Source organism: Luteibaculum oceani, assembly GCF_007995015.1.
Lineage (GTDB): Bacteria > Bacteroidota > Bacteroidia > Flavobacteriales_D > Luteibaculaceae > Luteibaculum > Luteibaculum oceani.
In genome coordinates, this window is sequence record NZ_VORB01000005.1 from 115,343 (window position 1) to 230,685 (window position 115,343).

General features: G+C 40.3%; 109 protein-coding genes and 1 tRNA gene (2 of these 110 running past the window's edge). 50 read left to right on the top strand and 60 right to left on the bottom strand.

Annotated features, from left to right (window positions below):
- From lptE to FRX97_RS06555, 11 genes are all read left to right on the top strand, one after another.
- Positions 1-195: the final stretch of an LPS assembly lipoprotein LptE gene (lptE, locus tag FRX97_RS06505; RefSeq protein ID WP_147014382.1), read on the top strand. It extends 312 nt beyond the left edge of the window; 195 of the gene's 507 nt are visible here — the last part of the coding sequence; its start codon lies off the left edge, out of view; its stop codon occupies positions 193-195.
- Position 196: 1 nt separating this feature from the next.
- Positions 197-2,305: a hypothetical protein gene (locus FRX97_RS06510; protein WP_170227054.1), complete on the top strand. Its 2,109-nt coding sequence runs from the start codon at positions 197-199 to the stop codon at positions 2,303-2,305.
- The gene (secG, locus tag FRX97_RS06515) at positions 2,302-2,592 is read left to right on the top strand and encodes a preprotein translocase subunit SecG (protein ID WP_147014384.1); all 291 of its coding nucleotides are present in this window, start codon (positions 2,302-2,304) and stop codon (positions 2,590-2,592) included. The genes FRX97_RS06510 and secG overlap by 4 nt, the downstream gene beginning before the upstream one ends.
- Before the next feature lie 152 nt (positions 2,593-2,744).
- Positions 2,745-3,020 (top strand): co-chaperone GroES, encoded by a 276-nt coding sequence (locus FRX97_RS06520; RefSeq protein ID WP_147014385.1) that lies wholly within the window; start codon positions 2,745-2,747, stop codon positions 3,018-3,020.
- Positions 3,021-3,060: 40 nt separating this feature from the next.
- The gene (groL, locus tag FRX97_RS06525) at positions 3,061-4,704 is read left to right on the top strand and encodes a chaperonin GroEL (RefSeq protein WP_147014386.1); all 1,644 of its coding nucleotides are present in this window, start codon (positions 3,061-3,063) and stop codon (positions 4,702-4,704) included.
- Between the two features lie 483 nt (positions 4,705-5,187).
- Positions 5,188-8,340, top strand: coding sequence for a SusC/RagA family TonB-linked outer membrane protein (locus tag FRX97_RS06530; RefSeq protein ID WP_147014387.1), 3,153 nt, complete (start codon positions 5,188-5,190; stop codon positions 8,338-8,340).
- Between the two features lie 15 nt (positions 8,341-8,355).
- A complete protein-coding gene (locus tag FRX97_RS06535; protein ID WP_147014388.1) occupies positions 8,356-9,777 on the top strand; it encodes a SusD/RagB family nutrient-binding outer membrane lipoprotein in 1,422 nt (473 codons plus the stop codon).
- Between the two features lie 281 nt (positions 9,778-10,058).
- Positions 10,059-10,862, top strand: coding sequence for a hypothetical protein (locus FRX97_RS06540; RefSeq protein ID WP_147014389.1), 804 nt, complete (start codon positions 10,059-10,061; stop codon positions 10,860-10,862).
- Positions 10,863-10,909: 47 nt separating this feature from the next.
- On the top strand, positions 10,910-11,311 hold the full coding sequence (locus tag FRX97_RS06545) for a hypothetical protein (RefSeq protein ID WP_147014390.1): 402 nt from the start codon (positions 10,910-10,912) through the stop codon (positions 11,309-11,311).
- A gap of 381 nt (positions 11,312-11,692) precedes the next feature.
- Entirely contained in the window at positions 11,693-11,935 is a 243-nt protein-coding gene (locus tag FRX97_RS06550) for a hypothetical protein (RefSeq protein WP_147014391.1), read from the top strand.
- A complete protein-coding gene (locus FRX97_RS06555; protein WP_147014392.1) occupies positions 11,917-12,225 on the top strand; it encodes a type II toxin-antitoxin system RelE/ParE family toxin in 309 nt (102 codons plus the stop codon). Before FRX97_RS06550 ends, FRX97_RS06555 begins: the two co-directional genes overlap by 19 nt.
- 147 nt (positions 12,226-12,372) lie before the next feature.
- On the opposite strand, the gene FRX97_RS06560 is transcribed toward FRX97_RS06555, so the two are convergent.
- Genes FRX97_RS06560 through mraZ form a run of 14 tightly spaced genes read right to left on the bottom strand, consistent with a single transcriptional unit; the run spans position 12,373 to position 28,168 of the window.
- Complete coding sequence (locus FRX97_RS06560) at positions 12,373-12,819, bottom strand: GatB/YqeY domain-containing protein (protein ID WP_147014393.1); 447 nt, start codon at positions 12,817-12,819, stop codon at positions 12,373-12,375.
- A gap of 1 nt (position 12,820) precedes the next feature.
- Complete coding sequence (gene ftsZ / locus FRX97_RS06565) at positions 12,821-14,596, bottom strand: cell division protein FtsZ (protein ID WP_147014394.1); 1,776 nt, start codon at positions 14,594-14,596, stop codon at positions 12,821-12,823.
- Positions 14,597-14,629: 33 nt separating this feature from the next.
- Positions 14,630-15,907, bottom strand: coding sequence for a cell division protein FtsA (gene ftsA, locus FRX97_RS06570; RefSeq protein ID WP_147014395.1), 1,278 nt, complete (start codon positions 15,905-15,907; stop codon positions 14,630-14,632).
- 3 nt (positions 15,908-15,910) lie between these two features.
- Positions 15,911-16,678, bottom strand: coding sequence for a cell division protein FtsQ/DivIB (locus FRX97_RS06575; protein ID WP_147014396.1), 768 nt, complete (start codon positions 16,676-16,678; stop codon positions 15,911-15,913).
- A complete protein-coding gene (murC, locus tag FRX97_RS06580) occupies positions 16,679-18,037 on the bottom strand; it encodes a UDP-N-acetylmuramate--L-alanine ligase (RefSeq protein WP_147014397.1) in 1,359 nt (452 codons plus the stop codon).
- Positions 18,030-19,133, bottom strand: a complete 1,104-nt coding sequence (murG, locus tag FRX97_RS06585) for an undecaprenyldiphospho-muramoylpentapeptide beta-N-acetylglucosaminyltransferase (RefSeq protein WP_147014398.1) — start codon at positions 19,131-19,133, stop codon at positions 18,030-18,032. Before murG ends, murC begins: the two co-directional genes overlap by 8 nt.
- The gene (locus FRX97_RS06590; RefSeq protein WP_147014399.1) at positions 19,120-20,295 is read right to left on the bottom strand and encodes an FtsW/RodA/SpoVE family cell cycle protein; all 1,176 of its coding nucleotides are present in this window, start codon (positions 20,293-20,295) and stop codon (positions 19,120-19,122) included. Before FRX97_RS06590 ends, murG begins: the two co-directional genes overlap by 14 nt.
- Before the next feature lie 2 nt (positions 20,296-20,297).
- Positions 20,298-21,632: a UDP-N-acetylmuramoyl-L-alanine--D-glutamate ligase gene (gene murD / locus FRX97_RS06595; RefSeq protein WP_147014400.1), complete on the bottom strand. Its 1,335-nt coding sequence runs from the start codon at positions 21,630-21,632 to the stop codon at positions 20,298-20,300.
- Complete coding sequence (gene mraY / locus FRX97_RS06600) at positions 21,632-22,867, bottom strand: phospho-N-acetylmuramoyl-pentapeptide-transferase (RefSeq protein WP_147014401.1); 1,236 nt, start codon at positions 22,865-22,867, stop codon at positions 21,632-21,634. The genes murD and mraY overlap by 1 nt, the downstream gene beginning before the upstream one ends.
- Complete coding sequence (locus tag FRX97_RS06605) at positions 22,867-24,330, bottom strand: UDP-N-acetylmuramoyl-L-alanyl-D-glutamate--2,6-diaminopimelate ligase (protein ID WP_147014402.1); 1,464 nt, start codon at positions 24,328-24,330, stop codon at positions 22,867-22,869. The genes mraY and FRX97_RS06605 overlap by 1 nt, the downstream gene beginning before the upstream one ends.
- A complete protein-coding gene (locus FRX97_RS06610; RefSeq protein WP_147014403.1) occupies positions 24,327-26,435 on the bottom strand; it encodes a penicillin-binding protein in 2,109 nt (702 codons plus the stop codon). Before FRX97_RS06610 ends, FRX97_RS06605 begins: the two co-directional genes overlap by 4 nt.
- A complete protein-coding gene (locus FRX97_RS06615; RefSeq protein ID WP_147014404.1) occupies positions 26,432-26,788 on the bottom strand; it encodes an FtsL-like putative cell division protein in 357 nt (118 codons plus the stop codon). The genes FRX97_RS06610 and FRX97_RS06615 overlap by 4 nt, the downstream gene beginning before the upstream one ends.
- Positions 26,789-26,790: 2 nt before the next feature.
- Complete coding sequence (gene rsmH / locus FRX97_RS06620) at positions 26,791-27,717, bottom strand: 16S rRNA (cytosine(1402)-N(4))-methyltransferase RsmH (RefSeq protein ID WP_147014405.1); 927 nt, start codon at positions 27,715-27,717, stop codon at positions 26,791-26,793.
- On the bottom strand, positions 27,704-28,168 hold the full coding sequence (gene mraZ / locus FRX97_RS06625) for a division/cell wall cluster transcriptional repressor MraZ (protein ID WP_147014406.1): 465 nt from the start codon (positions 28,166-28,168) through the stop codon (positions 27,704-27,706). The genes rsmH and mraZ overlap by 14 nt, the downstream gene beginning before the upstream one ends.
- Before the next feature lie 247 nt (positions 28,169-28,415).
- Here mraZ and FRX97_RS06630 point away from each other — a divergent pair, with 247 nt between their 5' ends.
- Complete coding sequence (locus FRX97_RS06630; RefSeq protein ID WP_147014407.1) at positions 28,416-29,177, top strand: alpha/beta fold hydrolase; 762 nt, start codon at positions 28,416-28,418, stop codon at positions 29,175-29,177.
- Positions 29,167-29,802, top strand: a complete 636-nt coding sequence (gene yihA / locus FRX97_RS06635; RefSeq protein ID WP_147014408.1) for a ribosome biogenesis GTP-binding protein YihA/YsxC — start codon at positions 29,167-29,169, stop codon at positions 29,800-29,802. Before FRX97_RS06630 ends, yihA begins: the two co-directional genes overlap by 11 nt.
- Here the strand turns inward: yihA and gldC are convergent.
- Together gldC and gldB are read right to left on the bottom strand one after the other, a co-directional pair.
- Entirely contained in the window at positions 29,759-30,112 is a 354-nt protein-coding gene (gene gldC / locus FRX97_RS06640; protein WP_147014409.1) for a gliding motility protein GldC, read from the bottom strand. The two genes, yihA and gldC, sit on opposite strands and share 44 nt — an antisense overlap.
- Positions 30,113-30,114: 2 nt before the next feature.
- Positions 30,115-31,146 (bottom strand): gliding motility lipoprotein GldB, encoded by a 1,032-nt coding sequence (gene gldB / locus FRX97_RS06645; RefSeq protein WP_170227055.1) that lies wholly within the window; start codon positions 31,144-31,146, stop codon positions 30,115-30,117.
- 4 nt (positions 31,147-31,150) lie between these two features.
- Between gldB and FRX97_RS06650 the strand changes: the two genes are divergently transcribed.
- The 3 genes from FRX97_RS06650 (at position 31,151) to FRX97_RS06660 (ending at position 35,197) form a co-directional block, all read left to right on the top strand.
- Positions 31,151-31,795, top strand: a complete 645-nt coding sequence (locus tag FRX97_RS06650; protein ID WP_170227056.1) for a porin family protein — start codon at positions 31,151-31,153, stop codon at positions 31,793-31,795.
- A gap of 12 nt (positions 31,796-31,807) precedes the next feature.
- Positions 31,808-33,448 carry an NAD+ synthase gene (locus FRX97_RS06655; RefSeq protein WP_147014412.1) on the top strand — a complete coding sequence of 547 codons (1,641 nt, stop codon included), beginning with the start codon at positions 31,808-31,810 and terminating at the stop codon, positions 33,446-33,448.
- A 63-nt stretch (positions 33,449-33,511) separates the two neighbouring features.
- Complete coding sequence (locus FRX97_RS06660; RefSeq protein ID WP_223266578.1) at positions 33,512-35,197, top strand: Na/Pi cotransporter family protein; 1,686 nt, start codon at positions 33,512-33,514, stop codon at positions 35,195-35,197.
- A gap of 173 nt (positions 35,198-35,370) precedes the next feature.
- Here the strand turns inward: FRX97_RS06660 and FRX97_RS06665 are convergent, their stop codons facing one another.
- On the bottom strand, positions 35,371-37,398 hold the full coding sequence (locus FRX97_RS06665) for an LruC domain-containing protein (protein ID WP_170227058.1): 2,028 nt from the start codon (positions 37,396-37,398) through the stop codon (positions 35,371-35,373).
- 231 nt (positions 37,399-37,629) lie between these two features.
- Positions 37,630-38,130 (bottom strand): hypothetical protein, encoded by a 501-nt coding sequence (locus tag FRX97_RS06670; RefSeq protein ID WP_147014415.1) that lies wholly within the window; start codon positions 38,128-38,130, stop codon positions 37,630-37,632.
- Between the two features lie 21 nt (positions 38,131-38,151).
- On the opposite strand from FRX97_RS06670, the gene FRX97_RS06675 reads away from it, so the two are divergent.
- On the top strand, positions 38,152-39,174 hold the full coding sequence (locus tag FRX97_RS06675; RefSeq protein ID WP_223266579.1) for a LuxE/PaaK family acyltransferase: 1,023 nt from the start codon (positions 38,152-38,154) through the stop codon (positions 39,172-39,174).
- Here FRX97_RS06675 and FRX97_RS06680 read toward each other — a convergent pair.
- The gene (locus tag FRX97_RS06680; RefSeq protein WP_147014416.1) at positions 39,160-40,284 is read right to left on the bottom strand and encodes a hypothetical protein; all 1,125 of its coding nucleotides are present in this window, start codon (positions 40,282-40,284) and stop codon (positions 39,160-39,162) included. The genes FRX97_RS06675 and FRX97_RS06680 overlap by 15 nt on opposite strands.
- A 63-nt stretch (positions 40,285-40,347) precedes the next feature.
- Positions 40,348-41,622, bottom strand: coding sequence for a tyrosine--tRNA ligase (tyrS, locus tag FRX97_RS06685; protein ID WP_147014417.1), 1,275 nt, complete (start codon positions 41,620-41,622; stop codon positions 40,348-40,350).
- 74 nt (positions 41,623-41,696) lie between these two features.
- Between tyrS and FRX97_RS06690 the strand changes: the two genes are divergently transcribed.
- A complete protein-coding gene (locus tag FRX97_RS06690; protein ID WP_147014418.1) occupies positions 41,697-42,683 on the top strand; it encodes an NAD-dependent epimerase/dehydratase family protein in 987 nt (328 codons plus the stop codon).
- On the opposite strand, the gene FRX97_RS06695 is transcribed toward FRX97_RS06690, so the two are convergent.
- Genes FRX97_RS06695 through FRX97_RS06710 form a run of 4 tightly spaced genes read right to left on the bottom strand, consistent with a single transcriptional unit; the run spans position 42,656 to position 45,776 of the window.
- Positions 42,656-43,063 (bottom strand): hypothetical protein, encoded by a 408-nt coding sequence (locus FRX97_RS06695; RefSeq protein WP_147014419.1) that lies wholly within the window; start codon positions 43,061-43,063, stop codon positions 42,656-42,658. The genes FRX97_RS06690 and FRX97_RS06695 overlap by 28 nt on opposite strands.
- Position 43,064: 1 nt before the next feature.
- Positions 43,065-44,399 carry a dihydroorotase gene (locus tag FRX97_RS06700; RefSeq protein WP_147014420.1) on the bottom strand — a complete coding sequence of 445 codons (1,335 nt, stop codon included), beginning with the start codon at positions 44,397-44,399 and terminating at the stop codon, positions 43,065-43,067.
- Positions 44,396-45,106: a polyprenol monophosphomannose synthase gene (locus FRX97_RS06705; RefSeq protein ID WP_147014421.1), complete on the bottom strand. Its 711-nt coding sequence runs from the start codon at positions 45,104-45,106 to the stop codon at positions 44,396-44,398. The genes FRX97_RS06700 and FRX97_RS06705 overlap by 4 nt, the downstream gene beginning before the upstream one ends.
- A 43-nt stretch (positions 45,107-45,149) precedes the next feature.
- Positions 45,150-45,776, bottom strand: a complete 627-nt coding sequence (locus FRX97_RS06710) for a NifU family protein (RefSeq protein WP_147014422.1) — start codon at positions 45,774-45,776, stop codon at positions 45,150-45,152.
- 83 nt (positions 45,777-45,859) lie between these two features.
- Here FRX97_RS06710 and FRX97_RS06715 point away from each other — a divergent pair, with 83 nt between their 5' ends.
- Positions 45,860-46,387: a gamma carbonic anhydrase family protein gene (locus tag FRX97_RS06715; RefSeq protein ID WP_147014423.1), complete on the top strand. Its 528-nt coding sequence runs from the start codon at positions 45,860-45,862 to the stop codon at positions 46,385-46,387.
- A 1-nt stretch (position 46,388) separates the two neighbouring features.
- On the opposite strand, the gene murI is transcribed toward FRX97_RS06715, so the two are convergent.
- The 9 genes from murI to FRX97_RS06760 form a co-directional block, all read right to left on the bottom strand.
- Positions 46,389-47,216: a glutamate racemase gene (gene murI / locus FRX97_RS06720; protein WP_147014424.1), complete on the bottom strand. Its 828-nt coding sequence runs from the start codon at positions 47,214-47,216 to the stop codon at positions 46,389-46,391.
- 91 nt (positions 47,217-47,307) lie between these two features.
- Positions 47,308-47,808, bottom strand: a complete 501-nt coding sequence (locus FRX97_RS06725; RefSeq protein ID WP_147014425.1) for an OmpH family outer membrane protein — start codon at positions 47,806-47,808, stop codon at positions 47,308-47,310.
- Between the two features lie 48 nt (positions 47,809-47,856).
- Positions 47,857-48,375: an OmpH family outer membrane protein gene (locus FRX97_RS06730; protein ID WP_147014426.1), complete on the bottom strand. Its 519-nt coding sequence runs from the start codon at positions 48,373-48,375 to the stop codon at positions 47,857-47,859.
- Between the two features lie 19 nt (positions 48,376-48,394).
- Complete coding sequence (gene bamA, locus FRX97_RS06735; RefSeq protein ID WP_147014427.1) at positions 48,395-50,920, bottom strand: outer membrane protein assembly factor BamA; 2,526 nt, start codon at positions 50,918-50,920, stop codon at positions 48,395-48,397.
- A gap of 5 nt (positions 50,921-50,925) precedes the next feature.
- Positions 50,926-51,675, bottom strand: coding sequence for an isoprenyl transferase (locus FRX97_RS06740; protein WP_147014428.1), 750 nt, complete (start codon positions 51,673-51,675; stop codon positions 50,926-50,928).
- A 6-nt stretch (positions 51,676-51,681) separates the two neighbouring features.
- Positions 51,682-52,515, bottom strand: coding sequence for a type IX secretion system protein PorG (gene porG / locus FRX97_RS06745; RefSeq protein WP_147014429.1), 834 nt, complete (start codon positions 52,513-52,515; stop codon positions 51,682-51,684).
- 46 nt (positions 52,516-52,561) lie between these two features.
- The gene (locus FRX97_RS06750) at positions 52,562-53,443 is read right to left on the bottom strand and encodes an NAD kinase (RefSeq protein ID WP_147014430.1); all 882 of its coding nucleotides are present in this window, start codon (positions 53,441-53,443) and stop codon (positions 52,562-52,564) included.
- 1 nt (position 53,444) lies between these two features.
- On the bottom strand, positions 53,445-54,824 hold the full coding sequence (locus FRX97_RS06755) for a BamA/TamA family outer membrane protein (RefSeq protein ID WP_147014431.1): 1,380 nt from the start codon (positions 54,822-54,824) through the stop codon (positions 53,445-53,447).
- A complete protein-coding gene (locus FRX97_RS06760; RefSeq protein WP_147014432.1) occupies positions 54,821-55,480 on the bottom strand; it encodes a CBS domain-containing protein in 660 nt (219 codons plus the stop codon). The genes FRX97_RS06755 and FRX97_RS06760 overlap by 4 nt, the downstream gene beginning before the upstream one ends.
- 70 nt (positions 55,481-55,550) lie before the next feature.
- Here FRX97_RS06760 and FRX97_RS06765 point away from each other — a divergent pair, with 70 nt between their 5' ends.
- Genes FRX97_RS06765 through FRX97_RS06775 form a run of 3 tightly spaced genes read left to right on the top strand, consistent with a single transcriptional unit; the run spans position 55,551 to position 57,684 of the window.
- Complete coding sequence (locus tag FRX97_RS06765) at positions 55,551-56,267, top strand: pyridoxine 5'-phosphate synthase (protein ID WP_147014433.1); 717 nt, start codon at positions 55,551-55,553, stop codon at positions 56,265-56,267.
- Positions 56,252-57,031 carry an alpha/beta fold hydrolase gene (locus FRX97_RS06770; protein ID WP_147014434.1) on the top strand — a complete coding sequence of 260 codons (780 nt, stop codon included), beginning with the start codon at positions 56,252-56,254 and terminating at the stop codon, positions 57,029-57,031. The genes FRX97_RS06765 and FRX97_RS06770 overlap by 16 nt, the downstream gene beginning before the upstream one ends.
- Positions 57,028-57,684: a hypothetical protein gene (locus FRX97_RS06775; protein ID WP_147014435.1), complete on the top strand. Its 657-nt coding sequence runs from the start codon at positions 57,028-57,030 to the stop codon at positions 57,682-57,684. Before FRX97_RS06770 ends, FRX97_RS06775 begins: the two co-directional genes overlap by 4 nt.
- A gap of 52 nt (positions 57,685-57,736) precedes the next feature.
- Here FRX97_RS06775 and odhB read toward each other — a convergent pair whose 3' ends face one another.
- Together odhB and FRX97_RS06785 are read right to left on the bottom strand one after the other, a co-directional pair.
- The gene (gene odhB, locus FRX97_RS06780; RefSeq protein WP_147014436.1) at positions 57,737-59,008 is read right to left on the bottom strand and encodes a 2-oxoglutarate dehydrogenase complex dihydrolipoyllysine-residue succinyltransferase; all 1,272 of its coding nucleotides are present in this window, start codon (positions 59,006-59,008) and stop codon (positions 57,737-57,739) included.
- 6 nt (positions 59,009-59,014) lie between these two features.
- On the bottom strand, positions 59,015-61,738 hold the full coding sequence (locus FRX97_RS06785; protein ID WP_147014437.1) for a 2-oxoglutarate dehydrogenase E1 component: 2,724 nt from the start codon (positions 61,736-61,738) through the stop codon (positions 59,015-59,017).
- 284 nt (positions 61,739-62,022) lie between these two features.
- Here FRX97_RS06785 and FRX97_RS06790 point away from each other — a divergent pair, with 284 nt between their 5' ends.
- Positions 62,023-68,235: a PKD domain-containing protein gene (locus FRX97_RS06790; RefSeq protein WP_147014438.1), complete on the top strand. Its 6,213-nt coding sequence runs from the start codon at positions 62,023-62,025 to the stop codon at positions 68,233-68,235.
- A gap of 153 nt (positions 68,236-68,388) precedes the next feature.
- Positions 68,389-68,886, top strand: a complete 498-nt coding sequence (locus FRX97_RS06795) for a L,D-transpeptidase family protein (RefSeq protein ID WP_147014439.1) — start codon at positions 68,389-68,391, stop codon at positions 68,884-68,886.
- 286 nt (positions 68,887-69,172) lie between these two features.
- On the opposite strand, the gene FRX97_RS06800 is transcribed toward FRX97_RS06795, so the two are convergent.
- The 3 genes from FRX97_RS06800 to FRX97_RS06810 all read right to left on the bottom strand — a co-directional run bounded on the left by FRX97_RS06800 (position 69,173) and on the right by FRX97_RS06810 (position 73,950).
- Entirely contained in the window at positions 69,173-72,067 is a 2,895-nt protein-coding gene (locus tag FRX97_RS06800; RefSeq protein ID WP_147014440.1) for a TonB-dependent receptor, read from the bottom strand.
- Positions 72,068-72,227: 160 nt separating this feature from the next.
- Positions 72,228-73,430 carry a hypothetical protein gene (locus tag FRX97_RS06805; RefSeq protein ID WP_147014441.1) on the bottom strand — a complete coding sequence of 401 codons (1,203 nt, stop codon included), beginning with the start codon at positions 73,428-73,430 and terminating at the stop codon, positions 72,228-72,230.
- A gap of 187 nt (positions 73,431-73,617) precedes the next feature.
- Positions 73,618-73,950 (bottom strand): hypothetical protein, encoded by a 333-nt coding sequence (locus FRX97_RS06810; RefSeq protein ID WP_147014442.1) that lies wholly within the window; start codon positions 73,948-73,950, stop codon positions 73,618-73,620.
- A 79-nt stretch (positions 73,951-74,029) separates the two neighbouring features.
- On the opposite strand from FRX97_RS06810, the gene FRX97_RS06815 reads away from it, so the two are divergent.
- The 4 genes from FRX97_RS06815 (at position 74,030) to FRX97_RS06830 (ending at position 76,835) form a co-directional block, all read left to right on the top strand.
- Entirely contained in the window at positions 74,030-74,455 is a 426-nt protein-coding gene (locus FRX97_RS06815; RefSeq protein ID WP_170227059.1) for a toxin-antitoxin system YwqK family antitoxin, read from the top strand.
- Between the two features lie 164 nt (positions 74,456-74,619).
- Positions 74,620-75,303, top strand: a complete 684-nt coding sequence (locus FRX97_RS06820; RefSeq protein WP_147014444.1) for a response regulator transcription factor — start codon at positions 74,620-74,622, stop codon at positions 75,301-75,303.
- Between the two features lie 31 nt (positions 75,304-75,334).
- Positions 75,335-76,357, top strand: a complete 1,023-nt coding sequence (locus tag FRX97_RS06825) for a sensor histidine kinase (protein WP_170227060.1) — start codon at positions 75,335-75,337, stop codon at positions 76,355-76,357.
- 31 nt (positions 76,358-76,388) lie between these two features.
- Positions 76,389-76,835 (top strand): hypothetical protein, encoded by a 447-nt coding sequence (locus FRX97_RS06830; RefSeq protein ID WP_147014446.1) that lies wholly within the window; start codon positions 76,389-76,391, stop codon positions 76,833-76,835.
- Here FRX97_RS06830 and FRX97_RS06835 read toward each other — a convergent pair.
- Complete coding sequence (locus FRX97_RS06835) at positions 76,812-77,834, bottom strand: hypothetical protein (RefSeq protein WP_147014447.1); 1,023 nt, start codon at positions 77,832-77,834, stop codon at positions 76,812-76,814. The genes FRX97_RS06830 and FRX97_RS06835 overlap by 24 nt on opposite strands.
- Positions 77,835-77,875: 41 nt before the next feature.
- Here FRX97_RS06835 and trmB point away from each other — a divergent pair, with 41 nt between their 5' ends.
- The 5 genes from trmB to FRX97_RS06860 are packed head-to-tail and all read left to right on the top strand — an operon-like array spanning position 77,876 to position 81,332.
- Positions 77,876-78,550, top strand: a complete 675-nt coding sequence (trmB, locus tag FRX97_RS06840) for a tRNA (guanosine(46)-N7)-methyltransferase TrmB (RefSeq protein ID WP_147014448.1) — start codon at positions 77,876-77,878, stop codon at positions 78,548-78,550.
- A 1-nt stretch (position 78,551) separates the two neighbouring features.
- Positions 78,552-78,881, top strand: a complete 330-nt coding sequence (locus FRX97_RS06845; protein WP_147014449.1) for an MGMT family protein — start codon at positions 78,552-78,554, stop codon at positions 78,879-78,881.
- Positions 78,882-78,926: 45 nt separating this feature from the next.
- Entirely contained in the window at positions 78,927-80,039 is a 1,113-nt protein-coding gene (locus FRX97_RS06850) for an Mrp/NBP35 family ATP-binding protein (protein ID WP_147014450.1), read from the top strand.
- Position 80,040: 1 nt separating this feature from the next.
- The gene (locus tag FRX97_RS06855; protein ID WP_147014451.1) at positions 80,041-80,313 is read left to right on the top strand and encodes a NifU family protein; all 273 of its coding nucleotides are present in this window, start codon (positions 80,041-80,043) and stop codon (positions 80,311-80,313) included.
- 14 nt (positions 80,314-80,327) lie between these two features.
- A complete protein-coding gene (locus FRX97_RS06860) occupies positions 80,328-81,332 on the top strand; it encodes an NAD(P)/FAD-dependent oxidoreductase (protein ID WP_147014452.1) in 1,005 nt (334 codons plus the stop codon).
- 102 nt (positions 81,333-81,434) lie between these two features.
- On the opposite strand, the gene FRX97_RS06865 is transcribed toward FRX97_RS06860, so the two are convergent.
- Positions 81,435-83,039: a T9SS type A sorting domain-containing protein gene (locus FRX97_RS06865; RefSeq protein WP_170227061.1), complete on the bottom strand. Its 1,605-nt coding sequence runs from the start codon at positions 83,037-83,039 to the stop codon at positions 81,435-81,437.
- A 663-nt stretch (positions 83,040-83,702) separates the two neighbouring features.
- On the opposite strand from FRX97_RS06865, the gene FRX97_RS06870 reads away from it, so the two are divergent.
- Positions 83,703-84,029: a 2Fe-2S iron-sulfur cluster-binding protein gene (locus FRX97_RS06870; RefSeq protein ID WP_147014454.1), complete on the top strand. Its 327-nt coding sequence runs from the start codon at positions 83,703-83,705 to the stop codon at positions 84,027-84,029.
- Positions 84,030-84,054: 25 nt separating this feature from the next.
- Positions 84,055-84,969: a TIGR01777 family oxidoreductase gene (locus tag FRX97_RS06875; protein ID WP_147014455.1), complete on the top strand. Its 915-nt coding sequence runs from the start codon at positions 84,055-84,057 to the stop codon at positions 84,967-84,969.
- A 213-nt stretch (positions 84,970-85,182) separates the two neighbouring features.
- Here FRX97_RS06875 and FRX97_RS06880 read toward each other — a convergent pair whose 3' ends face one another.
- The 3 genes from FRX97_RS06880 to FRX97_RS06890 are packed head-to-tail and all read right to left on the bottom strand — an operon-like array spanning position 85,183 to position 89,382.
- Entirely contained in the window at positions 85,183-86,160 is a 978-nt protein-coding gene (locus FRX97_RS06880) for a polyprenyl synthetase family protein (protein WP_147014456.1), read from the bottom strand.
- A 1-nt stretch (position 86,161) separates the two neighbouring features.
- Positions 86,162-87,022 carry a glucose-1-phosphate thymidylyltransferase RfbA gene (gene rfbA / locus FRX97_RS06885; RefSeq protein ID WP_147014457.1) on the bottom strand — a complete coding sequence of 287 codons (861 nt, stop codon included), beginning with the start codon at positions 87,020-87,022 and terminating at the stop codon, positions 86,162-86,164.
- Positions 87,019-89,382, bottom strand: a complete 2,364-nt coding sequence (locus FRX97_RS06890) for an efflux RND transporter permease subunit (RefSeq protein ID WP_223266580.1) — start codon at positions 89,380-89,382, stop codon at positions 87,019-87,021. The genes rfbA and FRX97_RS06890 overlap by 4 nt, the downstream gene beginning before the upstream one ends.
- 177 nt (positions 89,383-89,559) lie before the next feature.
- On the opposite strand from FRX97_RS06890, the gene FRX97_RS06895 reads away from it, so the two are divergent.
- From FRX97_RS06895 to FRX97_RS06905, 3 genes are all read left to right on the top strand, one after another.
- Positions 89,560-90,564 (top strand): radical SAM/SPASM domain-containing protein, encoded by a 1,005-nt coding sequence (locus FRX97_RS06895; RefSeq protein WP_223266581.1) that lies wholly within the window; start codon positions 89,560-89,562, stop codon positions 90,562-90,564.
- 153 nt (positions 90,565-90,717) lie between these two features.
- Entirely contained in the window at positions 90,718-91,179 is a 462-nt protein-coding gene (locus FRX97_RS06900) for an energy transducer TonB (RefSeq protein ID WP_170227062.1), read from the top strand.
- 154 nt (positions 91,180-91,333) lie between these two features.
- Positions 91,334-91,705 (top strand): GxxExxY protein, encoded by a 372-nt coding sequence (locus FRX97_RS06905; RefSeq protein WP_147014461.1) that lies wholly within the window; start codon positions 91,334-91,336, stop codon positions 91,703-91,705.
- A 203-nt stretch (positions 91,706-91,908) separates the two neighbouring features.
- On the opposite strand, the gene frr is transcribed toward FRX97_RS06905, so the two are convergent.
- The 10 genes from frr to dprA all read right to left on the bottom strand — a co-directional run bounded on the left by frr (position 91,909) and on the right by dprA (position 101,321).
- A complete protein-coding gene (gene frr / locus FRX97_RS06910; RefSeq protein ID WP_147014462.1) occupies positions 91,909-92,472 on the bottom strand; it encodes a ribosome recycling factor in 564 nt (187 codons plus the stop codon).
- Complete coding sequence (pyrH, locus tag FRX97_RS06915) at positions 92,472-93,179, bottom strand: UMP kinase (protein ID WP_147014463.1); 708 nt, start codon at positions 93,177-93,179, stop codon at positions 92,472-92,474. The genes frr and pyrH overlap by 1 nt, the downstream gene beginning before the upstream one ends.
- Before the next feature lie 81 nt (positions 93,180-93,260).
- Positions 93,261-94,100: a translation elongation factor Ts gene (tsf, locus tag FRX97_RS06920; RefSeq protein ID WP_147014464.1), complete on the bottom strand. Its 840-nt coding sequence runs from the start codon at positions 94,098-94,100 to the stop codon at positions 93,261-93,263.
- Between the two features lie 25 nt (positions 94,101-94,125).
- Positions 94,126-94,962: a 30S ribosomal protein S2 gene (gene rpsB, locus FRX97_RS06925; protein ID WP_147014465.1), complete on the bottom strand. Its 837-nt coding sequence runs from the start codon at positions 94,960-94,962 to the stop codon at positions 94,126-94,128.
- Positions 94,963-95,077: 115 nt separating this feature from the next.
- Complete coding sequence (gene rpsI / locus FRX97_RS06930) at positions 95,078-95,464, bottom strand: 30S ribosomal protein S9 (protein WP_147014466.1); 387 nt, start codon at positions 95,462-95,464, stop codon at positions 95,078-95,080.
- Positions 95,465-95,469: 5 nt separating this feature from the next.
- The gene (gene rplM, locus FRX97_RS06935; RefSeq protein WP_147014467.1) at positions 95,470-95,925 is read right to left on the bottom strand and encodes a 50S ribosomal protein L13; all 456 of its coding nucleotides are present in this window, start codon (positions 95,923-95,925) and stop codon (positions 95,470-95,472) included.
- Between the two features lie 79 nt (positions 95,926-96,004).
- On the bottom strand, positions 96,005-97,198 hold the full coding sequence (kbl, locus tag FRX97_RS06940) for a glycine C-acetyltransferase (RefSeq protein WP_147014468.1): 1,194 nt from the start codon (positions 97,196-97,198) through the stop codon (positions 96,005-96,007).
- Positions 97,199-97,200: 2 nt separating this feature from the next.
- Positions 97,201-98,691, bottom strand: coding sequence for a serine hydrolase (locus FRX97_RS06945; protein ID WP_147014469.1), 1,491 nt, complete (start codon positions 98,689-98,691; stop codon positions 97,201-97,203).
- A 107-nt stretch (positions 98,692-98,798) separates the two neighbouring features.
- Positions 98,799-100,142 (bottom strand): NADP-specific glutamate dehydrogenase, encoded by a 1,344-nt coding sequence (gene gdhA / locus FRX97_RS06950; protein ID WP_147014470.1) that lies wholly within the window; start codon positions 100,140-100,142, stop codon positions 98,799-98,801.
- Positions 100,143-100,217: 75 nt separating this feature from the next.
- The gene (gene dprA, locus FRX97_RS06955; RefSeq protein WP_147014471.1) at positions 100,218-101,321 is read right to left on the bottom strand and encodes a DNA-processing protein DprA; all 1,104 of its coding nucleotides are present in this window, start codon (positions 101,319-101,321) and stop codon (positions 100,218-100,220) included.
- A gap of 23 nt (positions 101,322-101,344) precedes the next feature.
- Here dprA and kdsB point away from each other — a divergent pair, with 23 nt between their 5' ends.
- Together kdsB and FRX97_RS06965 are read left to right on the top strand one after the other, a co-directional pair.
- A complete protein-coding gene (gene kdsB / locus FRX97_RS06960; protein ID WP_147014472.1) occupies positions 101,345-102,052 on the top strand; it encodes a 3-deoxy-manno-octulosonate cytidylyltransferase in 708 nt (235 codons plus the stop codon).
- 71 nt (positions 102,053-102,123) lie between these two features.
- The gene (locus tag FRX97_RS06965) at positions 102,124-103,110 is read left to right on the top strand and encodes an HU domain-containing protein (RefSeq protein ID WP_147014473.1); all 987 of its coding nucleotides are present in this window, start codon (positions 102,124-102,126) and stop codon (positions 103,108-103,110) included.
- A gap of 7 nt (positions 103,111-103,117) precedes the next feature.
- On the opposite strand, the gene FRX97_RS06970 is transcribed toward FRX97_RS06965, so the two are convergent.
- Positions 103,118-103,675 carry a CopD family protein gene (locus FRX97_RS06970; protein ID WP_147014474.1) on the bottom strand — a complete coding sequence of 186 codons (558 nt, stop codon included), beginning with the start codon at positions 103,673-103,675 and terminating at the stop codon, positions 103,118-103,120.
- A 34-nt stretch (positions 103,676-103,709) separates the two neighbouring features.
- On the opposite strand from FRX97_RS06970, the gene FRX97_RS06975 reads away from it, so the two are divergent.
- Positions 103,710-104,243: an acyl-CoA thioesterase gene (locus FRX97_RS06975; protein ID WP_147014475.1), complete on the top strand. Its 534-nt coding sequence runs from the start codon at positions 103,710-103,712 to the stop codon at positions 104,241-104,243.
- Here the strand turns inward: FRX97_RS06975 and FRX97_RS06980 are convergent.
- Positions 104,231-105,190, bottom strand: coding sequence for a glycosyltransferase family 9 protein (locus FRX97_RS06980; protein ID WP_147014476.1), 960 nt, complete (start codon positions 105,188-105,190; stop codon positions 104,231-104,233). The genes FRX97_RS06975 and FRX97_RS06980 overlap by 13 nt on opposite strands.
- 26 nt (positions 105,191-105,216) lie before the next feature.
- Between FRX97_RS06980 and FRX97_RS06985 the strand changes: the two genes are divergently transcribed.
- The 7 genes from FRX97_RS06985 to FRX97_RS07015 all read left to right on the top strand — a co-directional run bounded on the left by FRX97_RS06985 (position 105,217) and on the right by FRX97_RS07015 (position 109,787).
- Positions 105,217-106,014 (top strand): TatD family hydrolase, encoded by a 798-nt coding sequence (locus tag FRX97_RS06985; RefSeq protein WP_147014477.1) that lies wholly within the window; start codon positions 105,217-105,219, stop codon positions 106,012-106,014.
- On the top strand, positions 106,004-107,029 hold the full coding sequence (locus FRX97_RS06990) for an asparaginase (protein WP_147014478.1): 1,026 nt from the start codon (positions 106,004-106,006) through the stop codon (positions 107,027-107,029). The genes FRX97_RS06985 and FRX97_RS06990 overlap by 11 nt, the downstream gene beginning before the upstream one ends.
- 127 nt (positions 107,030-107,156) lie before the next feature.
- Positions 107,157-107,247, top strand: a tRNA-Ser gene (locus FRX97_RS06995).
- 46 nt (positions 107,248-107,293) lie between these two features.
- Entirely contained in the window at positions 107,294-108,169 is an 876-nt protein-coding gene (locus tag FRX97_RS07000; protein ID WP_170227063.1) for a MotA/TolQ/ExbB proton channel family protein, read from the top strand.
- A gap of 8 nt (positions 108,170-108,177) precedes the next feature.
- Positions 108,178-108,591, top strand: a complete 414-nt coding sequence (locus FRX97_RS07005; protein WP_147014479.1) for a hypothetical protein — start codon at positions 108,178-108,180, stop codon at positions 108,589-108,591.
- 6 nt (positions 108,592-108,597) lie between these two features.
- Positions 108,598-109,314 (top strand): ExbD/TolR family protein, encoded by a 717-nt coding sequence (locus FRX97_RS07010; protein WP_147014480.1) that lies wholly within the window; start codon positions 108,598-108,600, stop codon positions 109,312-109,314.
- A gap of 8 nt (positions 109,315-109,322) precedes the next feature.
- Complete coding sequence (locus FRX97_RS07015; protein ID WP_147014481.1) at positions 109,323-109,787, top strand: ExbD/TolR family protein; 465 nt, start codon at positions 109,323-109,325, stop codon at positions 109,785-109,787.
- A 78-nt stretch (positions 109,788-109,865) separates the two neighbouring features.
- On the opposite strand, the gene FRX97_RS07020 is transcribed toward FRX97_RS07015, so the two are convergent.
- Entirely contained in the window at positions 109,866-110,810 is a 945-nt protein-coding gene (locus tag FRX97_RS07020) for a CPBP family intramembrane glutamic endopeptidase (RefSeq protein ID WP_147014482.1), read from the bottom strand.
- A 26-nt stretch (positions 110,811-110,836) separates the two neighbouring features.
- Here FRX97_RS07020 and dusB point away from each other — a divergent pair, with 26 nt between their 5' ends.
- Complete coding sequence (gene dusB / locus FRX97_RS07025; protein ID WP_147014483.1) at positions 110,837-111,829, top strand: tRNA dihydrouridine synthase DusB; 993 nt, start codon at positions 110,837-110,839, stop codon at positions 111,827-111,829.
- Here dusB and FRX97_RS07030 read toward each other — a convergent pair.
- From FRX97_RS07030 to FRX97_RS07045, 4 genes are read right to left on the bottom strand one after another with little or no spacing between them, the layout of a single operon-like run.
- Complete coding sequence (locus FRX97_RS07030) at positions 111,826-113,040, bottom strand: ABC transporter permease (protein WP_147014484.1); 1,215 nt, start codon at positions 113,038-113,040, stop codon at positions 111,826-111,828. The genes dusB and FRX97_RS07030 overlap by 4 nt on opposite strands.
- Positions 113,041-113,044: 4 nt before the next feature.
- Entirely contained in the window at positions 113,045-113,380 is a 336-nt protein-coding gene (gene rbfA, locus FRX97_RS07035) for a 30S ribosome-binding factor RbfA (protein WP_147014485.1), read from the bottom strand.
- A gap of 2 nt (positions 113,381-113,382) precedes the next feature.
- A complete protein-coding gene (gene hflX, locus FRX97_RS07040; RefSeq protein WP_147014486.1) occupies positions 113,383-114,591 on the bottom strand; it encodes a GTPase HflX in 1,209 nt (402 codons plus the stop codon).
- A gap of 20 nt (positions 114,592-114,611) precedes the next feature.
- On the bottom strand, positions 114,612-115,055 hold the full coding sequence (locus FRX97_RS07045; protein WP_147014487.1) for a cytochrome B: 444 nt from the start codon (positions 115,053-115,055) through the stop codon (positions 114,612-114,614).
- 168 nt (positions 115,056-115,223) lie between these two features.
- Here FRX97_RS07045 and FRX97_RS07050 point away from each other — a divergent pair, with 168 nt between their 5' ends.
- Positions 115,224-115,343 carry the 5' portion of an amidohydrolase family protein gene (locus FRX97_RS07050; RefSeq protein WP_170227064.1) on the top strand. It continues 2,868 nt past the right edge of the window, so 120 of the gene's 2,988 nt are visible here — the first part of the coding sequence; its start codon is at positions 115,224-115,226; its stop codon lies beyond the right edge, outside the window.

Below are 115,343 nucleotides of genomic sequence, written 5' to 3' on the forward strand. Positions count from 1 at the left end.
GATAGATTTACCATAGAAGTAGAAGTTTCTTATATAAATAGGATAGAACCTGATAAAAATTTTGAAAAACGTTTCTCAAGATTCGTAGATTTCGAATCGCAACGAAATTTTAGTGACGTTGAAGAAGGATTAGCGCAAGAAATAACCGAGCAACTAATCCAAGAAATTTTTAATGCCTCGGTTGGTAATTGGTAATATGGACAAGTCGAGATTTAACGAGCTTTTAAGTAACCCAAAGGACATCAGTAGTGATGACTTAAATGCATTGGAGGAAAGTCTAGAACGTTTCCCCTACTTCTCACTTGGCCACATGTTACTTTTAAAAGGCAAGGCGAAATTTTCTACGGATGATAACGGCCGGGAAGTTAACGATCACTCCATTTTTGTTAACGATCGATTTGTACTTCAACAGTTTTTACTCAACGATTTCCCAGAACCTGAAAAGGAAACAGAAGAATTAGATTTTGTAATTCCGAAGGATAGCAGAGGTAATCAAACCACTGAGCAAATTGAAAGCCAGCAGTTAGAAGAGGAAACGGAAGAGGATAACAATTGGGAAGCCGATATATATTACTTCGATCCCAACACCGACAAAAAAGCGGAAACCAGAAAGGAAATATCCAACTGGCAGAGTAAAGATTCCAACCTAGATGAGGATGAAGAATCTGACCAAGATGAAGAAATCATTCAAGTTACTGATCCCTACGAGAGCCGCGAATTTGAAACCAGACTTGCTAGAGATCAAGAGGGTGAAAAGGAAAAGAATGAACCTTTTGCTCTATCTGGAATAGAATCTATTGAGCCCAAATCGCAAGTCGAGGAGAACAAAAAACAAGGAGAAGAATTAGACTATATTCCTGAACCTCCTACGAAAAAGGAGAACCAAAGGGAGCAAATTCCCAATCAAGATTTAGAAGATTTATCTCTTTGGAAAAGCAAACTGGAGTTGGCCGATGAGGAAGAAGAAATTGCGATTACCGGCACTACAGAAACGGTAGAATTTACCGCGCCAAGTGAAAAAAGTGAAGCTAAGGAAAAGGAAGAGTTTACAGATATTAATGAGGAAGCTCCAGGTAAAAAATCGAGTTCGCCGTGGACGAGCAAGCTGGATCTAGAGGAGGATGACGAAGAAATAACCGTTACGGGAGGCCTAAACACAGATGAAACTGTGGAAAGCCCTTCCGACGAAGAAGTCGCAAAAGAATCGGCAAACGAGGAGTTAATAATTGAAACTTCTGCTACCAAATCTCAAATGGATGAGGTAGATCCAGAAACCCACATTACTTCACTCTCAGACGACATAGAAGAAAACCAAGAATTTGGATTTTCATTGGGAACTTGGGAGGAAGGAAAAGAAGAGCAGGTGGGTTCTCTGTCCTTTTCATCGAGTGGATTTGATGGCAATGTAGATGAAATTGAATCTCAAGAAGATTTCGAAGAACCAAGCCAAAAAACTACCCCTAAAAGTAAAGAAACTAAAGACGACGAAGCCGAAAAGGAAACCAAGTTCCTCAACGATCTTTTAGCGGCAGAGGTAGCAAATGCTGTGCAACTAAAGAGCGCTGCTGATTTTGATATCGAATCAAATATAGAGGACAACGCAGTTCAAAAGGAACATGTTGAGCATAGCGCTGAGTTACAAGAAACAGAAGAGGTTAAAGATAGCCCTGAGACCACGGCACAAAAAAATTTCACCGGAGGTGAGAGCAAGCCATTTAGCTTAGCCGACTGGTTAGCGGCTCAAGAGCCTGTAAGCCAGGAAACTTCCTCTCATACCGAAAGTAAGCAGGAGCCGGAAGAAAATATAGCACCAGATAAAGCTATTGCCAAGGAGGAAAAAGAGACTACTAAAGAAAAGGACAAAGAGGAGTCTAAACCACAAACCAAGGCCACCAATCCACCCAAAAAGGACAAGGAAAACAAGGCAAGCAATAAGGTTTCCGATAAAAAAGAGACGAGCAAAAGCGAGGAAGGAGTTAGCGAAAAAGCAGAAATAAAGGAGGATAAAGAGCCTGCCAAACAAGAAGGCAAAGACAAATCTGAGATTATCGAAAGCTTCATAGCAACTAATCCAACCATAAGTAAACCCAAGAAACAAGAGATGTTTAATCCCATTAATGTTGGGAAAAGAAGCATAGAAGATAACGAGAGTTATGTAACCGAAACCCTGGCAAAGATTTACGCTGGACAAGGGGAAATAGAAAAGGCGATTCGCACCTACAATATTTTAGCCTTGAATTATCCCGAAAAAAGCAGTTACTTTGCCGACCAAATTTCTGAATTAAAAGAAAAATCTAAGGCATGAACACCGCCATTTTCATTCTAATCATCCTAGCATGTTTACTGCTAGCGCTTATTATTCTAATTCAAAATCCTAAAGGGGGTGGATTAGATTCGAGCTTTGGATCAGCAAGCCAGCTGGGCGGAGTTCAAAAAACAACCGACTTTTTAGAGAAAGCCACTTGGGGACTAGCGATTTTTATCGTGGTTTTAAGTTTAGTAGCTTCAATGAACACTGGATCTGGCGACGGAGTAACCGGTGGAGATGAAACCTACAGAGACGAGCTACCTCAAGCTCCAGTTCAGGAGTAAGCTTCTACATAAAAAATTGATAAAAAATGTCAGTGTGTCAGCGATGCACTGACATTTTTTTTTGCGCTTAGGTCAAATTTTCCATTTTTCAGAATTGGCACGAAGCGTGCAATAGGTGGGTTGTTTGAAATTAAACTTAAACATCAATAATTATGTCAGTAAACGTTAAACCACTAAGCGACCGTGTTTTGGTTGAGCCAGCAGTTGCAGAAGAGAAAACTGCGGGAGGAATTATTATTCCAGATACAGCAAAAGAAAAACCACAAAAAGGTAAAATCGTTGCTGTAGGTAATGGAAAAAAAGATGAGCCTATCACCGTTAAAGTGGGCGACAGTGTGCTTTATGGTAAGTATGCTGGTACCGAAATTAACATCGAAGGGAAAGATTATTTAATCATGCGCGAATCTGACATTTTCGCAATTGTCTAAGTCCATTTAACTAGTACGAACAAGTAAATAAGAAATTATTATGGCTTCTAAGGAAATCTATTTTAATCTAGACGCAAGAGATCGTCTAAAAAAAGGAGTTGACGCATTAGCTGATGCAGTTAAAGTAACGCTTGGTCCAAAAGGACGTAACGTAGTTATTGACAAAAAATTCGGTGCACCATCTATCACTAAAGACGGTGTTTCTGTAGCAAAAGAAATTGAGCTTAAAGACCCAGTAGAAAACATGGGAGCTCAAATGCTTAAAGAAGTAGCTTCTAAAACTGCAGATGTTGCCGGAGACGGAACTACTACTGCTACGGTATTAGCACAAGCTATTGTAACTGCAGGTCTTAAGAACGTTGCAGCTGGAGCTAACCCAATGGATCTTAAGCGCGGAATAGACAAAGCTGTTACTGCGGTAGTTGCTGAGTTAAAAAAGCGTTCTAAGGAAGTTGGTGACGACTTTAGCAAAATTGAGCAAGTAGCTACTATTTCTGCTAACAACGATGCTACAATTGGTAAGCTTATCGCTGAGGCAATGCAGAAAGTGAAAAAAGAAGGTGTAATTACTGTAGAAGAAGCAAAAGGTACCGATACTACTGTTGAGATCGTAGAAGGTATGCAGTTCGACAGAGGTTACCTTTCTCCATACTTTGTTACCAACTCTGAGAAAATGGTAACTGAGTTAGAGAATCCATACATCCTAATCTTCGACAAGAAGATTTCTGCGATGAAGGATCTACTTCCTATCCTTGAAAAATCAGTGCAAACTGGTAAGCCGCTATTAATTATTGCAGAGGACATCGAAGGAGAAGCTTTAGCTACTTTAGTAGTAAACAAAATCCGTGGTTCATTAAAAATCGCTGCTGTTAAGGCTCCAGGATTCGGAGACAGAAGAAAAGCGATGTTAGAAGATATCGCTATCCTAACTGGTGGTACTGTAATTTCTGAAGAGCGTGGATACAAGCTTGAAAACGCAGAGCTGGACATGCTTGGTACTGCAGAAAAAATCACTATCGATAAAGACAACACTACCATCGTAAACGGAAGTGGAGATAAGGAGCAAATTACTGCTAGAGTAAACCAAATTAAAGCTCAAATCGAGTCTACTACTTCAGACTACGATAAAGAAAAACTTCAAGAGCGTTTAGCTAAACTTGCTGGAGGTGTTGCTGTACTATATGTTGGAGCAGCTTCAGAAGTTGAAATGAAAGAGAAGAAAGACCGCGTAGACGATGCATTACACGCTACTCGTGCTGCGGTTGAAGAAGGAATCATCCCAGGTGGTGGTACTGCTTTCATTAGAGTACAAGCTGTCTTAGACGCACTTAAAGGAGATAACGAAGACGAAACAACTGGTATTGCTATCGTAAGACGTGCAATTGAAGAGCCACTTCGTCAGATTGTTGAAAATGCGGGTCAAGAAGGATCTATCGTTGTACAAAAAGTACGCGAAGGAAAAGACGACTTCGGTTACAACGCTAGACTAGAAACATTCGAAAACCTGTACGAAGCAGGAGTAATCGATCCTACTAAAGTTGCTCGTGTTGCATTAGAAAATGCCGCTTCTATTTCAGGAATGCTTTTAACTACCGAATGCGTAATTGCTGAGGAAGAAGAAGAAGCTCCAATGGGCGGTGGCGGACATCCAGGAATGGGTGGTGGAATGCCAGGAATGATGTAATCAATCTTCATTCATTATATAAAAACCCCGGCGATTTCGTCGGGGTTTTTTTTGTGCCATAAACAAAGCATGTAGGTTAGATACATTGCTCTAACCAAATTCTAAACTGTTGGAATCTCGAAAAAATACGACTTAGATGGAATTGGACTGATTTCAATTAATATATATAATGACCTAGCTTAGTTTTTCATTTATTTAAACTATCTAAGATTGCCGCATTAGAAAAAACCACACTAACTTGACCCATAGGAATCCATCTAGACCTATTTCAGGCAATTTATACACAATCGTTTCAGGGCTCAAAACCCGCCGTATAACCTACATTTTAAACCGCTTATCCTAGATTTAAAGTAAACAAACGTTAATATTCGCTATGATTTCGAATGGATTTTCTTTAGTTTTAGGCAGTTTTGGATTTTTGACCCTCGTTTAAAATCCAACTTTTAACAATTGAGTAAAAGTTTAAATCAAAAACAACAATCTATGAAAAAGCAATCAGCATTATTGTTGATCTGTTCTTTCCTACTGAGTGTCCAGCTTTGGGCTCAGGAAAGAACCATTCGGGGGACGGTAATCTCCGCCGATGACCAAACGCCCTTACCAGGGGTATCCGTCAGGATAGCAGAAAATGAATCAGTAGGTACGATTACCGACATCGACGGTAAGTACGAACTGAAAGTAGGATCCGATGCTACCGCCCTCATCTTCTCTTTCGTTGGATTTGAAAGAAAGAAAGTAGCCATTGGTGCCGAAAACACTATTAATGTTTCTTTACGTACCAGCTCACTCGACCTAAACGAGGTAGTAGTAACAGCCAACGCAATTGTTCGTGAGAAGAAAGAGCTTGGTTACGCAGTTACTACTATTGACGGTGAAGAAACAACCAAAGCAAGGGACGCGAACGTTCTTAACACCATGGCAGGAAAAGTTCCTGGAGTGCGTGTTACCAGTCAGTCGGGTTCTCTTGGGGGTGGTGCTAAAATCATTATCCGTGGAGCAACTTCGCTTTCGGGTAATAACCAGCCACTGTTTGTAGTAGATGGTAACCCACTTTCTAACTCCGGATTTAACGGAACTCGTAACGACATTATTACGGGAGGTGTAGACGTTGGTAACCGTGCTGCAGACATTAACCCAGATGATATCGAAAGCATCTCGGTTCTTAAAGGTGCAGCTGCAACCGTACTATACGGTTCTCGTGCTAAGAACGGGGCCATCATCATTACCACTAAATCAGGGAAGAGTTTAAAGGGATCTGGCAAGAAAACAGCTGTTACTTTAAACTCTTCTGTGCGTTTTGACAATCCGTTGAGACTTCCTGATTTCCAAAATGAGTACGCTCAGGGGGATCAAGGAAACTATGACGCGCAGAACTTTGCCAATGGTTGGGGGCCAAAAATTAATGGGCAAAGAGTATTAGATTGGAAAGGTGACTCTACTAATTTAAGAGCTTATCCAGATAACGTAAAGAACTTTTACGAAACAGGAGCTACTTATATTAATAGTGTTTCTCTTTCACAGGGTGATGAAAACGGTGATTTCCGCTTTGGTTACACCAACCTTTCTCAGTCTGGTATTATTCCAAACTCTAGTTTAGAACGTAATACATTTACTATTAACTCGGGAAGACAGCTTACAGAAAAACTGCACATGCAAGTTGCTGGTAGTTATATCAACACTGTAACCGAGGGTAACGCTAGACAAGGGGGGAATAACCCTTCTACCACCATCGCATTAATCAATGGACTTCCGAGAACCATTTCTCAGGAAGAATTACAAAACAACGTAGTGGATGAGTTCGGTAACCCCTATGGATTAGATGGTAACAGAACCATAAACAACCCATACTGGGTAACTGCTCACAACAATACCCTTAACGATGTAGATCGTTTTTACGGTAACGCAACTTTAAATTACAAGTTTAGCGATAACGTATCGGCTACGTACCGTTTAGCAAATGACTTCTATAGCGACGTTCGCGAAAACGTAATGCGTAAAGGAACTTTGGGTAGAGTAAACGGAGAATATGAAGTAAGAGACATTTTCTACAACTCCATTAACTCCGAGTTGATGTTAAACGTATCCAAGCAACTTAATGAAGATTTTAAATTCGACGGGTTATTTGGACATAACGTTAACCAGAGAAGTGTAAATTCTACGCGTATCCAGGGTGCTGACCTATTAGCAAAAGATCTATACACTTATGCAAACGCACAGAGTATTTCTAATACCTCTGACTCTGAGTTGAGAAGACTATATGGATTATTCGCTCAGTTAAGATTTGGTTACAAGGATTACTTATTCTTGGAATTAACAGGAAGAAACGACTGGTCTTCTACCCTTCCGGTAGATAACAGATCTTACTTCTACCCTGGTGCTTCTGCATCTTTCATGTTCTCTGAAATTCTTCCAGAAAGCACTAAAGAGTGGTTATTCTCAGGTAAGTTAAGAGCGAACATTGCAGCTGTAGGTTCTGATGAGGATCCATACAGATTGAACTTCTTCTTTACTCCACTTTCAGATGCATTTACCCAGTTTGTACCTAACCTGCTTTACCCACACAACGGTAGACCAGCGTTTGCTGCAACCAACACCATTCCTAACGCTAATCTTAAGCCACAGCGTCAGATTACTAAGGAATTTGGTACGGAGTTAATCTTCTTCGGAGGTAGATTAAGAACGGACATTAACTACTACAACATCCAAACTAAAGACCAAATCGTTCAATTAACAGTTCCTCAGTCTACAGGATTTAACCTTAAAACTGTAAACGCAGGAACCATCCAAAACGAGGGTATCGAAATCTTACTTTCTGGTATTCCGGTACAATTGGATAACGGATTTACTTGGACATCTACCTTTAACTTTGGATCGAACAAGCAAATTGTAAAAGAGCTTGCACCGGGTCTTGAGGAGTACACCTTAACTTCAGGATTTAGTGGTCTACAAATTAAAGCTGAAGAAGGAGAAGAATTCGGTCTTTACGGTGGTGGTTACGTAAGATCTCCAAACGGAGATGTAGTAATCGATGAGACTACTGGATTAAGACAATTCGAATCTGGAGTTCGTTTAGGAGATATTTACCCAGACTGGACTTTAGGTATCAACAACGAATTTAGCTACAAAGGTGTTACCGCTTCTTTCCTTATCGACATTAGAAAAGGTGGAGTAATTTACTCTAACACTGTACAAGATTTACGCTTCTCTGGTTTAGCGGCAGAAACTGCTGAAAACGGAAGAGCTGACTTTGTTGATGAAGGAGTAAACGTTGTTAGAGACGGAAGTGGTGCTATCACTGGATACAAGCCAAATGAAACAAGTGTTTCTGCACAAGACTACTGGCAACAAATTTCTAACAACAGTTTAGCAGAGCCATCTACTTACGCAGCTGACTTTGTGAAACTAAGAGAACTTAAAATTGGTTACAACCTTCCAAAAAGATGGATAGCTAATAGCCCATTTGCATCAGTATCAATAGGTATCGAAGGAAGAAACTTATGGTTAATTGATAGTGAGGTTCCTCACATCGATCCTGAGGTAAACTTCTTCGGAACTAGCTTAACTGGTGAAGGGGTAGAGTTTGCTTCTGTACCTAGTACAAGAACTATTGGATTTAACCTACGTGTAACCCTTTAAAACCGATTTACAACAATGAAACTGAATAAAACATTTATAGGCATCTTACTATTGAGCACCATGGCTCTAGTAAGCTGTAAAAAGGATTGGTTAGACGTTAACCAAGATCCTGAGACAACCAGCAATGTAGATCCAGAATTCTTGATTTACACGGCTCAATCTGAATACGCTACCAACAGAACCACAGAGATCGGATTATCGGGATCTATGTGGACCCAATTATGGGCCTCAGGTGCTTCTGCATCCGTATTTAGAAATCCGGAGCGTTACATTTTCTCTGTATTTACTACAGGTAACACTTGGAGAAACCACTATCCAAACTCTCAGAAAAACCTGAAGTTTGCTATTGACATCGCAGAAAATCCAGAGAGTGGACCTGCTAAACCAAACATCGCGGCACAAGCCAAGGTGATGCGTGCACTTATTTTCTACACAACTACCATGTTGTGGGGCGATGTGCCATATTCACAAGCAATTAATTCAGACATCGATGCTCCTAAATTCGATAGACAAGAGGACATCTTAAATGGCCTACTTGGAGAATTAGATGCTGCAATTGCCCAGTTTGATCCAAACGATGTAAACGTGGCGAACGACCACTATTTTGCAGGAAATGTACCAAAGTGGATTGCATTTGCTAAATCACTTAAGTTTAGAATCTTGATGACTATGGTTGATTCAGATCCTTCTAAGCAAAGTGAAATTCAAGCAATGCTAGCGGAAGGTGGAATGATTTCATCCAATGCTGAAGCTGCAGAATATGGATTCTACAACGAGTCTGGACACTACAATCCAAACTGGAACGTACTAAACACCTTTGCTGGTGGTCAGAACCTATTCTATTTTGCTTCTGAAGTAACTGTAGAAACTATGAAGAAGTACAACGATCCTAGATTGAACATTTACTTCTTCCCTGGAAACGACACTACTGGAATTAGAGGTGTTGAGCCTGGTACATCTGGAGACTACGACAAGGATGCTAGAATTAGCCTTAACGTTGTACGTCCTGACGCACCAGAGCGCGTATTTACATACACAGAGCAGCTGTTCTTGGAAGCAGAAGCTGAATTTAGATTTGGATCTGCGGTAAATGCAGATGCAAAAATGCGCGCTGCGATCACTAACTCTATGCAATACTGGGGTGTAGACCAAACGGCTATTGATGCTTACTTGGTAACCCTTCCAAACTTAGCTACTCAAACTCCAGCACAAGGACTTCAGTTAATAGCTGAGCAACACTGGATTGCTTCTATTGACAAGCCTATTGAAGCTTGGACGAACTGGAGAAGATTGGAGTTCCCAGCTCTTTCTCTACCGGATGGAGCAACATTAGGAGATATTGTTAGAAGGCTTCCTTATCCACCAGATGAGGTAAACTCTAACCCTAACGCTCCAACGCAACCATCTCTTGATACTAAGATGTGGTTCGATAAATAAACCTTAAAAGGAGGCTTCGGCCTCCTTTTTGCATTTAACCCCAGGCAGTTAAACTGTCTGGGGTTTTGTGTTTTGGGGTTTATTAAAATGCTAGTAAGCATTTCATAAGCCAATAAGCACAACTCTTGCGTGCGTACTCCAAGAGACTCTTCTATCTTTCACATGGCTGACTTACAAATCCAGCAGCGCCGTGCGGTGGGGTTTAGCGAGCAGCCCCCTACATCCAAGACAAATAGAACAGTCAGAATTTCAATAGATATAGTTATGTTTGGAATAACCCTATGAAATATACCGACCCCAGCGGGTACATTATTGAACCGGAAGCCGTAGAAAGAGATCCTGTTGTTATTAATAATGGAGGTTCACATAACAACTTCGGCTTCGGACATAGAAACATCTACAATCCAATGGATTCTTATAATTGGTATGGTAGTCATGGATGGAATGTGAGCTGGGAACCAACCAGATGGGTACCACCACCCCCTCCACCAGAAAACAAAGACGAGAGTAAGGATAAGGATAGCGAAGTGGAAGCTCCAACTGAAATCCAAAACTTTTACATTGGAAATCCCAATGCCAATGTGGCTCACCTAAGATTTTTGTTGCAATATTTCGAATTTGAGGGTGGAGAGTTTTACATAACCTTTGGAACCAAATTTCATGCTGAGGGTGTAGTGCAGACAGAGGTTGAGCGAGGTGGGGGGAATACAATTTCAGGAATTCCGTCTGACATTTCAGGGGGTGGCTCTATTGTTACTACAGAAGTTGGTTTGGCTGCGGATTTGACTATTAAAGAAATGGCCAAAAAAGCCCCTCAATCTTTGAAAGTTATTTCTAAAGTTTCGAATGGAGGAGGTGGTGTTTTAGGTGCTTTTGATAATGGTATTCAAACTTATAATGATTATCAGAATGGTAATTATGGTAGAGCTACTCTAAACGGTGCGCAAGGAGCAGCATATTTAACTGGGACAGTAATGTTATTTACTCCTTTGGCTCCATTAGGTGGAGCAATTTTACTTGGCACAACGATAAGTGATTGGATACAGTCTGGTGTGGAGTATGGAACAGGGATTGAAAACTATTAAGTATGCTTTTAAACTTGTTTAAATATCACCTTTCGTATGTCTATTTTATGAAAGGGTTGTATAGAAAAAGAAATGCTGATAATACAACAAATGCGGGCGTTTTAGGTGTTTTTCTTATAGTGTTTAATTTACACTCTGTAATTGTTTTGTTAGAATGCTTTACAGGCGTAAATGTTGGGCTGTTGGAATTTTGGAAACCAAGTGATACTCCGAAAGTTGGAATGGGATATATTGGAGGCTTTTCTTTAGCTGTAGCTTACCTGTTGGGTATTGGTTTTGTGAAAAAAAATACCTCAGAAAAGGAAAGGCGTTTGATTTTGAAAAATATTGTGAGCCAAGGTAGACGTAAGCTTACAAGTGTTTTTTACACATTGTTTAGTGTATTACTTTTCTTATTTACAATATTACTATTGATAATCACTATCATTCCCGATGGAGGAATTAAATAAGCCGAAAAAAGCTCGAGCAATCGGGCTTTTTTGCTTTTACAGTGCTGCTACATTTATTAGAAAGAAGTCTTTAAACTTCTTTTTATTAGGCATTTAATCAATAAGTTTAAATATGGTGGCTCTATCTTCTTCAAGGAGCCGTTGAATTAGGTGCATTAAATCCCAAAGTTTACAGTTTAAAACCTTTCACTGGGCTGGATTACAAATCCAGCAGCGCCATGCGTTGGGGTTTGGGTTACCTTTATGTCAACTTGAAAAAAAACATACCATTTAATTGATATAATGGGGTTAAGACAAGTAAACTCCCAACATAATGGAAGGGCCAATTTTAAGAAGGGTTTGTATCTGTATATGATTTAAAAAAGCCGTAAATTTACTTATATGGCAAGTGTAGATAAGATCCGATACGAAATAATTGAAAAGATAATGTCCATAGAGAACAAGGCTTTTTTAGAGGCCTTGGATCAACTAATTGCTACATCTCAACAAAATGAAAATGTTTATCCGTTAAACGAATTCCAAAAGCAGCTTCTACTGATGAGTGAAGAGGATATTAAATACGGATCTACTATTACCCAAGAAGAACTTCTCAAGCGAAAAAAACAATGGCTAAACGACAAGTAGTTTGGACCCAAACTGCGGATATTCAATTAACCATTGTACTAGAGTATTGGGTAAACAGAACCCAAAGTGTAACTTTTTCTAGGAAATTATTACATAAGGTTACGGAAAGAACCCTTCAAATTGCAGAAAAACCTCAGATGTATCGTAAAGCTGGGTTAGAAAACATACGAGTTGCCAGCATGGGGAATTACAGCATTTATTATAAGCACTCGGACAAAGAATTAATCGTACTTGCCTTTTGGGATAACCGTCAAGATTCCAAAGAACTATTGCATCTCCTGAAACGGTGATGCCTTCCAACCAACCTTTCATATGGCTGGATTACAAATCCACCAGCACTGTGCGGTGAGCTCAGATTATTTTCGATTCTTTACCACTAATGCAAAACAAAAAACCCCAGACTTGCGCCTGGGGTTTGATATCATTAGGGGATGTTTTTAACTTAAAAGCTTGCGAACTACCGCAGAGATCTCTTTTCCATCGGCTTTTCCTGCCAACTTTTTACTGGCTACTCCCATTACTTTACCCATTTCAGAGGCCTGGCTTACGCCCAGATCCTTAATAATGGTTTTAAGTTCGGTTTCTAGCTCTTCTGCTGACATTTTTGCTGGTAAATAAGCTTCGATTACCTCGGCCTGCAACATCTCTTCTTGGTACTGTTCCTCGCGGTTTTGTTCCTTGAAGATTTCGGCGGCTTCCATTCTTTGTTTGTGAAGCTTTTGTAGAATTTTCATTCCCGTTGCTTCATCAACATCTCCGCTACCGTCTTTAGTAGCTTCTAATAATAAAGCCGACTTTATAGCGCGAAGGGCTGCAAGCTTATCCTTCTCCTTGGCCTTCATGGCCGTTTTTATATCCTCGTTTATCTGTGCAGTTAAACTCATTCTAATCTACGTTATCGTGTAAAAAGCTGTTGTCGCTGTTTAGGTAATTGTCTTTATCTAACGATAGGCGAGAGCTTTCATCGTCTTCGCTTTCTACGTTTTTAAACTTAAAATTAGCTCTAACGTAAGCTGGCTCTTTTTCTAACTCCGCCAATCCACCTGGAGTACGCATGCGATCTGACATATCTTTAATCTTCGCAATGCGCTTTTCTATTTTCTCGGTTTCAATTGCCATGGTTTTGCGATCTCCAGAAAACAAATCGATTTGCGGTTGCGCATCGTCTTTATTTTCCTCTTTATGCGCTCTATTTACCGGTGCATTATAGTTGTTTTCAACTACTTCTTCTTGCTCCTGCTTAAACTGCTTATTCGCCTCTACCTGGTGTGTATTATTATCCTCCGTTTCATCTTCATCCTCATCTAAAAGTATGTAGGTCTTTTTCTGAGGAGCTGGCTCTTCTTGCCGAGGGGTTTGCATAGTATTTTGCTCATTGGAACGCAGCTCTGGTTTGCTTCCAAAGGCAGAAAAACGCATAGCTTGAGGCTCTTCCTCGGTTGCAGGCTGCTCTGCTCTGGCATTTACCTCTTCCTCTGGTTTAGATGCAATAGGCTGTTCTTGTGGAGCTGGTTGCTGCTCGGTCTTTTCCTCTACTGGTTTAGAAACTAAAAATGGCTCGGCTTCCTGCTCTTCTTCCTGCACTGGATTGGGTGCATTAGATGTTTCGAAAGGATTGGAAATTTTCTTTCCAACCGGCTTAATGTCTTCTTCTAAATCTCTGTATTGTTTTACCTCTTCTCTGTTAGGATTATTGATGTCGCTATTGGCATTAAATCCAGTAGCAATAACCGTTACAGAAATTTTATCTCCAAGTTCTTCGTCTATCGCGTAACCCCAGATTACATCTGCGGTAGAACCTGCAGCTTCTTGGATGTAATCGGTAATAGTAGAGATTTCATCCATCATGATCTCTTGGTTACCGTAGGTAATGTTAAGCAGTACAAACTGAGCACCAGAGATATCGTTATCGTTAAGAAGTGGTGATTCAAGTGCACATTCAACGGCTTTAAGCGCACGACCTTCTCCTTCTGCAAGTCCCGATCCCATGATCGCCACACCAGAGTTTTTCATAACGGTTTGAACATCGTTCATATCCACGTTAATTTCTCCAGTGATGGAAACTACTTCTGCAATTCCTTTTGCAGCGGTAGTTAATACATCGTCGGCTTTTGCAAAAGCTTCTTTAAGCGAAAGGTTTCCATAAACCTCTCTAAGTTTATCGTTTTGGATTACCAGAAGGGTATCAACAGCATTGCGCATTTGTTCCAATCCACGTGCCGCTTGATCTCTTCTTTTTCTTCCTTCGAAATTAAAAGGAATGGTAACAATTCCCACCGTTAAAATCCCCATTTCTCTTGCAGCCTGTGCAATAACAGGTGCTGCACCGGTACCTGTACCGCCACCCATACCGGCGGTAATGAATACCATGGTTGTATTTTTCTCAAGGATTTCCTTAACGTCGTCTATACTCTCGATAGCCGCGTTCTTTCCAACATCAGGAATAGAACCCGCACCTCTACCTTCGGTTAAGCTGGCTCCCAATTGTAATTTAACTGGAACCGGACTTTTATCCAACGACTGAGAATCGGTGTTACAAATCATAAAATCCACACCTTGTATACCCCGTTGGTACATGTGGTTTACTGCGTTAGATCCTCCGCCTCCTACTCCAATTACCTTGATAATTGAGCTGTGGTCTTTTGGTAAATCAAATTTCATCATAACGGATTGGTATTATGGTTTGTATGGATTTTAATTTTCCTCGTCGAGGATTTTAATTGCGTTATTAAATATGGTTTTAAAGAAATTTCCTTTTCTAGCTTTAGAATGGTACTTAACAGTGTTGTTGTAAACCGCGCTATCAGGGTTTGCAGATTGTTTACCATTAAATCCTTTCATAACAAGTCCAACACCTGTTGCGTGCGATGGGCTACCAATGCTATCATCGAATGATTTTCCGAGGTGCATATTTGGGTAACCAATTCGCGTATCAAAACCTGTTTTGTATTCAAACAATTGCTTGATATGCTTTAACTGAGAACCACCTCCGGTAACGACTATTCCAGCAATTAGTTGGTCTTGCAACTTGCTGTTTTTGATTTCGTAGTAGATATGGTCGATGATCTCCTCCATTCTACACTGCACAATTCCCGCCAAATTTTTTACCGAAATCTCCTTAGAGGGTCTGTTTTGCAAGCCAGGAATACAAACAATTTCATTCTCCTGGCTCTCATCTTGCAGGGCAGACCCAAACTTAACTTTCAGCTTTTCGGCCTGGTTTTTAAGAATGGCACATCCCGACTTAATGTCTTCTGTAATTACGTTACCACCGAATGGAATTACAGCTGAGTGACGAATAATTCCATCGTGGAAAATGGCAACATCCGTAGTTCCACCACCAATATCTACCAGCACCACTCCTGCCTCTTTTTCTTCTTTGGTAAGCACCGCATCTGCCGAAGCAAGAGGCTCTAAAACAATCTCCTCTAGTTTTAATCCAGCCTTGTCTATACAGCGATTTATGTTCTTAGCTGCTGCAACCTGCCCGATAATAACATGGAAATTAGCCTCGAGTCGGCGACCATACATCCCAACAGGATCTTTAATTCCTTGCTCGTGATCCACGATATATTCCTGAGGTAAGGCGTGTAGAATTTCTTCTCCTGGAAGAGTTACTAGCTTATACATATCATCGATAAGCCTATCTACATCGTCTTGTGTAATTTCTTCTTCGTACGAGTTAAGCGTTATTTGACCGCGGTGCTGGTAACTTTTAATGTGCTGGCCCGCAATTCCAACCACCACATTTCTAATGTTTACCTGAGCTTTTTTCTCCGCTAAAGCAACAGCCTCCTCAATAGATTGCACAGCTTGTGCAATATTGGAAACAACCCCACGAGAAACTCCAAGGGATTCGGTTTTACCCATCCCTACGATTTCTATTTTCCCAAACTCATTTTTGCGACCAACGATACACGCAATTTTGGTAGTACCGATATCTAAGCCAACTACGATTTCCTCTTGTTCCATGGTCTATTTTTTAGTGCAGACAACCTGATCCTTAAACTTTAAACTAACTTTTTGGTACCTATTCCAGCCTTTGTACGAAAGACCTTGTAGGTAGAATATTTTTAGGTTTTCGAATTTGGTTTCCGACTCGGAGTCATCTCCAAATTCAATAATATGATTTCCCACCCTTGGCACGAACTCAAACTCCTGATTTTCATTAACATACAATTGTTGAAGTTGCGCTTTTAAAAACTCATCTTCATCAATCTGCTTGGCCAACTTATATATGGAAGCTAATAATGGCGCAGCTTCCAGCGATTTATCTTTTAAATATTTCCGAGAAATATTTCCATTTACGGTTAGTACCCTCGCCGTAAAATTTTTGGATAACGGCATAATTTCACCCTCAGCATTAAGGTAAAATCCATTGCCATCTGGGTAAATAATGCGGGCCAAAGGCTTTTTTTGTTTCAACTTAACGTGGATATCCCCTCGAATACTGGTATAAACTTTTACGTGTTTTACGTGTGGAATTTCTAAAAGCAATTGCTCCAAGGCGTAGAAATCTATTTCAGAAATGGGTTTTCCTATTAGATTTTCATTCCTACTTAGAATTTTGGTTTCCACATCGCGCTTGGTAATAAATGAAAGGCCCTCGCGTGGATCTACCTGCACCTTAATGGCATTACACGCCAATTCGCTGTGCTTTTTGGCGTTGAAAGCCAAAATAAGCACAAGAACGAGCGGCATAAGCACCCAAGTTGCTACTATTTTAATCCACGGTTTTTTCATCTATTCCTGTGTTCCTTCCATTATTTTTTTCACCGGATCTACCATTTTAGAGATATCGCCAGCTCCTGCTAATACCAGTACATCTCCATCGAATTTAGCTGCGTAATGCAGCAAATCGAAGGGGGCAATACAAGCTTTATCTTCACAATTAATTTTCTCCAGTAAAGCCTCAGAACACACTCCTGGAATGGGCTCTTCGCGGGCTGGATATATGGGTAGTAGAAGTACTTTAGTGAAAGCACTTAATTGTTCGGCAAACTCATTTAAAAAGTCGCGAGTTCTCGAGTATAAATGCGGCTGGAAAACAAGCGTAATCTTTTTGCCTGGATACAATTCCTTTAGCGCAGATCCCAGAGCTGCTAATTCGTTGGGATGGTGCGCATAGTCGTCAATCAACACCCCGTTAACGCCTTGGTAAATGGCTTCGAATCTTCTTTTAACCCCTGCATAAGTTTCCATAGCGGTTGAAATTTTTTGGTTGGTAATTCCATACATAACAGCCATGGAGCAGGCCGCCAATGCATTCTCGGTATTGTACTTACCAGGCATAAGCCAAGTAAATTGGATCTGATTATTCTGAATTTTAAGCTTTACTTCTACTTTGCCTTCAACTATAGCTCTTGATTGTATAGCGTATACATCGGAGGGATAGTGTTTTGCGTCTTTCTTTTTTAATTCCTCACCAACCTGCTGGTGTAGCAACAATTCATCTGAAACGCTATTCGCGAATTGATGGAATGCATCGTAAAACGCATCGGAATTGGAATAAATATCCAGGTGATCGGGATCTACAGAGGTAATAACCGCCCATTTTGGCGATAGGTGTAAGAAACTTCTATCGAATTCGTCGGCCTCTACAATAAGCACCTCGGGATTATCATCCATAATAATATTAGACCCGTAGTTTGCAGAAATCCCACCTATAAAAGCAAGCACCCTATAACCAGCCGACTTAAAAATATGAGCGGTAATAGAGGTAGTGGTGGTTTTACCATGCGTACCAGCAATAGCAACGGTTGGAATTTCTTTCGAAAGCCAACCCAATACTTCGCTTCGTTTAAAAATGGGTAATCCCAAGCTTCTAAACTGCGCTAGGCGTTTTAAGTCTTTTGGTACTGCAGGGGTATAAATAACCGCTGTTTCATCTATTAACCAACTTCCGGGCAAGGCATCTTCGCTATCGGTAAAGGTTACTGGTATCCCTTTAGATTTTAACAAATCAGTGGTATCAGACTCGAACCTATCGTAACCTGCAACCTGCAATCCTTTAGCCGCATAATATTGTGCCAAGGCAGACATACCTATTCCTCCAATTCCGAGGAAATACAAGTTTTTATATGTCTGACCGTCTTTATGCATGACTTAATTCTGCTATAATTTTTACAATATCCTGCGTGGCATTAGGCTTAGCCATTCCCTTCATGGCTACTTCTAAAGCAACCCTATCCTCTGGGTTTTGAGCCAACTTTAGTACCTCGGGAATTAGTTTGTTAATCTCTTTTTGCTCCACCAAAACCGCAGCATTCTTGTTTATAAGTGCCTGAGCATTTTTTAATTGGTGATTTTCTGCCACAAAGGGCGATGGAACAAACACACAGGCTTTTCCTAAATACTGTAATTCCGAAATGGCTATTGCTCCAGCTCTACTCACCACAATATCCGCTGCAGCGTAGGCTGTAGCCATATCTTCTATAAATTCTTCTATTCTTAATGAGTGGTTATGCTCCGATAACTTTTGCAGTTCGGCTGCATGTTTATTCCAGAAAATCTTACCGGTTTGCCAAAACAGACATAGATTGGCATCGGTAATGCCACCGAATTCTTCTAAAAGCAATTCGTTAATAGCTCCCGCCCCTAGCGATCCTCCAACTACTAGTACCATTTGCTTTTTGGGGTCCATGCCCAAAGCTTCTTTAGCACTATCGCGAGTAAGTTCTGTTTTAAGCTGCTTTCTTACCGGATTTCCAGTTTGAATTGCAATACCGTCAGGAAAGAAATTGGCAGCCTCATCGTAAGCAGTGCATACTTTAGCCACCCTTTTTGCCAACAACTTATTGGTTAGCCCTGCAAAAGAATTTTGCTCTTGCAATACACAGGGCACACCCATTTTAGATGCTACAAATAACAAGGGACCCGAAGCATATCCACCTACCCCAACGGCCACATCGGGATTAAAGGACCGCACAATTCTTTTCGCTTTTTGCAAGCTGGATATTACCCTAAATGGGAATTTCAAGTTCTCAAAACTCAAGCTTCGTTGTAGCCCTCTGATGTTCAACCCCTCTATCTTATATCCTGCTTTAGGAACTTTTTCCATTTCCATTTTCCCTTCCGCACCTACAAATAGGATATCGCATTGGGGATATTGCGACTTTATTTCATCTGCAATAGCAATGGCTGGGAAAATATGCCCCCCAGTTCCTCCTCCGCTTATGATAACCCTACGCAACTCCATACTCTTTCTTGAATTGGTTTTTAGATGGGTTATCCTCGTCGTACACCGAACGAGAAACACTTAAAATCATTCCAATGGCCAAACAAGTAAACAGGGTAGATGTCCCCCCTAAACTCACTAGTGGTAAGGGTTGCCCAGTTACAGGTATAACATTGGTAGCCACCGCCATATTGGTTAGCGCCTGAAATACAATAAGCATGCTGAGGCCCGTAACTACATAGGCACCGAAAGGTTTCTCGCAGCGCGTGGCTATTTTAATACTTCTAAGTAATAGGATGAGGTAGAGCAATACCAGACCAACACCACCAATAATAGAGCCATACTCTTCTATTATAAAGGCATAGATCATATCGGAATATGGGTGAGGAAGGAAGTTTCTACTGGCTCCCTTACCGGGACCGTTGGGCAGCAAACCTCCATTAGCTATTGCGTACTTGGCGTGTTCCACCTGGTAATTGGTTTCGGATTTAGCCGAACCAAAATTTTCAATTCTACTTTTCCAAGTTGCCATCCTGGGTAGTACATCGGGATAGGAACCCGCAATTTGGATGAGCATAAAAAATCCAACTCCAGCAGAGATTACTAATACAGATAATTGTTTTAATGGAACCCCTGCGATAAACATGAGTAAAAAACAAACCGCCCCCAAAAGGGCTGCAGTGGAGAAGTTAGCAGGAAGGATTAAGCCACAAATTAAAGCAACTGCCCCCGATGCTGGAATTAATACTCGTCGATAATCCTCTATAAACTCCTTGCGCATAGCTAGCATTCTAGACAAGAAGACTATGAGCACGATTTTAGCTAAATCGGAAGTTTGAAAAGATTGGTTAATACCTGGAATAATCAACCATCTATTCGCATTGTTAATACTACTTCCCTTAAGTAGGGTAAACAGCAGTAAACCAGCACTTAACCACATTAAAAGCACTGATATTTTTGAAAAATAGGTAAAGCGAACTCTGTGTATAACATACATAAGCGCAAAGCCCACCAACATGATTATCCCGTGTTTAAGGATAATTTGTTCTGGGAGTCCATCTCTTTGCTTAAAGGCCAAAGCCGACACCGAGCTGTATACCGCCAAAATGGATATAATGGCTAGGCAGCAGCTTAGCAGCCAGATTTTTTTATCGCCCTGTATGTTCTTAAATAGTTCGCTCATTGTTACAGTGATCTCACCGCTTCTTTAAACTGGTTTCCTCTATCCTCGTAATTTTCGAAAAGGTCGAAGCTGGCACATGCTGGAGAAAGCAATACACACTCCCCTTTTTTGCCCAATTGGTATGCCGTTTCTACCGCTTGCTTTGCCGATGCCGTTTCTACAATGGTTGGAATGACTCCAGAGAATGCCTCCAGAATTTTATGGTTTTCCTTTCCAAGGCAGATAATTGATTTCACTTTTTCCTGTACTAAGGGAACCAGACTACTGTAATCGTTTCCTTTATCTACTCCACCAACTATCCATATCACTGGCTTATCGGCGCTTTCTAATGCCCACCAGGTAGAGTTTACGTTGGTTGCTTTTGAATCGTTAATGAATTCAATTCCATGAACTGAGGCAACAAACTCCAATCTATGTGGAATTCCTTCGAATTGTTGAAGGCTTTCTCTTACTGCCTCTTTTCTGATGTTTAGCAAGTTGGCAGCAATACCAGCAGCCATTGCATTTTGCACATTGTGCTTTCCGTGTAACGCTAAATCGTGGATGGACATAATTAAGCTATTTGTGGTTAGGTGAAATTCTATGTTGTCGGCATTTAATTTTGCTGCCGTATTTTGTTTTTCTACGCTGAATTCGAATATGGTTGAGCTGATTAATGCTCTATCCAAATACTTTTGGGTAAGGGCGTCATCGGCATTGATTATCGCGAATTGCCCCGCTTTTTGTTTTTCTAAAAGCGACAATTTGGATTTGGCATAATTCTCCACTTTGTATTGGTAGCGATCTAAATGATCGTCGGTAATATTGCAAAGCACCGCAACGTCTGGGGCAAATTTTCGCAAGCCATCAATCTGAAAAGAAGACAATTCTAATACCCAGTAATCTTTATCTCCTTCGGCTAGTTGAGCCGCCCAACTTTTACCTACATTTCCAGCCAAACCAACATCCAGCCCTGCTCTTTTAAAAATATCGTAAGTCCAAAGGGTGGTGGTTGTTTTTCCATTGCTACCCGTAATGCCTATGGTTTTACCAGAAGCATATCTTGCAGCAAACTCTATCTCATCTTCCCAGGAAATGTTTTTCGAAATCGCCTCTTTAATAAGCGGAGCAGTTTCGGGGATTCCCGGACTTTTTATAATAAGGTCACAATCATTCAACAAGTCCTTGCTGTGTCCATTTTCCTCATAAGAAATACCCAAATTATCGAGAAGTGCTTTTCGGGCAGGAGCAATAGCCTTGGCATCAGAAAGCATGACATTCCACCCCTTCTTTTTAGCCAACACTGCAGCACCGCAGCCACTTTCACCTCCCCCTAATATGAGTACCTTCTTATTCATTAGCGGAGCTTAAGGGTTACAACGGTTAATACGGCAAGCATGAGACCAACAATCCAGAATCTAGCTACGATTTTGGCCTCGTGCATGCCTTTCTTTTGGTAGTGATGGTGGAGCGGGGACATAAGGAAAACACGTTTTCCTTCGCCAAACTTCCTCTTGGTATACTTGAAATATGCTACTTGAATTATTACTGAAAGATTCTCGATTAGGAAAACTCCACAAAGCACAGGGATCAATAACTCTTTGCGAATGGCTATTGCAAAAACTGCAATGATCCCACCCAATGCCAAGCTCCCTGTATCTCCCATAAATACCTTGGCCGGGTATGCATTGTACCATAAAAACCCTATACAGGCTCCTACAAATGCAGAAATAAACACCACCAACTCCCCTGCTTTAGGGATGTACATAATATTAAGGTAGTCGGCAAAAATGAAGTTACCCGACAAGTAGGCCAGTATAGCAAGGGTGATGCCGATTATTGCTGAGGTACCAGTTGCCAGCCCATCTAATCCATCTGTAATGTTAGCTCCATTGGAAACTGCGGTAGTAATAAAAATTACGATAGGAATGAAAATAAGCCAGGCATATTTATTGGCGTCCTCGCCCATAAACCACAATAACCAAGCGTAATCGAACTCGTTGTCCTTAACAAAAGGTATGGTGGTTTTCACGTTTTTAGTGGTTTCCCAATCATAAGTTGTTTGCTGGGTATTTTCAACCGAAAACAAGCTTTTGTTCTCGTGCGAGGTGTTTTCTTTAGTCACCACATCAGGATGGAAATAAAGAACAGCTCCAACAATAATACCTATGCTCACTTGCCCAATTACCTTAAAAGATCCGGCCAGGCCTTTTTTGCGCTTTTTAAAAACTTTAATGTAGTCGTCTAAAAATCCGATAGCTCCGAGCCACACCGAAGAAAACAGCAGCAATTGCACATAGATGTTTGTGAGGTCGGCAAAAAGTAAGGTTGGAATAATAATAGAGGCCAGAATAATTAACCCTCCCATAGTTGGGGTTCCTTGCTTTTCCTTCTGACCATCAAGACCTAAATCTCTAACGGTTTCTCCCACCTGTTTGGCCAGCAAAAGAGCTATGAGTCTCTTCCCAAATAACATGGAGATAATAAGCGAGCAAATAAGTCCCATTCCCGCCCTGAAAGAGATGTACTGAAACACCCCAGCCCCAGGAAGGTCGTAAACAGAATCGAGATATGTAAATAGGTGGTAAAGCATTATTTTTTCAAGAGATTTAAAGTTTGTTTCACCACCTCAGCATCGTCGAAGGGGTGTTTTACTCCATTTATTTCTTGGTAGGTTTCATGACCTTTTCCAGCAACCAAAACCACATCTTCCTTATTCGCTTCCTGAATGGCTTGCTTTATAGCTTCGGCACGATCTTCAATCACCGTATACTTCATAAAATGCTGAGGCTCTACGCCTGCTTTCATGTCGTTAAGTATGGCGGTTGGATTTTCGGTACGTGGGTTATCGGAAGTAAAAACAACACGGTCTGACAATTCGGTAGCCACCTTGGCCATTTCTGGTCTTTTGGTTTTATCTCTATCGCCGCCGCAACCGATAACAGTAATTATTTTCTCAGTTTTAGTTCGTGTATCGTTTAGGGTCTTTAGTACATTCTCTAGGGCATCTGGGGTATGGGCATAATCGATAATTACCGTTATCCCGCCCGGAGTTTTTATGTATTGAAATCTACCCGCTACAGGCCCCAACAGGCTTATAGCCGTTAGTACTTGAAGTGAATCCTGCCCCAACTCCAAAGCAGCCGCGTATATTGCTGCTATGTTATAGGCATTAAACTTCCCTATTAGTCTGCAGTGAATTTCTTGATGATTAATTTCGAGCTGCAACCCAGTAAGTAGGTTTTCTATCACCTTTACTTTATAGTCGCATGGGCGTTTAACCGCGTAGTATCTTTTTCTAGCCTTTGTGTTTTGAAGCATAACCGTACCATTGGCATCATCAAGATTGCTAATAGCAAAGGCATCGGCTGGAAGCATATCGAAAAAGGCCTTTTTCGCAGCTATATAGTTTGAGAATGTTTTGTGGTAATCGAGGTGATCGTGAGAGATATTGGTAAAAATTCCACCGGTAAATGTGATACCCGCAACGCGGTTTTGATCTACGGCATGACTAGAAACCTCCATAAATACAAAGCGGCAGCCCGCCTCGCGCATTTCAGACAACAGTTGTTGAAGCGATATTGCATCGGGAGTGGTATGGGTAGAGGGTTTAACTACACGGTTAATCTTGTTTTCAACCGTACTTACCAACCCTACTTTATAGCCCAATTGCAAGAACAACTCGTACAACAAGCTTGCAATGGTAGTTTTACCGTTGGTTCCCGTAACACCTACTATTCTTAGGTCTTCGGAAGGGTTATCGAAGAAATTCGAGGCCATATTTCCCAGTGCCCTACTCGAATCTTGTACTTTTACATAGGTAATCCCTTCGGCAAGTTGATCTGGAAACTCTTCGCAAACTACCGCGATTGCTCCTTTTTCTATAGCCGATTCAATGTAGTGATGTCCATCGGAAACCGTTCCTGCAATAGCTACAAAACAATGCAGTTTTCCAACCTTTCTAGAATCGAAGTTTATTTGCTCTATCGCTATATTGGTATTTCCCTTTACCTCAACGATACGGCAACCGTACAATATGTCTTTCAACAACTTCATGAAAGGTCGATTTTTATGGTTTCGTTAGCGCGGATTCTTCTACCCGGTGGGATGGACTGTTTTTTAACCATTCCTCTACCAGACACAACCACTTGTAGCCCTCTATTTTCCAAAAGATATATGGCGTCCATCAAGCCCATACCTACTACATTAGGCACCAGTTTGGGATACTTTTCACTCTCGTATGGAAGGATTTCCACCTCGCTATCTTTTGTAGAAGTTCTAGCCCAAGGCCCCGCCGTCCCTTTGTTCACGGTTCTTACATTAAACTCGTTGAACACAGTTACCAAATCATTGTAGTAGCCGCTTAAGGAAACCGGCACGTTTCCAGCTAATAATTGATCCTCGGCATTTAGCGGACTGTGGTGCTCTATCTGACTTGCAAAGACTTTATCAGCAATCTCCCTGAAAATGGGTCCCGCCACAAGGTTACCATAGTACACAGCATTGGATGGCGCATTTACCACCACAATACAACTATACATGGGGTTATCGGCGGGGAAATACCCACAAAATGATGCCTGATATGAATATTTAGAAGTGTACTTATATCCGTATGAAGCGTTTGCAATACGGGCAGTACCTGTTTTTCCAGCAATTTTGAAGTGTGCGTTCTTCAAATTAGCTCCTGTTCCTTCCTCCACAACACCTTCGAGCATCACTTTAAGCTGCTCAATTGTTTTCCTGTTACAAATGGCTGGATTTAAAATTTCGGGCTTAAGGGTTTTTACAATCTTCCCATTTTTGGCATAGTGCTTTACGAAATTGGGACGAAGTAGCACCCCGTTATTGGCAACGGCATTGTAGAAAGCCAAAATTTGCATTGGCGTCATTAGCATCTCATAGCCTATGCTCATTTGGGTTAACGATATACCCGACCAGGCCTTATCGCTAGGATGCTGAATTTTTGGTCTACCCTCTCCTGCAATTTTTAAACCAAGCGGTTCGTTTAAACGGAAGGAGTATAGCTTGTCTACAAACGCTTGTGGATTTTTACTGTAATGCTTGCTTATAATTTTAGAAACTCCAATGTTCGAAGACACCTCAAAGGCTCGCTTAACCGAAATTTCTCCATGTCCGCCATCTTTGGTATCATGCATAGGAACATTGTAGTAGTAGTGCACCCCATTGCCGGCATCCACGGTATCATCGATGCTTATATGACCATCATCTAAAGCCGCCATTAATGCAGCAAGTTTCATGGTAGACCCGGGCTCGGTAGACTCACCTACCGCGTAGTTATAACTTTCGGAATACGCACCAGTTGAAGACCTGGCAAGGTTAGCAATAGCAACAACATTACCTGTTTTCACCTCCATTAGCACGACACAACCATGGTCTGCATCGTGTTTCCTTAACTGATCTAACAGCGCCTTTTCAGCTACATCCTGGATGTTAACGTCGATGGTGGTAATGATATCCATTCCGTCTTTCGGGTCAATTTGGTTTTCGTCTCCAACTGGCATCCAAACCCCACCACTAAGTCTACGCTCTAGGCGCATCCCTTCCGTTCCAGCTAACACATCAGAATACGCTCCTTCCAATCCTACGGGATGCACATTTTCCATTTCATAACCAATGGTGCGCTCCGCTAAAATTCCAAAAGGCTTCTTTCTTCGAGTAAACTTTTCGAAAATCAATCCACCCTTATACCTACCCTTTCTAAAAAGGGGAAAGGTTTTTACCTTTTGCTGTGCCAGATAACCGATGTTGGATTTCACTAATAAATAGCGTTCACCTCTTTTTCTAGCGCTTACCAACATGTTTTTATAGGCACGCTGGCTTTTGTCTTTAAAATAATTGCTTAAACAGTATGCAAGAGAATCGATTTTGGCGTAAAACACATCATCGGTAAGCGCATCTGCATTTACATCCATCCTTACATTATATACGGGTATAGATGTTGCTAATAAATTACCATCGGCAGAATATATATTCCCCCTAACGGCCTTAATTTTTCTGTACTTCGTAGTTAAAGCGGCGGCCTTGTTTTTCCAATGGCTTCCTTCAATAACCTGTATCTTGAAAATCCCGAAAATAATGGCCAACCCAGCAACTAGCGCTACGATAAAAACCATGTAATATTTCCATGCCGGTCCCTTCATTCTTCTACAACTATTTTAAAGGGTGGGACACGAGATTCAACCAAACCAAGATTCGAAACTGTTTCGGCTACATTAGATTGTTGTTTTTTGGTTTCGAGGCGAGAAAAGGTAGAGGTATATTTACTTTTCAACTCCTTCACCTCGGTATCCATCTTATATACTTTTCGCACGGTTTTTTCTGCGTAATAACCGTACCCGATATAGATGAACATGATAAAAACAAGGAAGAGCAAATAAGGCACTTGCTTAAGCACCGACTCTCTCGTCAGGAAACTCCCATTGAGAAAATCGACCAATACACGAGCTAGGGAAACCCCATTGCTCTTTTTTGTATTTGCCTTAAACGTATTCATTACTACTGTTTACTCTGTTCTATTTTTTCGGCTACCCGCATTTTTGCACTGGTAGCTCTCGAATTTCTTTGCATTTCTTCTGGGGTTGGAACAATGGGCTTTGTGGTCAGCGGCTTTAATGGTCGGATTAGGTTTCCGTAGAAATCTTTTTCCTGATCTCCGCTTAAGCTCCCACTCTTGAAGAAGTTCTTCACCAGCCTATCTTCTAATGAATGATAGGAGATAATAACTGCTCTTCCCTCTGGAGAAAGAATTTCTGGCAGCGACTCCAGAAACTCCTCTAATACTTTCAGTTCCTCGTTAACCTCTATGCGCAACGCCTGAAAAACCTGAGCCAACAAACTCGCATCGGTTTTACGCTTGCCGAAGACTGATTCTACCAGGGCAACCAATTCTCTGGTGGTATTAATAGGCTGCTCGGTTCTTTGAGCAACTATTTTCCTGGCTAAAAGATGGCTCTGTCTTATTTCGCCATACTTTTTGAATATATCTTTTAAATCGCCCTCAGAATAATCAGCGAGCACCGTTTTTGCGCTCAACTCTTTTTGAGGATTCATTCGCATATCCAATTCCGCATCGTAACGAAAGGAAAAACCTCTAGAGGCTTCATCGAACTGGTGAGAAGAAACACCCAAATCGGCTAGCACACCATCAATTTGCTTTACCCCATAAAACTTGAGGTACTTCTTAAGGTGTCTAAAATTCTGCTTCACCAAAACAACCCTATCGTCTTTGGGAGCGTTATCCCATGCATCGGGATCTTGATCGAAAACAACCAATTTACCTTTCGGCCCTAGTTTCTCCAGTATTCCCTTTGCATGACCTCCACCTCCGAGTGTAAGATCCACATAGACCCCATCTGACTTAATTGCCAAATGTTCCAAAACCTCAAAGAACAATACTGGTATATGATAATTAGGCATCGACATCTTGGTCTAGTCCTCCCATAACTTCTTCGGACAGCGAAGCGAAGTCTACATCTTCATCCATAAAGGATTCGTACTTCGCTTTATCCCAGATTTCTATACGCTCACCGTTTCCAATTACGATGACCTCTTTCTCCAATCCCGCATACTCCATAAGGCGAGGCGGCATATTAATTCTTGCCGAAGCATCCAGCTCTACTGGAGTTGCCCCATTGTTGAAGCGACGAATGAACATGGCGTTCTTTTTCACAAATCGATTCAATCCTGCTACTTGCTTAGATATTTTTTTCCATTCTTCGGAGGGATACAAAACCAAACAAGCTTCGAAAATGTCTCGATTGAGCACAAAGCCCATCTTCTCGGCCTCTCCTAACTGCTTTCGCAAGCCAGAAGGTAAACCTAGACGCCCTTTTGCATCAAGCTTACACTGATATTCTCCGAGAAGGTTTAACATTGCCACACTAATTCTTATGGTAAAAATACAAAAACTCCCCCACTTTCTCCCACTTTTCCCCACCTTACCGATTAATGTTTAAAACTTCCTTTTTGGAAGATTTATTGCGGAGGCCTTAATTTCTTTATCTGATAAAGGTTATAGCCCATTTCAAAATTTTAATTTAACATTGCGCTGTGGAGAAGAATTGAGGACGAGTAACTCGAATTTTTATTCACCGAGAGTTTTTTTTTGATAATTTACAGGCATGGATATCGACATAAAGGAAGAAGGTAAATTCAAGTACATTGAAGAAGGGGAGGGAGAGAGTCTGATCCTGCTCCACGGATTGTTTGGCGCATTAAGTAATTATCGCGAGGTGCTGGACCACTTTAAGACCCGATTCAAGGTTTTAATTCCGCTTTTACCCATTTACGAACTACCTGTACTAGAGACAAACGTTAAAAAACTAAGCAAGTACCTAGATCAATTTATTGCTCACAAGGGCCTAGGCCAGGTTAACCTTTTAGGAAATTCGCTTGGAGGACATGTAGCACTGGTTTATACCGCTAAACATCAAGATCGTGTAGATCGATTAATTTTAACCGGTTCTTCTGGCTTATACGAAAACGCCATGGGAGGATCCTTCCCGAGAAGAGAGGATAGAGAGTTCATCAAGAAAAAAGTTGCTGAAACCTTTTACGACCCTAAACACGCGACTCCAGATTTGGTAGACGAATGTTATGACATTATAAATGATAAGGGTAAGCTAATCCGCATTTTATCTTTGGCGAAATCTGCCATCAGACATAATATGGCTAAGGAACTTCCTGAAATTAAAGTTCCAACCTGCCTAATCTGGGGAAAAAACGATAACGTAACCCCTCCAGAAGTAGCAGAAGAATTCAATCAACTTTTACCCAATTGTAAATTGTATTGGATAGACCAATGTGGCCATGCTCCAATGATGGAGCACCCAAAAACTTTTAATAGCCATTTAGATAGCTGGCTAGCCGAACATGGAAATTAAAACCGCCACCTTTTTAATATCTCAAGTCGATTATCGTAAATGTCCTACTCCTGTTTATCCGGAGTATGCTTTTATTGGTCGATCTAACGTGGGAAAATCTTCGCTAATAAACATGTTAACTGGCAACAGTAAGCTGGCGAAAATTTCTTCCACTCCTGGAAAAACCCAAACCATTAACCATTTCATGATTAATGACAATTGGTATTTGGTGGATTTACCGGGCTATGGATATGCAAGAGTTTCCAAAAAAGACAGAACGCGCTTTATGGGGATGAACTACAATTACTTGGAGTTCAGAGAAAACCTACAATGCGTTTTTGTACTTATAGACAGCCGGCACGAAGCTCAAAAAAACGATTTAGATTTTCTTGCCTGGTTAGGTAAAAAAGGAGTCCCCTTTGTAATTGTATTTACCAAAACCGACAAACTTGGTAGCGGAGAGGCCAATAAGAACCTAACCAAATACAAAAAAAAGCTGCTCACCCAATGGGAGCAGCTTCCACAAATAATACTCAGCTCTGCCGAAACTGGTCGGGGAAAAGATGAGATTTTAAATCTTATAGAGGAGGTAAACGCAGGATTTACTCCGCCCCCTCGTCGTTCCCAGACGGACTCACAATCTTAGTTTGCACCCCAAAATAGTGTGCAAAATCGCGCATATCATTACAGATTTGCGCTTCGTTAGTTGCACGTTCAAAGGTATCTGCCATGCTCAATAAGCTGCGATAAAAGAAGTGCTTCATTTCATCTATGGTCATTTCTTTAGTCCAAAGATCGATACGTAGCATGTTCTCTTCCTTCTTATCCCAAACCGAAAGTAGCAGTGCTTTGGCATCGCTATCAATCCCCTCTAACTCTGCCTTCCAATTAATATTTTCGGGTACGTGATTTTCATCCGTACTCACCGTAAGCTCTATTTTAGAATCTTTTCCCATTACTATTTATTAAACGATTTAGGATTAAAGGACTTTAAGATGTCCTGCTCATTTTTTTGTTCTACTATTTCTTTCAAGGTCAGATTATCGTGCTCATCGGCATAGTCTTTAAGCATTTGCCAGCCAATAATCCACCCCAAACGAGGCGCCGATTCCGATCCAAATTCATTGGTAAACGGACCGTCCATTACATATTTATTAATTTCTCGTGCATTGGTACTAAACAATTGGTTCTTAGAAACAATATGCTTCCAAACTCCGTGCATATTATCTTCGGCCCAACGCATACGTTCTTCTTCCAACTTAAAAAGATCTTCAATTTTTGCCTGGGGGAATGCTTGTTCTAGAACCAACATTACTTTCCCATAAAAAACCATTTCGTGTAAAAGGTCTTTATTGAAATAGTAGTCGTTGTACATTCGATTTAACAACCAGCCTTTAACCGCATCGTAGGCAATGTATTTCTTATCCATACCCTGCCTTTTGTACAGGGGGAAATTATTGGGAGGAAGCATTTTTACGTAGCGACTTTCAGGATTTAGAAACCACTCCAATCCTAACCCTATAAATTCTTTATGCGGATATACCGCAATATTAAATCCAGAATTAAAGCACACGATATTGGGTGTATTTAACTCAGGGAAAAAATACTGGACCCGCAAAATGGCATTTCCCAGCTCCTGATAGACTTCGTTGAAATCTTGATATTCTGCATCGATTTCTAGCTGTAGTCCCTGCCAAAGGGTATCCGAAGAAAATTGTTGTAACCTAAAAGCAGCAAGACTGTCCTCGGGGTATCCAACACGCATAATTTCTGAGGTGTAAATGGGAAAAAAGCTTGGCAATTCTGCTTCTTTTAACTTAAGCCACTCACTTAAATTACCGTCCTGGGTTGCTTGGAATAATTCTTTATCAATTCTAAAAACCTTCGCATTGAAAGATTGGTTATCTATATTAGCCTCAAAGCGATTATTTTCGCAGGATACAAACCCAATGAAAAAGCAAGCAATTAATACGTTAACCCAAAATTTCATGATTATGTCCCAGTTCAAGCCCGCAAAATTCTTAAAAATTAGCGCAATAGCTACTCTGATGCTGTTAATTTATCTACCATCTAAAGCTCAGGACAAGCCTTTTAGACTTGGCTTACATTTTAGCCCAAACTTTGGTTGGTTAAAAACGGATAGCGACCAATTCGAAAACGACGGCTCTGTTTTTAATTACTCGTACGGATTGATTACCGAATTGAATTTTGGAGCGAATAACAACTATGCGCTTTTAAGTGGATTAAATGTATTTAACCAAAGCGGAGCCATTAAATCTGGAGACACACTTCAGGTAAAACAAAAGGTTCAGTTTATAGAGCTACCAACAGTTATTAAGCTAAAATCTAACGAGGTTGGTTACATGACCTATTTCGGGAAGTTTGGTTTGAGTAACAAATTTAAGATTGCAGGTGAGCAGGAAGTTGGAGATAGCAAAATCAACAATAAATCCGACCTATTATTCTTCTCAGCGAGCTTACTTGTGGGTATTGGTGCTGAATATAATTTAAGTGGAAACACCAGTTTTGTGGCTGGTTTAGATTTTCACAATGGCTTCACCAACTTGTACAAGAAAAAGGCCGACGAGCCTAGCGTAAAGCCATATAACATTACCGTATCCCTAGGAATTTTATTCTAAAATCCAGCATTGATGAAATTCGCCCTAGCGCAACTTAATTTCCACATCGGGAATTTTACAGAGAATCGAAATAAGATCATTGAGAACATCAAAAAAGCCAAGGGAGAGGGAGCAGATGTGGTCCTTTTCCCAGAACTGGCCATTTCTGGTTATCCGGCCAGAGACTTCTTAGATTTCGATCATTTTGTGCAGTGTTGCCTAGGAGAAATGGAAACCATTGCTAAAGAATGCATTGGAATTACTGCCATAGTTGGGGGACCCGATTTCAACAAGGATTCCAGAGGAAAAGACCTTAAAAATTCTGCTTTTGTATTGGCAGATGGAAAAATTCAATCGAAGCATCAAAAAATGTTGTTACCCAACTACGACGTTTTTGATGAATACCGATATTTCGAACCATCAAAGTCGGTTTACCCCACCGAAATAAACGGTGAAACTTGGGCCATAACAATATGTGAGGATATATGGGATTTAAAACCCGATTCTCAATATGCTATCCACCCTTTGGAAGAGCTTTTTAGGAAAAGCAAGATAATGGGGGTAATAAACATTGCCAGTTCTCCCTTTTCTGATGTACAAAGAGAGGAGCGACTAGAAACTGTAAAGGCGGTTTACGACCAGTATAAAGTACCCGTGATTTATGTAAACCAGGTTGGTGCACAAACGGAATTAATTTTTGACGGTGGTTCCTGCGTAATAAACGAAAACGGGAAATTAATCGAAGGTCCCTACTTTAAAGAACAGCTCCTTTTCTGGGAAAATAAAAGCGATCGATTCTCAAATTTCGAGGAAGAGAAGCAAATAGAGCGAATAGAGCGAATTCACCAGGGGCTACTTCTGGGGATTAAGGACTATTTCCGAAAACTAGGGTTTAAAAGCGCAATTCTTGGCTTATCTGGCGGTATAGATTCTGCCGTAACCTTGGCACTTGCTGTTGAAGCACTTGGAAAAGAAAATGTGACTGCGGTATTAATGCCTTCAGAATTTTCAAGTGACCACTCGGTAAGTGACTCCGAAGAAATGGTAAATATATTGGGGTGTAATTCATACAAACTTCCCATAAAAGAAGGTTACCACGCACTATTGGGAACCCTTAAAGAACCATTTTCCGAAACCGATTTTGGTTTGGCGGAAGAAAACTTGCAGGCGAGAATAAGAGGGGTACTTCTTATGGCCATCAGCAATAAACAAGGTCAAATTTTACTAAACACTTCCAATAAAAGTGAGATTGCAGTCGGTTTTGGCACCTTGTATGGAGACATGTGTGGTGGAATTTCTGTAATTGGAGATGTGTACAAAACCGATGTTTATCGACTTGCACGTCATCTGAACAAAAATGGAGTGGTAATTCCGGAAAATATAATTACTAAAGCACCCTCGGCTGAACTTAGACCTGATCAATTGGATAGCGACCGACTTCCCGATTATGACACTTTAGATTCGATTCTAAAACTGTACATCGAAGAAACTCAAGACATCAATGCGATCATTAGAGCTTTAACTGAAACGGATGAAGCCACTATTCGCAAAACGCTTAAGCTGGTTAATATTAACGAATACAAACGCCATCAGACCCCTCCTATTTTAAGAGTAACCAAAAAGGCATTTGGCCAAGGCAGAAGAATGCCCATAGTTGCTAAGTATTTGGGATAAGCTTAATTTAAGCTTCACATTTCGTATTTGGTATTCAACTACCTTAGCGGCCTCATGAAATCAATGGATCTGTTTTTTATCGTACTCAAGTGTTTTGGTGCCCTAGCCCTATTTATCTATGGGATGAAAACCATGAGTGAGGGTATCCAAAAACTCGCAGGTAAAAATTTAAGATCCACCCTAAATAGACTAACCAACAATAGGGTAACCAGTATTTTCACTGGTCTGCTAACCACTGGTCTAGTTCAATCTTCTAGTGCTATTAGTGTTCTGGTAGTAGGATTTGTACATGCTGGAATAATAAAATTACGCCAGGCAATGGGTGTAATTATGGGAGCCAACATTGGGACCACTTCTACTGCAGTTTTGGTAACAGCGCTTGGTTTTACCAACTACTCCATTAATACACTGGCTTTACCTATGGTAGCCTTGGGGCTTCCATTATTATTTTCTAAAAAAGACTCTCATAGATCTCTTTCTTCATTTCTTATTGGGTTTAGTATTCTGTTGCTTTCTATAGAGTTTCTACGCGATGCAATTCCCGGAATTGACCTAGATGCTGTTTCTTTTGTAGAGAACATTTCTTCAGCGTGGTGGCTATCCTCGATCGCGTTTATCCTTACAGGATTCATTTTAACACTCTTACTTCAATCGTCTAGTGCCACTATGGCTTTAACCCTGGTACTATGCGAGCAAGAAGCCATTACGTTAGAATTTGCTGGTTTAATGGTAGTAGGGGCAAACATTGGGACAACGATTACAGCAAATATTGCCGCAGTTATTGCCAATGCACATGGTAAGCGGGTTGCACGTTTCCATAGCCTATTTAATATTATTGGAGCGCTTTGGTTTGTGCCGGCCTTGGCATGGATGATCAGGGTAGTAACCAATGGTATTCATTCTTTTAATCTGGGAATGGAAATGGGCTTTGAAATTGAGAAGTGGATTTTAGTGATCCTTCATATCAGTTTCAATGTCATCACGACCTTACTCATTATCCCGTTTGTTCCAGCCCTTGAATCTTGGCTAGAGAAATGGATACAACCGAAAACGGCCAAAGACGAAAAATACAGTCTTGAATACATAGATAGTGGGGTAATGAAAACCCCAGAACTGGCACTTTTAGAGGTAACCAGAGAGATCACCAAATTGGCCAAGGAGTCGGCAGCCAATTGCAAAAAGGTAAGCCGATTGTTGGAGACCACGGATAGAGCCATTCAGGAGGAGATTTTGGCGGAAATTAGGCAGCACGAAGCGGCAACCGACAAGGCGGAGGAGGAAGTCACCAAATACTTATCTCGCTTAACGGAAGACGTTATTTCTAATGAGACTTCTCTAAAGGTTGGAAGACTTTTAAGCATCATTAATGATATAGAAACCATTGGAGATTTGTACTACCAAATCACCAAGATATTTGATCGCAAAATTGAGAAGGAAATTTACTTTTTGCCCAATCAAAGAGATGGGATTAAGTCTATGATAGACCTATTGGAAGAGGCAAATCAGTTAATGATTAACAACATGCTTCACCAAGAAGGTAGAACCGACAACTTGGAACACGCATACCGACTGGAAAGCGCCATTAACAAAAAGCGAAATAGCTTAAGAAAGCTGCACCTTAAAGGCATAGAATCTGGTGATTTCAACATTAAAAGCGCCATGGTTTTTAGCGAATTATACACCAGTATAGAGCGTATTGGGGATCATGTCCTTAAAATTAATGAGGCCCATGCTGGCATTATGTCCTAGGCAGTTTCGAATATCCTACTCACCTATCTTTCTAAGTGACAATAATTAGTAATCAAGCTCTTCAAGGGGGATTGATTATTTATTGCTTACCTAGAACTTTTGCCAAAAACAAAAAAGGCTAGCTAAATAATTAGCAAGCCTCTTTTTCTTAGTGTTGATTCTCGAATCCTAATCTATGGATTAACAGGTGGGGTATAAATCCTAGAACTCACTCTATTTCCACTAATATCTAGATACCAATCTGCATTTTGCTGACCTCCACTTTGAGCCCAGTTTACGAAATTTAGGTATGCATCTCTAATATCTTCCGTTTCACGAGGATAATCAAATCCACCACCAGGGATATGTAGACCCCAGGGCAAATTTGTTACGGTTTTGTAATATTTACCAGTAACAATGTCTGTATCATCATCTCCAACACCGAAGTAACTGTGGTCTACCATACTTGTAGGTACCAAATCGGGGAGGTGTACCTCACGACCTCTCACAACAGGTTCGTTTGGTTTATTAACATATATAAAAGGGTTATAGGGCGGGAAGCCAATATCACCTAAAGGCTGCGGCGTACTAAATCCTATACTCAAATCAAATGTCACAGGGTTTACATAAGGTGCACCAACAACGGTATTAACAAAATCGCTTGTAGGCTTCATGTGCACCTTCGCATTTTCGAAAAGTAAGAAGGTAGCGAAAGTATTCCCTAACTCTTGACTTCCTGTAGCGTTACCATTTAAACTCAGTGAAGATGACGCTATATCTCCAGGAGCCACATTATCCAATTGAATTCCAAATCCATTGTTAAATCCAGCACCATTAGCCTTTAGGGTAAAGGTTCCAAAAATATCCACGACTTCATTACTGGCATTTGTAGTTTGGGTCAAGGTGTAATCGAAAACCATATCGTTAAAATCGTAATCTCCTTCATGAGGCCACAAATCTTCATATGCTAAAGTTCCTTGGTATTCGGTGTCTGCTACTCTAGCAGGATCGTTTGGATAATCGTCATTACAATCGTCCACTCCGTCGTTATCGCTATCATCACAAGGAACTAAACCATATAATCCCGTTTTGTCTAGACCGGTGAATGGGTTCGCTGTGTAGTAGAAAATACAATCGTTAAAGTCGTTGTCACAAGAAGGATTCTGTCTATTCACATCCTCAAAACCAACCACCACTAATTGGCGATTTGGATCTAACAACTGAACGTTATGTGGACGAAGGCTATCCACAGTCTCTGGGTTCCACTCATTATTAGAGTATAATTTGGTTCTATCAGTTAGTACTTGGTTGTTTTTAAATGCATTTTGTAACAGCACCCAACCAATTGAAACACCTGCTGGAAATATTCCTAAACAAACCTTATCTCCAGCCTGCAATCCTCCACCCGAATTCAATAATGAAGCATTTGGGAAAATCACAAAAATTGAGTCAATATCATTTGGAGAAGCTGGTGGATTATCGGTATCATAAACATAAAACCCTAGGGAATTAGTAAATCCCGCACCTTCGCTAATAAAGGTTACCCAAACCTGTGATAATTCAACTATTGTAGCATCGGTTGCTCCACTAGCCGCTACATTTGGCGCATCTCCACCAGAATTTGGTAGCGCCCCATTAATGTCGTTTAGTAAATCTGTAGACACAACATCGCCCGGAACCTCCAAATTTGCCGGTACTCCATTTGCATCATAAGTACTCATTAAAAAGAAGTTGGATGAACCAATACGAGTTTTTGCATTTCCAGATTTCCATCTTGCCGAAGCATTGGATGCAAATTGCCTGTTGGCTTTCTGGGATCCTCCAAAAGTGATATTCAACTTACCGTTGTTAATTCCCACGGTTTGGTTGTTGGCAAAACCAACAAAACCAAGCTGCACGAAGACCTCATTTAAATAGGTCGGTACGTGTAACCATGATTTTAAATTTCCTTGTGGATCGGTATATCCTTTACCCAAAAGTACACCACCGTCTACGGGGTCTTTGGAGTAAAATCTTACACTTTTATAAGCTAAAGGTCTGTTTTCCAGATCTGAAACTTGAATGTTTACCTCAACATTTTTAGTTGTTTCATAACTAAAACCATCGGGGACTACCATATCTGCTGTTCCAGGATTTGCGATGGGTTTTTCATTAACCACATACTTTTTACATCCTAGAAGCAACAAAAATGAGAGGGCTAAAATTTGGGTTAGAGTTTTCATAATTGGAGCTATATCAGGGAGTAAAAGTGCCTTGGAAGCAACGGATTTCAAATGACCACTGCTATATATGGCCATAACCTTACTCACAGATTAGGTATGATATACCTCTTAAAAAATGTAGGGAATCAAAAGTTTTTTATTCAAAACCCTTGGTATTTCTGCCTTTGGCCCTAACTAATGAAAATCAGTTTTTGGAACTGGAATCTAAAAAAGAAGGTAATACCCTGGTAATCAATTGAGAATGATAGCCTCCGTAGTAGCCTTACCCACGTTAAGGGCCCTGTCGTACAACTCAACTTCAAAACGAACGGTATCGGCATTTCCAGACCCAAGAGCAAAAGGTAAATCCACATTGATTTCTCCTTCCAAGGTCTTATCTCTTCCATCCGTCTCAAGAACAGGAATGCGATAGGCAAAAGGGTTTATGGTATCTCCGGTTTGAGGGTCTATGTTGAGATAAACTCGCTTCCAGGCTCCATTTCGGAATTCGAAGTAATTGAAATACAAATTGGAATGGAAATAAGAAGCTTTATCAAAAGGTGGGAAAGTATCACCTGGATTAAGACCAATGTCCCCGTCTCCATCGGTAAATACAATAGTAAAGCGAGCAGAATCGGTAAAAACTACCGTTCGTACTTCACTAATAACAGGCTCGGGCGGCAAGTCTGTATTTTTTAAACAAGCCAAGAACATGCAAGAAGCCAATACGGCAAATACTACCCGAAATTTCATAATCCAAAAATAACGTATTTATTGGCGTTATTTGCGCTAAAATCGCCGGCATTGGTAAAACCAGATTTTAACGAAATTCTTTCCGCCACCAGCTCAAACCCCTCAGATTTTGAGCACTGTGCATTGGAAGTATTTAAGTTCCAATACCAACATAACGAGATTTATCAATCCTATTGTATGTTAATTGGCAAAAATTGGAAAGAGGTTAATACCGTAAAGGAAATTCCCTTTTTGCCTATTTCGTTTTTCAAAACACATAAAGTTGTTTCCGGTTCTAATGGGCACAAGCTTTGCTTCGAAAGTAGTGGAACAACAAAAACCAACACCAGTAAGCACTTTATTCTAAATCCATCCACTTACGAGTCTAGCCTTTTAAATGGTTTTGAACGTGTTTTTGGGCCCGCACAAGACTGGGTTATTCTTGCCCTTTTACCTGGTTATTTGGAGCGTAAAAATGCTTCGTTGGTGTACATGGTCAATCAGCTTATATCTAAAAACAAAAGTGGGGAGGGTGCCTTTTACCTGAATGAAATTGACCGTCTTTTTGAAGATATCAACTCCTACTTATCCCAAGAGAAAAAGGTTCTTCTTTGGGGGGTAACGCATGCCTTATTGGAAGCCTCTGAAAAATTGGGCAAACAAAGCTGGAATAATCTCCATATCATGGAAACTGGAGGGATGAAAGGTAAAAGGAAAGAAATTATCCGACCAGAACTCCACCAATTACTACACAAACATTACGGAACCACGCACATATTCAGCGAATACGGAATGACGGAATTATTGTCTCAAGCCTATTTCACCGATGGCGTTTTTACACCTGCTCCATGGATGGGGATTCAAATTAGAGATATCAGAGACCCATTTTCAGTTTTATCTCCCGGAAAATCGGGAGCAATAAATGTGATCGATTTGGCCAATATAGACAGCTGTAGTTTTATCGCAACCGATGACATTGGCGTTAAAACCAACGCTACTCAGTTTAATGTTTTGGGAAGACTAGATAACAGCGAAGCTCGAGGTTGTAATTTAATGCTTGCCTAAAAGCGCATCGTGAATAGTTGGATTTACCGCCAAGGCGATAATAATAGAAACCGCAAGTCCAATTAGTGCATAAAGCATATCTCTTCCAACAATCTTGAACGATTGTTTAACGTGCTTTTTACCCGATTTCTTTCTAAGAATATTAATGGCAATTTCTCTACCCCCTAAGACCCCAAGGAAAACCCAGGTAGTAGAAAGCGGAACCGTTGAAATGAATAGCTTATAAATAAGCAGAAGTGCATAGATAAAGTCGACAAAAGTTGCGGCTCTAACATCTTCTAACCTTGTTTTTTCGGTTACAATTCCTTGAATCTTATCACCTTTTAGATAGAAAATCACTCCTAAGCCAAGGAAAATAACCGCTGCAAAACCAAGAAATTGGACTCCATCTAACTGGCGAGGTAAATACACCGCAATGTTAGCGGCGTCCTGCATAATCCAAACCGACCAAAGCGTACCTGAAGTAATCCACTGAATAATGGTCCAAGCTCTATGACTTTTCCTATGCTTAAACCACTTTCGGATGTAGTTATAGCTAATTGCCCAGATAACTCCAGACACAATAAAAGCCATGGCATATCCAGACAAGGATTTAGCTAATACTGATGTAATTCCACTTGAAGTTGCACTGAAGGATGACAACAATAAGAATGTGGTTGACACCGGCATTCTTAAACGCGTTATGATCAATAAAAATAGCGGGGCAACTACCTGCAAATAAGAAAAGGATTCCGGGTGAGGATATTTACTTCCTCCCTTTCCATCGCTTAAGCGCTGATAGGTAACATCGCCATCAAATTCGAAAAAGCTATACGTAACCGTAAGTAAAAACAAGCCTCCGATAAACAGCCATAAAATCCACCATTTGGTTTTTTGGTTAGAACCAATAAATGTTCCAATGGTTTGAATACTATCGTTGGCAACTGCAGCGTAACCTGCAAAAGCGAAACCTATCCACATGGCAATGTTGCGTTGCTGATAGAAAAGAGCAGACACAATAAATCCAACCAAAATCAGAGATAAAAAGATTTTCTCTGTGCGGATTAATTCAACTAGTTGAAAATTTCTAGAGGAAAGAGAATTGGATGTTTTCGGTGGCTTCCTACTCATGTGGTGTAAAGGTATTACGGCTTAACGCTGCATATATTACCTGAATGTTAATTCCTTCTTTTTCTAGTTTTTAACCACTACTAAAAAGTAGTTTTTCTTTCCTCGTTGCAAAAGTACATACTTATTGTTGAGTAGGATAGATTCATCCACTTTAAAATCTTCTTTAATCTTCTCTTTATTCAGCGATAAGGAATTCTCTTTAAATGCCCTTCTAGCTTCCCCTTTCGATTTTAAAAAGCCCGATTCATCGGAAAACAACTCAATCGCATCAATTTCCCCAAGCCTTGCCCGATCTATTTCGGCCTGAGGTACACCCTCAAAAACCTCTAAGAATGCACGCTCGCTAAGTGATTTCAAATCATCTGAGGTAGATTTCCCAAACAGTATTCCACTTGCTTTTACGGCCTGATCTAAATCTTCCTGACTGTGCACTCTTATAGTAAGTTCCTCGGCCAATGCCTTTTGCAGGGCCCTAGCTCCTGGGTTTTCATTGTGCTCGGCTATAATCCCCAAAATCTCGTCCTTAGACTTTAGGCTAAGAATTTTAATTAATTTCTCTGCGTCCTCATCTGCCGTTCGAAGAAGGAACTGATAAAATTGATAGGGTGAAGTTTTCTCGGCATCCAACCAAACATTTCCCTGTTCTGATTTCCCAAACTTGGTTCCATCAGACTTGGTCATTAGAGGACATGTAATAGCATGCGCTTCACCACCAGCAACACGTCTGATCAATTCAGTTCCGGTAGTAATATTTCCCCATTGATCTGATCCTCCCATTTGCAGAACACAATCCTCATTCTGGTATAAATGCAAAAAATCGTAGCCCTGAATAAGTTGATAGGTAAATTCGGTAAAAGAAATCCCGGTTTCCAATCTATTTTTTACCGAGTCTTTGGCCATCATGTAATTAACCGAAATGTGTTTTCCAGTATTTCTAATAAACTCCAAAAAGCCCATCCCCTGGAACCAATCGTAGTTATTTACCAGTTTGGCTGCATTTTCCCCTTTGAAATCGAGGAATTTTTCTAATTGCTTTTTAATACAATCTTGATTGTGTCTTAACTCTTCTAAATCGAGTAAATTTCTTTCGGCAGATTTCCCACTTGGATCTCCAATCATACCGGTTGCACCACCTACCAATGCGATAGGTTTATGCCCCATACGTTGAAAATGTACAAGCATCATAATAGCAACCATGTTTCCTAAATGCAGAGAATCTGCACTGGGATCAAAACCCGTATACCCTACCTTAGAACCCTTTGATAACAAGGCTTCTACATCGGGAGTCGCATTTTGAAACATGCCTCTCCATTTTAATTCGTCAACATAATTGCTCATTTCTTGTTACATTTTCGGGCAAATATAATATTTGGGCTGCCCTTAGAAAGAAATTAACCCCTGTAAGTGTAAAGATGTTAGTTGTTAGTGGAGCAAATGGATTCTTAGGAAGCCATTTTATGATAGAGTGTATACGCAGGAAAAAGCGCATTACAGGATTGGTAAGACCCAATGCAGACCGGTCTTATTTTAATTCATTGGTACAGCATTACCAGATTAATTCTGAAGATTTAAATCTGGTGAATTGGTGCGAAATAGATTATAATGATCCTTTTGAAGTAAGAGAGAAACTGGCAGACCACAAGGTTTTTGTCCACTGTGCTGGGCTCATCTGTTTCGATAACTCTTATAAAGACGACCTTATTGAAGCGAACAGAGATCTTACCGAATCTCTAGTAAACGCTTGCATTGACCTAAAATTCGAGAAATTCATCTACCTGAGTTCTATCGCGACCTGCTCCTACATGAGCAACATGCAAGGTAAACTCGAGGATAAATTCGATAGCGCATATGGTCTTAGCAAATTCCTTGGCGAGTTAGAGGTACTTAGGGGAGAGGAAGAAGGATTGGAAGGGATAATTGTAAGGCCCGGTGTGGTTTTGGGGCCTCCTCCTCCAAACAACGAATTTCATCAACTTTTTAGCTGGATAAAAAAAGGTTGGACATACGCTCCCGTTGGTTCCACAGGTTTTGTAGAAATTATAGATCTAGCAAATTACGTGGCTGATTTAGCGGATGGTAAAGAAGTAGTAGATAATACCGCAGTGAGTAGTTCCTTTAAATTTGCAGAGCTAAATGCTGCTATTGCAAAACACCTGGGCATCTCCAAAAAGGTTAAACCTCTTTCATCCGCCTTACTAAAGGCAGGAAGTTTCATAACTAAGATTGTTTACGGATTCAGTAAGGAACCACAACCCCTACCTAAACCAGCTGTTGATGCATTAATAAGCGATAGCCAATACGATTCTCCAGAGTTTGCTACCCATTATGGATCAAAGCAAAGTCCCGAGCTTATTACGGAAAACATGGTAAGCTACCTTAAGTCTTTTGGAAAGTCGTAGGTTTTAAGCGAATCGGATTTAATTCTAGCTTCCAATCTGCTTAACTTCTCTAAACATTGATCGTAGATGCGCTCTATACGTTGAAAATCTCTACCTAAGGCAACGTAAGCCATTTCGAATTCCTTTGGGGTTAGGCCATAGTGTGCGACAATGGTAGAATCCATCCAGCGCACTTCGTCTACTATGTTCTTTTTTGCCACCTGACGCTTATTCTTAAGCGCCTCGGCAAAATATAACTCCGTAATAAGATTTACCCAGGTGGTATCGTGAATTTTTGGAATTTTCTGGGTCTGTTTACTCTTGTTATCCTGAGGAGCGTTGCTTGAACAAGCAACTGCAAAAGCAGCTACAAATCCCAGGAAAATTATTAATACCCTCATCTTACTTTCGATAGAAACTCAAACGCATTCCCGGCTCAGAAAACTGCACTTTTCCATTGGCATAAACCGAATTTCCATTTACCCAAGTCTCTTCTATTTTATGCGAAAAGTTCTCTCCCTCAAAAGGCGACCAACCGCATTTGTAGAGTATATTTTCTTTAGAAACCTTCCAGGAGTTTTCTGATACTAGAACCAAATCAGCAAAATTCCCTTCCTCTATAAATCCACGATCATCGATCATGAATCTTTTTGCCACATTCTCGGCGGCCTTTTCTGCTATAAGTTCGTAGGTAAATACGCCCTGCTTAACCAGCTCTAACAAAGCCACAAAGGCATGCTGAACCAATGGCCCACCGGAAGGAGCATTCCAGTAATTATTACTTTTTTCCTCTAGTGTATGAGGTGCATGATCGGTTGCTAAGACATCTATTTGCCCATTAACCACCGCATTGCGAATAGCAGTTCTATCGCTTTCTTTTTTAACCGCAGGGTTCCACTTTATGTGAGTTCCCTTGGTGTCGTAATCTTTATCTGTGAACCACAGGTGATGCACACAAGCCTCGGCTGTAATGTGCTTATCTTCTAGTGGCAAATTAGAGAACAGCTCAATTTCCTTGGCGGTTGAAATATGAAGAATGTGGAGATTTGCCTTGTATTTCTTGGCCAGCTCCACCGCTTTAGAAGAAGATAGGTAACAAGCCTCTTCGCTTCTAATTATTGGGTGTTGACGGATTGGAACATTGTCTCCAAATTGATCCTTAGCCCTTTGGGAATTTGCTCGGATGGTTGCTTCATCCTCACAGTGGGTAGCAATTAACATGCTACTTTTAGAAAATATCCCCTCCAGAACTTCTTCTTTATCCACCAACATGTTCCCCGTTGATGATCCCATGAAAATCTTCAATCCACAAACTTTGGTTGGATCCGTTTTAAGGGCTTCATCCAAATTATCGTTAGACACCCCCATAAAAAAGCTGTAGTTAGCTGGAGACACCTTTGCGGCTATGTCGTATTTATCTTGAAGTAATTCTTGGGTAATAGCGGCTGGCTTGGTATTGGGCATTTCCATAAAACTGGTAATACCTCCTGCCACTGCAGCTGCCGATTCTGTTTTAATGTTGGCCTTATGTGTTAATCCTGGTTCGCGAAAATGCACCTGATCATCTATCATACCAGGGAATAAAAGCTTCCCTTTTCCATCAACCACTCTATGCGCGCCTTCTGGGGTAATGTTAGATCCTATTTTGGCAATTCTTCCATCCTTTATTAATAGGTCTCCTTCTACAATTCCCGATGATCTTACTATGCGTACTTCCTTGATTAACGTTTGACTCATAACTTCATAAATTTCATTTTAAGTACACCTACAACGGCTTCCTTAAAAATGCCCATACTCATTTTGGAAACTCCAAATCTTCTATCTACAAAGGTTATAGGCACTTCTTTTACCCAAAACCCCTTTTTATGGGCTCTATATTTCATTTCAATTTGGAAGGCATATCCAATAAAACGCACGCGGTTAAGGTCTATTGATTTTAACACCTTAGCTGTGTAACAAATAAACCCAGCCGTGGTGTCTTTAATGGGTACCCATAGAATTATCCTTACATACAAACTAGCGAAGTATGACATAAGAATTCTATCCACTGGCCAGTTACTAACTCTACCTCCTTTACAATATCTGGATCCAACGGCTACATCTCCCCCATTTTGGCATGCTTGCCTTAGTCGGATTAAATCTTTGGGATTGTGCGAAAAATCCGCATCCATTTCAAAGATGTACTCGTAGCCGTTATCTAAACCTATTTTAAAGCCTTCGATATAGGCAGTACCCAATCCCATTTTTCCCGCGCGAGGATGCAGGAATAGGCGGTCTGGAAATTCTTTTTGGAGTTCGCGAACGATATCTTGGGTTCCATCGGGGGAGTTATCATCCACAATGAGTATATGGAACGGGTGTTCCTCAGAGAACACAGCCCTAACAATATTTTCTACGTTTTCCCGCTCGTTATATGTGGGGATGATGACCAGACTATCCGACACGTCCAAAAATTTCCGCTAAATATAGCATTACTAAATACATTGCTTAGTGCTCGTGTGCTACAACTTCCTTTACTTGTGGAATCATATTTTGCATCAGCGTCTCAATTCCATTTTTTAGCGTCACAACACTAGATGGACATCCAGAGCAAGAACCTCTTAAAACTACTTCTAATTTTCCGTCAGAAAAAGATTTAAAGTCGATCGCCCCCCCATCGCTTTCAACTGCTGGTCGGATATATTCATCCAAAGCCTCTACAATTTTCTCCTCTATTTCGTTGGTTGGCATAGCATGACCAACCTTCGGAGCCTCCTTATTTTCTTGTTGGGTAGCAGCTTCGGTTTCGTCGTCTTCTGGAATGGATACCACTGCCCATTCATTTTCCAATAAATATTCCTGAATAAACTCTCTAACCTGCATGGTGAGTAGATCCCAATCCACCGCATCCGTTTTTGTAACCGACACAAAGTTGGTACTGAAAAATAAAGACTGAACAAAAGGGAAATTAAAAAGCTGAGTCGCCAAAGGCGCGTGGTTTTTTACTTCTTCAGCAGTTTTAAATTCTATGGCTCTGCTAAACGGCATAATTACCCTGTTGGCAACAAATTTTACTGTGTTGGGGTTTGGGGTAACTTCAGCATATACTGATGTAGGAATTTTTTTGGTCTCCATAATGTATCTTTCGCCTGCAAAACTATACAAGAAAAGCGCGCTAGCACTCTAATTGATGTTAAGCCTGACAAAAATACTGCTAAATGAAACAAGAAGCCCTATTTGTTCCGGTTAGAGGACACAATCCAAGCTATGGTAAAAACTGTTTTTTTGCTCCCAATGCGACCCTTATAGGCGAAGTAAGCATGGGAGATGATTGCTCGGTGTGGTTTAATGCTGTTTTACGTGGCGATGTCCACTTTATTAAAATGGGAAATAAGGTGAATGTGCAGGATGGAGCGGTAATTCACGGCACCTTTCAAAAAGCACCAACCACAATTGGCAACAACGTATCCATAGGTCACAATGCCTTAGTGCATGGATGTACCATACACGACAATGTACTTATAGGTATGGGAGCTATTGTAATGGATAATTGCGTGGTAGAATCAAACACCATAATTGGCGCTGGGGCGGTAGTACCTGCCAATACACATATACCATCGGGAACAGTTTGGGCTGGAGTTCCCGCTAAAAAAGTAAAGGATATAAGCCCAGAATTAACCGAAGGAGAAGTAAATAGAATTGCAAATAACTACGTTAAGTATGCAAGTTGGTTTAAAGAAGAATGATTCAATCCCAAATCCTCACTTCTTCGAGGGAAACCTTTTCTCCAAAAAATATTTGAGTAGACACTTCAAAGCTTTTGGTGTAATCACTTACCATAAAGTGATCGGGTTTTTGGATACCCGAATTGAGCAAACCTGAAATTTCCAGATAATTTCTCACCGCCTTGGCCGTAAGTGAAGCATTATCTACCACCTCTACATCTATGTTTTGAGCATTATAGTAGCTAGATATTTCTGGTTTAATTAATGGGTAGTGTGTACAAGCGAGAACCAAGGCTTCTATTCCTGATAAATGATGGCTGGATAAATATTGATTAATTACCGCCTTTGAAATTTTATTTTTAAAAAAACCTTCCTCAACCATACTTGCCAAAAGCGGGGTGGCCATGGATTTTACATCTATGTTTTTACCCTCTAGTTTTAGCCTTCTTGGGTAAATTCTACTTTCTATGGTTCCCTTAGTTCCGATTATACCGATTTTCTTGTTAGATAAGTATTGGATAATATGTTCAATCACAGGAGTAACAACGTCAATAACCTTAACCCCATCTGCAATCTCCTCAGCTGTTTTCGCTGCAAAAGAAGAAGCTGTATTACAAGCAATAACCACACATTTACACCCTTTTTTAACTAACAAATCGGTGATACGTGCAGTATAGTATCTAACAGAAGCCGCTGATTTATCCCCATAAGGAAGGTGAGCCGTATCTCCAAAATAATAAATGGCTTCATTTGGTAATAAATCCCTTATGGCATTCGCTACCGTAAGCCCCCCAATACCGGAGTCGATAACACCTATGGGTGCATGATCGTTAAAATACAGTTCTGCCATTGCTAAAAGTGTAGTGCAATAACGCAAAACGGCGGGATAAATCCCACCGTTTTACATTTCTCTAATTAAAATTTCCCGCGTTCTACCCGGGTTACTGCAAACCCAACTCTTTCTTCACTAAAGGAGTTACGTCAGTTCCGTTTTGGTAAACAGTAGCACCCGTAGAAAGGTCGAAAATGTAGGTAAACCCATTGGTTTCACCAACCTTCTTAATTGCTCCTCTAACTTTCTCAATGATAGGAGTTAGCAATTCGCTTTCTTGTTTTTGCATGCGCTCTTGGGCAGAAACTTGAAAACTTTGAATACGTTGCTCTAGTTGTTGCAACTCAGAAATAGCTGTTTCTCTCTCAGTGTTGGTCATGTTACCCTCTTTAGATTGTAAACCAGCTAATTTTTTTTGGTACTCGGTAGTCATGCTTTGTAGACTTCCCTCTAACTCTTTTGCAAAAGTCTCAGCCTTAGTTTGTGCCTGCTTATATTCTGGCATCTTAACTAGAATTTCCTGAGAATTAACGTGTCCAAGTTTGGTTTGAGCTACCGTTGCAAAACTTAATCCAACAACTGCTAATAATGTTACTAATATGTTTTTCATAATTACTTTTTCAAAACCTTTTGTGGTCGGCAAAATTATATTTTAAAATTAATTGATCCCTATTTTCACGCCCAACTTACGGAGGACTAGATCACTTTTATCGTATTTATCATCAGCAAATAGTATACCAGACTGAGATTTATCGAAAATGAAATCGTATCCACTAGAGGTTGAAACCTCTTTTAAAGCATCGTAAACCTTATCCTGAATTGGCTGAACTAGCTCCTGACGCTTTTTAAAAAGCTCTCCCTCTACACCAAACTTACTTTTTTGAAATTCCTGAACTTCTTGTTCCTTTTTAATAATGGCCTCTTCGCGCTGCTGCTTCATTTTCTCCGTTAATAAAACCGCCTCAGCTTGGTACGATTTGTACATTTCCTCTATTTCCTGATAGCGCTTCTCAATTTCCTTTTGCCAGGTAGTAGAAAGATTATCTAATTCCTTTTGTGCTTCCTGAAATTCAGGAATCTGTTTCATGATATAATCCGAATCTACGTAGGCAAACTTTTGTGCATTTACAGCAGAAAATCCTCCAATAAATGCAAGCAATAACAATAACTTCTTCATAATTCTTGAATTTAATTTTCTATAACTCTCCAAGATTCGCGCCAATTGTAAAATGGATTTGTCCCTTTGGCATATTTAGGTTACCCGGAACATCGTCGAAACGCCATCCATAATCCAATCCAAGCATCCCAAACATAGGTAAGAAAATTCGCAATCCAATCCCTCCGGATCTGAAGTTTTTAAATGGATCGTAAGACTTAAAATCCGACCAAGTATTACCCGCCTCTAAGAAGGCTAGTGGGAATATTGTTGCACTAGGATTTAGTGAAAGTGGATACCTCAACTCCATGGTAAATTTAGAGATGTACAAGGCTCCTTCCTGTGGAGAAAGGGACAAGTCATCGTACCCTCTTAACCCAATAATCTCTCTACCATCAAGTGCAAATCCAGTTAGTGCCGAACCTCCTAAGTAAAAACGCTCGAAAGGTGATGGACCAATATCTTGGTTATACTGCCCCAAGAAACCAAATCCTACCTTGGTTTTTAAAACCAAATTCTTTGCTAACTCCGTATACCACGTAGAAGTGAATTTCCACTTATGGTACTCCACAAATTTATACTTCTCCTGATCTGAGATTCCCTCGTAATTTTTGCCGTTAAACAATGAATATGGAGGTGTTGCCTTTAGGGTTAAGGTTACATTGGATCCAGACCTTGGGTAGATAGGCTGGTTTACCGACGACCTTGACAATACAGCGGTATAAGAGATGTTGTTCGAATAACCATTGGCAAAGGTAAAGATGGACCCAAAATTATTCAGATCGTAGTACTGATATGCCGCCGATTGATAGAAGTAAAAGTTGTTATCTGGCCAAAGAAGTGGCTTACCCAATCCAAGTGAAAAACCTGAAATTTTAAGGCTTTGACGCACTGGGTTTAGTACTCTATCCTCCCCATTATTGATAAACTTAGGCTGCCCATTGGTTTGTACCGAGTGACTTAAACTCACCGAGAATGAGTTGGGTTTAGACCCTCCAAGCCAAGGCTCGGTAAAAGACAAGTTATATCCCTGGTAAAACACCCCATTAGATTGCGCACGGATAGATAACCTTTGTCCATCTCCCGATGGGATTGGGTCCCATCCGCCTTTTTTAAACATGTTGGAGATGGAGAAATTGGTTAGTGACAAGCCCAGGGTTCCTACCACCCTTCCGGCTCCCCAACCACCAGATAATTCAATCTGGTCACTTGGTTTTTCTTCTACCGTATACTCAATGTCCACAGTACCATCCATAGGGTTCTGCTGTGGATTTACTCCCATGCTTTCTGGGTTAAAGTAATTAAGCGCAGCTAAATCTCTATTGGTTCTTATAATTTCCGATCTACTAAATAAATCTCCCGGACGGGTTTTAATTTCTCTTCGAACTACCCTATCGTTGGTTTTATCATTTCCGGTTAGGATGATACGGTTGATATCGTATTGTTTCCCCTCTATAATTCTGATTTCAAAATCTATAGAATCGTTTTCTACTAGCACCTCCATAGGCTGTGCGTTAAACGATAAGTAACCATCATCTAAGTAGAGTGAACTAACATCGTTCCCTTGCCCAGATCCGTATAAACGCGAGCTTAATACCTCCTGATTATAAACGTCGCCCTTTTTAATTCCAAGTATCTTACTTAGGTAGTCAGATTTGTATTTAGTATTTCCAACCCAGCGAATATTTCGGAAATAAAACTTATTCCCTTCCTTCACCTTAATGTTTACGTAAACCAGGTTTTCTTTAGGCTTATAGTATACGGAATCGCTGAGGATTTTGGCATTTCTATACCCCTTAGCATTATATTTTTCAATGATTTTAAGCTTATCGGATCGGTACTCGCTTTCGATGAATTTAGATCTAGAAAAAATGCGCCAAAAGGCTTTTTCCTTGGTTTCTTTCATCGCCTTTTTAAGCTTCTTGTCCGGAATTTCACTGTTCCCTTCAAAAGTAATGGCACCAATTTTCACCTTTTGTCCCTTATCAATTTTAATATTTAGGATAAGGCTATTATCGATGTTCTTACTAAGTTCCTCCTCAATTTCCACCTTACATTGCAGATATCCTTTGTTTACAAAGTATTTCTTAATGGCATTTTCGGTGTTTTGCAGTACATTTTCATTAACAATAGTACCAAGGCGCAGCTTAATTTTTCCGTCACGAAGGTTATCGGCTTCGCTCTTTTTAATTCCGGTAAACTTATATTTTAATAATCGAGGACGTTCACCAAGGTGGATGTTTAGGTAAATTCTATTTGGTGGACGAAACTCCCCAAGTCTAATTTGCACATTGGAGAAAAGATCCTGATCCCAGAGGTTCTTAATAGCTTTTGTAAGGGCCTCACCGGGAATTTTAATTTCGTCTCCAACGGATAACCCAGAGAACAGAATAACCGCTTCGGGATCGAACTCCTTAGATCCGGTAACGCTAATACCCTCGATTTTATACTTCTGAACCACATCGAGGTTAATCTTATTCTCACCACCTAATAAAATTTGAGCTTGGGCAAAATTTGAGATTAAAATAAGGTGGGATATGAGTAGGACTATCTTGCTAAATCGCATGAATATCAAATGGAAATTTGTTCACTGATTTTACCAAAGCGTCTTTCGCGTTTTTGGTAATCTAATATTGCTTTATAAAACTCGCTTTTATCGAAGTCGGGCCACAGAATTGGCGTGAAATATAGTTCGGCATAAGCCGCTTGATACAGTAAAAAGTTACTGATTCTCGTTTCACCTGAGGTGCGAATAAGTAAATCTGGATCTGGAATATCCTTGGTATATAGCTCCTTAGAAATCGCTTCTGGAGTTATATCCTCCTCTTGGATTTCACCAGATTTCAATTTCTTAGCCAAGATTTTGGCCGCTTCTGCTATCTCTTTTCTACTCCCGTAGCTTAGTGCCAGAATTAAATTGATTTTGGTGTTGTCTTTTGTATCCTTTATTCCTTGCTTTAAGGCATTACGGCACGATTCTGGAATCATCTCCAAATCGCCAATGGCAGAAAGACGAACTCCATTGTTGTGCAACTCCTCAATTTCATTCATCAAGGTAGATACCAGCAAATCCATAAGGGCGTCAACCTCTTCTTTAGGTCTATTCCAGTTTTCGCTAGAGAAAGCATATAGCGTAAGGTGATCTATACCCAACTCAGTAGCCGCTACCAAGGTGTTTTTAACCGATCTAACCCCATTGGTATGCCCAAAAATTCTATCCTCGCCCTTGTTCTTGGCCCAGCGACCATTACCATCCATGATAACGGCAACGTGTTTGGGAACCCGCTTAAGGTCTATTTGCTTTTTTAATTCTTCCTCCACCTCTAACTAATTCGCGTACCACGCTGGACACATGTTTCTTTTCTTTTGAATTTTAAAAGACAACATAAAGCCCGTGTGATTGTACCAATCTTTATTTCTGTTATTCCCTCTTTCCAAACCTGTGTTTGTTCCGTCTTCTCTTGCTGGATCTATGGATCTGTCGACAAATTGCCTATCCTCCTCAGCAAAAAAATCTGGGTTGGAATACACCGAACTTACATCGTCAAGGTAGTCGGTATAAGTCCTTCGCATTCCTGTAAAAAGAGTGATACCAAGGTTTTTAACTACGTTAACCCGAATACCTACTCCAAAAGGGACGGCAAAGTTAAATAATTTATATGGGGAGCCACCCTCAAAGTTCTGACCTTCTGTACCAATTGGCTGTAAATCACGATAATTAGCACCATCGTCCGTTAAAGCTTGCGGATTAAAGTGGAATGCACTCAACCCAAAATATAAATAGGGACTAAAAGGAAATTTCTTATTTCCCAGTTGATACTCGAAATAGTTTATCTCGAAAAGGACCCCGAATTCCTGGATTTTACTCCTGAAATGAAGGTTTCTGTTTCTGTTCCAATCTATGTTAGATAAACTATCTGCGCCTTCTATTTCTCCAAATCCCAAATTGAAATTGAAGCCAATTCTACGGGTGATATTTATTCGATAACTTAATTGTAATCCCGGAGTTATCGCATTAAAATGCTCCTGATTTAATTCTCCCAAATAATAAAAATTACCCAAGCCCACGCCAAACTCTTTGCTACCAAGCGACCGTAGATCTTGGGCATTTGTTCCTAAACTTATGGTGATTCCTAAAATTAGCAGGACGCGATTTAACATATCGGGTAGTAAATGGATAATCGGCTTTTTTATTGTGGTGGAAACGTTAATTTCTTTTATCCAATCCCCACATCAGCTTATTTCTAAGTGTGTGATAGAAATTCTGAAAGGGCAGTTTGGCTAGTTTTATCTGAAAATCTGCCTTTTGCACCTCTATGGTCTGTTTGTAATTAAGCGATGCCGTTCTAGAATCCATAGCAACCAAAAAGCTAGAATCTCTACCCTCAACTTTTAAGGTAATTTTGTTGTTATCGCCAATAACAATAGGTCTAACATTAAGGTTATGCGGAGAAATAGGCGTTAATACAAAGTTACCCGCGTCGGGAACTAGAATGGGGCCCCCGCAACTTAAAGAGTAGGCCGTAGAACCCGTAGGCGTTGCTACAATAAGTCCATCTGCCCAATATGAATTAAGGTACTGGTCGTTTATAAAAGCATGTACCGTAATCATAGAACTCGATTCCTTTTTTAAAACGGAAAGTTCATTGAGGGCAAAATTCTGCTCTGGAAATATATCGGCCGGCTCATTTATGTGTAGCAAACTTCTGCACTCCACTTCGTAATCTTTATTAAGAATGTGCTTAACCGTGCTGCTGATTTCCTCTCGCGCTACACTGGATAAAAAACCCAATCGACCTGTATTGATACCCAAAATGGGAAGGTCTATATCTCTAACCAGCGTAATGGCATCTAATATGGTACCATCTCCACCTATACTGAGAAGTAAGTCGGGTTTTTCTTTTTTTAATCCCTCGTGATCATGAAATTTTCGATACGATGGTGGAAACTCAATTTTTTGATAGAGGAACTTACAAAAGGGGTTGTAGATAGATAGCTGCACATTGTTTTCAACCAGTTTGGAAAACAAAAACTGTATGGCAGGACCAAAATTATCTGCAAAATTTCTTCCGTATACCGCAATGCGCATGCTAGAATGCTTTTTTAAAGTGTAAATATACCCCAGATTTACCAAACGCATTCACGGAGTAATCTATACGAAACACTTTATCGTAGTAGGTTACAAAATCTACCCCCAATCCATAACCGATTAATAATTTTCTATCCATGGGATTTCTTCGGGTATAAATATCGTCTTCAGAATAACCGAAATCGCTGTGAGCACCTATATATAAGGCATACGGCACTCTGCCAAAACTGGGGTTTTTTATAAATGGGAGACTAAACTCCCTGTCTTTTAGGATAGAAAAACGAATTTGGTTTTGCCAAACGGCATAGCGCTGAGCCTCTACAAAGTACAACTCGTACCCTCTTATGTCTGCAGTAATGCCAAAACCAGACTGGAAAAAATAGGGCAATTGATTGTAGGAAATCATCCCCAAGTCCATACCAGAGGCAAAGACCCAGTTTTCGGAAAGTGGGAGATACTTTGAATATCGAAACTGCAGAGACCAAATATCAAAGTTGTAATCCTCATTTAGTCCTAACCCGGGCTTACTTATGCTAAGTGTGGCGTAGTTCCCACTGGTTGGATAGCTGGGTAAATCGCGAGAATCGTACCTTAAGAAAATAGATGCTCCCCAATAATTTAAGAAGTTACGCCCTCCGTAATAATCTGGGGCGATTTCCAAAACCGTATCCTGAACCTGGGAGTTGTTTTGCCATAAGCTTAAAAATCCTGTAAAGCGATTTCCAGGCCGGTAAGACCACTCTACTTGGTTGGTCCACTCTTCACGGGTAGCATTTCCAAGCTGTGCATACTGAGACCTAACATTATTTTCGGTAGCATAAATTACTTCGTAACGCTGTCGGTATTGGGTGGATACTGAAACTCCAATAGTCTTATCCCTATTTATGTATGGAATGGAATAGGCCAGGCCCAATTGTTTGTTATATCCCCACTTTAAGCGCAGCGATAATTTCTCTGCACGACCCCGGAAATTATTGTGATCAACATTTATCCCAACATTTACCCGATTAAAATCGCGCGACTCCCACCAAACATTAAAATTGGGGTCGGCCAACTCAAAAACTGGCAAAGCCCAGATGTACCAACGTTCGGTTAAGCTAACTTTTAGCGAAAAAGTACTGTCGGAAAAGGTTGGAACCAGATCCACAAAATTGAATAAGCGCGTTCGATAAAGATTGTCGCTACTGTTTTTAATTCTTCGTTCTATAGCCGCTTTATTGTACAAGGAATCTTCATGCAGCTCAACATCTCTTAAAACAATAGAACGCTGGGTGATTTTATTTCCCTCAATGGTAATTTCCGCTAAACGATATAGGTTATCGCTTTGCGCAAAAAGGGAGGTAAGTGAAAAGCAAAGGAGAAAAGAAAAAATCCTACTCACATGTTGAGATATTTCAATAAGGCTTCGTAACGGTCGTTTAGGTAATCGGTGTCGTTATTCTTATCGAATGTAGCCAAAACTGTGTAACCGTAACGATGAAAGGTCTGCAAAACCCCTCCTATTCTCGTGGTATTTAGTTTTAAGGTAACCTCTAATTCGTTTTTAGCCTCCTTGGGGCAGCAGTAGGCATGGAGAATATGTGCATCATTTCCTTCCACCATCTGAGCCAAATGGTGAAGGCTGTAATCTTTTGGTGGCATGGTTAAAACCACAATGGCTCCTGCTTCATTGATTCCCGTATTTTCCGCCATGTATTTGGTTAAATCAGAACGAGTTACCACTCCAATAAAAACCCCATCGGGATCTACAATAGGAACAACACTTAAATCGGTTTTCGAGAATAGCTTATAACACTCAAAGAAGTGCATTTGAGCCAATAAACGGGCCTCTACCAGATGCCCTTTCAGTTTGTCTATCTTTTTGTCCGCAGGTTCCTTTAATAATTGTTCCTTCCCCACAACTCCTAAAAGCGTACCCTTATCTACCACGGGAAGATGACGAACTAGGTATCTTTCCATAGCTTTTAATGCTTCCTCAACGGTGTCGTTGGGATACAATTCTAAGATGTCTGGGTTTACAATTAAAGATGCTAACATACTACAACAAAAAAGCCCTTTTATTCTTTATACTTTTGGCTCGGGTTCGAATTTGAAACTAAAACGGGAAATGACCAAACTAAGTGTAAATATTAACAAGGTAGCCACTCTCCGCAATGCAAGGGGAGGTAATATACCAAACGTAATAAAAGTAGCGACGGATTGCGAAAATTTCGGGGCAGAAGGAATAACAGTGCATCCCAGACCCGATGAAAGACATATCCGTTATCAGGATGTTAGGGATTTAAGTCCAGTTGTTACAACAGAATTTAACATAGAGGGTTATCCATCTAAAGATTTCCTGGAATTGGTAAAAGAGGCCAAGCCCGCGCAGGTTACCTTGGTACCAGATCCTCCCCATGTTTTAACTTCAAACGCAGGTTGGACCGTTAAGGGAAATGAATCCTTACTCGAAGAGGTAATTGCCGAACTGAAATCTATAAATGCTCGTGTTAGCCTATTTATGGATGCCCATTCCACGGAATTTGAGGCGGTAAAAAAATTAGGAGCTGATCGCGTTGAACTCTATACCGAGGAATATGCCACGCAATACCCAAAAGACAAAATTCAGGCGATTGCCCCATTTAAGGAAGCCTTTAAAAGAGCAAACGATTTGGGACTGGGAGTAAATGCAGGGCACGATTTAAGTTTGGAAAACCTTGCTTTTCTTCATCAAGAAATTCCTGGAATATTGGAAGTTTCAATTGGGCATGCATTAATCGCCGATGCACTATACTACGGACTTGAGAACACCATTCAAATGTACAAGCGATGCCTGATGAAATAATATACCATAAAACCATGGGCGACAAAGGTCCTTGGCTTATAATTTTACATGGATTATTTGGATCATCTGACAATTGGAGCACCTTAGCCGGGCAATGGGCAGAAAATTATCGAGTGGTTTTATGCGACGCCCGTAATCATGGCAAGAGTTTTCATAGCGATAACTTTAACTACGATTTGATGGCGGAGGATGTAGCCAAACTGATGGAGCACCTTGACATAGAAGATGCCTTTATTCTCGGACATTCAATGGGAGGAAAAACGGTTATGCGTTTTTCCCAATTATATCCAGAAAAGCTAAAGGCTATGATGGTAGCAGATATCGGACCAAAATCCTACCCTCCCCATCACGATGAAATAATAAAAGCCTTTGAATCGGTTAACCTAGAAGAAACTAAATCTCGCTCAGAAGCTACCAAACAAGTTCAGTCTGTAATTTCAGACCCTGGAGTTGCCATGTTTTTACTGAAAAACCTTTACTGGAAGGAGAAAGGACAATTAGCCTGGAGAATAAATCTACCCGTGCTAAAGCGTGAAATTTCCAAGGTAATAGAGGATTTACCAAAAGATGAGGTAGCAACAAAAGCCTTGTTTGTTAGAGGGGGGAAATCGAATTACATTCTAAACGATGACTGGCCCGATATTAAAGCACAATTTGTAAACTCGCATTTGGTAACCATAAAAAATGCTGGCCACTGGCTACATGCCGAGCAACCAGAAGCATTTTACCAAACCATAACGGCATACTTAGACAAGGTTAAATGAGGTATCTGGCGATTATAGGATTGATATTGTATGTTCTTAGCTGTGGAGCACAATCCTCGGTAGCTAAAGACAGTATCTATAGTAATGACCTCGACTTTAAGTTAAAAGATGGGGTTTATCTATTGTGGGAAGATTTCATTTTAAATAAACCCAGCTTAAAGTTCGAACAGCTTACAACTAAGGAAGGAAAACAAATTAGTGAGTTTAGACCCCTTGAAAGAATCTATTTTGTAAAAACTGGAGATTCTACCCTTAAGCTAAACCCTGCTGAAATTTTTGGGTTTACCGAAAATGGAACCTTTTACATTCAGTTTGAACACGAAGGAAGCTCCTATTTCGGAAGAACCGTAAATCCAGGTGCTTTATGGCAATTTGCAGCTATGGTAATTTCCTACCAAAGGACATTAAGTTACAATCCCTACTTCCCTGGTGATTACAGAACCATACCTTCAAAAGATTTAAAACAAATAATACTCAATTATAAAACTGGAGAGGTATATCCAGCAAACAGCAAGGTGTTAATTCCCATCCTAGCGAAAGATCCCAAAATAGCCTCGCTACTTGATAAAACTCCTAAAAGAAAGCGCAAAAAGCGTCTCTTTTACTTTTTAAGAAAGTACAACGAAAACAATCCAGTTGCTTTTCCCAAATAAAAAAACCCCAGCAAAATGCCGGGGTTTTTGGTTATATAAAGTAAGCTACTTCTTAAAGGTTAAGTAGTATTTCTTCTGGAGCTTTACCTCCAAATACTATTTTAACTGGGTTTTCGATCATTTCTTTAATCTTAACTAAGAAACCAACCGACTCCTTACCATCAATAATTCTGTGGTCGTAGCTAAGTGCAACGTACATCATTGGTCTGATTTCTACCTTTCCATTGATCGCCACAGGACGCTCAACAATATTGTGCATTCCCAAAATTGCCACTTGAGGAGGGTTAATAATTGGAGTACTCATCATAGAACCAAACACACCACCATTGGTAATGGTAAATGTTCCACCGGTCATTTCATCTACTGAAAGCTTTCCATCTCTAGCTTTAATGGCCAACCTCTTTATTTCCTTCTCTATATCCGCAAGTGACATTTGCTCTGCATTTCTCAAAATTGGAACCATAAGTCCTTTCGGAGAAGAAACGGCGATACCTATATCTGCGTAATCGTGGAATAAAATTTCTTTACCATCGATTTGAGCATTAACAGCTGGGAAGTGATTCAATGCCTCGGTTACAGCTTTGGTGAAGAAAGACATGAACCCAAGATTTACATCGTGGTGCTCTCGGAATTGATCCTTGTATTTCTTTCTAAGCTCCATCACCGGAGACATATCAATCTCGTTGAAAGTGGTAAGCATAGCTGTTTCGTTCTTCACAGAAACTAGTCTTTCGGCTATTTTTCTACGAAGCATGCTCATTTTCTCACGGCGCTGATCTCTAGACCCACCCCAACCTTGAACTGGTGCAGCATTGATTCCAGCCGCCATAGCAGCAACAACATCTTGCTTAGTAATTCTTCCATCTTTTCCGGTACCGCTAATCTGACCAGATGAAATATTGTTTTCATCCATCAGTTTCTTGGCAGCAGCAGATGGGTGACCCGTTGCATAAGATTTATCTTGGTTAGCGCTTGGAGCTTCCTTCTTCTCTTCGGTCTTTTTCTCTTCCTTAGCAGGCATAGGGTCTGGTGCTTTAGCACTTTCCTCCTTTTTTGCTCCACCAGAAGATTTACCTGCAGGCGCTTCCGCATCGGTATCGATTTCGGCAACCACTTCTCCAACAGCAACTGTCTGCCCTTCTTCTGCGATTAACTTAATAACCCCAGAAGCTTCCGATGGAAGTTCAAGCGTTGCCTTATCAGAATCTACTTCACAAATCACCTGATCCTTTTCTACATAATCTCCATCAGAAACCAACCATTGTGCGATTTCTACTTCGGAGATAGATTCTCCAGGACTAGGTACTTTTAATTCGAAAGCCATTTTATATTATGCTTTAACCGTTTCTAAATGATTTTTAAATACTCTCTCTAACATTTGGGCCTGTCTTTTGGCATCTCTTTTTGGAGAACCAGAGGCAGGGCTTGCACTTGTTTTACGTGCAATCCACTCAATTTTGTAGTCTCTTAATTTGCGCAGGAAAAATCCTAAAGCTCCCATGTTTTCGGGCTCTTCTTGTGCCCAAACAAATCTTTCGCAGTTGCTGTATTTAGCATATACCTCATCAATTTGCTTGTAAGGAACCGGATACATTTGCTCGATACGAACAATTGCCATATCATCGGCTTTTAGCTCCTCGCGTTTTTCTAATAGTTCGTAGTACAGTTTACCCGTACAGAAAACTACCTCTTTAATTTTCTTAGGATCTGCAACCTCATCGTCTATCAGTTCCTTAAATCCACCCTCGGCTAAATCCTTAAGACTAGACACACACTTTGGATGACGAAGTAAACTCTTAGGGGATAAAACAATCAAAGGTTTTCTAAAATCTCGCTTAACCTGACGGCGCAATGCGTGGAAGAAGTTTGCAGGAGTGGTACAGTTAACAATTTGCATATTGTCTTCTGCACAAAGCGTTAAAAAGCGCTCCACCCTAGCAGAACTGTGCTCAGCACCCATTCCTTCGTAACCATGAGGTAGTAACAATACCAACCCGCTAGTTACTTTCCACTTATCCTCAGATGTAGATAAGAATTGATCTATAATGATTTGAGCTCCATTGAAGAAATCTCCAAATTGTGCTTCCCAAATTGTTAAACCATGAGGGGCAGCAAGGCTGTATCCCCACTCAAATCCTAAAACACCGTACTCCGATAATAAGGAGTTGTATATGCTGAGTTTAGCTTGATCTTTTGAAATTTCATTAAGCGGGATAAACTCCTCTTCAGAATCCTCCAATTTAACTACTGCATGTCGGTGAGAGAAAGTTCCCCGCTCTACATCCTGACCAGACATTCTAACTGGAACCCCTTCTTTTAACAGGGTACCATAAGCTAAGAGCTCGGCCATTCCCCAATCCAGCTTGTCATCAGTAATCATGTTTTCCCTGTCTTGGAAAATCTTTTTCAGCTTACGGAAGACTTTTTTACCCTCTGGAATTTGGGTTATTTTTTCTGCAACAAATTTCAGTTCATCTACACTTACCGCAGTTGGAGCATCTTTACCAACGCCATTTAATTCCGGTGCATTTTTCCCTGCACTTTCAATAAACGGCTCAATTTTATTCATCTCCATTTCTTTTGCGCGCTCAAACTCAGACTCCAATTCCTCTTTGAATTCGTTTTCTAGTCCGGCTGCAAAATCTTCAGTAATAGTACCCTCCGAAATTAATTTCTCCATGTAAATTTCTTTCGGATTCGGGTGCTTGGCAATTGCCTTATACAGAATAGGCTGCGTAAACTTAGGCTCATCACCCTCATTGTGACCATATTTTCTGTAACAAAGTAGATCTATGTATACATCTTGCTTAAACTTCTGGCGGAATGCCATGGCAATCTTAACAACGTGTACTATGGCCTCTACATCGTCTCCATTTACGTGAAATACCGGAGAATAAGTAACCTTAGCTACATCTGTACAGTATATAGAAGATCTTCCATCCAAGTAGTTGGTTGTAAATCCTACCTGGTTATTAATAATAATATGGATAGTACCTCCTGTTTTATACCCATCTAGCTGCGACATTTGAGCCACCTCGTAAACCACACCTTGACCTGCGATTGCAGCATCACCATGAATTAAGATAGGTACCACTTTGTCGTTGTCCCCATTGTAGATTAGATCTATCGAAGATCTTGCTAAACCTTCTGCAACAGGATCAACTGCTTCTAGGTGAGATGGGTTAGGACAAAGAATAAGATCAACAGGATGTTGGCTCTCAGTTACAAGATTTTTCTCGTATCCAAGGTGATATTTCACATCTCCATCAAATCCATCCTCCACATAGTCTTTACCATAAAACTCTGAGAAGATATTGTGGTAAGGTTTATTAAATATGTTGGCCAACACGTTAAGACGACCTCTGTGCGCCATACCTAAAATATAGCGACGGATTCCAAGGTCAGCTCCATATTCTACCACCATATCGATGGCTGGAATTAAAGTTTCACCCCCTTCTAGAGAGAATCTTTTCTGACCAGGAAATTTTTTGTGAAGGTAACTTTCGAAAGTGCTCGCTTGAGTTAGCTTCTTAAGAATGTATTTTTTTTCGTCAACCGAAAATTTGGGTGTGTTGGAATTTACATGAAGCGTATCTATCATCCACTTCACCTCCTCTTGCTCGCGCATGTACATAAATTCCACCCCAATGCTTTGGCAGTACACCTGACTGAGATGGTTGATTATATCGCGCAAGGTTGAAGGCCCAATACCAATTTCATTCCCTGCTTGGAACACAGTGTCCATATCCTTCTCATCCAAGCCATAGTGCTGGATATCGAGGTTAGGCTTGTACTTCCTACGCTCCCGCACAGGATTGGTTTTGGTAAACAAATGCCCACGAGTACGGTAGTCCTGAATAAGGTTTAACACCTTAAATTCTTTAGGCAGTTCTTTATTTGGAGCATCTTCTCCAAATTGGGTTTGAGCCAGCTCAAAACCCTGAAAAAACTTCTGCCAGGAATCCTCTACGCTAGTGGGATCGTTACGATATTGCTTATAAAGATTTTCAAATGCCTCGGGTTCGGCATTGCTTAGAAAGGAAAACGAATCCATGTTTGGATTTAAAATTTCGCCAAAAATACAAATACTGTCTGGCAACTGAAAGTGCGAATTTAGAGAATCAAAAGAGTTTTTTGCCGTTATAATAAGTTAACAATCCAAAGACCTTCAAACATTTACTGACTACACGTCAGGATTTAGACCCAAAACTGAACTTTGGGCTTACTGGTTTTAAAAAAATAAAAAGGAAATTTCCTTTAATATCCGTTAACTTATTGTTGGGCAACTATTAATTTTGCCGAGCGTCTAAAAAGCGCCTACTGACATAATTCCTTAAAATGAGACCTTTAAATAAAATACTAAAAAATCTATTTTTTGTAATTGCGATTCTAGGTTCCCTATACAACTCGAAAGAAGCAGTTGCTCAAAAAATTTCAGGGCAAGAATTCTGGTTTACCCTCCCCAGGATGTCTCCTTTAGATGAAAATGCTGAAGGACTTTTCCTGTACATCGTTTCCGATTATTGTATTGAGGATGCCTACGTAGAAGCACCCCACCTAAATTGGCGTGTAGATTTTACCGTAGACCGTGGTCAATACACCCAAATTAAAGTCCCCACTAGGGTCTCTGGAGGAACACCAATATATCACGACCGTCCAAACAGAGTTGAAAAGAAGGGGATATTCCTAAAAGCGGATTTCCCAGTAGTGGTTTATGCCGTTACCTATGAATCGGCTTCTGTGGATGGAGAAATTATTCTACCAGTAGACAAACTGGATGATGAATATGTACTATCTACTAGAGGAATTATGGTCCTTGGACAGCTGCGTAATACCGTAGTTGCAACTGAGGACTCTACCGACATTGAGATTGATACTTGGGATAATAATGACAACCCAATCACCATCGATATTATCTTAAATCAAGGAGAAACATATCAATGGAGTAAAACGCGACAAAACTGTACAGCAGATTACCCACGCCGCCCTTACCGAGATTGTGCAACTTTAAATGGTACCGTTGTAAAAGCCAGCAAACCAGTTGCTGTAATAGGTTCTGTAGACTGTTCGGGAGGTAACGAGTGTGGTGCCTGTGAAAACACCTTCATAACCTATCAGCCCAATAAACGTTGGGGTACAGAGCACGTAACAGCCCAAGTTATACCCAGACAAGATCCCAATCTAGCGGTTACTTGTGGTGGAGCAGGAGATGTTTCGGGTGATTATATTGAAGTACTGGGTGAAGTTGGCACAAAAGTAACCATCAACGATTACAGAGGAGATAGAACTGTAACTCTTGCCGCACCTGCCTATGACAATGGGGCCGGATATGGATATGGTTATACGTTCTTCGAAGTTCCCAGAAACCCCGCTGGAGGCGATTTTGGTTTCGCCAATACGGTTATTACCTCTGACAAACCCGTTCAGGTAACCCAACACCCAAAAGGTTGGCAAACAGATAACGTTGGAGCTTCGGATCCAGAAGCTATCATGGTTTTCCCTACCGATTTATGGGTAGACTCCTACATTTTTGCCATTCTAAGAACGGCCACAACAACCAATAATGACTTTACCATCATTATGGAGGATGTTGGTGGTTCTCTTAATCAAGTAGAATTTGACGATGGAGTATCTACCAGAAACATTAACGCTATACCTGGTGCTACTGCATGGATGAAAATTGGTACTAGCAATTACTTTTATAAAAGAGTACCCGTTCCTATCAGCACCAACACCCTAAGAATTTATTCAAGAACCAATACACCTTTTGGTATTTATACTGCCTCAAGGGGCCAAGCAGAATCATATGTTCAAAACGGAGGGGATGGACCTATCCTAGAAATACCAACTTGTCCTATTTGTCCTATCGCAGAATTCCAGAAGAAGGAGGATGTATGTATTGGTGTAGAAGCCGAATTCATCGACATGTCAGAAGATAACGATGCATCAGGCTCCACCAGCATAAATGAGTGGGTATGGGATTATGGTGATGGTCAGCGCGATACTTTTAATGTATCTACCAACCCTAAACACATTTACACCGCTCCAGGTGTCTACGAAGTTACTTTGTACGTTACCAATGACAACCCTAATCCAGGACCTTGTACCATTGAGATTACCAAGCTTATAACTGTATTCGATGGACCCAACGCAAACGCTGGTCCAGATCAGACCATTTGTTTTGGAGAGCCTGTTGTTTTAGGTGGATCTCCTACGGGTTCTGGAGGTGAAGCTCCTTTAACCTACAATTGGAAACCGAGCACAGGAATTGCAAATACCAGCAGCCCTAACCCAAGTGCATATCCGCCTTCAGACGAGGAGTATATCGTTGAAGTAGAAGATGCCGATGGCTGTATCCAAAGAGACACCACACTTATTACTGTACAACCCAAAGACTCGGCCTACATTGCCGATGATGAGTACACCGTTTGTAAAGGGGACGAAGTTCCTGTTGAAATTTCCATTTCTGGAGGAAACTCTACCACTTATTCCATTACCCTAAGCAATGGTACTAGTAGCGTTACTGAAACCGCCCTACCTTCAAATGGAGGAGTGGTACTTGTTCCGTTCAACACAGGGTTCCCTAATGGCTTTAATGTGCGTATTACCGCATTCAGTGCCAACGACCCAGGAATTTGTGCTGTATTTGATGTTGGACAAATACCCGTTAAGGTTAGAAACAAGCCTGACCCAACTTTTGAAGTTAATAGCATAGATATTTGTGAGGGTGACCAAGCAACTGTAAATATTAATTTCTCTGCCGATGGATCTCTATCATTTGATATATCCGATGGTACAGACGTAGATAGTTATAGCAACATTTCCGCAAACCCATATCAATTAATCGTCGCTCCAACAGTTACAACTACCTACACCATTTCTAACGTAAGACACAGCGACGATCCAACTTGTCCCTCTACAAAAACCAGTGCTGTAACGGTTAACGTACTGCAAGACAAAGATCCTGGGGAAGATGGTTTCCTTAAAATTTGTTCAGGAGGTGGACTTGTCGACTTGTTCAGCTTATTGGGTGGAACACCAGATGCCGGTGGAGACTGGAGAGACATCACCTTCTCTGGCGCATTAGTGGGTGACAAATTCGATCCTAGTTTGGCTACCGATGGTGAATACGAATTCGAGTATGCCGTTAGTGCTGGACCTAATTGTAACGAACTTACATCTATTGTTAAGATAGACTTTAACGAACCTCCTAAGTTTAGAGACCTGGTAGAAGATTGTAGCGAACAGCTTCTAGATTACAAAGTAAAATTCACTGCTTTCGGTGGTGATCCGGCTACTTACTCTTCACCCGATGGTACATTTACCCCAGGGGGAGTATCGAGAGATTTCACTTCTACAAATGATTATCCAACCAAATCTAATTACAGCATCTCTTTCGATGATGCCAATGGTTGTGGTCCTGTAGTTATTTCTGGATTTAAAAATTGTGGTTGTTTCACCAATGCGGGTACCATGAATACCGCTCCATTGGAATATTGTGAAACCGATATGGCAATGCCACAGTTTAATGACGACTCGGTCCTGGTAAAGCGCGAAAACGATCCAAATGACACGCTGTACTTTGTTCTTCACAGAGGATCTGCATTAAACATTGTTGATCCTATAGACAGCTTTCCTACCCCTCAATTTGCCTTCGATGCTGCAAAAATGAATTACGGAACCACCTATTACCTTTCTCCAGTAGCTGGAGAGCCTAATGGACAGGGTGGTATTGATTACGATCCACAAGGATGTGTATCTGTAGGTCAGGGAACTCCGATTAAGTTCTTTAAGCAACCTACTGTAACCGCCTCTGCAGTTACACCAGACATTTGTACTGGAGACCAGGCAGCAATTCGTGTTCAATTTACCGGAGCAGCACCTTATGCTGTTACTTTATTCGATGAAGACGGAACAACAGAACTTTCTTTTACCAATTTGGATGCGACCGATACGATTTACGTAACTCCTTCTCAAACCCATACCTATCAGTTTAAAGACATAGATGGTAAATATTGTAAGGATGTTCCTGTATCGCAAACGGTTACCATTACTACCCATGAAGCACCAGATTCAATTCCTGGAACGCTAACCTACACTTGTACCAGAGCAGCAGATTTCTACACTGTAGAAATTCAGTTGAGTGGCGACGCTGGTAGCATGAAGGTTGCTCCATCATCTGCAGGTACTATAGACCCAGCAACGGGTATATTTACCTCAAATCCTATAGCGAACAACACCCCGTACACCTTTACCTTCTCTGATCAATACAAGTGTGGAAACTTTGTTTTAACCGATCAATACGATTGTCCTTGTGTAACAGCAGCAGGTACCTTTGTAGAGGATACAGTATCGGTCTGTGCTTACGATATTGCTTCGTTTACACACAACCAAGATTCGGTTATAGACCCAGATGATGATCATGTGTTTATTGTGTACACCGATCTTAACAACCCTACAGGAACCATTCTTTTAACTAAAAAGACTGCCTCTTTCCCTATCCAGGCACCATTGCAGCCCGATACTAGATATTACGTGAGTTTAGCAATGGGTAACCAGAATGGATCGGGTGGAGTAAATTATAACGACCCTTGTTTGGATATTTCCCCTCCGGTGGTGCTGTACTTCAATGGTATTCCTTCTGCTGAATTTAGAGGCGATCCAGATATTGACTTGTGTGCTGGTGAGGAATTTAAATTCCCATTCGATTTACAAGGAAATGGTCCATTTACTTTGAGATACAATTTCTCGAACGATAATAACTCTGGGGAATCTTCTGTTACCCTAGCAACGACACCAACGGATACGTTCAAAATTTCACCGACTCTGAAAGAGGAATATGAGTTCTTCGAAGTTATTGATGTGAATGGATGTATAGCTCCTATGGATACCACGGTTGTGGCAGACGTAAAAGCGAGTCCAAGCATAGAAATTACAAACGTATTAGATACTACTGTTTGTAAGGGTGAAGAAGTAGAAATTAGACTTGCAGCTGAATTTAATGGAAGATTCAGCTATGAGTTATGGGATGGATACACCAACACCATGATTCGCAGATTCCCAATAAAAGTTTCTAAGGCATTCTCGTACAAATTCGATATGACAGATGACTCCCTACTTGTGGAGCCAAGAAACATAGAAGATGACGTTTGTACAGGTGTTTCAAGTGGGGCTAAAAAAGTTTACGGTACCGAATTACCGCAGTTAACTTTCAATTCGGCAGCAGATGTTTGCGAAGGTAATGCCGCTCAGGTAAGCTTTAGTATTACTGGAGGTGTTGCTCCATACTCAATAAGAGTTACTGGGCCAAATAATTATGATCAAACCTTCAACAACCTTGTAGCAAACGATGCCATTGCTCTTCCAGGAGACAATGCGGGCACATTTACCTATACAGCAGTCGAAGTTACCGACAGCTCTCCAATTAAAGCATGTGTAGGAAGTGGAAATTCAGTAACCTACACGGTAAATCCACTTCCAGAGGCTACTATAATTGAGGCCCAAGACGTTTGTAAGGGGAATGAAATTCCATTAACCTTTGATATACAGGGAACAGGGAATGACTTTAGCCTTCAAATTACCAATTCGGATGGGTTAGATACCATTATCTACAACCTTCCAGCTGGAAGAACAACCTTAAATATGCCGGGTTCAAGTTCTAATAACGTAGTGTACAACCTTGGAACGGTTACCGATGTATTAGGTTGTTCAGACGTGGGTAGCGGAAGTGATAATTCCGTACAATTCGACTCACCTACCATCGATTTCGACTTTAACAAAACCAATGATGATTGTTACCCATTACAGTTGAGTGTAAACCCACAAATTGTTGCACCAGGAAATTCAACTTGTACATGGACTTTCGAAGATGGCACCGTTGTTTCAGGTTGCGACGATCCGTTTAACGTAACTCTATACCAAGTTGGAGACCTAGACATGGCGGTACGCGTAAGAACCCCAACAGGGTGTGGAGCAGACTCACTATTTGTGGATACCATTCACGTTAGACCTAATCCAAGAGCAAGTTTTGGGTTTAACCCTAAAATTCCAACCAACTTGTTAAACGTGGTAGACTTTAACAACACCACCATTAACGGAGATAGATACATCTGGAAAATTGATACGCTAGCGGTACTTAATACGACCAATCCACAGTATGAATTCCCAACAACACCTAACAAAACCTATAACGTTTGGTTGGTTGCGTACACCGACTTTGGTTGTGTGGATAGTACCAACAAGCTGATTGAAGTAGTACCAGATTTGGATATTTACATTCCAAACTCCTTCTCTCCAAACGGCGATGGTGTTAACGAAACCTTTAGACCGGTACTAACGCTAAGCCCAGAGGATGTAATTGAATACGAATTCTACGTATTTAATAGATGGGGAGAATTATTGTTCTATACTCAAGACATGTTTGGAGCTTGGGACGGAGATTATAAAGGAGAACAGGTTCCAATAGGGGTATACACCTACCGAGTAAGAGCGAAAGTTGGAGCTAATGCGGTTACCTTAGACCGACGAGGTACGGTGAACGTAATCCACTAGGAAAGATAATTACAAATAGTTTAAAGGCCGTCTAAACACATTAGGCGGCCTTTTTTGTGTTTATCCATGAAAGTTCCAACTCCACCACCTCCATTACTTATATTCAACAAAATGAATTTGTAAAAAAGCCTGCTTTCTTAATTTGCCATAATAATGATTGTTTCCCTTGTCCTTGTCATACTATTCCTACTACAATCCAAGCTCACACCTGAGCTTGATGTAAATGCGAGGATAGACCGTATCGAAGTTTATAAATCGCAAAGGGTTTTAAAGGTGTTCAGCGGTGATAAAGAACTGAAATCCTACTCCATTTCATTGGGTTTTTCACCTCGTGGAGACAAACAAATAGAGGGAGATGGTAAAACACCAGAAGGAAAGTACTTTATAGATAGGAAAAACCCTAAAAGTGCATTTTATTTAAACCTTGGAGTTAGCTACCCTACCGAAGAACAGAAATTGGTCGCCCAAAAAGAGGGTCGAGATCCGGGGGGATTAATAAAAATACACGGCTTACAGAATGGATGGGGCTGGATGGGGCGCTTGCACTTATTGCGCGATTGGACAGCTGGTTGTATCGCACTTACAAATGGAGAGATAAAGGAACTATACGACCACGTACCTGTTGGAACGCCCATTTTTATTTACCCCTAATTCGGCTTCTAGCTTTTTCTCTTATCCCTCAGGCTTGTTTGAGACAACAGTGCATTATGCAACCCCGCTAGGCTAATTATCACTATAAAAAAGGTATTATAGCTTTCGTGGTTCTTAAAGAAATAAGCTGAGACTATAATAACCGCAGCCCAAATAACGGCGCTTACAACTAACATTTTTTTCATAGCCATAAGTTAGTCTTATCCATTAAAATGGGTTAAGAAAAATAAGAGCACAAAAAAACCCAAGCCTTTCGACTTGGGTTTATCTATCAGCGATGTATCGCTTACAATGTATATGAGAATCCTAAACTAAAGGTTCTACCTGGAGCCAATCTTGTAAAGATCTGATCTTGTGCATTGTATCCAGTAAATACCTTCTCTTTCATGTCGTTTAACAGGTTAGATACTTTAAACGAAGCATTCATTTTGTTATCAGGTCCAAATCCTTTGCTCACTTTAAGGTTTAAGCTATTAAAAGGAACCGAGTAAACATCTGCCTGGTTAGCAAACCCTACGAACTGTAGTGTTCTTCCTTGTACGTTGTAGAAAACGCTTGCTTGTAAGGCCTTTTCTTTGTCGTCGAAAGAAATACCAGCGTTAATTAGGTATGGAGCTTGACCAGCCATTACACGCGTATCTTTAATCTCTTCGCCAGTTCTTGCAGAGTTTCTTCTAGAAGCTAACTCAGAATCCGACATCTTAATTTGAGACTTGGTTACCGTTACGTTAGTGTTGAAAGCAAACTTCTTAAGCTTCTCAGAAATAAAGTTTAAAGATTGTACCGCTTCAAATTCTACTCCTAATACAGTTGCGTTACCAACGTTTCTCGCTTGGAAAGTTCCAGGATCTGATAAATACTGTACGATCTCTATTGGTGCGTCGAACGTTTTAAAGAATGTAGATGCAGAAATATTCTGTCCAATTCCATTAAACAATTCCCATCTCATATCGAAGTTATAGATACGAGTAGAGCGAAGGTTACCATCCCATAGAGTAATTTGGTTTCCTTGAGCATCCTGGCTAGTTTCTGAGAATAATCCTCCTACAAAAGTTCTACCAGAGATAGGATCTAAGATTTCCGCAAAACTCATTTCCTTGAAAGAAGGTCTAGCAATTGTTTTAGAGAATGAGAATCTTAAATTCTGATCTTCATTTAGCGCATAAATAAGGTTTACCGTTGGGAATAAATCGAAATCGTTAATTACATTCTCTTTGTTATAATTAATGGTTCCATTCTGGTTTGTTCCCGTGTAGAACTGCTTAAACATTTCGGCTCTTAAACCAATTACCGACTTAAGAAGTGGAGTAAAGTTGTACTCAGCAGAACCGTAAACTCCTGAATGATGAACAAAAGAGTTGTATTGGTTAGGGTTTCTTGGGATAAATGTTGGATTAAACCTTACACCGTTTGGATTTTCGCTGTCGTATAGATTCTCTTCGCTGAAAACGTCCTCTGGTTGTGGGTTTCCGTTATACTTCTCATTGAAGTCAATATCACCGGGATTGATTTGGAACCCTTGGATATCGAAATCCCTGTTTTTGAAAGTATGGCTTGCACCGAACTTAACCTTGGTTTCTTTACCGTTAAAGTCTACTACTCTAGTTACATCAACTTTAGCTGGAATACTGTATTCTTCTAAGAATCTCCAGATTCTTTCTGGAAGTCCAGATTCTGTTGAAACTCCTTTTCCTTCGTCTCTAAATCTTAAGAAACGGATATCTGGATCGGTAATGTAAGACCTTGTAGGAGCAACAGACCACTCTAACATGTTGTCGCCTTCGTTTCTTGTAGTTCCCGAAATTAAAAGGTTAGTTAAACCTCTTTCGCTGTATTCAATGTTGTATTGTCTAGCTTGGAATTCAGTACCCAAGTTATTAGCAGTAAAATCGAAGATACCCGCCTTAGACTCACCATTTTGAAGGTGCATCAAGTTTACCTTGTACTTAGTGTTACCATCTTTGATAGCTGCACCTGCCATAGCTCCAAGTAAAACATTGTTTACACCGTAGTCACCTTTTTGACGCTCAAGTGGAGTTAACTCGTTTTGGTTAGGGTCGATAGCTTTACCGTACAGGTTAAATTCAGCATCTTCGTAAAACTCGTACTCGTTCTTGTAGCTTAAAGAAAAGCTGTATCCAATTTTTCTTTCCCCTATTGCAGTTTGGTCACCGTACGAAAGAGAAACACCCGTATTCATAAAGCTATTTGCTCTATATCCACCCATTTGAGGGTTAAAACCTCTAAGGATGTCTTGGTACTCTTGACCTTTAGCTCCATTAGGATTTCCGATAGCATCGGTAAACATTGGAATATCGGTTCTTCTACCAGTTGGGATATCTCTAGTACCATCGTCGAAACCTAAGAAATCGGTTTTACCACCATTGTACTTAATGTAATCGCTGTTAAAGTGCATGTTTGGATTGAATCCAACTCCTACACCAACATTCATTAGCTTTTCTTCTGGGAAGTCTTTGGTTGTAATATCAACAGCACCACCAGTAAAATCTGCACTTTGCTCAGCAGAGAAACTCTTAGATACTACGATATTATCGATAACATTGGTTGGGAAGATATCCATTTGTACCGTGTTACGATCAGGATCTAGACCTGGGATATCCATACCATTCAACGTAGTTTTAGTATAGCGATCACCTAATCCGCGAACGTATACATATTTACCACCTTGAACAGAAACTCCAGTTACACGAGACATAGCGCTCGCTGCATCGGAGTCTCCAATTTTCTTAAAAGATGCTGCGGAGATACCATCTATTACTTTCGTTGACTTTTTCTTCATAGTAAGCAACGCAGCCTCAGTATTTTTAACAGCCTTAGCAGTAACAACAACTTCTTTTAGTTGTTCTGCACTAGCACCTAATCTAATTGTACCTAAAGCAGTTACTTCTCCTTCTTTTACAATTACGTCTTTAACCGTAACTGGAGCAAAAGAGATAAAAGATGCTTTAAGATTATAAGTTCCTGGCTCGGCTTTAATTTCGAAGTTACCATCTAGATCTGTAGAAGCTCCTTTGGTAGTTCCCTCTATAATAACAGCCACACCAATTAGTGTTTCACCAGTTGCATCATCGATAACAGTACCGCGGATTGCAGACTGACCAACTGCCACTGTAGTAACAGCGGTAACACACAACACTAAAAATGCTCTTAATAAAAACATATACAGTCTTTCTAAATTCGGTGCAAAACTCCGACTTCAGTTTCGAGGGTAATCAATGATAAGTTTAAGGATGTGTTAACGAATTGTTAAGCACCAAGGGAAAGCACAAAAAAAGCCCCACGCAGTAGCGTGGGGCTTAACATTTCGTTTATATAGCTAACTAGTTAAGCATACCTGCTTGTCCAGCCCATGTCCATGACATCATAGCGCTATTGGCACCAGCATTTTTACGGGTAGCAACCTCAACTGTAGCCTGATCAGATCCTTGCTTAAAGAAATCTCCTAATACTTTTCCTTCAGGAAGTGTTGCTTCCCATCCAGCGATAAAGTATCCGTTGGTGTTAACAGAGAAACCAACTTCTTCTTTCTCTGCGTTTGGTCCATATCCTTCTACATCCTGACCTTCGCTTAAGTTAGTGAAGTAGATAGCAGACATTCTTACGTCTGTGTTATCATCTAGATCTACTAATCCAGAAGCTCCATCAGCATATAAAGTACCGTTTATGATAGTGTGACCCGTAGAAGTGTAAGCCGCTTCTGGACCATCTAATTCAAATCCTTCGTCACCTGGGTTAATAACTACAAAGTTATCTAAAGTACCTGCCCAAGCCTGATCGGTATCGATAGCATCGTCACCAGCATTCCAAACAACGGCGTTGGTTACATTAACAGTTCCTCCGAACCACTCAATTCCATCGTCTTGGTTAGCTACAACTTCGATATTTTCGATAACAGTTCCGCTTCCAACACCACCTAAAGTGATACCGTTGATTTCGTTTCCTTCTCCGATGTTAGCTCCACCGTGACGTACAGATACATATCTTAATACTCCAGAGCTATCCGCATCATTCGTTCCACCGTATTTACCGTTGTTATCCGATGCTGGAATACCTTCGATAGAAGCTTCAAGGTTACCACCTTTTATAGATGCATGTGCATTTCCAAGGATGATTAATCCACCCCATAATCCAGATAAATCTGCAGAAAGGTTAGGAGAAACGGTCATTCCCGGTGCAATTTGATCTGCGTATGAAGTAAAAATGATAGGTTCTTGCTCAGTTCCGTCTGCAATAATGGTAGCTCCTCTTGCAATTACTAGTGCTGTAGCATTTGCACCTTCACCTGCCAAACCTTTAATAAGAGCCCCTGGCTCGATAGTTAGGGTAACACCCGCTTCAACAGCAACTCTGTTAGTTAATACGTACTGCTCTCCTTTTGTCCAAGTTGTGTTTTCTGTGATATTAGAAGAAACTACAATTCCTTGAATTTGATCTGGAGTTGTTGTTTTAGGATCCTTCTCACAAGAAACTAGCGCTACTGATGCTGCTAGTATAACACTTGCTAATTTGTTTAGCTTTTTCATTTCAGTTTTTTTCATTCGGTTTTGGTGCTGCAAATTTGGATCCTTTATTTGCTTGTTTCTAAAATCTGCAGTTATGGAATTATGAAAAATAGACGGGGAAATATTACCTCATTGTTAACTGGTGACCATTACCCCAAAAAATTGGAGAATACACAGTTACAATGTTAACACGGCATTACCCCACCATTTAATTAGAGCCATATTCCTGTCGCAATTTCACTTTTAGATACACCCTGTATATTATATATAGGGATAAATCCGTAGCTGGCTCATCCGATTTCAAAGCTTTTTGGGTAATGTGATCGGGTAAATCTACCTTGTACAAGGCCTGAAAAAGTTCCCCAGGACGCTCTTCTAACATAGCATCTACCCAGTGAAACATGGTTTTCTTAACAAGATCCAATGTTAAATTTTCGCCGAAATAATTTTTTGGCAATCCTAAATCTTTTTCTAACTGGCTGATTATCAGTATTAAATCTTTTTCAACTAAAGTAGCGGGTATGTTCTTCGTCAGCTTCATGAGAAATGGATAAGCAACTATTTGGAATTTTCAACGTTTTAATGTTACCTTTATGTTAACTCTATATTTCCAAACCGTTATGAGAAAGAAAATATTAGCCTTCACAATTTTACTGGGCATAGCACTTTGCCCACTATTTGGTTCTGCACAAAGAGACAACTCTTTATTCGAAACCTACTTCGACGAAAGTACTGATACTAAATACGAGTACCTAACATACAATGACAAGCTTTCTGGCCCATTTAAGAAGTATGTTGAGGGTAACTTAACCGAAGAAGGATGGTTAATTGAAAACCAGGCGCACAGCGAATGGAGACAATACAGCAAAACCGGTAAAAAATTAGCTGAGGTACATTATGTACTAGGCAAAAAACACGGTACCTGGAAAATATGGGATGAAGAAGGAAACCTTAGATATAAATACTCATACAACCGTGGGAAACCAACCGGTAAATGGGTGATGTACGGAGAAACTGGAGAAGTTTTACAAACCAAAGATCATTAGATTTTAGCTTGGCTTAACTTTCTCTTAACATACGAAGTAATTATTCATGCAAACTCCCGTTGCCCTCGGCCTCGGGAGTTTGTCATTTAACACACTCTTAAAGCTAACTCTCTTTCCCGTTATAATTCCAAGGTAGATTTGCATTGTTAAATGAAAATACCCCAATGGACCAAAACAATCACACCATATTACTGGTAGACGACGAACCAGATATCCTAGATATAATTAAGTATAATCTAGAGAAGGAAGATTTTAATGTCGTAACCGCCAACAATGGGAAAGAAGGTATTGAAGCTGCTAAAAAGCATCATCCTCAACTCATTCTTTTAGATGTCATGATGCCAGAAATGGATGGCATAGAAACCTGTACGCTCATTAGAGAAGACAGTAGCATTTCGGATACCGTCATCGCTTTTTTAACCGCCCGTTCTGAAGATTATTCCCAAATAGCAGGATTTGAAGCCGGTGCGGACGACTATATTCCCAAGCCCATAAAACCAAGAGTATTGGTTAGCCGTGTTAAAGCCCTTTTAAGAAGAAAAGGAATAACTGACGGTCCCGCAGAAACTATAGCTCTGGGAGAACTTGAAATAAACAAAGAAAAGTACTCGGTAAATAAGGGAGGCGAGGAATTAACCCTTCCCAAAAAAGAATTTGAATTATTAGCTTTACTTTGTTCCAAACCCGGACGTGTTTTTACTCGAGAAGTTATTCTAAACAATGTATGGGGTAACGAAGTGGTTGTGGGAGACAGAACCATTGACGTACATATTAGAAAGCTGAGAGAGAAAATCGGGGAAGATTACATTAAAACTGTAAAAGGAGTAGGATACAAAATTGAAGCCTAAGTTAATTTCGTACGATTCCAGTCCAAAAAGCGTGGCGCTTAAGTGCGCTATGCTAGTTGCGGGGGCTGTTTTACTAATAGGGGCCATTTCGGAATACTTCGTTTATGGAAAAACCACCTGGTTTTCCATCCTCCTTTTCCCCGCTGTTGCTGGTATCAGTTCTTTTGTATTTGTCAGTTTCTTTATTCAGCAATTCATAATTGCTAAAATTCGCCTCATCTACAAAACCATACGATCCCTCAAGAAAGACTCCCAAGACCTAAATCTTAACTTTTCAAGAGATCTTCTTAAAGAGGTTAACCGAGAGGTAATCGATTGGGCGGATGACCAGAGAAAAGAAATTGAAGTACTAAAGGAAAAGGAAAACTTTAGACGTGAGTTTATAGGGAACCTAGCCCACGAAATAAAAACTCCCATCTTCGCTATTCAAGGATACATTTTAACCCTATTAGAAGGTGGGATGAACGACCCAAGAATCAATAAAAAGTTCTTGGAAAAAGCTTCTCGAAGCACCGATAGAATGGTGGCTATGATAGAAGACCTAGATTCCATCTCTCAGTTGGAATCAGGAAAATTAAAATTGTACCAAGAGGAATTTGATGTTGTAGCGCTGGCCCAAGACATTATCGATTCGCTTGAAATGAGAGCGAAGGAGCACAACGTAACGCTCAAATTCAACAAAAAATACGACAAGCCTATTTTGGTTCATGCTGATCCAAATAGAATAAGTCAGGTACTATCTAATTTGTTGGTAAACTCCATTAATTACGCTAAACCAGAAGGCGGTGAAACCGAAATCCGCTTTTTCGATATCGATGAAGACATCCTTATTGAGGTGGCTGACAACGGAATAGGAATAGACCAAAAAGATATACCTAGAATTTTTGAAAGGTTTTTCCGTGTTGATAAACACCGATCTCGCCACACTGGTGGTAGCGGCTTAGGGCTTTCCATCTGTAAGCACATTATTAATGCCCATGGATACACCATGGATGTTAGATCCACTAAGGGAATTGGCACTACATTTCTATTTCCTCTGAAAAAAGTAGGTTAGAACAATTCAGCTAATTTCACGTTCTAACCCTGTGAAATTCAAAGAAGTACTTATAGAACGAGACGACATTCCAAGCGAATGGTTAGATCTCTTAGGCGGAAAATTTAGTTTTTGGGAAAATCTTAAAATCCGAGGAACGGGATCCCCCGCATTATCCCTAGCCAAAAACAACAGTGCCCCAGTTTTACTACCCTACAAATTCCACGAATCCTACGAACGCATTCCTTTTAACCTAGAGCTATACCCCAGAGGAGTTGTGTTTAGGGGTAACTGGAAAACGAAAACTTTTTGGGGCTGTATTTTAAACTCCGAAATTTTAGCCATCTCCACACTTATAAATCAATCGAAGCAATTGGAGTTGGGGATAAAACTCAAATCGGGCCATTTGATCTATTTTAACGGAAGAAGCGATCAACAAAACGCAATTACAGCCTTCGTAAACAAATGGAAAAAACTAAGCCAAGCGGTTAGCCTTTAAAAAGGAAGTGATTTGGTCCTGAAACCTTGCAGAACCAAAAGCAGCTAGCTCCATAAATTGTTCCTCCTCTATCCCTTTTGGAAATCCTTTGTGGAACCCGTGTTTCTTCGCAAGATATTCCTGTTCAGGTTGCCCTGGAGTTGGGAAACAAAGCAATGGTTTTTGTAGCAATGCGGCATCCATCAAGGTAGTGTAACCGCTGTAAGAAATAATCCTTTCCGCTGCCAAAACATAATCGCATACTTGATTAATCCTCTCACCAATTAGTAAGCGATTGTCGTTGATCTCCTCCACCGAATAAGGACAAAGAATTATCCAACGCTCATACTTAGAGTTGGAAAGCAACTTAAAGACCCTTTGAGTAAAACGCCTTGCTTCTATTTCCGGCCCCGAAGCCACCGCTACAATTTCTATAGTATCAATTTTAGCATTGCGACTTTGATATTGCGACAACAGCCCTATAAATCTAGTTTTTGAACTTAAAGCAGGTGAAATAGCCGATAGTTTGCCACTTAGAAATTGGTTTTCAAAATCGGGAATCCAGAGCTCGGTAAACTTGTCGAAATAATGGATGCGCAATTTCTTTAGCCACCGACTCCAACCAAAGGGCGCTGGGTTTATTTGGTGATTAATAAGCACTGAAGGTATTGCGGAATGATAAAATCCCAACCGAGCATCAGAGATGATTAGATCGTACTTCTGGTTTAAACAGTGCTCTTTTAACCACCAATTTTCCCATTTTATTACTTTTTTAATCCTTATCCCAGAAAGAGCCACCCCAGCGGTTAAGAAGGGTTTCTTTAAATATTTAATCCGGTAGGAATTAAGCGTATGAAAAGTGAGCTGGGGGTATGCATCGTTGAGGTAGCTGAGCGCCTTACCATCCGATGCAATTTCCACTTTCCAACCCATGGATAAAAAGAAATCGATTACAGGCACAGACCGCGTCGCATGACCCAATCCCCAATTTAAAACACCATACATTAATCGTTTCTCCATTTCTTTGCTAGAAACCCATTAGTTTTGCCAAAAATTCTCCCATGGCCAAAAGAAAGAAGAAGCAATTTGCAGAAAACAAATTATTCGACCACGTTATAGAACCTTCTTTCTCAGAGATTCTGAATAAAAAACACGAATTAATTGGAAAATGGCATCAAGAGGTTTTTAAAAACGACAATCCCATAGTATTAGAATTGGGCTGTGGAAAAGGAGAATACTCAGTTGGATTAGGAAGAAAGTACCCGGAAAAAAACTTTTTGGGAGTAGATATAAAGGGGAACAGAATTTGGCGCGGGGCTAAAACGGTTCATGAAGAAGGGCTAAACAATGTAGCCTTTTTACGTTCTAAGGTAGATTTTATAGATCGCTTTTTTGCACCCGATGAAGTATCAGAAATTTGGCTAACCTTTTCGGATCCGCAACCCAAAAAACCCCGGAAAAGACTAACCTCAGACAAGTACCTCGATTTTTACAAGGGGTTTCTTAAAAAAGACGGTCTGATTCATTTAAAAACCGACAATAGATTACTTTTCAATTATACCTTAGAGCAAATCCAGAAGCACAAGTTCACATTGCATTTCAGATCCTTTGATATTTACCATGAATGGGACAGCATTCCATCTGAAATGCAAAAACAGTTGGAAATTAAGACCTACTACGAGCAACTGTTTATGGGCAAGGGATTTAGGATAAACTACCTATGCTTTTCTATGTAGCATGAAAAAGAGCAGCGATGCATACGAACGCATTTATGCACTAGTGCGAAATATCCCCGAGGGAAAGGTTTGTACTTACGGCGACATCGCCGAAGCCATTGGAAGTAAAGGTGGAGCACGTCTAGTTGGATGGGCCATGAATGGCTCCCACAATGCAAATCCTCCCGTGCCTGCACATAGAGTAGTAAACCGTTTGGGACAATTAAGCGGAAAACACCACTTCCCCACTCCCACCGCAATGCAAGAACTTCTTGAAGCCGAAGGGGTTAAGGTTAAAGACGATCAAATATTGGATTTTGCTTCCCACCGATGGAAACCTACATTGTCCTGACAATTATTTAGCGCAACAAATTGTACCTTTGCAGCACTTTTAGCTATGAGTGACAAGCCAGTAACAAAAACAGAAATAGAAAAGGCCCTTTCTTACGTTAAGGAGCCCGATTTAAATAAAGACATCGTAAGCCTTGGATTGGTTAGAAATCTAAGCTTGGATGGGCACAAGGTTAAGTTTCAGCTTAGCGTGCACAATCCAGCCATGCACAACAAAAAGCGCATGGAAGAAGCTTGTCGTTTCAATATCCAAAGACACTGCGGCGACCACCTAGAAATTGAAGTCGATATCGTTTCACTGAAGGATACAGAAGATCCCGAATTAAGGAAAGTACTTCCAGGTGTAAAAAACATTTTGGCTGTAGCCTCTGGAAAGGGTGGAGTAGGAAAATCTACTATTGCTGTTAACCTGGCAGTTGGATTAGCCAAATTGGGTTATTCCGTAGGATTCATCGATGCTGACATTTATGGTCCATCTGCCCCGGTAATGTTCGATTTAAGACAGGATAAGCCCACTACGGTAGAAGTAGATGGAAAATCGAAGATTACACCGTTGGAGCAGTATGGCGTGAAAATTCTTTCCATCGGATTTTTCGCTGAAGCCAATCAGGCTATTGTTTGGAGAGGCCCAATGGCAACTCGTGCACTAAATCAGATGTTTAGCGATGCACACTGGGGACCATTGGATTATGTAATTGTAGACCTTCCTCCAGGAACTGGGGATATACACTTATCGCTTGTTCAGGCAGTACCTGTAACTGGAGCAGTTGTGGTTTCAACTCCTCAAGAAGTAGCATTAGCTGATGCACGTAAAGGAGTTGAGATGTTTAAAATTCCACAAATTAACGTACCTGTACTGGGAATAGTAGAAAATATGGCTTGGTTTACTCCGGCCGAATTACCAGAAAACAAGTATTACATTTTTGGTAAAGAAGGAGCTGCAAAATTAGCGGAGCAGCAAAATATCGATCTGCTTGGACAGATTCCTTTGATACAAAGTGTTAGAGAAGCTGGAGACATAGGTAGACCTGCTGTTTTACAGGAGGGAACTCAGGCAAGCGAGGCTTTTGATAAAATGGTTTTGAATGTTATCAAAAGTGTAGAAAAGAGAAATTCGGAACAAGAACCCACTAAAAAGGTTAGTGTAACACCTCAGTAATATGAATAATGCCGGTATGGTATCCATAGAGGATAAAATAAACGAAGCGCTTAACTCCATTCGCCCCTTTTTAGAGGCCGACGGTGGAGACGTAACGCTAGAGGAGGTAACAGACGATGGTATCGCCAAGGTAAAATTGCATGGAGCGTGCAGCAGCTGTTCCATGAGCTCAATGACCATGAAGGCCGGAATCGAAGAAGCCATTAAAAAGGCTGTACCTCAGATTAATGCGGTAATTGCCGTTAACAATATTGTAGAATCATCATTAAACTGATTACCACTGAGTAAATGATAGAAACTGATATCCTAATTATAGGCGCTGGTCCTTGTGGATTATTTACCGTATTCGAAGCTGGACTTCTAAAATTGCGCTGCCACCTTGTAGATTCACTTCCACAACCTGGAGGACAACTAACCGAAATTTATCCGAAAAAACCCATTTACGATATCCCAGGATTTCCTTCAGTTTTAGCTGGAGACCTAGTGGAACATTTAATGGATCAAGCTCGTCCGTTTAAGCCTGGATTTACCCTAGGTGAACGCGCCGAAACGGTAGAAAAAGACGAGGAAGGAAATTTCATTTTAACTACGAATAAAGGTACTAAGCACAAAGCTCCTGTTATCGCTATAGCGGGTGGATTAGGTTGCTTTGAGCCTCGTAAACCACCTATCTCTAATATCACTGATTTCGAGGATAAAGGAGTAGAATACATTATTAAAGACCCCGAATTTTACCGCGGAAAACGCGTAGTAATTGCCGGTGGTGGGGATTCTGCACTCGACTGGACGATATTCCTTTCTAACGTAGCGAGCGAAGTTTCTTTGGTACACAGAAGAAGCTCTTTCCGCGGACATTTAGATTCTGTACAAAAGGTTATGGACATGGCCGAAAGTGGAAAAATAAACCTGGTTACTAATGCAGAAGTAACCGGATTAAATGGGGATGACCAATTAAGCGAAGTAACCATAACCAAACAAGATCACGGTGAAATCGTTAAAAAAGCAGACCACTTTGTTCCATTGTTTGGATTATCTCCCAAGCTTGGTCCTTTAGCTGACTGGGGACTTAACATCAGTAAAAACTCTATAGAGGTAGATACTTTTGATTACAGCACCAATGTGGAAGGAATTTATGCCATTGGAGACATTAATACTTACCCAGGGAAATTAAAACTTATTCTTTGTGGGTTCCACGAAGCCACTTTAATGGTACAAAGCGCATTTAAGCGCATTTACCCAGATAAGAACTTAGTACTTAAATACACCACCGTTAACGGAGTTAATGGGTTTTAGGGAATAGATTTATTAATGGATTGAAGGCTGCCAATTAAAAAAGCAGCCTTTTTTTAATTACAACAGAATTTACCAAAACAACTTAAAGCCCAAATTAAAACATCATTCCTTAATAAAACGAGCTACTTTTCCATCGCTGCGGCGAATGAGGTAAACCCCATCACTAAGACCAGAAATATTAAGTTGGTTTTTTGCCTTGTAACGACCTAACAATTTTCCATCAGACTGGAATAGCTCAAAATCTGATTTACCGTTTAGGTTTATTATATCGCTTTGGCTAGGGTTGGGAAATATTATTATTGGAATCTCTGTAGTAGCAGAGGTAGAACCTTGCGGTAGCTTACTCCATTTGCGAATAAAGATACTTGGTGGTTTTTCTCGAGAACCGTGGAAATAAAAATCACTTTTTTCAATATCGTAACCTGCATGTAATTCAAAATAGCTAGTGGACGAGATTTTTAAAAAATTATTCTCTCTGTTACAAAACGGGTAATCATCCATCGCTTCCATTGCCAAAATGTCACCTCGATAATCCATTATTACCTTCAGTCGTTGATCTTCATTTACAGAGACATTAAAATTAGGGTAGTTTCTTGAAATCCCCCTAAAATGTGCTGTATATGTTGAATCAGTTAAAAAACTGCAACTAGATGATCCGTCATGTCGATTCGGCCATTCATCTAAGGAGTCTCCGAAAAAAATTAGAGATTCATATTTACAAGAATTTAAATTTATTCTGGCCCACACCAAGTCTCGCCAGCCACCATTGTAAGTTGCCGGATAGTAACCTGAACTAATCTTTGGTTGCAATACCCCGTCAACAAGTAAAATACTATCATTGATAAAAAAATAATTCAAAAAATACATATCAAAAGAATCCCTTTTGGACAGCTCGATTAAAGAACTATCAGTAGCCTCCCCATTTTCATTAAAGCTTAAGACCAATAACTCCTGGGAGACCTGAGTTTCAATGGTTTCCTTTAGTGTTTGCTCTAAAACTACAATATGTCCATTACCATTTGGTCTTTCCTTTATCGTACTTACACTGGAATATTTATACCTAGTGGTGTCATCCCAACTCACATTATTTGTTATTTGCCCCTCCGGTTTTAACTCAAAAACCCAGGGTTTTCCTCCCTTTAGAAAGTAAGAATTTTGCGGCTCACCATCAAAATATCTTGAGTCCTGTACTGCATATAACTTCAAATGACCATTGGGTAATTCAAACAAAGTTATAAGTCTGTCGTCACCACTACTTCCCAAACACCGATTCCACAAAACATTTAAATCCCTATCTAAGCGCGCCACAAATACATCGTAGTAGAGTTGTTGCCCTTCAACCCCACCTATTTCATGGGTTTCAGAATAGCAATAAGAACAGGATCCAAATAACAACAGGTCTCCGTTACTTAACTCTTTCATTCTTAGTACCTCATCGCCACCAAAATCAACAACTTTTTCATTTAAAATAGTGCCATTGGTATCTACTTCAAGAAAGTAACTATCTCTTATATACCCTTGGGGTGGTGGATCCGCTTTTTGCCCATAAATTAAAATGCGATTTTCATTCAATTGAATCATGTTTACAGGTACTTCCTCTTCATGGGAGCCGTAAATTTTATTCCACTCCTCAAAAAGCGTATCCTGTTGGGCATTTGCCATAAATACCCAAGACATAAATATCAGAAGAAGAAGTTGCTTAAACATATATTCTTGATTAGGGGAATAAGCGCTTGCTAAATTCATTTCACTCTGATAAACAGGCACTTATCATTTATAAAACTCTTCATTATTTTTCACAATAAAAAATAAGGAAATACCACTCTATCTTCTCAAAAACAATAGTTGGCTACATAATAGATAATCCAAACTCAAACCCGTAGATTAAGTACTTGATAGTTCATTTTTTACTTCAGCATATACAATAACGAAACTATTTATCGCTCGGTGATTTTGATCAAACACTCAGGGTAAATATTATTTTGATGAAAACCCTATTCCTATTTTACTTGAAAGATTAGGGTCAATTAGACCAACCCTTCAAAGATCGCTGTCTGAACGTAGTCGAGAACAGCAGGACGTATCGAGGTTAACCACAAAGGAATCAAAGTTGCACAAAGTTTTTTTGGGATGAGGGATTAAGGGTAAAGGGAACACCCTTTTCACTTCGCTAATCATTCTCCGAAGCGCGCTGTCCGAGCGCGTAGTCGAGGACAACACCCAGAAATCGATTAAATATTCTTTTTTCCCTCAATATTTCATCGCAAATCACCAAGGACAGCGCTGCGTTGTCTCAGGGAAGTCGAAGACATCGCATTTATTAGCAAATCCAATTCATTTGAATCCCTACTTTTGCTGAAATTTTTTACCATGAGTGTGGTTAATGTTACGGTAATCGACCGTCAGGGTGTAGAACACAATTTTGAAGCTCCAACCGATATGGATCTTAACCTTATGGAGCTTTGCAAGGCCAACGAACTTCCCGTAAAAGGTACTTGTGGAGGAATGGCGCTTTGTGCCTCTTGCCAATGCTATGTATTGTCTGATACCGATTTGCCAGAGCAAAGCGATGAGGAACTTGACATGCTAGATCAAGCTCTCTATGTTAAAGACAATAGCCGATTGGGCTGTCAAATTCCAATCTCAGAAAATATTGAGGGCTTAGTGGTAGAACTAGCTCCCGATGAAGAAGATTAAAACAAATAATTGATCTAAGGGTTAAATGACTATGCCTAACGTAATGCTAACGGGTGGCACCGGCTTGGTTGGATCAAAACTTTGCGACAAGCTCCTGGCCCTCAATTACAAAGTATTTATTCTTACTCGTGGAAGATCTATAAAGGTATCTCCCAACCTTTCCTACGTAAATTGGGATATTGCCAATAAACATGTGGATAAAGGCGCACTCCCTAAAAAGTCGGAAGAACTCTTTATCATTCACCTTGCAGGAGCATCTGTTGCCGACCAACGCTGGACATCCTCCTACAAAACCAAGATCCTAAATAGCCGAGTAGATTCGCTCAACTTCCTTTTGTCTCTTGTTGGAGATCAATGTAAACATATTGTTTCGGCTTCGGGAGTGAATTACTATTTCGGACCGAATACCGACAAGGAGTTTAAAGAGGAAGATGCTGCAGACCAAAGCAGTTTTCTGGGACAAGTATGTGTAGAATGGGAAAAAGCTGCCTTAGAAAACACCTATGGCATACCTGCTGCAGTGGTTAGAACTGGAACCGTTCTCTCTAAACGCGGTGGAGCCTTTGGCATATTTAAATCACTCGCCAAAAAAGGCCTACTGATGCCCTTGGGTTCTGGTAAACAATGGCTACCCTGGATACATAATTACGATTTGTGTGAGATGTACATCCACTTGTTGGAAAAAAGAAGAACCGGAGCTTTTAACGCGGTGGCATCTGAACAAATAATTCAAAAAGACTTCTTTAAGCAACTTGCAAACAAGCTAAATAAATGGGTTTGGCCACCTCTGGCTCCCAAATTCGCGATAAAACTTGCAATGGGTGAAAGAGCTACCATAATCTTAAATGGTGCCCAAATAGACAATCAAAAAATCTTGGATAGCGGTTTTAAGTTTAAATATCCCGCCGTTGATAAGGCCCTAGACCATTTGGTTAAGTAGTTGTGGATCTGTTGATGAAGAGATGAAAAGATAAAGGGATTATGTGTTCAAGGGTTTATGGGGTAATGGGTTAACCACCCAGAAACACTTTTTGGTTTTAAAATCTAGGATCCAGGTGCCGGAAACACCTATAAACACCTACAAACCAACCACTTAACTACTCAACCACTTACTATTCAACCATTCAACCACTCTCCACTCACCAAAACACAACTACGAAATTCTATCCGCTAAAAAGCCAGCCAATTCTTCAAATTGATCTTTGTATTCGTCTTGCATATTGGTTTCGGCCAATGCATTTAACGCACGGTGGTAATAATCGAGCATTATTTCGGTAGTTGCTTTTCTTGCTCCCGATCGTTCAAAAATTTCCTTTACACGCTTAACTTTCTCCTCAGGATTACTCAATTCGCGTTTAGCAAACCAGTTTAAAAGTTCTGCTTTATCTTCTTCGTTGGCCAATTCTAACGCCTTTAAGAACAAGTAGGTTTTCTTATTGGCTAAGATGTCGCCACCTTCTTTTTTACCAAAGTTTTCACCTTCGGGAAAGGCGTCTAATAAATCATCTTTTATTTGAAATGAAATCCCAAGATACTCTCCAAAGCGGTATATTTTTTCGGCTTCTGACTTATCTGCCCCACCGATTATTGCTCCCATTTTAAGGCTTGCACCAACTAATGCAGCAGTTTTTTGGCGGATCATTTCTATGTAGTCCTCAACCTTTACTTCCTTGAGATTTTCGAACTCCAAATCCTTAACCTGACCTTCGCAAACTTCAACGGCCGAATGCGAAAACACCTCGAAACATGGCTTAAAGGCTCTATCGCTTAATCGACCTAAATACTTATAGGCTTCAATAAGCATTACATCCCCAGTTAAAATGGCAATATTCTCATCCCACTTGGTGTGCACCGTTTCTTTACCCCTTCTTTTTGGGGCCTCATCCATAATATCGTCGTGAACTAATGAGAAATTATGAAATACCTCCACAGCCATGGCTGCATCCCTTAGTTCTGTTTCCGTACCGTGGTATGCCTTTCCCGCTAAAATTAACATAGCTGGTCGTATACGCTTCCCGCCCAATTCCATTATGTAGCGAAAAGGCTCGTATAGTCCTTTAGGTTCTATGGGAAGTGGCAAATCTTTAATTTGCCCGTTGATAAACTCCTTTAGTTCTACTAGAGACTGCATACTATTTTACCAGGTTTTTAAGGTAAACACCATATCCACTCTTTTCTAGAGGTTCGGCAATTTTTAATAATTGTTCGCTATTTATAAATCCTTGACGGAAGGCAGCTTCTTCTATACAGCCTATGTTTAATCCTTGTCTAGCTTCAATAACCTGTACATACTGACCAGCCTGCATAAGGGAGTTAAATGTTCCCGTATCCAACCATGCGGTTCCTCTGTCCATTATTGCCACCTGAAGCTCACCGTTTTCGAGATAAATCTTGTTGATATCGGTTATCTCTAGCTCCCCCCTTTTACTAGGCTTTAGGTTCTTAGCGTAATCAATCACTCGGTTGTCGTAAAAGTACAAACCAGGAACAGCGAAGTTAGACTTTGGTTCACTTGGTTTTTCTTCAATTGAGATGGCTTTACCACTCGCATCGAACTCCACTACTCCATATCGCTCTGGATCGGATACGTGATAGGCAAAAACCACACCTCCATCTGGATTGGTATTATCTTGAAGCGTTTTATCTAATCCCGTACCATAAAAGATATTATCTCCTAAAATCAACGCCACCTTATCGTTTCCTATAAAATCGGCTCCAATGGTAAAGGCCTGTGCCAAACCTTTAGGCTCGGGTTGTACGGCATACGAAAGTTCTATTCCAATTTGACGGCCATCGCCCAAAAGGTTTCTAAATGCCTCCTGATCTCGAGGAGTAGTTATGATTAATATTTCGCGGATACCACTGTTGATTAGGGTACTAAGTGGATAATATATCATTGGTTTATCGTAAACGGGCATCAGCTGCTTACTCACCGAATAGGTTAAAGGGTGTAACCTTGTTCCCGATCCTCCCGCTAATATTATTCCTTTCATGATTCTTCTGGATTTTCCTTTCGAATTACTAAATCATCTAATTCTATGTCTTCCTCCTCGTCGATAATCTCCATAAGAGGCTCCTTAAATGCCTGGGTAGTGATATACCTATCCAATGACATTAATAGGCTTGGTAAAAGCACCAAGTTGGTTAACATGGCCACCAATAAGGTTACCGAAACCAAAATTCCAAGGGCTTGGGTTCCACCAAACTCCGATGCAGTAAATACGCCAAAACCGAAGAAAAGGATGATGGATGTATAAATCATACTTACCCCTGTTTCCCTAACCGCTCTGATAACAGAACTTCCAATATTCCACTGGTAGGCTTTAAGCTCTTGCCGGTACTTTGCCAAAAAGTGAATGGTGTCATCCACACTAATTCCGAAAGCTATACTAAACACCAAAATGGTTGATGGCTTTATGGCTATTCCAAAATAGCCCATTATGGATGCGGTTACTAACAATGGAATTAAATTGGGTACAAAAGAAATAAGTACCATTCGCCAAGACCTGAATAGAAAGGCCATTATACATGCAATGATAAGTACCGCTATACAAAGCGAAACAAAAAGATTTTTAACCAAATAAGATGTCCCCTTGAAAAACACTACCGACGTTCCAGTTAGGGTAACCTTGTATTGTTCTGGATTAAATATGCTATCGATCTTGGGTCTTAATTCCTCAACAATTTCATTCATTCTAATGGTTCCCACATCGGCCATCTGCGCCGTTATGCGAACCCGCTGCTTAGCCGTATCTACAAAAGCAGTAAGCAACTCTTTACCCCCAGTTCCCGAATTCTTTAAATAGGGCGTTATAAATCGTTGCTCCGAATTGTTTATAAGCGTGTATTTGGATGGAATCCCGTTAAAAAACGCCTGCTTTGCAAATTTTAATGCATCAACGATGCTGAGCGACTTACTTACTTCGTCGTAGGACTCTAATTCCTTTTGAAATTGCTCTACCCTACGTAACGTACCTCTATTTAATGCTCCACCCGGACGTTTGGTGTCTACCAATATTTCCAAGGGCATTACTCCGTTAAAATGGGTCTCGAAAAATTTAAGATCTACCAAAATGGGATCGTTGCTCGGTAGGTCGTCGACAATATAACCAGTAACTTTGATCTTGCTAAGCCCTATCGCTCCAACTACCACCAGGATAATGGTCGCGATGTATACGGTTCTTCTGTTTTTAGTAACGGCCACTACCAACCATTCGGCTACCTCGTACAACCACTTTCTATTAAGGTGATTTATATGTCTAACCTTAGGTTCTGGTTGATAAGAAAAGATAATGGGGATAAGCAGAATGGATAAAAAGAATACCAGCAGGATATTAAGCGCAGCAATAATTCCAAACTCTCTTAAAATGGCAGAACTGGTAAAAATAAAGGTGGCAAAACCAATAGCAGTGGTGCAATTGGTCATAAAAGTGGCATTACCAATTTTCTGAATTACCCTAGAAAGTGCCTTTATTTTATTTCCGTGCAGTTTAAATTCTTGGTGATACTTGTTAAGCAGGTAAACGCAGTTAGGTATCCCAATAACGATCATCAGCGGAGGAATTAACCCCATGAGAATTGTGAGTTTAAACCCAAACAAACTCATGGTACCCATGGACCATATTACCCCAGTGATTACTACCAAAATGGAGTAAAGAACAACTCGGAATGAACGGAAGAAAAAGAATAATAACAGGGCTGTTACTAAAGCTGCCAAACCAATAAACATTCCCAGTTCGCGCTTTACTTTTTGGGCAACCAATGTTCTGATGTAGGGCAATCCAGAAATCTTAACATCCAAATGGCCACTTTCGTATTTGGAAATTCTAGCCCTAATTTTTTCAAGTGCACCTATTCGTTCCTCAGCATTAAATACGCGTGGATTTACAAAAAGCATCATCAGTGATGCCTCGGTATCTTTGTTAAATAACAATCCTTCGTAAAAAGGTAGGGCTTTTATTCCACGGTAAAGGCTATCTAATTCCGTTTGATTTTGAGGAAGCTTTTGCATTAGTTTCCTCAGCTCAAAAACCCGAAGCTCATCGTTTTTTGTAAGGTTATAAAGATGGGCAACGGAGAAAACCGAATCTATAACTGTAAGGGAATCAACCCCTTCTGCAATGGGGTCTAACGGAGCGACTTTAATTTTCTTTAAATCCTCACCCAGACGATACCATGCATTAAAATGTTCAATGGAGAAAAATTCATCGCTTTGCACTCCGAGAACCATAATATTTCCATCCTGAGAAAACTCGTCGAGAAATTTCTGATACGTAATTGCTGTGCTATCGGTCTTGGGTAGTATCCCTCCGAAATTGTAACTTAGTTCTACGCTTTGCGCTTTGAAAAGCATAAACCCAGTTAAAATTACCAGGACTATAAGAATGCCAGGTCGATTTCGAAGAATGAGACCGGAGATTTTCATCCACATACGCGGGAGACAGTGCTTAAATTAAGGCTAACAAAGAAACAAAAAATAAGGTTCTAAAAAGGAAGAAGACGGGAGTAAGTACAGATGAGCAACCTATTAATGATTAAGCACTTGCTAGCGAATTTGAGTTTAAAACGATTCGTTAACTTATTTCGCGTTTACAGTTCCTTCCAGCTGAGTAAAATTTTAAAGCGCCCTATCGTTTGGGGAAAGCCGTTTGCATTTTCCATAGAACCCACAACAGCTTGTAATTTGGGCTGCACCGAATGTCCAAGCGGACTTAAAAAATTTACTCGAAACACCGGAAACCTGAAGTTGGAAGAGTTGGAAAAATGGCTCCCTCAAATTAAAAAGAAAGCCATGTACGTCAATTTCTATTTCCAAGGAGAGCCATTGATTCACCCCAATTTAGCCCAAGCCATTTCCATGGCAGATAATGCGGGAATATTCACCTCCATTTCTTCGAATGCCCATTTTATAACCCCGCAAAAAGCTGAGGAATTAATAAAGGCAGGTTTGCGTAAAATAATTGTCTCCATCGACGGCATTACCCAAGAAAGCTATGAGCAATATCGAGTACATGGGGTTTTGGCAAAGGTTTTAGAGGGAACCAAAAATTTGGTGGAAGCGAAATCGAGATTAAAATCCTCCTATCCAATCATAAGCTGGCAAATGGTAGTTTTCAGTAGTAATGAAAAGCAAATACCAGAGGCAAAAAAATTGGCCAAGGAATATGGCGTGGATGAAATAAAATTTAAAACCGCTCAATTTTACGATTACGAAAATGGCCACCCACTTATGCCCAATTCGGAGCGCTACTCACGCTACAAGAAGCTGGATAATGGAAAGTTCGCCATCAACAATAAACTCCCAAATTTCTGCTGGCGTTTGTGGCAAAGCAGTGTCTTAACCTGGGATGGACATGTAGTGCCCTGCTGTTTCGACAAGGATGCAGATTACAAAATGGGTAAACTAAATGGAGTAGCCTTTGATAAGGTGTGGAAAAACAAACCTTACCAAAACTTTAGGAGTAAAGTCCTAAAAGGCCGAAAGCATATCGATATCTGTGCGAATTGTAGCGAGGGAAGTAAGGTGTGGAATTAAGAAAATTACCAATCAAGACTATAAAATTCACCACAGAGGTACTCAAAGTTTGGCTGAGATTTTGGATTCAAATTCGCAGTGAAATGCCCCCAAAGTGATATCCAAAAAATTAACTTGCGAACTTTCAATGTCCATAACCAACTAATGCAGCACATGAAATATTTTTTACTCCTGCTTTGCACAACCATTTTTTGCCAAGTAAGTTTTGCCCAAAATGCTAATAGGGATGCCAAAAAATATAGGAAAGCAAAATACCTTTCGGTTGACAGGTTGCCAGAATTCAAACGAGGAAATAGTGCCATGTTTGAATATTTATCAGACAATATTATTTATCCAAAGGAGGCCCTGATTAACGGTGAACAGGGAGTCGTTTTTGTAATCTTTGAAGTGGACACCAATGGTATAATTAAAGACATAGAAATTGCTAAAGGAATCTCACCAGTTTTGGATGCAGAGGCAATCCGTGTGGTTAAAAGTATGTCGGGAAAATGGAAGCCAGGAGTTAAAAACGGCAAATTGGTCAGAGTTAAATTCAACCTTCCCGTAAGATTTTTTCCAAGTCCAGATTTACGAAACGCCGCAATTAGGGAAAATAAAAGGAAACAACAAGATTGATGAATTACTATGCGGTAAATAAAAAAGGTTTATTCACCACAGAGGTACTCAGAGGTACGCAGATTAGTCACCACAAAGTTCCCAAAGTTGCACAAAGTTTTTTGGCGAAAAATACATGGTTTTGTATTTGAGATTTTAGTACCTAATATAAGCTGTGGATGCCAATGCTTTATCTTACCATGTTATTAAAAGTGCCCTAAAAGTACATACTGAATTAGGTCCCGGACTTTTAGAAAGTGCCTATGAGGCTTGCTTACAATATGAATTAATTGATAGAGGATTTAAGGTAGAGCGTCAAAAGTCGCTACCCGTAATTTATGAAGGCGTCAAGGTTGAAGCTGGATACCGAATAGATCTAATGGTAAATGATCTTTTAATTATAGAATTGAAATCCGTGGATAAAATTGCTCCCATCCACACGGCCCAGGTAATGACCTACTTAAAACTATCCAACCTAAAACTAGGGCTACTCTTAAATTTTAATGTACCAAGCTTAAAACTGGGTATCCGGAGGGTAATTATTTAGCTTAATGTTACCTAACTGGTTTTGGATTTAATTCACATTTCTACTCCAAAAAGAAAAAAAATTCGTTCTGTAGAAGCATCCATTTCAAATAGAATAGCAAGTCGGCCATTTTATTACACCACACCTCCTTTGTGCAACTTTGAGAACTTCGTGGTGAATAAAACCCCTGTAGAAAATAAAAAAAGGGGCCTCAGCCCCTTTCCTTATATCTTCATAATATCTTCTTCCTTGCGGTCGACATGTTTATCGGCCTTGTTGGAATAGGTATTTGTTAATTCTTGAATGTGTGCTTCTCCATCTTTAGCAGCATCCTCTGGTAGTCCGTCTTTTTGAAGCTTTTTAATTGCTTCGTTTGCATCTTTACGTGCATTTCTGATTCCCACTTTGGCGTGTTCTGCTTCGGATCTTGCCTTTTTAACCAATTCTTTTCTTCTTTCTTCGGTTAATGGCGGGATAGAAATGATTAATACGTCACCATTATTCTGTGGAGTAAAACCAAGGTTTGCATTGATTATAGCCGTTCCAATAGGATCTAACATTTGCTTTTCCCATGGCTGCACGGTTATAGTTCTAGCATCTGGAGTACTGATATTAGCCACCTGCGAAGCCGGTGTCATAGTTCCATAATAGTCTACGTGTACAGAGCTTAACATTGAAGGGTTAGCCTTCCCCGCTCTAATTTTAAGTAACTCGTCTTCTAAATGTTGAATGGCTTTAGACATGGCCGCTTCGGCCTTTTGGTATATTGCTTCTAATTCTTCCATGATTAAAACTCAACTAAGGTTCCTACACTATCTCCGTTTAGTACTTTCAATAAATTTCCGCCTTTGTCCATATCAAATACGATAATGGGCAATTTGTTCTCATTACAAAGGGTAAAGGCTGTCATATCCATAACATTTAACCCTTTCTCATACACCTCATTAAACGTAATGGTGTTGAACTTGGTCGCATCGGGATTTTTCTCTGGATCTGCCGTATAAATTCCATCTACACGGGTACCTTTTAGAATAACATCTGCTTCTATCTCAATAGCTCTTAAAGAAGCAGCGGTATCGGTAGTAAAGTATGGGTTACCTGTACCAGCTCCAAAAATTACTACTCTACCTTTTTCTAAATGGCGAATTGCTTTTCTACGAATAAACGGTTCGGCAATTTGTTCCATTTTAATTGCAGAAAGCAAACGGGTATATACCCCATTTTCTTCGAGTTTACTTTGCAAAGCCATGCTATTAATCATGGTTGCAAGCATCCCCATATAATCACCCTGGACGCGATCCATACCACCTTCTGCAGCCTGTATACCTCTAAAGATATTTCCTCCTCCAATTACAATGGCCATCTCAACTCCAGTAGACAATACCTCCTTAATTTCTTGAGCGTATTGGTTAAGGCGTTCGTGGTCGATTCCGAATTGTTTATCTCCCATCAGAGATTCTCCAGAGAGTTTGAGCAGGACTCGCTTATACTTCATTGGGCAAAATTTGGCGTAATATTAATCAAAAAAAAAGAGAGAATTTTCATTCTCTCTTTTCAAATAAGTGGTTTCAGGTAATTAACCTCCGATAGAAACTCTTTCGTAAGCAGTAACGGTTAAACCGCCTTCTACCTGATCTAAATATTTCTGTACAGAAAGCTTGTTGTTAGAGATGTAATCTTGCTCTAACAAGGTGTTTTCTTTAAAGAATTTACCAAGTTTTCCTTGAGCAATTTTCTCAGCTAATTCAGCAGGCTTTCCAGCTTTAATAGCTTCTTCCTTACCGATCTCAACTTCCTTAGCGATAACTTCTTGGTCTACACCATCCTTGTTTAAAGCTAGAGGGTTCATAGCTGCAACTTGCATTGCAACTTCTTTACCAGCTTCGATAACGTTTTCTCCTGCCTTGTTAAGTGCAACAGCAGCAGTTAACTTATATCCTGGGTGGTTGTATACAACAACAGTTTCACCTTCAACTAGTTTGTATGCAGAAAGATCAATTTTCTCTCCGATTACACCAGTTTGCTCAGTGATTTTTTCCTCGATGCTTAATCCATCTGCAAAAGGAAGTGCTTTAAGAGCAGCAGTATCTGCAGGCTTGTTAGCTACAGCGATATCAAGGATTTTCTTAGCTAAGCCGATGAAATCATCGTTCTTAGCAACGAAATCGGTTTCGCAATTTACAGCAACGATAACACCAGACTTGTTGTCTTCTGTACCAACACCAACTACAACACCTTCGCTTGCTTCTCTATCTTCTCTTTTAGCAGCTACTTTTTGACCTTTTTTACGTAAAAGCTCAATTGCTTTTGCTTGATCACCTTCAGCCTCAACTAGGGCTTTCTTGCAATCCATCATTCCAGCGCCGGTCTTTTTGCGCAATTCGTTTACTTGTGAAGCAGAGATACTTACCGCCATCTTATGTAAAATTTAAATCTTGTGATTATTTAGACTCTTCAGTCTTCTCTTCAGAAGAAGTTACTTCTTCTTTCTTTTCTTCTTTAGCTTCTTTAGCTTCAGCTTTCTCAGCTTTTGCATCTGCCTTGGCTTTTGCCTCAGCTTCTTTAGCTTTATCAGCCTTATCCTTATCAGCCTTTCTTTCAGACAATCCTTCTTTAATGAATTCTACCATGTAAGAAGTAATAGTCTCGATAGACTTAGAAGCATCATCATTTGCTGGGATAGCAAAATCAACCTCGTTAGGGTTAGAGTTCGTATCAACCATTGCAAAAGTTACAATACCTAAACGCTTAGCCTCTGCAACTGCGATGTGCTCTTTATTGATGTCTACAATGAAAATTGCAGATGGAAGACGTGTTAGATCAGCAATAGATCCTAAAGTCTTTTCTAGTTTTTCTCTTTGACGAGTAATTTGAAGACGCTCTCTTTTAGAGATGTTATCAAAAGTTCCGTCTGTAGCCATTTTGTCGATGTTAGACATCTTCTTAATAGCCTTACGAACTGTAGCAAAGTTAGTTAACATACCACCAGACCAACGCTCGGTTACGTATGGCATGTTTACCGAAGAAGCCGCTTCTGCAACGATTTCCTTAGCTTGCTTTTTAGTTGCTACGAAAAGAATTTTCTTACCAGATTTTGCAATCTGCTTAAGAGCAGCTCCTGCTTCATCAATCTTTGCTGATGTTTTGTTAAGATCGATTACGTGGATACCTTTTTTCTCATCAAAGATGTAAGGAGCCATTGCTGGATTCCACTTTCTTTTTAAGTGGCCGAAATGCACGCCAGCTTGAAGCATTTCTTCAAATCTCTTGTTTTCCATGGTGTTTACCTTCCTTTTGGACTTAAGTTACTTGCTTAAGCAATGCCCCAGTAACCATTGTAACCAATGGGTCTGAGGCATTTGGATCCTAAACAAATTATTGTTTGTGTAAAAATTAACGTTTCGAGAACTGGAATTTCTTACGAGCTTTCTTCTGACCTGGCTTCTTACGCTCAACCATTCTCGGGTCACGCGTCATTAAGCTCTTAGCCTTAAGTGCTGGTTTCATCTCTGCATCAACATCTACTAATGCACGAGAAATTCCAAGGCGGATTGCTTCTGCTTGTCCAGTAATACCACCACCTGCTACGTTTACAATCACATCGTACTTACCTGTAGTTTCGGTTAGTTCGAATGGCTGATTAACTTTGTAAAGTAAAGTAGGAACTGTAAAGTACTCTTTCACATCCTTACCGTTAACTGTAACGGCACCACTTCCCTCCTTTAAAATAATGCGGGCAACTGCCGCCTTTCTTCTACCAATTGTATTGATAACTTCCATACCTACTACTTAATATCGTTTAGGTTTATTGCTTTTGGCTTTTGAGCCTCTTGCTTATGAGCAGCTCCAGCGTACACAAACAAGTTGTTGAAAAGCTTTGCTCCTAATTTATTCTTAGGTAACATTCCTTTTACCGCTTTCTCTACCACAGCCTCAGGCTTCTTGGCTAATAACGACTTTACAGAAACTTCTTTCTGACCTCCTGGGTACCCAGAGTGACTGATGTATGACTTATCATCCATCTTATTTCCTGAAAGTCTGATCTTCTCGGCGTTGATAACCACAACATTATCTCCACAGTCTACGTGTGGAGTAAAGTTTGTTTTGTGCTTTCCACGGATAAGTTTAGCAACCTTACTTGCCAATCTCCCTAAAGTCTCATTCTCTGCATCTACCAATAACCATTCTTTATTAACGGTTTCCTTATTGGCCGAAATGGTCTTATAACTTAACGTATCCACGATCTGTTGTTTTAATCTATCTTCACAAAATGGGGTGCAAATGTAAAGCAATTTTATAATTCCACAAAACTGTGAACATTTATTTGTTAATTACCCCAAGTTCCTGTCCTACAGATATAAATGCTGCTACCGCCTTATCCAGTTGCTCTGTAGTATGTGCAGCGGATAATTGCGTTCTAATTCTTGCTTTTCCTTTTGGAACTACTGGATAGAAAAATCCTACCGCATAAACTCCTTTTTCCAATAATTTTTCTGCAAACTTTTGGGCAAGAGGTGCATCGTATAGCATTACTGGAACAATAGGCGAGTCGCCTGGTACGATATCAAATCCAGCCGCCAATAATTTTTCCTTAAAATACTTGGTGTTCGCCTCTAGCTTATCTCTTAACTCCGTACTCTCAGAAAGGATATCGAAAACCTTATTTGCTGCTCCAACGATGCTTGGTGCCAAAGAATTTGAAAATAAATAAGGTCTAGAGCGCTGACGAAGAATTTCTATCACTTCTTTCTTCGCGGTAGTGTACCCCCCCATTGCTCCACCTAGGGCTTTTCCCAAGGTACCGGTGATAATATCCACCCTGTCCATGACATTGCAATATTCTGCAGTACCTCTACCCGTTTTACCAATAAAACCGGCTGCATGGCACTCATCTATCATTACCAAGGCGTCGTACTTATCTGCTAAATCGCAAATCTGATCCAACTTAGCAATGTCTCCATCCATAGAGAAAACCCCATCGGTAACAATTATTCTAAAACGCTGCGCCTGAGCTGCTTTTAATTGCTCCTCCAAGTCTGCCATATCCGAGTGCTTGTAACGGTAACGTTGCGCCTTACAAAGTCTTACCCCATCTATGATTGAAGCGTGATTTAACTCATCGGAAATAATGGCATCTTCTTTGGAAAAAAGTGGCTCGAAAACACCTCCATTGGCATCGAATGCCGCTGCATAAAGTATGGTGTCCTCGGTTCCGTAAAACTTAGCAATTTTTGCCTCTAATTCTTTATGGATATCCTGGGTTCCACAAATAAAACGAACCGAAGACATTCCAAATCCATGGGTATCTAAAGTATCGTGTGCAGCCTTTATTACATCAGGGTGCGAAGACAAACCTAAATAGTTGTTCGCACACATAATAATTACATCGTCGCCACTTTTTAGCTTTACCTCGGCATCCTGTGGTGAAGAAATAATGCGCTCTGCCTTGTATAAACCGGCCTCTTTTGTTTGCGCTAATTCGTTTTGTAGGTACTCTTGTATTTTTCCGTACATGGCTATTTTTTCTTTTTAAAGTTCAAATTGTAAAAATGAAAATCCGGGTTGGGAAGCTCAATTTCAAATGAAATAGGCACTCCGGTTTTATCGGTTTTAAAATGCACTCTTCCTGCCGGAAGGAATGGGTCGTTAAATTTCACTTCGTAACTCGCTCCACTTAAATGCTTCAATTCCCCTGTAAACAAATCGGCAGCGGGATTTAAAGTTAACTGGGGCTCGCCATTTTTATTTAAAGCTATAGTCGCTTTTCCATACATCACATCCTCGTAGGTACCCAGGGCAGCAATATGTGGGAATTTCTGAGGGACCCCTTGTACTAATTGCTTGTATTTAACCTGGGTTTCTTCTCTTTTCTTCTGGAATGGCAGATACTTTGCAGCCCAATCTTCAACATTTCCGATGGTATAGGCATCTAACAAGTAATTTGTTGTTGCAAAAGGCAAAATGGTTTCACTATTAGTAAGCACTACAACCGCCAATTTTTCCTCTGGAAGCAACGCTAAATTGAGGATAAAACCAGGCAAACCTCCTGAATGTTTTAGGATACGATGATCGTTGTACATGGTAACAAACCACCCCAAAGCAGCACCCTTGAAAAGAATATTGTTGTTAATATCACCCTCGGAGATTGGCTGTGGCGTATGCAATTGAAAAATCTTGTTTACTGTAGCTGGAGAAAGCAACGCCGTGCTATCTGGTAACATCCCCTTGTTTAGCCACATATTAGCCCATTTAGCAAGGTCTAACACATTTGACCTTACTCCCACAGCTCCCACGCAATTATCGAAGTTTTGATATGCTATTGGGCGACCTTTTACATGCGGATGAGCCTTATTTCTCTGCGCTTTAAAATATTCCAACTTGGTGTAGGAGTTCTCCATTCCCAGAGGAGTTAAAATGCTGTCCTGAATAAAATCTGCCCAGCTCTGCCCAGATAGTTTTTCTATCAATAGTCCGGCATTAACGAAGTTAAGATTTGAGTACCCATACTCGGTTCTAAATCCATGCTTCGGTGCCAATTTCGAAAATCTTTCAGCTATTTCTTTGGCCGAATAATTGGTTCCGTACCAAAGCAAATCACCGTCGAAAGTGTTGTACCCATTTCTATGACAAAGAAGATCTTCAACTAAAAAATTCTCTTCAACATAGGGGTCGTACATTTTAAAATCTGGAAGATGATCTTTTACCTTATCATCCCACTTTACCAGACCATTATCTACCAAAATCCCTACCGACGCTGCCGTAAAAGCCTTACTCAAAGAGGCTAATTCAAACACAGTATTTACATCTACACTGGTTTTATTATCGATGTGGGCATAACCAAATGCCTGCGCGTAATCTACTTTTCCATCTTTTACAACCGCAACAGACATTCCCTGCTGGTTGTACATTTCCATGGCATTAGACAAATAGTTTGTTATACTTTCCTTTTCCTGAGCCTGCAGCGAAAAGGTGAATAACATGGCTATTAAAACCAAATACTTATGCATAGTCGATAAAATTTGAGGAGCGAAAATAAGGAGATTCTTTTGGGAAAAAATAAAATTAAAAAGCCCCACCGGTTGGGTGAGGCTTTTCTGAATATGTTGAAGGACTACTAAACGTATCCTTGTGCTAACATAGAATCTGCTACTTTAACAAATCCAGCAATGTTTGCACCTTTTACGTAATCCACTCCATTGTCGGTTTCACCGTACTTAACACAAGCCTCGTGAATAGACTTCATAATGCCTTTAAGCTTCGCATCTACCTCTTCTCTAGTCCAAGATAAACGAAGTGAGTTTTGAGACATTTCTAACGCTGAAGTTGCAACACCTCCTGCATTAGAAGCTTTTCCTGGAGCATAAAGAACTCCGCTTTTCTGGAATACTTCAACTGCCTCTGGCGTACATGGCATGTTTGCTCCTTCGGCAACTGCTAATAGCTTGTTAGCCACTAATTGCTTTGCTTCTTCTTCATTTAACTCGTTTTGAGTAGCACAAGGAAGTGCAATGTCTACGTTTACAGACCACGGTCTTCCCTCGTGGAACTCACAACCATACTTGTCGGCATACTCCTTAATTCTACCACGCTTAACATTCTTAAGCTCCATGATAAACTCAAGCTTCTCGCCATCTATTCCGTTGGTGTCGTAAATAAATCCAGAGCTATCGCTCATGGTTACTACTTTTCCACCTAACTCATTCACCTTTTCGCAGGCAAATTGAGCTACATTTCCAGAACCAGAGATTGCAACGGTTTTTCCTTTAAAAGAATGACCTGCTTTATCTAGCATGTTAGCGGCAAAGTACACACATCCGTAACCAGTAGCTTCTGGACGGATTAATGAACCTCCGTACTCAATTCCTTTTCCAGTAAGTACACCGGTAAACTCATTTCTAAGACGCTTGTACTGGCCGTACATATATCCAATTTCTCTTCCACCAACACCAATATCACCAGCAGGAACATCTGTATCGGCTCCAATGTGTTTAGATAGCTCAGTCATGAACGACTGACAGAAGCGCATTACTTCGTTATCGCTCTTTCCTTTTGGATCGAAATCAGAACCACCTTTTCCACCACCAATAGGAAGTGTTGTAAGGGAGTTTTTAAACACCTGCTCAAAAGCCAAAAACTTAAGAATAGATAAGTTTACAGAAGGATGGAAACGCAATCCACCTTTGTATGGCCCGATAGCAGAGTTCATTTGAATCCTGTATCCACGATTAATCTCAACCTCTCCTTGGTCGTTAATCCATGGCACTCTGAACATGATAACTCTCTCAGGCTCAGCGATTCGCTCAAGAATTTTGGCTTTCTTGTACTTAGGGTTCTCCTCAATAAAAGGGATTACCGTTTCAGCAACTTCCTCAACTGCCTGTAAAAACTCAGGCTCGTTTGGGTTCTTTGCGGCTACAGAAGCCATAAATTGCTCAATAGCAGTGTGATAAGCAGACATATAAATTCATGCAATTTGTTGGCGCAAAAGTAATTTTTTTTTGATAGGACGGATAGCCTTTTCCGATAGAGTCTTTCAAACCCTTTCAACCCTTTTCCCTGGGAGGATACGCACCAACCCATCTAACTCCATTTCGGTGAGTAAAGCATTAACCTCGCTTTGCCTTTTATTCATGCGAAGACAAAGCTCATCTATACCTACTGGTTTTTCGAGTTGCCCGTACACATCCTGAAAACGATTTTCTATAAGCAATGTAGTTTGGGCGCCCTGACTGGAATTTGCCTTAGAACTCCAGCCTAAATCGTTAATTATTTGGTCGGGTGAGGTAACCAAATAAGCCAATTGATGTTTTATCAGTTCGTGGCAACCTTCGGAGAGCGTATCTCCTATTCTTCCTGGAACACAATAAACATCTCGATTATACTGCTGCGCATAACTTGCGGTAACCATAGACCCTCCTTTAACGCCTGTTTCTACCACAAGAATTGCATCCGACATACCGGCCACTATTCTATTTCTGCGGGTAAAATTTTTAGGATCTGTGGGGCTGTTAAACCAATACTCACTCAAAAGGAATCCACCTTGATGCACAATTTCTGCAGCCAGCTTTTTGTTTGCACTTGGATACATAAGGTGGAATCCATGGCCTAACACCGCCCCGGTGACCAGTTTATTTTCCAAAGCCGATTTATGTGCCGCCGTATCAATGCCATGTGCCAACCCACTTATGATGCATGATGGAACACTTGCAAAACGCCCAACAAATTTGTTCGCCATATCCTTGCCATAGCTTGTTGCCCTTCTGGTTCCAACAACCGCAATATTATGTCTTTGGTTTAAGGCCTCAACCCGGCCTTTTACAAAAAGATTTAATGGAGCATCTGCACAATATTTAAGCTTGACTGGATAAACAGATTCGCCAATATTAATGATGGTAACCGCATTTTTCTCGGCTAACTCTAGTTGTTCAAATACCTGAGGAAAAAGGGCTTTCAAGCCCAGTTTTAATCCCTTGGGCAATCTTATTTCCATTTCGTCCTTAACAAGGAAATTCTTGTTTTCGAATTCTAAAATTTCATGAATATCCTCCCGAAAAAGGTTCCATATTTTTTTGGCTTGAATTGGTCCTACCCCTACCTGTTTAGACAAAGCCAGCGTAATAACATTGGTATCCACCATAAAAATTACTTTTTCTTTGCTGCATGAAAACGCTCACAGTTATTCCTGCTCGTTATGCCTCTACGAGATTTCCAGGTAAGCCTTTGGTACTTATCGATGGGGTATCTATGATAGAAAGAGTGTATCGGCAGGTACAGAAAAGTAAAAAATCTAACGCAATTATCGTAGCTACAGACGACGAAAGAATTCTAAATCACGTAAAAGATTTTGGTGGCGAAGCAATGCTTACCAATGCTAACCACCCCTCTGGAACAGATAGATGCTTTGAGGTTTACGATTATCTTAATGCAGATTTTGACCTTTTGGTGAACGTGCAAGGCGATGAACCCAAGCTCGCTCCCGAAGCTATTGATAGCCTAATAGATTTTATGGAGCAAAACCCCATGCCGATTGGCACCCTTGCTCGAAAAGCCAACGAACCTTCAGAATACCAAAATTCTAATACCGTAAAGGTTGTTTTTAATAAACAGCAGCAAGCACTTTACTTCTCCAGATCCCCTATTCCCTTCTACCGAGACAAAGCTTCGAGTGAATTTTACCAGCATATAGGAATTTATGCCTTTAAAAAGGAAGTAATTGAGGAGTTAAGAAAGCTACAACCTAGCAAATTGGAGCAAAACGAAAGCCTTGAACAATTGCGTTGGTTGGATAATAGTTTTAATATTGGCGTTGAATTAACCACCTACCGGTCTCAAGGCATCGACACTCCAGAAGATATTAACAAGTTGTGAATAGCTTGTTATAAACACGCGTTGATAAAATCCTGAGGCATCCAAGGGCGGCTTTACTTAACTTAGCAGTGATGGTACGCTACAGATACGAAAAACAAATTGCTTCATTATTACTTCAGAACCAAGAAGTAGTAATCCCCAAGGTGGGTAAATTGGTGGTTTCCACTACCCCCGCTCGTATTTCTAAGGAAGAGCAGCGAATTATCCCACCAGGACAGGAGCTTAGTTTTATTAACAATCTTACGGACGACAAAGGTATTTTGGCGCAAACAATTGCCAGGTACTTCGATCTCGAATACAGCATTGCAAAGAACTTGGTTCAGCACGAATGCGAAACTGTTTTTAAGCATTTACAAGCCGGAAGAACTATTCTTTTCCCAGGATTGGGAGAAGTATACTTGAATGAAAATCAAGAGATTTCGTTTAAAAAATGTCCTACCGAAGATTCTTTAGTTGAAAGAGAAATCGGTCTTACAGAAGTACAGTTACCTGCAGGAGTAATCGATCTTAAAGCCAAGAAGAAGGTTAAAATAGCTGGTGCCAAGAGTAGAAACTGGGCAAAAATTGCAGCCTCTTTAGCATTACCTGCGGTTATTGGTGCTGGATTCTGGTTTCAACAAGATATTAACAACGGAATGCAACTTGCCAAGTTTGGAGATTGGGGCAAAGAACAAGCTACCTACAAGGCAAGAAGATACAATCCAACTGAAATAAAAAATACCGAAGAAGCCATTGCGGTTAAGAACTTTAAATACTCTGGAAAAGGATTTAAAGTGCTAAGCTTAAATGAGCTGAAATTACCAGTTCGCCTACCTGAAGAAAAAGTAGAAATTAACTACAGATACCAACTAATTGGCGGTTGTTTTAAAGATTTGGGCAATGCCAACAAGGCTGTTGAAAATTTCACCAATCAAGGTTTCGAAGCTTTTATTTCTGAATTTAAACACGGCCTTTACCGCGTTTGCATAGGAAAATTTGAAACCAAGGCAGAACTGAAAAAAGAAATTAAACGGGCCAAACAGGAACTAGGAGTAAATCCGTGGTTCGTAAAAGCCTAAGCAATATTTAAGAGTCTGAATTTTCAGACTCTTTTTTTTGCCTTTTCTTTTTGTAAGCCATAATACTCAAGGTTAGTAAAACTGCTACTCCAAGAATTCCAGCTACTCCCCAAATCCAATTAAAAAGGTCCTTGTACACTACCACAAAAACAATGGCGATTAAAAGAATGGTGGCTATTTCATTCCACATTCTAAATAACAAACTACTCCCAGGGATAATATCCTTCTGAAACTTTCTAAAGTACCGGCCACAGCTTAGGTGATATAGAAAAAGGCCAAAAACAAAAGCAAGCTTTAAATGCATCCAAGCCAATTGCAAGTAAGCAGGATTTGCTACTAGCATAGAGATCCCAAATACTAAGGTGAGAATACACGCTGGCCAAGTGATAATGTACCACAAACGACGCTGCATTATTTTAAACTGATTGCAAAGGATATCGCGCTCTGGGTTATCCTTTTTACTCGCCTCGGCATGGTAAACGAAAAGCCTTGGCATATAAAACAAACCAGCGAACCAAGAAACCATAAAAACCAAATGCAATGCTTTAAATGCGGTAAAATCCATTTAAAAAGGGGTATTTTTGCCGAAAATACTGCTTTTGAAAAAGAAAATTCTAGCTAAAGACACTTTAGTAATAACATCTAAAATTGTTTTACCTAACGACACCAATACCCTCGGAAATTTATTTGGTGGACAGTTGTTGGCATGGATGGATAATTGTGCCGCCATTGCAGCAGGCAGATTTTGCAGACGGGTAGTAGTTACCGCATCAGTAGGTAATGTTTCTTTTAACCACCCCATTAAACTTGCCGACGTAGTTACACTCGAAGCAAAAGTGAGCCGCTCTTTCAGCTCTTCGATGGAGGTGGTTATTGACGTTTTTACCGATGGAATTGGAAATAATGAGCGCAAAAAATGCGCCACTGGAATTTACAACTTTGTTGCTGTCGACCAACACGGATCTACCATTGAAGTTCCCGAATTAGTACCGGAAACAGACTTGGAAAAGGAAAGACACAAAGCCGCATTAAGAAGAAAGCAATTGAGCTTAATTTTAGCGGGGAAATTAAACCCAGAAAAGGCTACGGAATTAAAAGCACTATTTTTCTCAGAAGGAAATCAGGCTAAATAATCCCATATACCATTCACGTCTTGCCCCAACATGCATTTAAAATGCTTTTTGGGGCATTTCTTTTTTCCAATTTTGGAGCACGGCCTACATTTTAAATCGTCAACCTCAAAATTCTGATAACCCTCGTAACCAAAAGGGTACATTCCCAATTTTGGAGTAGTATTCCCCCACAATACGGCCATCTTCTTTTTAAATGCAGCTGCAATATGCATCATACCCGTATCAGAGCTTATTACCGAGTGCGCCATTTCTATAACCCTGGCACTTTCATCTAAACTCAATTTTCCAGCAAGATTTTTCACATCCTGATTGTTCTCTGCAATCTGCTTCCCTTTGTCGGCCTCTGCCTTACCTCCTAACAGAACTACCTTTCTCTTGGCGGAATGTAATAGCTCATTTACCTTTTCATCGGGAATTTGCTTGGTGTAATGCGCGGCTCCAAGTACCAAAACGGTATATTCCCCATCAACAACGGGCGTAGTATTTTCAATTGAATTTCCATAATAGTAGTCCAGTCCCAAACCATCGTACTCGAGGCCTAACTTTTTTAATCCCGAAAAATATCTATCGACAATATGAACATCTGGCATTACGTCCTTTTTAAAGTTAACGTATAGCCACTTCTTGTAATTTAATTTATCGAAGGTGAAAGATTTAGCCTTAAGCTCGCGCTTTACCAATGATGATCTTACATTTTTATGCAAATCAATTACAGCATCGTAACCCTCTTTTTTTAGGATGGAAATTTTATCCACCACATCCTCCCAAGTATATACTTGATGAACAAACGGGTTAGCTTTTACAATACCCGAAAAAGATTTTTTAGTAAGAAAATGAATTTCGCAATTTGGATATGCTTTACTGAAGCAACGAACTACAGGGCTCGTTAATACGATATCTCCTATAGAACTAAACCTTATAAAAAGCACTTTATTTAACGACATCATCTATCCAAGTATATACCTTTGCGCCCATGATTCTTGTAGATAGCCATTGCCATTTATACGCAGATCAATTTAACGAAGACCGCGATCAAGTTCTAGAGGCTGCAATTAAAAGTGGTGTAAAGAAAATAATACTTCCCAACATAGACCGCGATTCGGTAAATCCAATGCACGAATTATCCAATCGCTACCCAGAAAATTGCTTTCCAATGATGGGGCTGCATCCGTGTTCTGTGAAAGAAAATTTCAGAAACGAGCTAGACTTCCACAAGAATTTATTGTACCAGAATCTAGACCAATACGTTGGTGTTGGTGAAATTGGAATAGACCTTTATTGGGATAAAAGCACGTTGAATGAGCAAAAGATTGCTTTTAAAGAACAATGCAATTGGGCCATAGACCTAGATTTGCCTATTGCCATACACGTTCGCGACTCCTTTAATGAGGTTTTCGAATGTTTAGATGAAATTGACACTTCCAAGCTCAAGGGAGTTTTCCATTGTTTTTCTGGAAATAAAGAACAGGCGCAGAAAGCATTAAGTTATCCCAATTTTATTCTGGGAATTGGCGGCGTGGTAACCTTTAAAAACAGCAAGCTCGGCGCTACACTAACCGAATTTGTACCGAAAGAAAAACTGGTAGTAGAAACAGACAGTCCCTATTTAACCCCTCACCCGCATAGAGGGAAAAGAAATAGCCCAGAATATATTCCGCTAATTGCCCAGAAACTTGCAGATTTGTACCTGTGCTCGGAAGAAGAAATTGCTGAAATAAGCACAAATAACATTAAACGAATGTTCCCCAAAGTATTTAACAATGACATCTAAAATAGCACTGCTTTATACTGGGGGAACTATAGGTATGTCGGAGGACAGCCTAAGCAAGCGGCTGGTACCCGTAGATTTTGGTCATTTATTCGATCAGATACCGGAATTAAAAAAGCTAGAAGTCGATATTTCCTTTTATCAACTATGGGAACCCATAGATTCATCGGATATGCAGCCCCATCATTGGGTAATATTAGCGGAAAAGGTTGAGGAGTTATATCAAGACTACGACGGATTTGTAATTCTACACGGAACCGACACCATGGCTTACACGGCTTCGGCTTTAAGTTTTATGCTTAAAAACCTTTCTAAACCGGTAATTTTAACGGGGTCCCAATTACCAATAGGGACATTGAGAACCGATGGAAAAGAGAACATAATTAGCGCGGTTGAAATAGCTGCTGCCAAGGAAAATGGAAAGCCCGTTGTGCCCGAGGTATGTATCTATTTTGAATACAAATTACTGAGAGGAAATCGATCTTCGAAGTTGAGCACCGAGCATTTTGATGCTTTTAAAAGTCCCAATTATCCTGCACTAGCTGAAGCCGGTGTGAAAATTACCTACAACTATCCATATATAGACACCCAGCGATTTGGAAATCTAGAACTTGCGACCCGTTTTTCGAATAGGGTAAGCTCGTTTAAGCTTTATCCTGGGTTTGATGCTAGGATAATAGATCACTTGCTGGAGGCTGATTTGTCGGATGCCATTATAATTGAGGGATATGGCTCTGGAAACATTGGAAAGCACCAGCAATTGCGAAGTGTCCTACAAAAATGGGTGGATGCGGAAAAACTATTACTAGTTTCTTCGCAATGCGTTTTGGGTTCGGTATTCTTAGAAAAGTATGAAAGTGGTGCCGGATTAAAAGCATTAAACGCAATAAGTACGGAGGACTTAACGTTCGAAGCAAGTTTAACTAAGATCATGCTAGCGCTAGGATCTAGTGAAAACGCAAAAGAGGCAGGGCAAAAGTTTAAAGGAAATTGGGCAGGGGAACAAGCGATTGGATAAATTCAACTTTCGCAATTCTCCCTAGTAATTACAAGCAGTTCAAGGGATTGCAATATTTTTTTGTCCAAATAGAATTTTTGTATTTTGCACCCCTCTAAAAACGTTCTTTTATAAATAAAACATACACGGAGAGGTGGCCGAGTGGTCGAAGGCGCACGCCTGGAAAGTGTGTATACCTCTAAAGGGTATCGAGGGTTCGAATCCCTCTCTCTCCGCCATTTTAACAACAAAAAAGCAAAAACAGAAAACCCAACTCAACTGGTTATGAAAAAGTTAGTATCAGTATTGGCTCTAAGTGCCATGTTCCTTGTCGGAGCTCCTTCGATGATGTTCGCTCAGGAGTCTAGTGAAACTGCAACCGAAGCACAAGCAGAAGGTATGCAAGATGAAATGGCTGCCGACAGCGCTGCAATGGAGGAAACTGCAGTTGAAGAAGAGCCTGTAGTAGAAGAAACTGCTGGAATTACAGAAGAAGATGTGGCTCCAGAAGAAAAAACTACTGGAATTCACCAAGTTCTTAAAGAAAAATTCATCGAGGGTGGTCCTGGATTTATGGCTATCGTATTGGTGTGTTTAATTTTAGGTTTAGCGATTTGTATCGAAAGAATCATTTACCTAAACATGTCTACCACCAATACTCAGAAATTACTTTCTGATATCGAGGATGCATTAGCAAGCGGTGGTGTAGAAGCTGCAAAAGAAGTTTGTAGAAGCACGAAAGGACCTATCGCGAGCATTTTCTACCAAGGACTTTCTCGTTCTGACGAAGGTGTAGAAATGGTTGAAAAATCAGTTATCGCCTACGGTGGTGTACAAATGGGATTACTTGAAAAAGGAATTTCTTGGATTCAATTATTTATCGCTCTTGCTCCTATGTTAGGATTCATGGGTACGGTAATTGGTATGATTGGTGCATTCGACGCGATTGCTGCTGAGAACAACATTTCACCTGCGATTGTTGCCGATGGTATTAAAGTAGCACTTCTTACTACTGTATTCGGTCTTATTGTAGCCATTATCCTACAAATTTTCTACAACTACATCGTAGCTAAAGTTGACAGCATCGTTAACAATATGGAAGATGCTTCAATTTCTTTAGTAGACATTCTAGTTAAGCACGAGCTAACTTCTAAAAAATAATTTCCACTATGGAGGAGAATAAAATCGGTCTTGCACTCAACGTTGCCAAAATCGGAATTATCGCACTTGGTATCATCTTCGTATTGATGATACTAGGGGGTAACGATGGCATGGTTGGATCTGCATTGACCTTAACCTATGTTGCTTTAGCCGCTAGTGCTATCGCTGCGTTGGGATTTGGTATCTACCTTTTCCTTACGAATATCAAGAACAACAAAACTGGAATTATTTCTCTTGGAGTTTTTGCTGCAATTATTCTTATTGCTTATGCAACAGCTTCTAGCGACATTCCAGCCATTAAACAACAAGTATCTGAAGGTACCGTTAAAATGGTAGGAGGTGGAATTGTAGCTTTCTATATCCTTTTAATTGGTGCGGTTGGATCTATTGTTTACGCAGAAGTAAGTAAACTTTTTAAATAGACTTTTATGTCAAGAAGAACAAGAGAAACACCAGAGATTAATGCCGGTTCTATGGCCGACATTGCCTTTCTTTTGTTGATATTCTTCCTTGTAACTACTACAATGGATCAGGATACGGGTATCCTACGTCTTTTACCTCCACCACTTGATGAGGAGGTAGAAGATCCACCCATTGTAAAAGAGAAAAACGTTTATGAGGTTCTGGTAAACGCAAACGACCAATTGTTGGTAGAAGGTGAACTTATGGCTATTTCCAATCTGAAGGATGGAGCTATCGAGTTCTTAACCAATCCTACTAACAGTGATAAACTTCCTCAAAAAGAAAGAATCACTAAGGCTTTGTGTAACCAGCAAATTGCTCAAATCAAATCTTTCATTGCTCAAGCTCCAGATCGAAAGGATCTTAAAAAAGACCTTGAGAAATGGGAAAACAAACTACAAACAGTTGAACTTATAGGAGAGTATAGAGAACTTCCAGGTTCAGCAATTATTTCATTGCAAAACGATAACGGTACATCGTACGATATGTACATCCAAGTTCAAAACGAACTTCAAAGTGCCGTTAACCAGTTGAGAGACGAGTTGTCAATGGAAAAGTTTGGAAAACCATACAGCGAACTTGATGCTAATGGTGGAGACGATGAAAAAGCTAAAATCTTAGCGATTAGAGCAGTTTACCCACAACGTATTTCAGAGGCAGAACCAAAAGACACAGGAAACTAAGAGATATTATGGCAAAGTTTAAAAAACAAGGTTCTAAATCTCAACCAGCAATATCCACTGCTTCGCTTCCGGATATTGTATTCATGCTTCTTTTCTTCTTTATGGTTACCACGGTAATGCGTGAAGTAGAATTAAAGGTAAAGGTGGATAAACCTCAAGCATCTGAAATTGAGCGTTTAGAAAACAAAGCCCTTGTAGATTACATCTATATTGGACCTCCAACCGATAAAAGATACGGTACAGAACCAAAAATTCAGCTAAACGACGTTTTTGCTGAAGTTTCTGATATCGGAACTTTTATCGAAGACAACAGATCTCAAAGAGACGAACAAGAGGTTCCATTAATTACAACTTCATTAAAGGTTGATAAACAAACCAAAATGAAGATTGTAACCGATGTAAAACAGGCTTTAAGAAAGGTACAAGCCCTTAAGCTTAACTACTCAACTCACGAAAGAGCTAGAACTAAATAAGTGTTCTAAACCTATCATACTAAAAACCCCGAAGCAAATGCTTTGGGGTTTTTTTATATCCAAAAAATAAGTAATCCTTTAATCTTCCTTTTCCTCCTCATCCGCAGTAACTGGTACCTCAACTATAATGGGTTCCATCGCGCGCGCGCTCTTTTTATTCAACCAATAAATTATTAAGCCACCAAGCGCAAAGGATCCCACTGTTAGCACAATACTTCCAAGATCGTAGTCGGGTATGTCAAACTCGTTTACATCAGCTGTGCTGGGCTGCAGCCAATGCACTAAAAATAAGGCTAAGGCATTGTTGGCAAAGTGCATAGCCATAGACAGAACCAAATTACCAGTTCTAAGGAAAATCCATCCCAAAACCAGGCCCAAAACAAAGCGAGGAATGAACCCACCAAATTGCATATGTAGCGCTGAAAAAATAAACGCGCTTAATACAACAGCAGTCCAGCCATTTTTGGTAAATAAGTGTATTTCGCGCTGAAGGATCCCTCGGAAAACCAATTCTTCACCCACCGCAGGAACTAGGGCTACCAGGAATAAATTAACACAAAGGGTTGCCAAATCCGGGGCACGAACGATCGCCATTGTGAAAAGCCCCGCACTCTTCTCCATTTCTAACAATGACTCCGAGAGTGGTATTTGTTGATTTATATAGGATAAGAAAGTAACAGCAGGATATAAAACCAAACCAAGGGCTACAGCCGCAATTAAAAGATTGCGTTTTGGTGAGCTTAAAATCAAGTTTTTGGTACCTGATAAGTACACCAGGATAAAACCGGGTAAGACCATAAAACCCAAATGTTGAGTAAATAATAAGAACTTATTTGCTCCTACAATCCAGGGCTTATCGTAATCTTTTAGCATTTCATAATCCTGCGGTAGACTAAGCCCATAAAGAACTTTTAACAGGTTTACCCCCAATATTGAAGTGACCCCTCCCACAAGGAAGGCAATGCCAATTAAAAAGAAAATCCGTTGTAAGGGGCTTAGGCTTCGAATAAAGAATGTGACCATCTTTAACTATTTGGTATTTTTGCACCGTGGTAAAGATCGGAAATATAAACTTGGGAGAGTTTCCCCTGCTACTGGCTCCCATGGAAGACGTTAGCGACCCTCCATTTAGAGCCTTGTGCAAGAAACACGGTGCAGACTTAATGTATACCGAGTTTATTTCATCGGAAGGATTGATTAGGGACGCCGCTAAAAGCGTTCAGAAACTAGATATATATGAATACGAAAGACCTATTGGTATTCAAATATTTGGATCTGAAATAGACTCCATGATCAAGGCAGCGGAAATTACCGAAGCAAGTAATCCCGACATAATAGATATTAACTACGGTTGCCCTGTTAAAAAAGTGGCTTGTAAAGGTGCCGGCGCGGGTATTCTTAAGGATATTCCAAAAATGGTTAGCATGACAGCGGAAATTGTAAAACGCTGTAAGCTTCCCGTTACGGTTAAAACCCGCTTAGGCTGGGATGAAAACTCTAAGCATATTGTAGAGGTTGCAGAACGATTGCAAGACGTGGGAATTCAGGCAATAAGCATACACGGAAGAACCCGTGCCCAGATGTATAAAGGCGAAGCCGATTGGTCGCTAATTCGCGAGGTTAAAGAAAATCCTCGAATGAATATTCCCGTTTTTGGAAATGGGGATATTGATACTCCTGAAAAAGCCCTAGAATACAAAAATAAATTTGGGGTGGATGGAATCATGATAGGGCGAGCTTCGATCGGAAATCCATGGATCTTTAATCAGATAAAGGAATACATTTTTAACGGAAAGGTTATTCCCGAACCTCAACTTGCGGAAAAAGTAGAGGCAGTACGGTACCATTTGCAACGCTCTTTAGACTGGAAAGGAGACACGCTTGGAGTGGTTGAAATGCGCAGGCATTACGCCAACTATTTTAAGGGGATACAAAACTTTAAGCCTTATCGTCAGGTCTTGGTTACCGAGGATAATCCAGAAGTACTATTCCAAACTTTGGATGAAATTGCTGATACGTTTGCATTCGCAACTACAGATTAAAGCAATCTTTTAACTAACCTATTTACGGGCCAGAAGGTAACTACCGCTATGGCCAATATAGTACCTATAATTAGGAGCAAATCGGTCCATTGCATTGCTACAGGATAAAATTCAACTACCGATCCCTCTAATCTTAGTAGCCCGATATGCTGTTGGGCTAATACAATGATTACGCCCAAGAATAGCCCTATTGTTAAACCTAACGCGTTAATGAGCAAGGATTGGAAAAAGAAAACTAAGGAAACACGCTGCTCCGACATTCCAATAACCTTTAATACGAACAAATCCGTTTTTTTCTCCAATACCAATATGCATAGGCTTGCAACTATGTTAAAGGCAGCTACTACGAGGATAAAAAACATAATGCTGAAGGATATCCACTTTTCGCTCTGACTGGTTTTAAATAAAACCGCATTCTTTTCAGCTCGAGTTTCTATTTTAAAATCCGATCCTAATGCAGCTTTTAAGTCAGTTTTAGTCTCTTGAAGATCAGTATTATCATTTAGATAGCAGTAGACACTAGAATACAAATGGCTATTGTGTATTCTAAATATTTCTCGGTAATTCTCTTTGCTAGTAAACGCGAAGTTGAGATCGTAATCTGCTGTTACGGTAAAGGTGCCTAGTTCGGTAAAAGCTGTTTTGTTTAAGGCCCCAAAAGCATTTGCCCCCAATTTTGCACCCTTGGGTATATTCATAACAACCAAAGGCTCAATAGAAGGAAATGTAAAACCTCTTTTTAAATGATAGTGTAATCCGGCACCAAGAATTAAAGACCTATAACTAGGATTAAAAAACTCGTTTATTCCACCTCGGTTAATATGATTTAGAAATGCGGTATTTTCTACAAATTGTTGATCAACCCCAACCAGTTTCGCCACCAATTGGTTTTTACCCGACTGCAATACAACTTGTCCCTTAAGAACTCCACTAATCTCCCTTACATTAGCATTAGAGGTAATTATACCCGCCAGACTATCGGAAAGAAGCAGTTGGCTCCCCTCGATGGGTAAAATTTCTATGGGTGCATCTAAACTGCTGTATAATTCCTTTACAAGTTTATCTATACCGTTAAAAGTTGAAAGTACCAGAACCATCGCAAGGCTTACAAAGGCGATAATGGTTCCTGAAATGAAGGAGATGTAGTTAATTACATTTCTAGATTTTTTGGCGAATAAATATCGCCATGCTATTAGAAATGCAACTCTCATGGGCTTACTTTAAAAGGCGATCTATTTCAGCAGCGTAGTCTAACGAATCGTCGATATAAAATTGAAGATCTGGAATTTTTCTAAGGTCTTTTGCCAGCCTTTTCCCAAGAACACCCCGGATATAACCTTTAATTTCTTTCACCTGGTTTAACAGTTCTTCCTTTTCGCCCTTGACAAATAAACTAAGGTAAACACGTGCCAAAGACATGTCTGATGTTACCCTTACTTGCGTTACGGTTATAAAGGCACCCCCTAATTTAGACTTAGCAACATCTAAGAAGATTGTAGCTAATTCTCTCTTAATAAGGGCCGATACTTTTTGCTGTCTTACGCTATCCATGTCTAGTATAAAAAGTTGTTGTACGGAAACCTCTTCACGTGAATTTCCCTAACCATATCGTACAAGGTATCTCTTAACTCATCGATATGGGTTTTATTAATTGCTGAGATAAAAATAACCTTATCTGGTGACAGCTTCGCCATCCATGAATTTTTGAACTCGGCAAGGCTTTGAGAATTCGTTTCCTCGTCCTCAACAAATTCTACCTCCTCTGCTGGTGTAAATTTATACTGGTCAATTTTATTAAACACCACCAAGGTGGGTTTATCCGCAGCCTTTATATCTGCTAAAGTTTGATTGACCACATCGAATTGCTCCTCGAAATTCTCGTGAGAAATATCCAATACATGCACCAGCACATCAGCTTCTCGAACCTCGTCCAGTGTACTTTTAAAAGATTCTACCAATTGCGTTGGTAGCTTCCTAATAAATCCAACCGTATCAGAAAGAAGGAAAGGCAAATTATCAATGACTATTTTCCTTACGGTGGTATCAAGGGTTGCAAAGAGTTTATTTTCTGCGAACACCTCAGATTTACTCAATAAGTTCATAATAGTGGATTTTCCAACATTGGTATATCCCACTAAAGCAACCCTAACCATAGCGCCACGGTTAGATCGCTGAACTTCCATTTGCTTATCTATCTTCTCTAACTTTTTCTTTAGGGAAGAAATCTTATCGCGCATGATCCGCCTATCGGTTTCAATCTGCGTTTCTCCGGGCCCCCTAAGACCTATACCCCCTTTTTGACGCTCGAGGTGTGTCCACATTCGGGTTAACCGAGGCAGCAAATATTCATACTGAGCCAGTTCTACTTGAGTACGTGCATAACTTGTAGAAGCGCGTTGAGCGAAAATATCTAGGATAAGATTGGTTCTATCGAGTACTCGAATTTTAAGTTCTCGCTCCAGGTTTCGCAATTGAGAAGGGGTTAATTCATCATCGAAAATGATGAGCTCTAACTCATTGTCCTTTACAAAGTCTACAATCTCTTGAAGCCTTCCTGTACCAACAAAGGTTTTGTTATGAGGTTTCTCTAACTTTTGGCTAAATTTTTTAACCACATCCACCCCGGCCGTATCGGCTAAAAACTCTAATTCATCTAGATATTCCTTAAGCTGGGCATCTGTTTGCCCTTGCCATTGAACACCTACTAGAACTGCCTTATCTCGCTGTTTAGCTGTAGAAAAATGCTTGAATTGATTTCCCAATGAATTACCTCCTATCTATTTTAGAACCAGGTTCCAAACTCTCTTAAGAAAGGCCAAGGAATGCTTACAAAAATGATTACGAATGCAATAGCATATAGCTTAAATGCTTTAGCGTGGGCCAGAACCCCATCGCTCATTCTTTTTGCTTTGCTATAACCAACAGTAGCCAATGCTATACCTATCAGCATTCCTACCATGTGTTCCATTCCGTAAAATCTGGTTAAACTATTCCCCATAGCCATCCCAAAATCTTCGAAAATCATAGCGCTTTTAGCACTTTTAAAATACAAAACCAGACCTATTATTAACTGGACATGCAGAAAGATCATGGTGATTAAAAAGGCTTTTTTAATCCCACCATCAAAGGCTTCATTTCGCTTTCCAATAAAATTGAAAATCACCCATAAAAATCCGGCTAAAATTAAATATCGTAAACCACTGTGGGCGTGCACTAATCCAGTCATCTTTAAGAATTTGGTACAAAAGTACGCATCAATACGCGAACAACCACTCTAATACAACTAATGTTTATATAATTCCTTACCAAATTGTGATGCTAAGGTTAATCGCTAGTTTAAAAAGTACTTCAGCCTTTTTTATCAATGATTACATTTATGCCAAAATCTAATTTCATGAAGAAAATTCTTTCCTTTTTGGGATTAGGCTTATCCCTTTTCTATAGCGGATTTTCTCAAGTTGCTCCCGTTAGGGGCATTGCAGATAAAGACGTAGAGATAAAAGCCTATACCAAT

What these genes read in the sequence shown, in the direction of transcription:
- FRX97_RS06510 (WP_170227054.1), top strand. Translation starts at nt 197, where the DNA reads ATGGACAAGTCGAGATTTAACGAGCTTTTAAGTAACCCAAAGGACATC.
- secG (WP_147014384.1), top strand. Translation starts at nt 2,302, where the DNA reads ATGAACACCGCCATTTTCATTCTAATCATCCTAGCATGTTTACTGCTA.
- FRX97_RS06520 (WP_147014385.1), top strand. Translation starts at nt 2,745, where the DNA reads ATGTCAGTAAACGTTAAACCACTAAGCGACCGTGTTTTGGTTGAGCCA.
- groL (WP_147014386.1), top strand. Translation starts at nt 3,061, where the DNA reads ATGGCTTCTAAGGAAATCTATTTTAATCTAGACGCAAGAGATCGTCTA.
- FRX97_RS06530 (WP_147014387.1), top strand. Translation starts at nt 5,188, where the DNA reads ATGAAAAAGCAATCAGCATTATTGTTGATCTGTTCTTTCCTACTGAGT.
- FRX97_RS06535 (WP_147014388.1), top strand. Translation starts at nt 8,356, where the DNA reads ATGAAACTGAATAAAACATTTATAGGCATCTTACTATTGAGCACCATG.
- FRX97_RS06540 (WP_147014389.1), top strand. Translation starts at nt 10,059, where the DNA reads ATGAAATATACCGACCCCAGCGGGTACATTATTGAACCGGAAGCCGTA.
- FRX97_RS06545 (WP_147014390.1), top strand. Translation starts at nt 10,910, where the DNA reads ATGAAAGGGTTGTATAGAAAAAGAAATGCTGATAATACAACAAATGCG.
- FRX97_RS06550 (WP_147014391.1), top strand. Translation starts at nt 11,693, where the DNA reads ATGGCAAGTGTAGATAAGATCCGATACGAAATAATTGAAAAGATAATG.
- FRX97_RS06555 (WP_147014392.1), top strand. Translation starts at nt 11,917, where the DNA reads ATGGCTAAACGACAAGTAGTTTGGACCCAAACTGCGGATATTCAATTA.
- FRX97_RS06560 (WP_147014393.1), bottom strand. Translation starts at nt 12,819, where the DNA reads ATGAGTTTAACTGCACAGATAAACGAGGATATAAAAACGGCCATGAAG.
- ftsZ (WP_147014394.1), bottom strand. Translation starts at nt 14,596, where the DNA reads ATGAAATTTGATTTACCAAAAGACCACAGCTCAATTATCAAGGTAATT.
- ftsA (WP_147014395.1), bottom strand. Translation starts at nt 15,907, where the DNA reads ATGGAACAAGAGGAAATCGTAGTTGGCTTAGATATCGGTACTACCAAA.
- FRX97_RS06575 (WP_147014396.1), bottom strand. Translation starts at nt 16,678, where the DNA reads ATGAAAAAACCGTGGATTAAAATAGTAGCAACTTGGGTGCTTATGCCG.
- murC (WP_147014397.1), bottom strand. Translation starts at nt 18,037, where the DNA reads ATGCATAAAGACGGTCAGACATATAAAAACTTGTATTTCCTCGGAATT.
- murG (WP_147014398.1), bottom strand. Translation starts at nt 19,133, where the DNA reads ATGGAGTTGCGTAGGGTTATCATAAGCGGAGGAGGAACTGGGGGGCAT.
- FRX97_RS06590 (WP_147014399.1), bottom strand. Translation starts at nt 20,295, where the DNA reads ATGAGCGAACTATTTAAGAACATACAGGGCGATAAAAAAATCTGGCTG.
- murD (WP_147014400.1), bottom strand. Translation starts at nt 21,632, where the DNA reads ATGAATAAGAAGGTACTCATATTAGGGGGAGGTGAAAGTGGCTGCGGT.
- mraY (WP_147014401.1), bottom strand. Translation starts at nt 22,867, where the DNA reads ATGCTTTACCACCTATTTACATATCTCGATTCTGTTTACGACCTTCCT.
- FRX97_RS06605 (WP_147014402.1), bottom strand. Translation starts at nt 24,330, where the DNA reads ATGAAGTTGTTGAAAGACATATTGTACGGTTGCCGTATCGTTGAGGTA.
- FRX97_RS06610 (WP_147014403.1), bottom strand. Translation starts at nt 26,435, where the DNA reads ATGAAGGGACCGGCATGGAAATATTACATGGTTTTTATCGTAGCGCTA.
- FRX97_RS06615 (WP_147014404.1), bottom strand. Translation starts at nt 26,788, where the DNA reads ATGAATACGTTTAAGGCAAATACAAAAAAGAGCAATGGGGTTTCCCTA.
- rsmH (WP_147014405.1), bottom strand. Translation starts at nt 27,717, where the DNA reads ATGTCGATGCCTAATTATCATATACCAGTATTGTTCTTTGAGGTTTTG.
- mraZ (WP_147014406.1), bottom strand. Translation starts at nt 28,168, where the DNA reads ATGTTAAACCTTCTCGGAGAATATCAGTGTAAGCTTGATGCAAAAGGG.
- FRX97_RS06630 (WP_147014407.1), top strand. Translation starts at nt 28,416, where the DNA reads ATGGATATCGACATAAAGGAAGAAGGTAAATTCAAGTACATTGAAGAA.
- yihA (WP_147014408.1), top strand. Translation starts at nt 29,167, where the DNA reads ATGGAAATTAAAACCGCCACCTTTTTAATATCTCAAGTCGATTATCGT.
- gldC (WP_147014409.1), bottom strand. Translation starts at nt 30,112, where the DNA reads ATGGGAAAAGATTCTAAAATAGAGCTTACGGTGAGTACGGATGAAAAT.
- gldB (WP_170227055.1), bottom strand. Translation starts at nt 31,146, where the DNA reads ATGAAATTTTGGGTTAACGTATTAATTGCTTGCTTTTTCATTGGGTTT.
- FRX97_RS06650 (WP_170227056.1), top strand. Translation starts at nt 31,151, where the DNA reads ATGTCCCAGTTCAAGCCCGCAAAATTCTTAAAAATTAGCGCAATAGCT.
- FRX97_RS06655 (WP_147014412.1), top strand. Translation starts at nt 31,808, where the DNA reads ATGAAATTCGCCCTAGCGCAACTTAATTTCCACATCGGGAATTTTACA.
- FRX97_RS06660 (WP_223266578.1), top strand. Translation starts at nt 33,512, where the DNA reads ATGGATCTGTTTTTTATCGTACTCAAGTGTTTTGGTGCCCTAGCCCTA.
- FRX97_RS06665 (WP_170227058.1), bottom strand. Translation starts at nt 37,398, where the DNA reads ATGAAAACTCTAACCCAAATTTTAGCCCTCTCATTTTTGTTGCTTCTA.
- FRX97_RS06670 (WP_147014415.1), bottom strand. Translation starts at nt 38,130, where the DNA reads ATGAAATTTCGGGTAGTATTTGCCGTATTGGCTTCTTGCATGTTCTTG.
- FRX97_RS06680 (WP_147014416.1), bottom strand. Translation starts at nt 40,284, where the DNA reads ATGAGTAGGAAGCCACCGAAAACATCCAATTCTCTTTCCTCTAGAAAT.
- tyrS (WP_147014417.1), bottom strand. Translation starts at nt 41,622, where the DNA reads ATGAGCAATTATGTTGACGAATTAAAATGGAGAGGCATGTTTCAAAAT.
- FRX97_RS06690 (WP_147014418.1), top strand. Translation starts at nt 41,697, where the DNA reads ATGTTAGTTGTTAGTGGAGCAAATGGATTCTTAGGAAGCCATTTTATG.
- FRX97_RS06695 (WP_147014419.1), bottom strand. Translation starts at nt 43,063, where the DNA reads ATGAGGGTATTAATAATTTTCCTGGGATTTGTAGCTGCTTTTGCAGTT.
- FRX97_RS06700 (WP_147014420.1), bottom strand. Translation starts at nt 44,399, where the DNA reads ATGAGTCAAACGTTAATCAAGGAAGTACGCATAGTAAGATCATCGGGA.
- FRX97_RS06710 (WP_147014422.1), bottom strand. Translation starts at nt 45,776, where the DNA reads ATGGAGACCAAAAAAATTCCTACATCAGTATATGCTGAAGTTACCCCA.
- FRX97_RS06715 (WP_147014423.1), top strand. Translation starts at nt 45,860, where the DNA reads ATGAAACAAGAAGCCCTATTTGTTCCGGTTAGAGGACACAATCCAAGC.
- murI (WP_147014424.1), bottom strand. Translation starts at nt 47,216, where the DNA reads ATGGCAGAACTGTATTTTAACGATCATGCACCCATAGGTGTTATCGAC.
- FRX97_RS06725 (WP_147014425.1), bottom strand. Translation starts at nt 47,808, where the DNA reads ATGAAAAACATATTAGTAACATTATTAGCAGTTGTTGGATTAAGTTTT.
- FRX97_RS06730 (WP_147014426.1), bottom strand. Translation starts at nt 48,375, where the DNA reads ATGAAGAAGTTATTGTTATTGCTTGCATTTATTGGAGGATTTTCTGCT.
- bamA (WP_147014427.1), bottom strand. Translation starts at nt 50,920, where the DNA reads ATGCGATTTAGCAAGATAGTCCTACTCATATCCCACCTTATTTTAATC.
- porG (WP_147014429.1), bottom strand. Translation starts at nt 52,515, where the DNA reads ATGTTAAATCGCGTCCTGCTAATTTTAGGAATCACCATAAGTTTAGGA.
- FRX97_RS06750 (WP_147014430.1), bottom strand. Translation starts at nt 53,443, where the DNA reads ATGCGCATTGCGGTATACGGAAGAAATTTTGCAGATAATTTTGGTCCT.
- FRX97_RS06760 (WP_147014432.1), bottom strand. Translation starts at nt 55,480, where the DNA reads ATGTTAGCATCTTTAATTGTAAACCCAGACATCTTAGAATTGTATCCC.
- FRX97_RS06765 (WP_147014433.1), top strand. Translation starts at nt 55,551, where the DNA reads ATGACCAAACTAAGTGTAAATATTAACAAGGTAGCCACTCTCCGCAAT.
- FRX97_RS06770 (WP_147014434.1), top strand. Translation starts at nt 56,252, where the DNA reads ATGCCTGATGAAATAATATACCATAAAACCATGGGCGACAAAGGTCCT.
- FRX97_RS06775 (WP_147014435.1), top strand. Translation starts at nt 57,028, where the DNA reads ATGAGGTATCTGGCGATTATAGGATTGATATTGTATGTTCTTAGCTGT.
- odhB (WP_147014436.1), bottom strand. Translation starts at nt 59,008, where the DNA reads ATGGCTTTCGAATTAAAAGTACCTAGTCCTGGAGAATCTATCTCCGAA.
- FRX97_RS06785 (WP_147014437.1), bottom strand. Translation starts at nt 61,738, where the DNA reads ATGGATTCGTTTTCCTTTCTAAGCAATGCCGAACCCGAGGCATTTGAA.
- FRX97_RS06790 (WP_147014438.1), top strand. Translation starts at nt 62,023, where the DNA reads ATGAGACCTTTAAATAAAATACTAAAAAATCTATTTTTTGTAATTGCG.
- FRX97_RS06795 (WP_147014439.1), top strand. Translation starts at nt 68,389, where the DNA reads ATGATTGTTTCCCTTGTCCTTGTCATACTATTCCTACTACAATCCAAG.
- FRX97_RS06800 (WP_147014440.1), bottom strand. Translation starts at nt 72,067, where the DNA reads ATGTTTTTATTAAGAGCATTTTTAGTGTTGTGTGTTACCGCTGTTACT.
- FRX97_RS06805 (WP_147014441.1), bottom strand. Translation starts at nt 73,430, where the DNA reads ATGAAAAAGCTAAACAAATTAGCAAGTGTTATACTAGCAGCATCAGTA.
- FRX97_RS06810 (WP_147014442.1), bottom strand. Translation starts at nt 73,950, where the DNA reads ATGAAGCTGACGAAGAACATACCCGCTACTTTAGTTGAAAAAGATTTA.
- FRX97_RS06815 (WP_170227059.1), top strand. Translation starts at nt 74,030, where the DNA reads ATGAGAAAGAAAATATTAGCCTTCACAATTTTACTGGGCATAGCACTT.
- FRX97_RS06820 (WP_147014444.1), top strand. Translation starts at nt 74,620, where the DNA reads ATGGACCAAAACAATCACACCATATTACTGGTAGACGACGAACCAGAT.
- FRX97_RS06835 (WP_147014447.1), bottom strand. Translation starts at nt 77,834, where the DNA reads ATGGAGAAACGATTAATGTATGGTGTTTTAAATTGGGGATTGGGTCAT.
- trmB (WP_147014448.1), top strand. Translation starts at nt 77,876, where the DNA reads ATGGCCAAAAGAAAGAAGAAGCAATTTGCAGAAAACAAATTATTCGAC.
- FRX97_RS06845 (WP_147014449.1), top strand. Translation starts at nt 78,552, where the DNA reads ATGAAAAAGAGCAGCGATGCATACGAACGCATTTATGCACTAGTGCGA.
- FRX97_RS06850 (WP_147014450.1), top strand. Translation starts at nt 78,927, where the DNA reads ATGAGTGACAAGCCAGTAACAAAAACAGAAATAGAAAAGGCCCTTTCT.
- FRX97_RS06855 (WP_147014451.1), top strand. Translation starts at nt 80,041, where the DNA reads ATGAATAATGCCGGTATGGTATCCATAGAGGATAAAATAAACGAAGCG.
- FRX97_RS06860 (WP_147014452.1), top strand. Translation starts at nt 80,328, where the DNA reads ATGATAGAAACTGATATCCTAATTATAGGCGCTGGTCCTTGTGGATTA.
- FRX97_RS06865 (WP_170227061.1), bottom strand. Translation starts at nt 83,039, where the DNA reads ATGTTTAAGCAACTTCTTCTTCTGATATTTATGTCTTGGGTATTTATG.
- FRX97_RS06870 (WP_147014454.1), top strand. Translation starts at nt 83,703, where the DNA reads ATGAGTGTGGTTAATGTTACGGTAATCGACCGTCAGGGTGTAGAACAC.
- FRX97_RS06875 (WP_147014455.1), top strand. Translation starts at nt 84,055, where the DNA reads ATGACTATGCCTAACGTAATGCTAACGGGTGGCACCGGCTTGGTTGGA.
- FRX97_RS06880 (WP_147014456.1), bottom strand. Translation starts at nt 86,160, where the DNA reads ATGCAGTCTCTAGTAGAACTAAAGGAGTTTATCAACGGGCAAATTAAA.
- rfbA (WP_147014457.1), bottom strand. Translation starts at nt 87,022, where the DNA reads ATGAAAGGAATAATATTAGCGGGAGGATCGGGAACAAGGTTACACCCT.
- FRX97_RS06890 (WP_223266580.1), bottom strand. Translation starts at nt 89,382, where the DNA reads ATGCTTTTCAAAGCGCAAAGCGTAGAACTAAGTTACAATTTCGGAGGG.
- FRX97_RS06895 (WP_223266581.1), top strand. Translation starts at nt 89,560, where the DNA reads ATGATTAAGCACTTGCTAGCGAATTTGAGTTTAAAACGATTCGTTAAC.
- FRX97_RS06900 (WP_170227062.1), top strand. Translation starts at nt 90,718, where the DNA reads ATGAAATATTTTTTACTCCTGCTTTGCACAACCATTTTTTGCCAAGTA.
- pyrH (WP_147014463.1), bottom strand. Translation starts at nt 93,179, where the DNA reads ATGAAGTATAAGCGAGTCCTGCTCAAACTCTCTGGAGAATCTCTGATG.
- tsf (WP_147014464.1), bottom strand. Translation starts at nt 94,100, where the DNA reads ATGGCGGTAAGTATCTCTGCTTCACAAGTAAACGAATTGCGCAAAAAG.
- rpsB (WP_147014465.1), bottom strand. Translation starts at nt 94,962, where the DNA reads ATGGAAAACAAGAGATTTGAAGAAATGCTTCAAGCTGGCGTGCATTTC.
- rpsI (WP_147014466.1), bottom strand. Translation starts at nt 95,464, where the DNA reads ATGGAAGTTATCAATACAATTGGTAGAAGAAAGGCGGCAGTTGCCCGC.
- kbl (WP_147014468.1), bottom strand. Translation starts at nt 97,198, where the DNA reads ATGTACGGAAAAATACAAGAGTACCTACAAAACGAATTAGCGCAAACA.
- FRX97_RS06945 (WP_147014469.1), bottom strand. Translation starts at nt 98,691, where the DNA reads ATGCATAAGTATTTGGTTTTAATAGCCATGTTATTCACCTTTTCGCTG.
- gdhA (WP_147014470.1), bottom strand. Translation starts at nt 100,142, where the DNA reads ATGTCTGCTTATCACACTGCTATTGAGCAATTTATGGCTTCTGTAGCC.
- dprA (WP_147014471.1), bottom strand. Translation starts at nt 101,321, where the DNA reads ATGGTGGATACCAATGTTATTACGCTGGCTTTGTCTAAACAGGTAGGG.
- kdsB (WP_147014472.1), top strand. Translation starts at nt 101,345, where the DNA reads ATGAAAACGCTCACAGTTATTCCTGCTCGTTATGCCTCTACGAGATTT.
- FRX97_RS06965 (WP_147014473.1), top strand. Translation starts at nt 102,124, where the DNA reads ATGGTACGCTACAGATACGAAAAACAAATTGCTTCATTATTACTTCAG.
- FRX97_RS06970 (WP_147014474.1), bottom strand. Translation starts at nt 103,675, where the DNA reads ATGGATTTTACCGCATTTAAAGCATTGCATTTGGTTTTTATGGTTTCT.
- FRX97_RS06980 (WP_147014476.1), bottom strand. Translation starts at nt 105,190, where the DNA reads ATGATGTCGTTAAATAAAGTGCTTTTTATAAGGTTTAGTTCTATAGGA.
- FRX97_RS06985 (WP_147014477.1), top strand. Translation starts at nt 105,217, where the DNA reads ATGATTCTTGTAGATAGCCATTGCCATTTATACGCAGATCAATTTAAC.
- FRX97_RS06990 (WP_147014478.1), top strand. Translation starts at nt 106,004, where the DNA reads ATGACATCTAAAATAGCACTGCTTTATACTGGGGGAACTATAGGTATG.
- FRX97_RS07000 (WP_170227063.1), top strand. Translation starts at nt 107,294, where the DNA reads ATGAAAAAGTTAGTATCAGTATTGGCTCTAAGTGCCATGTTCCTTGTC.
- FRX97_RS07005 (WP_147014479.1), top strand. Translation starts at nt 108,178, where the DNA reads ATGGAGGAGAATAAAATCGGTCTTGCACTCAACGTTGCCAAAATCGGA.
- FRX97_RS07010 (WP_147014480.1), top strand. Translation starts at nt 108,598, where the DNA reads ATGTCAAGAAGAACAAGAGAAACACCAGAGATTAATGCCGGTTCTATG.
- FRX97_RS07015 (WP_147014481.1), top strand. Translation starts at nt 109,323, where the DNA reads ATGGCAAAGTTTAAAAAACAAGGTTCTAAATCTCAACCAGCAATATCC.
- FRX97_RS07020 (WP_147014482.1), bottom strand. Translation starts at nt 110,810, where the DNA reads ATGGTCACATTCTTTATTCGAAGCCTAAGCCCCTTACAACGGATTTTC.
- FRX97_RS07030 (WP_147014484.1), bottom strand. Translation starts at nt 113,040, where the DNA reads ATGAGAGTTGCATTTCTAATAGCATGGCGATATTTATTCGCCAAAAAA.
- rbfA (WP_147014485.1), bottom strand. Translation starts at nt 113,380, where the DNA reads ATGGATAGCGTAAGACAGCAAAAAGTATCGGCCCTTATTAAGAGAGAA.
- FRX97_RS07045 (WP_147014487.1), bottom strand. Translation starts at nt 115,055, where the DNA reads ATGACTGGATTAGTGCACGCCCACAGTGGTTTACGATATTTAATTTTA.